The organism is Roseicella sp. DB1501 (assembly GCF_013112485.1).
Taxonomy (GTDB): Bacteria; Pseudomonadota; Alphaproteobacteria; order Acetobacterales; family Acetobacteraceae; genus Paracraurococcus.
Map to the genome: position 1 here is coordinate 111,744 of NZ_JABFHG010000006.1, position 110,826 is coordinate 222,569.

The window sequence follows — 110,826 nt, forward strand, 5'->3', positions numbered from 1 at the left end:
AAAGCCTCGGAAGGGCACCGGGTAGCGATGGTTTCAGCGGGCGGCGCCCGCCTCACCTCCTCGACAGGATGTCCCGATGCAGATTCTCGACGGCATCGCCTCCCTCGCCGATCGCTACGACGGCTACGTGCTGGATCTCTGGGGCGTCGTGCATGACGGCAAGCGGCCCTATCCGGGGGTGCCAGAAGCGCTCGGCGAACTCAAGCGCGCGGGCAAGCGCATCGTCTTCCTGACCAATGCGCCGCGCCGGTCCTGGTTCATCGCCGGCATGCTGGACCGCATGGGGCTCGACCGGGCGTTGTATGACGGCATCATCTCCTCGGGCGAGATCGCCTGGCGGATGCTGAAGCGGCGCGACCATCCCTGGTTCGCCCGGCTCGGCCCGCGCGCCGTCCATATCGGCCCCGAGCGCGACCTCTCGGTGGTGGAGGACGGGGTGGCCGAGCTGGTGGCGGACCCGGCATCGGCCGATTTCCTGCTGAACACCGGCCCCGATCCGGAGCGCGGCTCGCAGGATGCCAGCGCCTACCTGCCGGCGCTCGAGGCGGCGGCGCGGCACCGGCTGCCGATGCTCTGCGTCAATCCGGACCGGCATGTGATGGTGGGCACGGAGCGGCTGATCTGCGCCGGGGCGCTGGCCGATCTCTACAAGCCGATCTGCGGCGACATCTTCGAGGTCGGCAAGCCCGACCCGGCGGTCTACGACCCGGTGCTCGAGCGTCTCGGCATCGCCGACCGGCGCCGCGTGGTCGCCATCGGCGACACGCCGCATACCGATCTCGCCGGGGCGCAGGCGGCGGGGCTGGATGCGCTCTGGGCGCTGACCGGCCTCGCCCAGCACGCGCTCGGCGACAGCCCGACGGCGGAGACGCTGCGCCAGGTGGCGCTGCGCGAGGGCGTCGACCCGATCGCGGCGATCCGCGCGCTGCGCTGGTAGGGCAAGTCGGCCGTCGAGGGGCTCCCACCGACGGCCGCCGGCATCAGGCGGCGGGCTCGGTCTCGTCCGGCCGCGGCGTGCCGCGCTGGCTGATGACGATCAGGCAGGCCGCGGAGATCATGAAGGCAACCGCGGCGATGTCGCCCAGGTGATACCCGGCGCCGAGCTCCTCGCGCCCGAAGATGGAAAGGCCACCGATGACGGCCATCGCAATGGTCCAGGGCCAGATATACTGGCCGATATGAGACATGAGGCGCTTCGACATTCGCCGGACGTTCCCCGTTCTGGGTTGCAGTGGCGCGTTGTCTAGCAGCCCAAGACTGTATCTGGGACGTTACATGCCTCAACTCGATGGGAGCGACGGCGGGCCGCGCCTCAGGGCGTCGCGTGATCCGGCCGGAAAGGCTGCGCCTCCAGGAAGCCGGCGGCGGCGCGCAGCACCAGGCTATCGGCCAGCCGCGGCCCGGCGAGTTGCAGGCCGATCGGCAGCCCGGCCTCGGTGCGGCCGCAGGGCAGCGAGATCGCCGGCCCGTGCGAGAGGTTGAACGGGTAGGAGAACTCCGCCCAGACCAGCCAGTCCCAGGGATGCGGCTCCCAGTGCGGCGGCCGCTGCAGGCCGACCGGGAAGGCGGCGACCGAGGCGGCGGGCGTCGCCAGCAGGTCGAAGCCGGCCGCCTCGAACCAGGAATTCACCGCCGCCGCATAGGCGAAGCGCCGGCCCTGCGCGGCATGGCCCTGCATGAAGGTGAAATCGCGATAGGCCTCGGTGCAGGCGACGAGGCCAGGATCGGTCGCCTCCCGCTCCGCCGCGTCCTTCGGCAGGAAGGGGCGCATGGCGGTGCCCCAAATGTCGCGCTCCAGCGCCGGGCCCTCGGGGCCCCAGGGCGGCGTCACCTGCTCCACCCGCGCGCCGGCGCTCTCCAGGACCTTCACCGCCGCGGCGACCAGCGCCGCCACCTCGGGATCGACGCGGGCATGGCCGAGATCCGGGCTGTAGGCGATGCGCAGCCCGTGCAGCCCGCCCGGCGGCACCTCCGGCGCGAAGCGCTCGCCGAGCGTGGTGTGGTCCAGCGGATGCGGCCCGGCCATGACCGAGAACATCAGCGCCGCATCGGCGACGCTGCGGGTGATCGGCCCGGCATGCGAGAGGGCGCCGTTGTTCGGCACCGGCGCATAGGGCACGCGGCCATAGCTGGGCTTGAAGCCGACCGCGCCGCAGAAATGCGCCGGCAGGCGGATGGAGCCGGCGCCGTCGGTGCCGAGATGCAGCGGGCCGCAGCCCGCCCCGGCCAGCGCCGCGGCGCCGGAGGAGGAGCCGCCCGAGGTCATGCCATGCTGCCAGGGATTGTGCGTCGCGCCGGTCAGCGGATTGTGGCTGACGGCGGTCCAGCCATTCTCGGTCGAGGTGGTCTTGCCAAGCACGATGGCGCCGGCGGCGCGCAGCCGGGCGACCAGCGGCGCATCGGCCGTGGCCGGCGTCGCATCGGTGAGGCGGGAGCCGCGCCGCGTCGGCAGTCCCTCGACCGCCTGGATGTCCTTGATCGTCACCGGCACGCCGTGCAGCAAGCCAACCGCCTCGCCGCGCGCGAGCTGCGCCTCGGCCGCCCGCGCCGCGGCGCGGGCGCCTTCGGCATCCAGCGCGACGAAAGCGTTCAACCGCGGCTCGCAGGCCGCGATGCGCGCCAGCACCGCTTCCGTCACCTCGACCGGCGAGGCGCGCTTCCCGCGCACCATCGCCGCCAGATCGACCGCCGAGGCGGTCGCAAGATCAGTCGCCATAGAGCCTATGCTGGCCCTCGGTCATGATCTCGTCCAGCCGCCGCCCCTCGGTGAAGCCGGCCAGGCCCTCCGGGTAGGCGACGCCTTCGGGCATGCGCGGGCAGGGCTCGGCGGCGCCGATCACCTGCCGCACCGGGAAGCGCGCGGCATAGATCGGCAGGGCGTAGTCCTCCTCCTCGTCGGCCACGCCCTTGCTGCGGATCTTGCCCGAGGCCTGCTCGATCCGCATGCCGATGACGGTGGTGGCCTTCAGCTCCTGCACCGAGCTCGGCCGCAGCGTCGTCGCGCGGTCGGGGTAGAAGCGGTTGATCATGACGTCGAGGGCGCGCGCCTTCTCCGCCGGATCCTCGACGAAATAGGCGTCGCCGAAGCACATGGCCGAGCGGTAGTCGACCGAATGGTTGAAGCCGCAGCGGGCGAGCACGAGGCTGTCGAGATGCGTCACTGTCAGGCAGACCGGGATGCCGGCCTTCTGCTTGCGCAGCATCCGGCTGGCCGAGGAGCCGTGCCAGTAGAGATGCTCGTCCTCGCGCCAGAAGGCGGTCGGGGTGCAGTAGGGCTGGCCGTCGATGATGTAGGCGATGTGGCAGATCATCGCCGCGTCGAGGATGGCATGCACCGAGTCATGGTCGTAGCGCCCCCGCTCGTGCAGGCGGCGGACCTTGTTGCGCTCGGTGACGGGATAGGCCTCGGGCGGGCTCACGGTATCTGGCATCTGGCTGACCTGGAGCGGGTTGCGTCGGGACCATTCAAGCGCCAGGATTGGACCGGCGCGAGGGCCAATCGACATCGAATGCAGTGGTCCAATCCGCGGGAAACACGATGTCCCACGATACCGGCCTGATCCTGCCGGCCCCCGAGCGGGGCAGCGCCGTGCCGGTGCTGCGGCAGCTCTACCTCGCCCTGCGCGGCGCCATCCTGGCCGGACGCCTGCCGCCCGGGGCGCGGCTGCCGGCGACGCGGGCGCTGGCGGCGCAACTCGGCCTCGCCCGCAACACCGTGGTCGCGGCCTATGACCAGCTCCTCGCCGAGGGCTTCATCGAGGGGCGGGTCGGCGCCGGCAGCTTCGTCTCGCGCGACCTGCCGGAGGCGCCGGAACTGCTGCCCCGGCGCCGCGATGACGCCTCCGCGACGGTCCCGCCTCCCGCGGCGCCGGTCCCTTCAGCGGCCCCGTCGAAGGTCCTGTCGGCGGCCGAGGCGCTGGCGGAGGGCGGCGTGCCCGAGGCGCTCGCCGCCCTGCCCTTCAACACCGGTCGCACCGGCTGGGACGGCCGCTCGCAGCGGGTCTGGCGCGCCCTCTCCATCCGCCGCCTCGCCGCCCCGGACCCGGCGATGTTCGGCTATGGCGACCCGCGCGGCAGCCGGGCGCTGCGCGAGGCCATCGCCCGCTACCTCCGCGCCGCCCGCGCCGTGCGCTGCGACCCGGACCAGGTGATGGTGACGGCCGGGGCGCAGCAGGCGATCGACCTGGTGCTGCGCGTGCTGCTCGCGCCCGGCGACCCGGTCTGGGTGGAGGATCCCTGCTACCCGGCGCTGCGCGGCGCCCTCGCCGCGGCCGGGGCGCGGCTGGTGCCGGTGCCGGTGGATACGCAGGGACTCGATGTCGCCGCCGGCATCGCCGCGGCGCCGGCGGCGCGGCTCGCCTATGTCACCCCCTCGGCACAGTATCCGCTCGGCGTCGTGCTCTCCATGGCGCGGCGGCTGGAGCTGCTGGCCTGGGCCCGCCGCGCGGAGGCTTGGCTGATCGAGGACGATTACGACAGCGAGTTCCGCTATGCCGGCCGCCCCCTCGCCTCGCTGCAGGGCATCGATGAGGCGGGGCGGGTGATCTATGTCGGCACCTTCAGCAAGGTGCTCTTCCCTGGCCTCAGGCTCGGCTATGCGGTGCTGCCGCCGGCCCTGCTCGGCCCGGTGCAGGCGGCGCGGCTGCGCAGCGACTGGCACCCGCCGGCGCCGGCCGAGGGGGTGGTGACGGATTTCCTCGCCGAGGGGCATTTCGCCCAGCATCTCCGCCGCATGCGGCTGCAATACCGCACGGCGCGGGACGTTCTGGTGGCGGCGCTGCGCGAGGCGCTGCCCGGCCGCATCGCCGTCGAGCCGCCGGAGCAGGGGCTGAAGCTGCTGGCGCGGCTCGGCGGCGAGGATGACGATGTCGCGGTGGCCGCCGCCGCGGCGCGGCGCGGCGTGGTGGCGCGGCCGGTCGGGCCGATGTACCTCGCCGCGCCGCCGCTGCGGGCGCTGATGCTCGGCTTCTCCGGCTATGAGCCGGCGGCGCTGCGGCGGGCGGCGCGCGGCCTGGCGGCGGCCTTCGGGGATCGTACCGGCTTGCACAGATCCTGACCCGCAGCCGGCTGAGCGCCCGAACGGGCGCCGCCGCTGGTGCGGCGCAGCCAAGCCACCGGAGGTGGCGCCGTCGACCGAGGGAAGTGGTGTGTCAACATCAATGCATGCCGGTATCAGTCCCCGCGCGCCTGAAGCCGCGCCACCGCGGCGAAGCCCGGCTCGGATGCCCGCAGCACCGCGTCGATATCCGCCTCGGTATGCGCCGCGCAGAGGAACATGTTGTGGCGCGGGTGCAGATAGGCGCCGGCCGCGAGCGCGGCGCTGCAGAAGGCGCGGCCGAGGCGGAACTCGCTGTCGCCGTCGAAGAGGAAGAGCGGCATCGAGACCGGCCCGCTCTGCCGCAGCCCGACGCCCGCGGTTCGCGCGCGCTCGGCGAGGCCGGCGCGCAGCCGCTCGCCGAGCCTGGCCAGATGCGCCGGCACCTCGCGCCGCTCCAGCTCATCGAGCGTCGCCAGCGCCGCGGCCATCGGCACCGCCGCGCACCAGAAGGAACCGGTGACGAAGACCCGCGCCGCCGCCTCGCGCAACGCGTCGCAGCCGGTGACGGCGGCGATGGCGTGGCCGTTGCCGAGTGCCTTGCTGAAGGCCGAGAGGTCAGGCCGCACGCCGTATCCCTCCCAGCTCCCGCCCGGATGCAGGCGGAAGCCGGCGCGCACGTCGTCGAGGATCAGCGCCGCGCCGCGCCGGTCGCAGAGCGCCCGCAGCCCGCGCAGGAAGTCGGGATCGGGCATCTCCTGGTCCACGACATTGTCGTGGCGGAAGGCGGTGAGGATGACGCCGGCGAGGTCCTCCCCCGCCGCATCCGCCGCCGCCTCCAGGCTCGCCGGGTCGTTGTAGCGAAAGCGATGCTGGTGCGCGCGGTCCTCCGCCGTGGTGCCGGCGGGCACCGGCGTGCACCAGGGCAGCGCGCCGTGATAGGAGCCCTCGGCCACCAGGATGCCGCGGCGGCCGGTGGCGGCGCGGGCGATGGTGACGCAGGCGGTCGTCGCATCCGTGCCGTTCTTGGCGAAGATCGCCCAATCGGCATGGGCGATGCGCTCCACCAGCCGCTCGGCGAGCTCGACCATCACCGGCGCCGGACCGTTCATCGCATCGCCGAGCGCCGCCTGGCGCGCCGCCGCCCGCTCCACCGCCGGGTCGCGATGGCCGAGCACGATCGGCCCCCAGGCGCACATCAGGTCGACATAGCGCCGGCCATCGGCATCCCAGACATGGCCGGCCTCGGCACGGGCGAAGAATTGCGGATAGCCCTCGGGCATGCGGGCGGCATGCATGTGCCCCCACATGCCGCCCGGCACGACGCGCGCCGCCCGGGCGCGCAGCGCCGCATCGGCGCCTGGACCCTCCTGCGTCACAGCCGCGCCTCCCAGAACATCGGATAGGCGGCGCGCGGCACCTCCTTCAGCCGGTCGCGGATGCCGGCGGGGATGGTGAACTGGCCCCACATCACCGCCGGCACGTGCCGCGCCTCCACCGCCTGGATCGCCTCGGCCAATCGCTTGCGTTCCGCGGCATCGCCGGCCTGGGCGAAGTCGCGCAGCAGCGCCTCCACCTCGCGACTGCAATCCCAGCCGGGATAGTCGGCGCAGGTGTTGGAGACGTAGAAATGCGTCGGCGGCGAGAACATGTCGGTGCCGTTGGCATAGACCGCGAAGAGGTGCCACCCCTCGCGCTTGCCGCGCCGGGCGAGCAGCGTGCCCCAGTCCATGAGCTGCTCCTCCACCTCGAAGCCGGCCTGCTGCATGGCCTGGATCATCACCTGCGCCGCGGTCTGGCTGATGCCGCCGGCGGTGGTCATGAAGGCGAGCTTCTCGCCGCGGTATTGCGTCGCCGCCAGCATGCGCTTCGCCTCGGCCGGGTCGAATGCCATCTCCGCCGCCCCGGCCCGGCTCTCGAGCGGCGCGTCGCAGAGGAAGAAGGCCGGGCAGGCCGGGGCGCGGTAGCGTTCCGGCACGCCGATGGCGGTGAGGATCGCCGCCTGGTCGGCGCAGCGCCACAGCACGCGGCGGATCGCCGGGTCGTCCATCGGCGCCGCCGCGTGGTTGATGCGGAAATTGCCCTGGAACATGTGGATGCCGCCGAGCCCGACCAGCCGCACGCCGCGCGCCTTCTCGAGCCGCGGCAGCAGGTCGAAGGGCAGGTACTGCATGTAGTCCACCTCGCCCGCCATCAGCGCGGTGGCGCCGGTCGCCTGGTCCGGCATGACGCGCAGCGCGATGGCCGGCAGGTGCACGCGCTTGCCGCCGGCGAGGAAATCCGCCGGCTCCTCGCGCGGCAGGTAGCCCTCGAAGCGCTCCAGCACCATGACGTCGCCGGGCCGCCACTCGCCCGGGCGGAAGCGGAAGGGGCCGCTGCCGATCGGCTCGCGGATGCGCTGCTCCACCGGGACGCGCGCCAGGCGCTCGGGCAGCATCACCGGCAGGGGCGCGTTCGGCTTGCCGAGCACGTCGAGCACCATCGGGAAGGGGCGCGACAGCACCAAGCGGAAGCTCCGCGCATCGGTCGCGGCGAGGGTCGCCTTGGCCGCCCAGAGCATGCGGCCGAGGCTGTCGCGCGGCGCCCAGCGCTCGAGGCTCGCCACGCAATCCTGCGCCGTCACCGTCCCGCCGTCATGCCAGCGCAGGCCAGGGCGCAGGCGGAACTCCCAGGTCAGGCCATCGGCGCTGCGCTCCCAGGACTCGACCATCTGCGGCCGGATCATCCCCTGGCCGTCCATGCTGAACAGCGTGTCGAAGACATGCGTGGCGAAGGTGCGGGTGATGGCCGCGGTGGTCGCATGCGGGTCGAGGATGACCACCTCGCTCTCCAGCACCACATTGACCGGCGCCGCCTGCGCCCGCGCGGCGGGGATTGCCCCCGGGATGAAGGGCAGGGTCAGCCCGGCGCCGAGCGCCGCCCGACGCGTGATCGGATGTTCCTGCATCGCCCTGTCTCCCTTCGGCGGCAGCGAGGCTAGACGTACATGGCCCATTGGCAAGCGCCGGCCCGGCTTGGCGGCGAGGGTCGCGCCGGCCATCCTGGCGACGAGAGCGGGAGGGGCGCATGGCGGAACAGGACTGGCGCGAGGCGGCACGGCAGGCGATCCCGCCGCTCGAGGGCGCGCTGCGCCTCCCCGGCCTCGGCGGCCCCGTCACCCTGCTGCGCGATGCCGAGGGCGTGCCGCATCTCCGCGCCGCCAGCGCCCATGACGCCTTCCTCGCCCAGGGCTTCGCGCATGCCCAGGACCGGCTGTTCCAGATGGAGCTGAACCGCCGCCGCGCCCTCGGGCGGTCGGCGGAATGGCTCGGCCCCGCCGCCTTCGCCGCCGATGCGCTGGCGCGGCGCCTCGGCATGGAGGCGGCCTGCCGGCGCGACGTCGCGGCACTCGGCGCCGAGGCGCGGGCGATGCTCGCGGCCTATGTCGCCGGGGTGAACGCCTTCCTCGGCTCCGGCGCGCCATGGCCCGTGGAGTACGCGTTGCTCAAGGCGGCGCCGGAGCCCTGGGAGGACTGGCACTGCCTGGCGGTGATGCGGCGGCTCGGGCTGCTGATGGGCTCGGTCTGGTTCAAGCTCTGGCGCGCCGCCGCCCTGCCCGTCGCCGGGGAGGCGGTGACGCTGCTGCGCTACGACGATGGCGGGACGGATCTCGTCATCGCCCCGGCCGGGGCGGAGGCGGAACGCTGGCGCGCCGGCCTCGCCGATCTCGCCCCCGCCGCGGCGGCGCTGCTGGCGGCGGCGGCGCCGGACGGCACGGGCGGCGGCAGCAACAACTGGGTGGTCTCCGGCGCGCTGAGCGAGACCGGCCGGCCGGTGCTGGCGGGCGATCCGCACCGGGTCTTCGAGGTGCCGGGCATGTATGCCCAAGGGCACATCGCCTGCCCGGATTTCGACGTCATCGGCCTGACCGTGCCCGGCGTGCCGGGCTTCCCGCATTTCGCGCAGAATGGCGGCGTCGCCTGGTGCGTCACCCACACCTTCGCCGATATCCACGACCTCTACCTGGAACGCTTCGACGACGGCGCGCGGCATGCGCTGTTCCGCGACAGGTGGGAGCCGGTCGAGCGGCGCCGAGAGAGCATCGCCATCCGCGGCGAGGCGGCGCGCGAGGTGGAGGTGGTGGCGACGCGCCACGGGCCGGTCATCTGCGGCGATCCGGCGCGCGGCACGGCGCTGGCGCTGAAGAGCGTGCAATTCGCCGAGACCGACCTCTCCTTCGATTGCCTGCCGCGCATGCTGCGCGCCCGGAGCGTCGAGGCGCTGTTCGAGGCGACGCGCGGCTGGGGGCTGATCGACCACAACCTGCTCGCCGCCGACATCGCCGGCCGCACCGGCTGGCTGCTGCGGGCGCGGGTGCCGCGGCGCGGCCGGGAGAACGGCTGGCTGCCGGTGCCGGGCTGGACCGGCGAACATGAATGGCAGGGCTGGATCCCGCACGAGGCCATGCCGCGGCTGCTCGACCCGGCGCCGGGCCTGCTGGCGACCGCCAACAACCGGCCGGTGCCGGACACGCATCCTGATTATCTCTGCACCGATTGCCACCCGCCCTACCGCGCCCGGCGCGTCACCGACCTGCTGGCCGATCCGGCGCTGCGCGGCATCGACGGCGCGGCGCGCATCCATGCCGATACGCTCTCGGTGCCGGCGCGGGAGATGCAGGGCCATCTGGCGCGGCTGCAGGGGCTGCCGCCGGAGGCCGAGGCGCTGCGCCAGGAATTGCTCGCCTGGGACGGGCGGATGGAGGCGGGCTCGCAGGCGGCGGCGCGCTACATCGCGCTGCGCCTCGTTTTGGTGCGGCGGCTCGGCGCGGCGAGCGGCCTCGCCGATCTCGCGGGGCAAGACTGGCTCTCGCCGCCGCCGGGCGTCGCGCCGCTGACGCAGCTCTGGTAGGCGCTGCCCGCCCTGCTGCGAGCCGATGACGTCAGCCTGCTGCGCGGCGAGAGCTGGGAGGCGCTGCTGCGCGCGGCGCTGGCGGAGGTGGCCGCCGCGCCGCCGGCCGAGCCCTGGGGCGCGATGCACCAGCCGCGCTTCCAGCACCCGCTCTCGGCGCTGTTCCCGGAGGCGGCGGCGCTCCTCGACCCGCCCTCCCTGCCGGTTGGCGGCGATGGCGACACGGTGCAGGCGAACGGGCTGGTGGCGCCGCTCGGGCCGCGCGCCGCCTATGGCGCCATCGCCCGCTACGCCTTCGATGTCGGCGCCTTCGAGAACAGCCGCTGGTGCGTCTTCCTCGGCGCCTCCGGGCATCCGGCGAGCCCGCATTACGCCGACCAGAACCCCGCCTGGTCGCGCTGCGAGATGCTGCCGATGCGGGCGGACTGGCCGGGGCTGGAGGCCGGGGCGGCGCTGCGCCAGAGGCTGGTGCCGGATTGATCGCTCCCCACGAAACCGCTGCGCGGCTTCGCGGGGGCCCCATGAGTCCCCTCCTGCCCAAGGTTCGCCACGGCAGGGCAACGGGCAGCGCCGGTTCCGATGGACGCCTTAAACCTTTGCCGCGCGGCCTCGGCGGTCTGTCAGAGCGCCGGCGCCAGGGCCGGGCGGGTCGGCGGTGGGCGGATCAGCGGGTCGGCGGCCAGCAGCCGCGCCGCGCCGAGCAGCAGGAAAGCGGCCTCCCGCGAGGGATGCGGCCGGGCCAGGGCCTGCAGCCGCTGCGCCTGGCGCAGCGCGTGCAGCGCCAGGTCGCGGTCGCCCGCCGCGCTGAAATCCAGGTGGAAGTCGCAAGGGAAGCGCGGCGCCGGCAGCCCGTGCAGCCGCGCCAGCCTGCGCCCCAGCTCGACCGCCGCGCCCTCGAGCAGATCGCCCTCCACCTGCTCGACATCCCGCAGGGTGGCGACCAGCACCATGGGCGGGAGCCCCCGGTCCGGGTGCTCCGCGAGGATCCGGGCAACGAAGGCGCCCATCGCGGACAGGGTCTCGGCGGCCGTCGCACTGGCGATCATGGCGAGGAACATAATAGGAACCAAGCCGGCCCCGCCAGTCCCAATCGCGCCAGTGGCCCGTCAAAGTCCCGTCCGGCTCAGGCGGGCGCATCGGCCGCACCGCGCATGCGACCTGCGCAACCGCCCCCGGGCCGTCGCGGCGGGCCTGCAGGCGTCCCGTGCGCAGGGGGTGGCGAGTCGCAGCGGCAGGATGCGCCGGACCTCCTCGATGGCCGCGGGGTTGGCCCGCACGGAATGGCTGGACCGCACCACCATCTCGGACCCCGCGCCCGCCAGATGGGCGCTGGCCTAGCGCACCACCCCGTCGCTGCGCTCGGCCAACGGGCCATCGCCGAGCGTCGGGACGATGGGATGGACATGGACGCCCGGCGCGACCGGCAGCGGCGCCGTGCAGCCCCCAAGCACGACCAGCGCCGCCAGCAACCAGGCATGGCGAGCGGCCTTCCGACGAGGCCAGCATCCGGCCGGGCCCATCCGGTCCCTGGTTCGGGGACGGCGACCTGTCTGGCCCGTTCGGCGGTCCTGGCACCATGCTCCCTTTCGTCGACGCCACCGGCCTGGGTCATGGGGCAGTCCCGCCTTCGGTCAGGGGCCGTCATCATGGCGATCAGGCAGCGCGGATGCCGGCCTCCCGCACCAGCGCGCCCCATTCCGCATGCTCGCGCCGGACGCGGGCGGCGAAGGCCTCCACCGTGCCACCGCCGATTTCGTCGCCGCGTTCGGCCAGGCGCTGGCGCGGCACCGGATCCCGGCAGGCCTCGTTCAGCGCGGCATTCGCCCGCTGCACGATCTCCGGCGGCAGGCCGCGCGGACCGAACAGGCCCACCCAGGCCGCCACGTGAAAGCCGGGCAGCCCGGCTTCCTCGGCGGTCGGAACATCCGGAAAAGCCGGGTTGCGGTTGGGCGAGGTGACGAAGATCGGCCGCAGCCGCCCCTCCTGCACGAAGCCATGGACCAGCGACGGCGCCTCGAACTGCGTCTGGTAGCGGCCGCCGATGAAGTCCTGCAGGGCCGGCCCGCTGCCGCGGTAATGGATCATGTTGAAGACCGGATTGCCGCCGAGGCGCGCCCGCAGCTTCTCCGCCGTCGCATGGCCGATGCCGCCGGCGCTGGTCGTCCCGAAATCGATCCCGGCCGGCTGCTGGCTCTGCATCCAGGCCACCCATTCGGGAAAGGTGCGGACAGGGATGCCGCTATGCACCATCAGCAGCAGCGGCGATTGCAGCATCAGCCCGATCGGCACGAGGTCGAGCGGGTCGAAGGTCATCCCCGGCATGGTGTGCGGGTTCAGCACGAAGGTGCCGACATTGCCCACGGACAGGGTGTAGCCGTCCGGGCGGGCGCGCAGCACCTGCTCGACCGCGATGTTGCCGCCGGCGCCGGCACGGTTGTCGATGGGCGCCGGCTGGCCGAGCGCGGATTGCAATGAGGTCTGCAGCACCCGGGCGGCGAGGTCGGTCTGCCCGCCGGGCGGGAAGCCCACGATCAGGCTGACCGGTCGCTCCGGCCAGGTGCCGGGACCGCGCGGACCTTGAGCGTGGACGAGACCAGGCGCCGCGAGCCCCGCCCCGGCGAGCATCAGGGCCCGGCGATGCAGCAGGCGCGAAGGCCGGGCGCTTCGGTCGATCATGCCGTCGATTCCTCCCTGTCGGCGGTCTTTGGCCGCCCGGGCAGGACGTTACGCAGACTGCCCTGCCCGATCCAGCGCTTTGCGAAGCGGCCGGGCCGCGGCCCGCGCCCTGCCATGGCCGGCGCGGCGATGCGGCCCCTCCGCCGCGGCCTGTCGTTTCCGCAGCGGAGTCACGCCTCCGGGCGTTCGCGCCCTCCCACAATCTGCTCTAGAATGACGGCGTGACCCCGCGCGACCTCCCGGACGGCGAATCCTCCCTCGCCCCAGCCCAGGCCGCGCCCGCGGCCCGGCCGAAGCCCTCCACCCTGCTGCTCGTGGCGATGACGGGCCTCGGCCCCTTCACCATGCAGATCCTCATCCCGAGCCTGCCGGTGCTCGCGGCGACGCTCGCCGTGCCCTATGCGACCATCCAGCTCACGCTCACCCTCTACCTGGTCGGCGTCGCCCTGGCGCAGCTCGTCTACGGCCCGCTCTCCGACCGCTATGGCCGCAAGCCGCTGCTGCTCGGCGGGCTGGTGCTCTACCTCGCCGGCAGCGTCGCCGCGGCGCTCGCGCCCACGGCCGCCTGGCTGATCGCCGCGCGCGTCGCCCAGGCGGTCGGCGGCTGCGCCGGCCTGGTCCTCGGCCGCGCCATGATCCGCGACAGCTATCCGCGCGAACGGGCGGCGGTGGTGCTCGGCTATGTCAGCACCGCCATGGCGGTGGCACCGATGCTCTCGCCCATCATCGGCAGCCTGCTGCACCAGTATCTCGGCTGGCGCGCCACCATGCTGGCCTGCCTGCTCTTCGGCCTGCCGCTGCTGCTGGCGGTGCGGGCGCGGCTGCCGGAGACCCTGGCGCAGCCGGCGCCGCTGCCGGGGCTCGGCGGCATGCTCGGCGCCTATATCCAGCTGCTGCGCATCCCGGTCTTCCGCGGCTACTGCGCCATCACCGCCTGCGCCACCTCGATGTTCTTCTCCTTCGCCGCCGGCGGCCCGATGGTGGTGGTGCAGGGGCTCGGCCATGTGCCGACCACCTACGCGCTGGCGATGATGCTGGTCTCGCTCGGCTGGAGCAGCGGCACCTTCACCGCCGCCCGGCTGGTGTCGCGGCTCGGCACGGCGCGGATGCTGCGGATCGGCTCGCTCGTCACCACCGCCGGCGGGCTGGTGGCACTCGGCCTGCCGATGCTGGCGACGCCGAGCCTGCTCGCCTTCTTCCTGCCCATGGTGCTGGTCGCGCTCGGCAACGGCATGACCCAGCCGAGCGCCATCGCCGCCGCGGTCAGCGTCCGGCCGATGTTGGCCGGCACCGCCTCGGGGCTGATCGGGGCCCTGCAGATGGGCGCCGGGGCGCTGGCGACGGTGCTCGCCGGGGTGACGGAGGGCGGCGCCGGCATCGCCACCGGTGCCTGGATGCTGGCCGGGGCGCTCGGGGCGCAGCTCGGGCTGCTGCTGGTGCGCCGCGCTGGCGGCTGAGGACCCTTCCTGCGGCCACGCAGGAGGTCCGTGCGCATCACGCGTGGCCGGCGGCGCCCGAGAGGAGCAGCGGGTCGACCTTCAGCTTCGCCAGGGCCTGGAACCACTTGCGGTCGCCCTCGGTGCCGAAGAGCAGCTCCTCGTCCGGCGGCACGGAGAGCCAGGCATTGGCCTGGATCTCCTCCTCGAGCTGGCCCGGCCCCCAGCCGGCATAGCCGAGCGCGAGCAGCCCCTGGCGCGGCCCGCCGCCGCCGGCGATGGCCGTGAGGATGTCGACGCTCGCGGTCAGCGCCAGATCCTCCGTCACATGCAGGGACTGGTCGCTGGACCAGTCAAGCGTGTGCAGCACGAAGCCGCGGCCGCCCTCGACCGGGCCGCCCTGGAAGAGCCGGATGCGCCGCTGCGGCGGCACCGGCTCCAGGCCGAGCTGCTTCAGCAGCTCGTCGAAGGAAAGGCCCTCCAGCGGCTTGTTCAGCACGATGCCCATCGCACCGTCCGGCGAATGGGCACAAAGGCAGATGACGGAGCGGGCGAAGCGCGGATCCTGCATGCTGGGCATGGCGATCAGCACCTGGCCGCCGAGATACCCTTCCTGATACCCCGCCCGATGGTCTCTCAGGGAGGCGGCGCCGGACTCCGATCTGGGACGAGCACGTCTGACCATGCGGGAAAAGATGGCCGCGCCGGGGCCGGGGCGCAAGCGCGACGCAGCGCGGTGACAGCACTGCCCGGAGCCGTTACACCCGGAGCGGGTCCAGCATCAGGGAGGGACCACCCCATGACGATCCAGGTCGGAGACAACATTCCCGCCGCCAGGCTCACCGAGGCGACGGCGGATGGCCCGAAGGAGATCGGCACCGACGAGCTGTTCGGCGGCAAGACCGTCGTGCTGTTCGGCGTGCCCGGCGCCTTCACCCCCACATGCTCGGCCAAGCACCTGCCGGGCTTCGTCGAGCAGTACCAGGCCCTGAAGGCCAAGGGCGCGGATGTCGTCGCCTGCATGGCGGTGAACGACGCCTTCGTCATGCGCGCCTGGGGCAAGGACCAGGGCGTCGCCGACAAGGTGGTCATGATCGCCGATGGCAGCGCCGACTTCACCCGGAAGCTCGGCCTCGAGCTCGACCTGACGGCGCGCGGCCTCGGCCTCCGTTGCCAGCGCTTCGCGCTGATCGCCAAGAACGGCAAGGTGGCGCATATCGGCGTCGAGGCGCCGGGCGCCTTCGAGGTCAGCAAGGCCGAGGCGGTTCTCGAGGCGCTCTGACCGCGATCCCGTCCGCCGCGCTCCCCGCGAGCGCGGCGGACCGACGGTCCTGTTGGGCGCACGCCCCCTGGAGGAACCGAGCCACGCGCCCGTGGCATGGCCCCCTGGCGCACGCCTCCGGCGCGATGTCGCTCGCGCTCCCCGCCTCGGCGCCTATACTGGGCCCTGCGCGGCTTCCCCGCACGGTCCGGTCCTCCGCGCGAGGCCTCCTGGGCCGGCCCGGCCGCCGCTGGTCCAGACGGAGCATGCCGGCCTTGAATCCCTTCGCCGTCGCCAATCCCTTCGCCACCGCGACCCTCGCCTGGCAGACCGCCTTCGTCTTCACCCTGCGCAGCATGCGGCTCTGGACCGAGCCGGCGGCGGCGCAGGCGCGGCTCGCCGCCTATGCGCTCGAGAAGCAGAAGGCCTTCGCGGCCGGCGCCATGGCGGCGGGCCAGGCCGCGCTCGCCGGCGCGGCCGCCCCGGCGGTGATCGAGGCGGCGCTCGCCCCGGCGCATCGCCGGGTCCGGGCGAATGCCCGCAAGCTCATGCAGGGCTGAGTCGCCCGCGCCTGGACCATGATCCGCTCACACAGGTCCGCGGATCATGGTCCAGGCCGTTGTTTGATCGCGTGTTTCACGCCGTTCGGTGAGTCCACCTCAAGCGATCACGCTCTAGTTCCGCGCCGGCACGGCCTGGCCGGGCCAGCGCCATTCCGGCAGCACGCCGAGCCGCAGCCGGGCGGCGCTCAGGACCCGCCCCTCCAATGCCAGAGGCAGGTCGAGCACCGGCGGCCCGCCCTCGGCCGGCCTGCGGCCCAGCAGGCCGATCAGGGCCTGCCCGGCCAGCGCCGCCTGCTGCGTCAACAGCCCGGCCCCCGCCGCCGCCCGCAGCAGGGCATCGGCCCCCGTCACCTGCAGCGCCGCCTCGCCCCTCGGCTGCAAGGCCCGGTCGAGCCCGAGCCGCGCCGAGCCCTGCGCCGTCAGCGGCCCCCAGCGCAGCGCGAGGTCATGCGCCTCCAGCGCGCCGCCCGCCTCCCGCCAGGCCGCGGCTCGCGCCGCCAGGGTGCCGGCCATCGGCAAGGGCCCGCTCAGCGCCAGGTCGAGATGCAGCGCCTGCATCGTGCGGCCGAGCACCTCGGTGGCCTGGCCCAGGCCCGGCGGCAATTGCAGGCCGCTGACGGCGAGGCCGAGCCGCGCCCCGGTCTCGCCGGCCGGGCCCGGCGGCAGGTCGAGATGCAGCCCCAGCCGCTCCGCCTCGACAAGGCCGGCCGGGCTGCGCAGCCGCAGCCGCCGGGCCGCGAGCGGCAGTTCCCGCAGCGAGTCCCCGGCCGCGAGCGGCAGTTCCGCGGTGAACCGGTCGGCCGTGACATGCAGGTCGAAGCTCTCGCCGAAGACCCGCTGCCAGCCGAGCAGCTCGAGCGTCAGGCGACGCGGCTGCAGCGGCGAGAGACGCAGCCGCACGCCCTCGGCCTGCCACTCGACGCCGCCGGGCACGAGATCCTCGGCGCCGCCGAGCCGAGTCCAGGGCAGGAACAAGGTCGCGGCGAAGGGCCAGCCGCCGCGCTCCGGCGCGTCATAGGTTACCAGCCAGCCCTCGCTGCGCCGCTGCGCCGCCCAGGCCTCGAACTGCGTCTCGAGCTCGCCGACCGCCCAGCGCCAGACCAGGGCATGCAGCAGGGCCAGCACCAGCGCGACGCGGAGGAGGCCGCGCAGGAGGCGCGCCGGCAGGCTGCCAGAGCGCCGCGGCCGGCGATCGGACAGGAACGGCTTGAGGGACATTTCGCAGAGCGATATACGCCCTCGCCACGCTTCCGGCGAGCGTCGCGGCGTTCGTCGGCGCCTGACCGCGCCGGGTTGCCCAGCCTGGACCCATGGTCCAGGTCATCGTTCGATCGCATGATTCCGCTTTTCGGTGACACCGCCTTCAAGCGATCACGCTCCAGGACCCGCATGCCCAGCCTGCCCAGCGCGACCGCCCCGCTCGATCCCGACGGCAATCTCTACGTCTTCGCCTATGGCTCGCTGATCTGGCGCCCCGGCTTCGCCCATGCCGCGATGCATCCGGCGCTGCTCCGGGGCTTCCACCGCCGCTTCTGCATCTGGAGCCGCTACTATCGCGGCTCGCCGGAGGCGCCGGGGCTAGTCCTTGGCCTCGATCGCGGCGGCGCCTGCCGCGGCGCGGCCTTCCGCGTGCCCGGGGCGGAGGCCGCGGCGGTGCTCGACTACCTCGATGCGCGGGAGAACATCGGCGACGAGATCGTCTATAGGCGCCGGTTGCTGCCGGTGCGGCTGCTCGATGCGGGCCGCTTGGTGCGGGCCGTCACTTATGTGGTCGATCGCGGCACGGCGCAGTATTGCCGCCCGGCGGCTGAGGAGGCGGCGCGGGCCATCGCGCTCGGCATGGGCCAGGCGGGCGCCAACCGCGACTACCTGCTGAACACGCTCTCGCATCTACGGGCCATGGGCGTGCGGGATGCCGGGCTGGACCGGATCGCCGCCCTGCTGCCGCCGCGGCTGCCCGAGCCGGGCTGATCGCATCCGGCCCGGCCGAAAGGCGTCGTTTCGATCGCAACGGCCGGCCGTGAGGGCGGTCCGCCGCGCCTGCCGAACGGATTGTCCACAAGCCGCGGCGCAGCATCCTGGAGCTTCACCAACAGGTTGTGAAATCCTGGGAAGGATGCCTGGGCGCGGCATGGGTTTCCCTGAATTTTCGTTGTTTTCCAGTGCATTGCCGTGATCGGCCACTGTGGAGAACCCCCGCCATTGTTCTGCTGGGTTGCAGAAAACCGGCCCTTTGCAGCGACTTGCGACTATTGATTAGAATCAAGGGCGAAGCGTCGCCGCAGCACTTTCCACTGACTTATCCACAGGAACCACGGCCTGGGGTTGATTCGGATCCAACTCGATCAGGAAAGCCAATTCACGGGTCAGGGCTGCCCGCGGGCGCCCGGCCGGGATCGGCGGCCGCACCGCGATGGTGATGGTCCCCGGCATCTTGCGGAAGGCGCGCCGGCCCCAGTGCCGGCCGCTATCGGTGGCGACCGGCACCACCGGCAGGCCCGTGGCGCTGGCCAGCGCCGCGATCCCCGGCTGGATCGGGCGCCGCTGGCCGAGGGCGGCGCGGGTGCCCTCGGGGAAGATCACCACCTGCCGCCCCGCCTCGGCGGCCTCGCGCCCGGCCTTCACCAGGTGGCGCAGCGCGCTCGCCCCGGCCGTCCGGTCCACCGCGATCTGCCGCGTCTTCCAGGAATACCACCCATAGACCGGGAGCCAGAGCAGCTCCTTCTTCAGCACGTAGACCGCATCCGGCAGCAGGGCGAACCAGACGAAGGTGTCGAAGGCCGACTGGTGCTTGGCGGCGATGAGGGCCGGGCCGCCACGCGGCAGGTTCTCGCGCCCCTCCACCCGCAGATGGATGCCGCAGAGCCAGCGGAGCAGCGCCAGCACCGCCAGCGCGTGCCAGCGCATCGGCGGCACCAGCCAGCGCCGCGGCGCCAGCAGCAGCGGCAGGGCGAGCAGCCCCATCGCCACCGTCACGCTCCAGAAGGCGATGTTGAACAGCAGGGAGCGCAGCCAGATCATGATCGAGCATCCAGGGGCCGTGACGCCGGCCCGGTGACGCCGGCCCGGACGGCGAGGTATTTCAGGTATTCGCGTCCGAGCAGCGACCAGGTGTGCAGCCGCCCCGCCGCGCCGGCCTCGCGCAGCGGCGCCGGCAGCATCGGATAGGGCAGCAGCGCCACCTCGGGCAGGGCGCGGCGCAGTTCGAGCAGCGCGCGCGGCATGTGATAGCCGGCAGTGACGATCCGAAGCGAGGCGAGATGCTCGGACCGCGCCCAGGCCGCGATCTCCGTTGCGTTGCCGCGGGTGGTGGTCGCCGCGCGCCCCAGCGTCACCCGGTCCGCGAGCGTCTCGGGCGGCAGGGCGGCGAGCCGCGCCAGGTCGCCGAGCGTGACCCGCGGATGCACGCCCGAGACCAGCAGGACCCGCCCGCGCCCCTCCCGCAGCAGGCGCAGCCCGGTCTCCACCCGCTCGGCGCCGCCGGTCAGCACCGCGATGCCGTCGGTCGGCCGTTCCGGCGTCTCCGGCCAGGCGGCGGCGAGCGAGAGGAAGCGGACGAAGCCGGCGCCGAGCAGCAGCAGCGGCAGCACCGGCAGGAGCAGCAGCAACAGCCGGCGCCGCAGCAACCGACGCCGCAGCCCGCGACGCGGCGGGAGGGCGGGGTCGGCATCGCGCATCGGGGCACTCGCCGGAATGCTCATGGCAGGCGCCGCAGCCAGCGCCGCAGGGTGAGCTGCGCCGTCAGCCAGCCGATCAGGGCAGCCGCCGGCGGCAGCAGGGCGAGATCCGCCCAGGGCAGCACCGACCAGGGCAGGTCGAGCAGCCCGGACCCGGCGCGGCCGCCGAGCAGCGGCGCCGCGAGATCGGCGAAGCCCGCCAGCACCGGCGCCGCGACCAGCGTCCCGCCCAGCGCGCCAAGCCCGACCAGCAGCGCGACGCGGCGGGCGAAGCGGGCGGCGATGTCGCCATCCGTCGCCCCGAGCGCGTGCAGGATGGCGATCGCCTCGCGCCGCGCCGCGATGCCGGCCCGGACGGCGACGGCCACCACGGCGGTGGCGATGCCGGCGACGAGCAGCAGCGCCGAGAGCGCGATGGCCTCGAGGCTGCGCGCCAGGGCGAGCAGCCGCGCGACCCAGACGCCATGCGCCTCCACCGTCGCGCCGGGCACCGCGGCGGCGATGCGGGCGGCGAGCGCCGCGGCATCCGGCGGCAGCCGGGCGAGGCGGAGCTCGATGATGGTCGGCAGCGGGATGGCCGGCACCTCGCCGAGCCAGGGGCGCAGCAGCGCCTTCAGCCGCGCCGGATCGGCCGGCCGCGCCTCGGAGATCTCCGGCATGGCGTCGAGCGCCGCCAGCGCCCGCTCGGTGCCCGCGCCCTGCGGCAGTTGTAAGGTGAGCGCCGTGGCGGCGCCGCCCTCCCAGCGCGCGACAAGGCCGCCGGCGCCGCGGGCCCCGGCCAGGGTGAGGGCGGCGAGGAGCGCCATCGCCGCGACCAGCGCCGGCAGCAGCCGGTCGGAGAGGACGCGGCGCAGGCCGAGCGGGTCGCGGCCGCGCGCGCGGCGCAGCCTCACCACGGCGCGCCGCCGGCCACCGGTCGCTGCCCGGCCTTCCGCCTTCCGATCCCGCCTCCCGGCCCCATCCGTCGCCCAGCCACGCGCCCCCCGACCATGCGCCCCCTTACAGCATCCATCCGCTCTTGTTGCCCCCAGAGCCGCCCCATGCGCCGTCCCTCGCGTCGCCCTTCGCCCGCGGCACCGCGCGACGGGCCCGCGGGGCATTCTCAGCCATGCGCGACGAGCCGGCCCTCCGCCAGCCGCAGCGCCGGGGCCGGATACTCCGCGATCAGCGTCTCGGCATGCGTCGCCACCACCACCGTGGTGCCGAGCCGATGCATCTCGTGCAGCAGCGAGAGCACGCGGCGGGCCTGCGGGACATCCAGGTTGCCGGTCGGCTCGTCGGCCACCAGCAGGGCCGGCCGCATCACCACGGCCCGCGCGATCGCCACCCGCTGCTGCTCGCCGCCCGAGAGCGCGGCGGGATGCGACCCGGCCTTCGCCGCCAGCCCGACCCAGCGCAACATCTCCGTCACATCGGCCCGCACCTGCGGCTCCGCCCGGCCGGCCACGCGCAGCGGCAGGGCGACGTTGTCGAAGACCGGCAAATAGGGCAGCAGGCGGAAATCCTGATAGACCACGCCGATCCGCCGCCGCAGCGCCGGCAGCGCCGAGCGGCGCGCGCCCGACAGGGCGACGCCGAGCACCTCGACCTCGCCGCGACTCGGGCGGGCCGAGAGCTGCATCAGCCGCAGCAGGGAGGATTTGCCGGCGCCCGAGGCGCCGAGCAGCCAATGGAAGCTGCCACCTTCCAGGACGAAGGACAGGTCGCGCAGCACCTCCGGCCCTGCCCCGCCATACCGCAACCCGACTTCCGCGAAGCGCACCATGCGGCGGACAATGCCGATGGCAGGGCATAGCGCCAAGTACCGTTACCAATGCTTGCGGTGGACGACACGCAACCGCACATTGCGCCCGCGATGCGGATCCATTGTCCGGCCTGCCAGGCCACCTACGAGGTTCCCGATCACCTGATCGGCCCCGGGCGCAGCCTGCGCTGCCGCACTTGCGGCCATGCCTGGCGCGTGGCCCCGGAGCCGATCCTGTCCGAGCCTGCGGCGCCGGCCGAGCCCGCGGCGCCGGCCGAGCCCGCGGCGCCGGCCGAGCCCGCGGCGCTGGACGAGTCCCCGGTGCGGGTCGAGCCCGCGGCGCCGGCCGGGGCCGGGGCCGAGGCGCTGCCGCCACCGCCCGAGGCGCGCCCCCGGCCGCTCCCGGCCCCGCCCGGGCCGCCGCCGCCCGCCCCGCCGGAGGCCGCATCGCGCATGGGCGAGCCGCTCGCAGCCGAGGCACCGGCGGCCGAGACGGAGGAGGCGGCCGAAACGCGGGCCGAGCGGGCGACGCCCCCGCTGCTGGCGGCGCTGCGGCGCCAGGCGAAGGCCATCGAACCGCCGCTTGCCCAGCCGCCCCCGGCCGAGGTCGATACCGCGCTGCGCCTGGCCTGGGCCGGCTCCCTGCTGCTCCTGCTGCTGCTCGGCCTCGCCGTCGGGCTGTTCCGCGACGAGATCGTCGCCGCCTGGCCGCCGGCCGCCCGGCTCTACCTGATGTTCGGCGGGACGCCCGGCTGATCCGCGGGGGAGCGGGCCGTCGGGCGGGTGCGCATGACGGAAGGGCCGGGACGTCGCCGCCCCGGCCTCTGCCCTCAGGCCGCCGCCGATCTCCGCCGTGGCGGTTGGATCAGATCACGATCCACTCGTTGCCGACATAGGAGATCAGGTCGTCGCTGGTGACGGCCCGGCCGTTCGTGGTCCAGAGCCGCAGCTCGGTATGGCCCTGGCCGGCGACCGGGTCCTGCCGCCACAGCACGTCGGCGCGGCCATTCCCGTCGTAGTCGCCGATGGCCGCCACCTGCCAGCCCGCGCTTTCGGTATCGAGCGTCGCGGCGGAGAGGATGGTGGTGCCATCCATGCGCCAGGCCTCGACCTTGCCCGTGCCGTCCTGCAGCAGGATGTCCGAGCGGCCGTCACCGTCGAAGTCGCCGGTCCCGACCACCGACCAGCCGGCGCCCGGCGTCGCGACGGTGCCGCCGCCGAGATACCGGGTGCCGTCCATGCGCCAGACCGAGACGGCGCTGTCGGCATTCTGCCACAGGATGTCGGCGCGGCCGTCGCCATCGAAATCGCCCGTGCCGGCGACCGACCAGCTCGCATCGACCGTGGCGACGACGCCGCCGCCGATGCCAGCCAGGCCGTCCATCTCCCAGAGCGAGAGGGTGACGTAGTCGTGCCCCTGCCAGGTGACCTGCTTGCTGAACAGGATGTCCGACCGGCCGTCGCCATTGAAGTCGTTGACGCCGGCGATGTCGAAGGTGGTGCCGGCGGCCGGGGCGTAGATGGTCGCGCCGCCGACATAGCCCGTGCCGTCCATCATCCAGATGGAGGCGGTGCCGTTCGCCTGGTGCCAGAGCAGGTCGGCCTTGCCGTCGCCGTTGAAGTCGCCGGTATGGACGACGGCCCAGCTCTGGTCGACATAGGTGAAGGTCCCGCCCGATTCATAGGCGGCGCCGTTCACCTGCCACTGCGCCATGGCGCAGTAGCCGGGCGCATCCGGCAGGTTCTCGGCCTCGAACAGGATCTCGCTCCTGCCGTTGCCGTCGAAGTCGTGGGCGACGCCGCGGAGCTGCACGAGGCTGTCGGTGAACTGCACTGCCTCGACATTCCGCAGCAGCTCGGTGCCGTGCGGCCCGACCACCGTCCAGCTGCCATCCGCGTTGCGGCTGATGCTCGCCTCCGCGGCCAGGCCGTCGAGGACGACGGTGTCGTGCCCGCCCCCGCCCTCGACGGTCGCGTTGCCCGCGCCGAGGACGATGCGGTCGTTGCCCGCGCCGCCATCGAGGCTGTCGGCGCCGCCGCCGCCGGCGATGGTGTCGTCGCCGGCACCGCCCCAGAGCGTCTCCGCCGCGCCGGTCCCGGCGATCGCATCGGCATGGTCGGAGCCACGCAGCTGGACGATGCCCGTCAGCCGGTCGGCGCTCGGCGCGGCATAGGCTTCGAGCACCGTGCCGGCGCCGAGATCGGCCTGGATCGCCGCGCCGCCCCGGTAGTCGGCCACAAGCAGGCTGCTGCCGCCGCCATCGATCGAATCGCTGCCCGCTCCGCCGAACACGTAGGTCGCCTGGGCGATCGCCGCATGGCCGGTGACGCTGTCGGCGAAGCTGGTGCCGATGACGTGGTCGATCCCGGAGAAGGCGTCGGTCTTGCCGGTGCCGGGCTTGGCGACGGTCCCCGCATCGGCGCCGGTCCAGCCCAGGACGATGCCCGAGGCGAGGCCCGCCTGGCCGTAATCCAGCGTATCGTGGCCGCCGCCGCCGATGACCGTGTCATTGCCGCCGGAGCCGATGAAGCGCTCATCCGCCGCGCTGCCGGTGACGCGGTCGCCCTGCGCGGTGCCGCGGATCGCCACGACCCCGACCAGCCGGTCGACCTCGCCGCCGGCGAGCGAGGCCGTGCCGCTGGCGCCGAGCACCGCCGTGAGCGCCGCCGTCCGCGCCGAGTAGTCGGCGACGTTCTCATCGAGGCCGAAGCCGCGGATCGTGTCGTTGCCGCTGCCGCCATCGATGAAGAGGGTGCTGCCGAGCGTGGCGGCATGGCCGCCGAGATCATCCGCCACCCGGCCGCCGATCAGGGCATCGATGCCGGTGAAGCTGTCGGTGCCGGCCGCCCCGGCATTGCCCTTGACCGCGGTGCCGGTGCCGGCGGCGTCGAAGCTGGCGACGATCTTGAGGCCGTCGGTCCGCGAGTAGTTCAGCGTGTCGGCGGCACTGGCCCCGGTGTAGCGGTCGCTGCCAGTGGTGCCGTAGAAGAGGGTGGCCGCGGTGCCGCCGATGATCGTGTCGTCGTGGCGCGAGCCCTGCACCGCGACGACGTTCAGCAGGCGGTCGGACGCGCCGGCGCCATCGGCGGCGGTACCGTTGGCGAGGTTGGCCGCGGCGCCGCCGGCGCTCTGGCTGTAATCGAGGACGTTCAGCGCGTTGCCGGCGCCGTCGATGGTGTCGACGCCACCGAGGCCGCGCAGCAGCGTCAGGCTGGTGGCGCCGGCGCTGCCGATGATCCGGTCGTTGCCGCTCGTTCCCTGCAGCGCGCCGATGCCGGAGAAGCTGTCGGTGCCGCCGCCATTGCTCTTGACCGCCGTGCCGGTGCCGCCCGCGGTCATCGTGATGACGACGCTGCGGCCCGAGAGGCCGGAATAGCTCAGCCTGTCAGTGCCGCCACCACCGACATAGCTGTCATTGCCGAGGCTGGCGTCGAAGATCTCGCTCTTGCTGCTGCCCTGGATGGTGTCGGCGAAGTCCGAGCCGCGGACCCGCACCACCTCCTGCAGCGTATCGGTGACGCCCGAGCCGTCGCGCGCCGTCCCGGCAGCGAGGTTGATCGAGACGCCGGCAGCGTCGAGCCCGTAATCGACGAGGTTCAGCGCCGAATCCGCGCCGTCGATGGTGTCCGCGCCATCCATGCCCCGCGCCACCTGCAGGCTGGCGCCGTCCTTGGCCATCTCGATCCGGTCGGCGCCGGTGCCGGCATTGACCGTCTGGAAGGCGTTGAAGGTGTCGGTGCCGCCGCCGCTCTTCTCGGCGGTGCCGGTGCCGTCCTTGTTCAGCGTGATCCTGACCGTGGTGCCCGCCGGGGCGACCATGCGCGAATAGTCGAGCGTGTCGGAGCCGGCGCCGCCGGCCAGCGTGTCGCTGCCGAGGCTGCCGGTGATGGTGTCGTTGCCGGCGCCGCCGCTGATGCGATCGGACTGGTTCGAGCCGCGGATGCGGTGGAGGTCGACCAGCGTGTCGGTGCCGCCGTCGCCATCCAGCGCCTGGCCGATCTGATGGCCGTCGGCATCGATCTGCGTCTGCAGGTTGACGATGACCGCGCCGGCGGCACCGCTGTAATCCGCCTCGACCCCGCCGCGCCCGGTTGCCTTGATCGTGTCGTCCCCGGCGCCACCGGCGACCTCCGTCACCGCCGCAGCGGTGGTCGATGTGCCATAGGCGGCAGTGAAGTCGAACAGGTCGCGGCCGGCGCCGCCCTGGATGGCGGCGATGCCGGTGACGCTGTCCGTCCCGACCACCGTGCCGCCCGGGCCGGCCTTGACGATGGTTGCGCTGCCGGGAGCATGGAACGTGGCCGTAAGGCCGTAATCCGAGGTCAATGTGGCATAGGTCAGCAGGTCGATGCCGCCGCCGCCTTCGATCGAATCCGTGCCGAGACCGCCGGAAAGCGTGTCATCCGCCGTGGTGCCGAGCTTGCGCATGCCTAACCATTCCGAAAGCAATACAGCACGGCTTAGCCATATGCGCGAATGTGATCCAGGAAATAATTTCAGATGGTTGCCGATCGAACCACATCAGTGACGTGAACAGGTGGGTCGATCTTCACTTCAGGGTGATTTCCCTGCCAGAATCACGGCCGAAGGGCATGGCTGGCGAGGAGGTCCGCCTCCCGGGTTTTGCTGAAAAAGAATAGGATTTTCAGGCATTCGTTAGAATTCTGCAATCGATCACCTCCGATCCACGGGGATGAAGAGGCGCCGGCCGAATATTCATTACGGTCAATTTAATATCACCCCGCCGTTATGCCGAGCTGGCTGCAGGCGGCGCTTCGCCATCGGCCTTCAGCACCTCGCCCGCGAGATAGAGGCTGCCGCAGATCAGCACCCGCGCCGGGCCGGCCTGGCGCGGCAGGGCGGCGAGCGCCTCCGCCACCCGCGGTCCCACCTGGGCGCGGCCGCCGCTCGCGGCGAGGATGCGCTCGACCGGCACCGCCTGGTGCTGCCCCGGCTCCGCCACCGCCCAGAGCGTCGTCGCATGCGGCAGCAACGACTGCAGGAACTCCTCCACCGCCTTGCTGCCCTTCATCCCGACGAGGAGGTGCAGCGGCCGGTCGGCCCAGCGCGCCATCTGCTGCGCCAGGGCGGCCCCGCCCCCGGCATTGTGGCCGCCATCCAGCCAGAGTTCCCAGTCCGCGGGCAGGCTCTGCGCCAGCGCGCCGCGAAGGCGCTGCAGCCGTGCCGGCCATTCTGCCGCCGCGATGCCCGCACCGATGGCGGCATCGGTCAGCCAGGACGGCGCCCAGGCGCGCAGGGCGGCGATGGCGATGCCGGCATTGTCGGCCTGATGCGCGCCGAGCAGCCCGGGCGGCGGCAGGTCGAGCGTCCCGGCGGCATCGGCGTAGCGCAGCCCGCCCTCCCGCTCCGTGATTTGCCAGTCGCGGTCGCGGGCCAGCAGCGGCGCGCCGACCGCCGCCGCCTCGGCGGCGAGCACCGCCTGCACCTCCGGCACCTGCGCCCCGGTCGCGCAGGGCCGGCCCGGCTTTATGATGCCGGCCTTCTCGGCGGCGATGCCCGTCAGGCGGTCGCCGAGGAATTCCATATGGTCCATGGAGATGCTGGTGACGGCGGTGGCGGCGGGGCGGTCGATCACGTTGGTCGCGTCGAACCGGCCGCCGAGCCCGACCTCGAGCACCAGCAGGTCGGCGGGGACGCGGCTGAACAGCAGCAGGGCGGTCGCGGTGATCACCTCGAAGACGGTGATCGGCGCGCCGGCATTGCACGCCTCCACCTCCTCGAGCGCGGCGGCCAGCGCCGCCTCCCCGACCAACGCGCCGGCCAGGCGGATGCGCTCGTGGAAGCGCACGAGATGCGGCGAGGTGTAGACATGCACCCGCTGCCCCGCCGCCTCGGCGATGGCGCGGAGAAAGGCGCAGGTCGAGCCCTTGCCGTTGGTCCCCGCCACATGGATCACCGGCGGCAGGGCCCGCTCGGGATGGCCGAGCGCGGCGAGCAGGCGCTGGATCCGCCCGAGGCTGAGATCGATCAGCTTCGGATGCAACCCGTGCAGGCGATCGATGATCGCCTCGAACCGGCCGGCGTTCGAGCCCCAGCCGCCGTCGCCCGCGGCGGTCACGGCGCCGGCCCGGCCCCCTCCGGCTCCGCGGGGGCCGGCACGGGCGGCGGGGCGGCGTCTTCCCCGCTCAACCGCTCCGGCAGCCGCAGCAGGCCGATCAGCCGGGCCAGCATCGGGCGCATCTCGGCGCGCGGCACCACCATGTCGAGGATGCCGTGCTCGAGCAGGTATTCGGCGCGCTGGAAGCCCTCGGGCAGCTTCTCGCGTACCGTCTGCTCGATGACGCGGGCGCCGGCGAAGCCGATCAGGGCGCCGGGCTCGGCGATCTGGATGTCGCCGAGCATGGCGAAGCTCGCCGTGACGCCGCCCGTGGTGGGGTCGGCGAGGACGACGATGAAGGGCAGCCCCGCCTCCTTCACCATGCGGGTGGCGATGACGGTGCGCGGCATCTGCATCAGGCTGATCGCGCCTTCCTGCATGCGGGCGCCGCCGGAGGCGGTGAAGACGATCAGCGGGCTGTCCTGCAGCACGGCGAGACGGGCGGCGGTGACGATCGCCTCTCCCACCCCGGCGCCCATGGAGCCGCCCATGAAGCTGAACTCGAAGGCGGCGACGACCACGCGGTTGCCCTCGATGGCGCCGTGCGCCACCACCACCGCATCCTCCTGGCCGCCCTTGGCCTGGGCCTCGCGCAGCCGGTCGCCGTAGCGGCGCTGGTCGCGGAAGCGCAGCGGGTCGGCCGGCGCCTTCGGCAGCTCGATCCGCTGCCAGCCCTCATCCAGCGTGTAGTCCAGCCGCTGCCGGGCGCCGATGCGCAGATGGTGCGCGCAGTGCGGGCAGACATGCAGGTTCCGCTCGAGGTCCCGGTGGAAGATCATCTGCTCGCAGGCCGGGCATTTGTGCCAGAGATTCTCCGGCACCTCGCGCGGCGCGCCGAAGAGCGTCTTGATCTTCGGCAGCGCCCATTCGCTGATCCAGTTCATCGGGTCCTCATGGCCATCCGGCGCCTCAACCCTCGCCGCGGATCGCCTCGGCCAGGCCGCGCACCTGGTCGAGCACCTGGCGCACCGTCTCCGGCCGCGCCCGCCCCTGCTCATCGAGCGAGGCGGCCAGCGTATCGACCAGCGCCGTGCCGACCACCGCGCCATCGGCCAGCCGCGCCGCCTCGGCGGCCTGCTGCGGCGTGCGGATGCCGAAGCCGATGCAGACCGGCAGGTCAGTATGCCGGCGGATGCGCGGGATCGCCTCGGCGAGGCTGGCGCTGCTGGCGCTCCGCGTTCCGGTGATGCCGGCGATGGAGACGTAGTAGACGAAGCCCGAGGTGGCGGCGAGGACGCGCGGCAGCCGCGCCTCGTCGGTGGTCGGCGCCACCAGGCGGATCAGGTCGAGGCCATGCGCCTTCGCCTGCGGCTCCACCTCGTCCGCCTCCTCCGGCGGGACGTCGACGATGATGAGGCCATCGACGCCCGAGCCGGCGGCATCGGTGCAGAAGCGCTCGATCCCGTAGGCGAGGATGGGGTTGTAGTAGCCCATCAGCACCACCGGCGTCGCCTCGTTGCTGCGGCGGAAGTCGCGCACCATGGCGAGCACCCGCGACAGCGTCCCGCCCGCCTTCAGCGCCCGCAGCGCCGCCCGCTGGATCGAGGGGCCGTCTGCCATCGGGTCGGTGAAGGGCACGCCGATCTCGACGACATCGGCGCCGGCGCCGGGCAGGCCGCGCAGCAGCGCGAGCGAGGTGGCCGGATCGGGGTCGTAGGCCTGCAGGTAGGTGACGAGGGCGCCTCGGCCCTCGCGCTTCAGCGCCGCGAAGCGATCGGCGATGCGGCTCACAGCTGCACGCCCAGATGATGCGCCACGGTGAAGATGTCCTTGTCGCCGCGGCCGCTGAGGTTGAGCACGATGAGGCTGTCCCGCGGCATGGTCGGCGCCCGCTTGATCACCTCGGCCAGCCCATGCGCGGATTCGAGCGCCGGGATGATGCCCTCCAGCCGGGAGCAGAGCTGGAAAGCCTCCAGCGCCTCGGTATCGGTCGCGGTCACGTAGTGCACCCGGCCGGTCTCATGCAGCCAGGCATGCTCCGGCCCGATGCCGGGATAGTCGAGGCCGGCGCTGATCGAATGCGCCTCCTGGATCTGCCCGTCGCCATCCTGCAGCAGATAGGTGCGGTTGCCGTGCAGCACGCCCGGCCGGCCGCGGGTGAGCGAGGCGGCATGCTCCTCGGTATCGACGCCGCGCCCCGCCGCTTCCACGCCGTACATCGCCACCGAGGCATCGTCGAGGAAGGGATGGAACAGCCCCATGGCGGAGGAGCCGCCGCCGACGGCGCAGACCAGCGCATCCGGCAGCCGCCCCTCGGCGGCGAGGATCTGCTCGCGCGTCTCGACGCCGATCACGTTCTGGAAGTCGCGCACCATGGCCGGATAGGGATGCGGGCCGGCGACGGTGCCGATGCAGTAATAGGTGTCGTGCACATGCGCGACCCAGTGGCGCAGCGCCTCGTTCATCGCATCCTTGAGCGTCGCCGCGCCGGAGGTGACGGGCACCACCTCGGCGCCGAGCAGCTTCATGCGGAAGACGTTGGGCTGCTGCCGCTCGACATCGGTCGCGCCCATGAAGACGGTGCAGGGCAGGTTGAACAGCGCGCAGGCCGTCGCCGTCGCCACGCCGTGCTGGCCGGCGCCGGTCTCGGCGATGATGCGGGTCTTGCCCATGCGCTTCGCCAGCAGGATCTGGCCGAGCACGGCGTTGATCTTGTGCGCGCCGGTGTGGTTCAGCTCCTCGCGCTTGAAGTAGACCCGGGCACCCCTCACCGGCTCCGCCGCCTGGCGCAGGTGCTCGGTCAGCCGGGCGGCGTGCCAGAGTGGGCTCGGGCGGCCGACGTAATGCGTCAGCAGGTGCCGCCATTCCGCGTCGAAGGCGGGGTCGCGCTTCGCCGACTCATAGGCCTGCTCGACCTCGAGGACGAGCGGCATCAGCGTCTCGGCGACGAAGCGGCCGCCGAAGGGGCCGAAGCGGCCGCGGCTGTCAGGGCTCTGGCGGAAGGTGTTGGGCAGAGGCTTGTTCACGTGCGTTCCCCGGGGATCCCGCATCCCTCGCGCCTCATAGCGCCATGGCCCCCCTGACGGAACCCGGGGTGGCGGCCATCGCCCTAGCCGCGCCGCGCCGCGTCATCCCCTCCGCGCCGCGCCGCGGCGACGAACCGGGCGATCAGCGCCGGGTCCTTGACCCCCCGGGCGCGTTCCACGCCGGAGGAGACATCGACGCCCGGCGCGCCGGACTGGCGGAGCGCCTCCGCCACCGTCTCCGGCGTCAGCCCGCCGGCGAGCAGCCAGGGCCGCGGGATGGGCTGCCCCACCACGAGCCGCCAGTCGAAGGCGGCGGCATTGCCGCCCGGCAGGCTGGCCCCGGGCGGCGGCTTGGCATCGAGCAGGAAGCGGTCCACGGCCGGGGCGTAGTCGGCCAGCCGCGCCAGGTCGGCCGGGGCAGCGATGCCGAGCGCCTTCATCACCGGCCGGCCGAAGCGGGCCCGGATGGCGGCGGCCCGGTCCGGGCTCTCCTCGCCATGAAGCTGGATGAGGTCGAGCGGCAGGGCGGCCAGCACCGCCGCGAGCAGCGCATCCTCCGGATCGACGAACAGCCCGACGCGCAGCGGCCCGCCCTCGGCCCGGCGGGAGAGCGCCGCCGCCGCCTCCGGCGCCACGGCCCGCGGCGAGGGCGGGTAGAAGACGAAGCCGATCATATCCGCGCCGGCGGCGAGGGCGGCATCGAAGCCGGCCGCGTCCTTCACCCCGCAGATCTTCACCAGCGTCATGGGGCGAGACCGGGCGCGAGGCTGGCGGCGATCGCCCGCGCCGCCGCCGCCGGGTCGGCCGCCCCGGTGATCGGCCGGCCGACCACGATCCAGTCGGCCCCGGCGGCGACCGCCTCGGCCGGGGTCGCGGTGCGCGCCTGGTCGCCGGCGGCGCTGCCCTCCGGCCGCACGCCCGGCACCACCAGCAGCGGCAGGGTGCCGAAGGCGTCGCGGATCGGCGCCACCTCGCGCGGCGAGCAGACCAGCCCATCCGCCCCCGCCTCCAGGGCGAGGCGGGCCAGCCGCAGCACCTGCTGCACCGGGCCGCCGGCGACGCCCGTCATCGCCAGGGATGCGGCATCGAGGCTGGTGAGCACCGTCACCGCCAGCAGGATCGGCCGCGCGGGCCCGGCCTTCTCCGCCGCCTCGCGGGCGGCCGCCAGCATCGCCGGCCCGCCGCCGGCATGCAGGGTCAACATGGCCGGGCGCAGCGGCAGCAGGGACCGCACCGCGCCCGCGACCGTGTTCGGGATGTCGTGCAGCTTGAGGTCGAGAAAGACCGAAGCCTCCGGCGCCACGGCCCGCACCGCCGACGGCCCCTCGGCCGCGAAGAGCTCGAGGCCGAGTTTCAGGGCACCGCAGCAGGGCGCCAGCGCCGCGGCCAGGGCGGCGGCGCGGGCCGGATCGGCGGTGTCGATCGCCGGGATCAGCCGCGCCGCGGGGCTGGCAGGACGGGCGAGCATCGGCGCGCCCGTCAGGCCGCCGGCCGCTGCAGCGCGACCAGGCTGGAACCGCCGCTCGGGGGCACCGGGCCGACCTGCCGGGCGGCGGCGGCACGGAAATCGGCGAGTTCCGCCTCCATCGCCCGCGCCGCATCCTCCATGCGCCGGGCGCGGCGGCGATGCGGCAGGCTGGCCATCCAGGCGACGAGGGCGCCGAAGAGGAAGCAGACGGCGCCGATCAGCAGGACCGCGACCGAGAGGGGCGTCACCCAGGCGAGGTCGAAGGGCCAGAGGCGCAGCGCGACCTCCTCGCGGTTCGACAGGCCGAACAGCACCAGCAGGATGAGCAGCGGAAGCAGGAGGATCCAGCGCATCGGGGCCTTCCGTGGGACGGGGATCGGACGGCATGCCTACAACCCGGGGCGCTGCATGGGAATGGCCGCCCGCGGGGGGCAGCCATCGCGGCATCGGCGGCCCGTCCCGTTCCCTCGGCAAGGGCCGCGGCGGTGCTCAGCCCTGCTTCAGCTTGCCGATGGTGGCGTCGGAGGCCCCGGCGATGTTGTTCCGCAGCAGGTAGCGCGGGTTCGAGGCGATCCAGCGGTCGAGGTCGATCTCCTCGAACTTGCCGTTGCCCCAGGTCTGGACGATCTCGAGATCCTCGCGGCCGGTGTCGCGGATGGCATGGCCGAAGCCCATCGGGATGCAGGCGACGTCGTCAGGGCCGAACTCCGCCACCTGGCCCCGGCCGCGCAGGTCGTAGTGCCACTCACTGGCGTTGACGTTCCAGTGCAGCTTCCGCATCCCGCTGGGCTTCAGGATCATCACGCCGCCGGCATGAGCCGTCCTGGCCGGGCTTGCCATGGCCGCCCGCGCCCAGCGCGGCGGCCCCGAGGAGATTGCGCCGTCGGGATGCCATGTCCGTCATGCCTGCGCCCCTCCGGGCCGCGCTAGCATGCGAGGATGCGGGAGCGGGCGGCAGGATTGCTCTGCGGTCAGGACGTTCGGGGGTAGGAGCCGGGGGGCAGGAAACCCGGCACGCCGCCGGGATGGAGACCGGGGGGAAGGCCTCAGGCCTCGACCTTCGCCCGCGCCGCGGCCTGCGGCTCGCCGCCGTTCACCCGCTCGCGCAGCTCCTTGCCGGGCTTGAAATAGGGCACGGCCTTGCCGGCCACCGGCACGGCGGCGCCGGTGCGCGGGTTGCGGCCGGTGCGGGCATCGCGCTTCTTGGCCGAGAAGGCGCCGAAGCCGCGGAGCTCGACGCGATCCCCCCGCGCCAGGGCCGTGGTGATCTCGTCGAAGATCGTCGCCACGATCAGTTCGATATCCGGCTGGCGGAGATGCGGGTTCTCCGCGGCCAGATGCGCGATCAGCTCGCTCTTGGTCATTGCTGCCAGTCCCGCAAGGTGCCCGAGCCCGGCATGGCCGGGATCAGCGGAAAACCTGCCAGAGCGGCGCCGGCCCGTCAACGCCAAGCCATTCTGAAACCACGATTTTCACCGCACCACTCCAGGCCGCCCGCAGCAGCCGCTCGGCCGTGCTGCGCGGCTGCAGGTCGCGCGCCGGCAAATTCTCCGGCACGCCCTTCTCGGCCGCCAGCCAGGCCCGCGCCTCCCGCTCGCCGCCGATCGCGTCCACCAGCCCGGCGGCGAGGGCCTGCCGGCCGGACAGCACGCGTCCATCGGCGAGCGGCCGCACGCGCTCTTCCGGCAGCTTGCGGCCGGCGACGACCATGGCCAGGAACTGCTCGTACATATCGCTGACCACGCCCTGCAGCGCCGCCCGCCCGTCGCTCGAGAGCGGATGCAGCGGGCTCGGCTGGTCCTTCAGCGGGCCGGAGGTGATGGCCTCCGTCCGCACCCCGAGCCGGGCCAGCAATTCCGAGCCGTCGAAGGTCTGCAGCAGCACGCCGATCGAGCCGGTGATGGTCGATTCCCGGGCGAAGATCCGCTCGGCGGCGACGGCGGTCATGTAGCCGGCCGAGGCGGCGGTGCCGCGCATCACGGCGACCACGGGCCGCGTCTCGCGCAGGCGCAGCAGGGCGTCGTGCAGCATCTCGCCGCCGCCGACGCTGCCGCCGGGGCTGTCGATCGAGACGATCACCGCCTTCGCCGCGCTGTCCTTGCCCAGGCGGTCGAGCGCCTCGGCCAGGCGGCGGTCATCGGTGATGATGCCCTCGATCGGCAGGCGGACGACATGGTCGCGGTTGAAGAGCGGCCGCGTCCGGTCGATGAAAAAGGCCAGTATGCCGGCCAGCAGGAGCAGCACGGCGCCAGCCCGCCACAGGGCGAGGCGCCGCTTCAGCCGCCGGCGATCGATGAGGAGGTCGGTCTCGAGGGCCATGCTGTGCTCCGGACGGGGGTCCGCCTTGCGGCCATCGGCTCCTACCGCAGACTCGCCCCGCTGCGCAGGCATCTTCCCCCGCAATTCATCCCATCCGCACGCCCTACCGTGGTGTCCGCGCCACAGCGTGGCCGCCACGCCGGAGGGCAATGTCGCAATAAGATTGACCGGGCATTCCGGCACCGTCCCCTATGGGGCCGTGCTTACCTTGGAGAGGAAATCGTCCATGCATCGCACGCGCGTTCTCGGGGGGCTGCTGCTCGCCTCCCTGGCCCTTGCGGCCTGCGAGCCGAGCAAGACCAGCGGTCCGTTGAGCAGCCAGCCGACGGGCACGACCGAATCCCTGCTGCGCCAGCAGCAGCTCCGGAACATGCAGGCGGATCCGAGCCGCGGCATGCAGAATCCGACGGTGACCAATGTCAACCCGGGCGCGGCAGGCATCGAGCGGTCGACGACAGGGGGCGCCGGCGGCACCGGCGCGGGCGCGCCGATCGCGGTCAACCCCGGCGCCGCCGGCATCACCCGTGGCAGCGGCGTCGGCGCCCCGGCGCAGTGAGCCTGGCGGGATGGTGGCAATCCCGCCACCGTCCCGGCGGCGTCCCGAAGGACGGCCCATAAAAAGGGCGGCTGTCGCAATGCCGCGGCAGCCGCCCTTCGCATGTCCGGCCCATGGCGCCGGAGCGCCATGGGGATCGGTCGGCTTACTCCTCGCCGGCCATCTCGCGGCGGCGGCGGATCGCCGCGCCGAGGATGTCGCCGAGGGAGGCGCCGCTGTCGGTGGAGCCATACTCCTTCATCGCCTCGCGCTCCTCCTCGATCTCCTTGCCCTTGATGGTCAGAGAGAGGCGGCGGGCGGCGCGGTCCACGGCGACGACCTTGGCATCGACCTTCTCGCCGACAGCGAACTTGTCGGGGCGCTGGTCGCCACGGTCACGCGCGAGCTCGGCGCGGCGGATGAAGCCGGTCAGCACGTCCTCGACCTTCACCTCGATGCCGTTGGCCTGCACCTGGGTGACGATGCAGGTGACGACGTCGCCCTTGCGCACCTTGTCCAGCACCTCGGCGGCCGGGTCGGCCTGGAGCTGCTTGATGCCGAGCGAGATGCGCTCCTTCTCGACATCGACGTCGAGCACCTTCGCCTTGACGATGTCGCCCTTGTTGTAATGCGACATCGCCTGCTCGCCGGCCTCGTCCCAGGAGATGTCGGACATGTGGACCATGCCGTCGATATCCGGGCCGATGCCGATGAAGAGGCCGAACTCGGTGATGTTGCGGATCTCGCCCTCGACCTCGGAGCCCGGCGGGTGCGCCTCGAGGAACAGGTCCCACGGATTGCCCTGGGCCTGCTTCAGGCCGAGCGAGATGCGGCGCTTCGGCTCGTCCACGTCGAGGATCATGACGTCGACCTCCTGCGAGGTGGCGACGATCTTGCCCGGATGGACGTTCTTCTTGGTCCAGCTCATCTCGGAGACATGGACCAGACCCTCGACCCCCGGCTCCAGCTCCACGAAGGCGCCGTAGTCAGTGATGTTGGTGACGCGACCGGAGAACTTCGCGCCCACCGGGTACTTCAGGGCGACGCCGTCCCACGGATCGGCCATCAGCTGCTTCATGCCGAGGCTGATGCGCTGGGTCTCGCTGTTGAAGCGGATGACCTGCACCTTCACCGGCTGGCCGATGGTCAGCGCCTCGGACGGGTGGTTGATGCGGCGCCAGGCGATGTCGGTGACGTGCAGCAGCCCGTCCACGCCGCCCAGGTCCACGAAGGCGCCGTAGTCGGTGATGTTCTTCACCACGCCGTCGAGGACCATGCCCTCCTTCAGGCCCTGGATGAGCTCGCTGCGCTGCTCGGCGCGCGTCTCCTCCAGCACCGCGCGGCGGCTGACCACGATGTTGCCGCGGGCGCGGTCCATCTTGAGGATCTGGAAGGGCTGCGGCGAGCCCATCAGCGGGCCGACGTCGCGCACCGGGCGGATGTCCACCTGGCTGCCGGGAAGGAAGGCCACGGCGCCACCGAGATCGACGGTGAAGCCGCCCTTGACGCGACCGAAGATCACGCCGTTGACGCGCTGCTGCGCCTGATAGGCCTTCTCGAGATTGGTCCAGGCCTCCTCGCGCCGCGCCTTCTCGCGCGACAGGACGATGGAGCCGTCCCGGTCCTCGTAGCGCTCGACGAAGAGCTCGACGACGTCGCCGGGCTGCACCTCGGGCTTCTGGCCCTGCGGCGCGAATTCCTTGAGGGGCACGCGCCCCTCGCTCTTCAGCCCCACATCCACGATGGCGTAGTCGTCATCGATGCGCAGCACGCGGCCGGAAACGACCGAGCCGGCGAAGCCGGTATCGGCGCCGAGCGTGGCATCGAGCAGTGCGGCGAAGTCCTCGGACCCCGCATCCTGATGAGCGAGGCTGGTGGCAGTTGCCATGTAGCGGTGTGTTCCTGGGAAGCCTGCGGAATGCAGGCAAGCGCCCTGCGCCCCCGCCATGGTCCCGGATCGGTGCCGGAGACTGACGGACACGGCTTGGCCCGGGGCCAGCCCTCCCCGTTGGGGAGCGGCGATGGCGCGGCAGACCCGTGTGCAGGGGCGGCGTATCGGCCCGCCCGTTACCGGTCCGTCTAGCGAGGGATGCTGGCAGGCCAGCTCCTCGGAACACGAACACCGCGGCCCCCCTAGGCACGCGGTTGGATGGTGTGGCTAAGCCCTTGTGGAATGGGCGTCAAGTGGAATCGTGCGGTATCGCCCGCAGGGCTGGAGCGTGCTCGCCTGAGGTGGCCTCACCGAAGGCGAGACTCACGCGATCAAACAAGGACCTGGACCATGATCCGTGAGCCAAAGTGAACGGATCATGGTCTAGGCATCAGGCGGGAGTTCGCCCAGGCGTTCCCGGACCAGGGTTAGCGCGGCGGCGAAGGCGGCCTCGGCATCCAGCGCCGTGGTGTCGAGCAGCCGGGCATCCGCGGCCGGCCGGAGCGGCGCCACGGCGCGGCCGGCATCGCGGGCGTCGCGCTCGCGCAGCTCGGCCTCGACCGCGGCCGGATCGGCGGCGACGCCGCGCCCCTGCAGCTCCAGCCAGCGCCGGCGCGCCCGCTCCTCGACGCTCGCGGTGACGAAGAGCTTCACCGGCGCCTCGGGGAAGACGACGGTGCCGATGTCGCGCCCGTCCAGCACGGCGCCGTTGCGGCGGCCGAAGTCGCGCTGCCAGTCGAGCAGCACGGCGCGCACGCCGGGGATGGCGGCGACGGCGCTGGCCGCCCGGTCGGCCTCCGGGCCGCGCAGGTCGCCGCGGTCCAGATCGGCCGGCGCCAGCGCCCGCGCCGCGGCCTCGGCCGCCGCGGCCTCCCGCGGATCGGCGCCGAGATCCAGCAGGCGGCGGCCGACCGCCCGGTAGAGCAGGCCGGTATCGAGATAGGCCAGGCCGAGCGCGGCGGCGAGGCGGCGCGCCAGCGTCCCCTTCCCCGCTGCGGCCGGCCCGTCCACGGCGATCACCAGCCCCGCCAAGCCCCGGTTCATGCCGGCCCGATCGCCGGCCCGCCGGCCGCCCGGTTCACCAGCGCGGCGAAGCCCGGGAAACTGGTCTCGATGAAGGCGGCATCGTCGACCGCGACCGGGTGGCGGGCGGCGAGGCCCATGACCAGGGCGCTCATCGCCAGGCGGTGGTCCATATGGGTGGCGACGAGGCCGCCACCCGGGATGGCGCCGCCGGTGCCCTGCACCAGCAGGTCGTCGCCCTCGATCCGCGCCGCGACGCCATTCGCCGCCAGCAGCGCCGCGGTCGCCGCCAGCCGGTCGCTCTCCTTCACCCGCAGCTCGGCGAGGCCGCGCATCCGCGTCTCCCCCTCCGCCGCCGCGCCGGCGACGGCGAGCACCGGGTACTCGTCGATCATCGCGGGCGCCCGGCCCGGCGGCACCTCCACCGCGCGCAGCGGCCCGTGTTCGGCGGTGACGTCGCCCACCGGCTCGCCGCCGGCGATGCGGGCATTCTCCACCGTGAGCCGTGCGCCCATCTCGCGCAGCGTGGTGAGCAGGCCGGTGCGGAGCGGGTTCAGCCCGACATTCTCCACCGTGACGCGCGAGCCCGGCACCAGCAGCGCCGCCACCAGCAGGAAGGCGGCGGAGGAGGGATCGCCCGGCACCAGGATCGGCGCCGCCATGAGCTCCGGCTGGCCCTCCAGCTCGATCAGCCGGCCCTCCGGCAGGTCCTCCACCCGCACCGTGGCGCCGAAATGCCGCAGCATGTTCTCGGTGTGGTCGCGGGTCCGCTCCGGCTCGATCACCCGCGTGGTGCCGCGGGCGCAGAGCCCGGCCAGCAGGCAGGCCGATTTCACCTGGGCCGAGGCGACGGGCAGGGTGTAGTCGAGCGGCAGCGCATCCACCGCCCCCTGCACCGCCAGCGGCAGCCGGCCGCCCTCACGGGACCAGAAGCGGGCGCCGCTCGCGGCGAGCGGCTCGGTGACGCGGCGCATCGGCCGCTTCCGAAGCGAGGCGTCGCCGGTCATGACCGCGAAGATGGGATGGCCGGCCAGCAGCCCGCAGAGCAGCCGGGCGGCGGTGCCGGAATTGCCCATGTCGAGCACATCCGCCGGCTCGGCCAAGCCGCCGACGCCGCGGCCGGCGACCCGCCAGGCGCCGGGGCCCCGCTGCTCCACTTCGGCCCCGAGGGCGCGCATGGCGCCGGCGGTGCGCAGCACGTCCTCGCCCTCGAGCAGGCCGGTGATCTCGGTGGTGCCGACGGCCAGCGCGCCGAACATCAGGGCGCGGTGGCTGATCGACTTGTCGCCGGGGACGGCGTGGCGGCCGGCGAGGCCACGGCCCGGCGCCGCGGCGCGCAGGGGTTGCAGGGCGTCGGACTGAGCCATGCGGCGCGTTTGACATGGGCGGTGGCGCGTGGCAATGCGCCAGACCCTTTTTTGGCCGTCCGCAGCCCGCCCCGGCCGGGGCGCCGCGGATGGTCGCGCCGTTCCCACGGTCCCGGTCCCCGGCCGGGCGCCGCCGGCGGATGGCCCGAGCTGCGAGGCGTCTCCCCCATGGCCAAGCCCGAACTGGGCCTCAAGCGTGTCTGCGTTGCCTGCAGCACGAAATTCTACGATCTCATGCGGGCGCCGGCGGTCTGCCCGAAATGCGGCACCGAGCAGCCGGCGGAGCAGCCGCGCCTGCGCCGCACCGCCGGGTCGCTGCCGGCCGAGGACAAGCTGAAGAAGCGTGCCGTCGCGCCGGAGGCGGATGGCGACGAGGTGGAGCTCGAGGATGTCGAGGGCGACGAGGCGGTCGAGGACGCCGAGGAGCTCGAGGACGATGCGGAAGCGATCGGCGACGAGCTCGAGGTCGAGAACGACCGCGACGAGGAGGGCTGAGGTCGTCCCGGGCGCGGTGCGCTGATGGCGCCGGCGTCCGCTTTGCTCCTCACCCGGCTGATGCTGCAGGACTTCCGCAGCTGGCCGTCGCTCACCGTCCCGTTCAGCGGCCGGATCGTCCTGGTGACCGGCCCGAACGGCGCGGGCAAGACCAACCTGCTTGAGGCGATCAGCCTGCTCGGGCCCGGCCGCGGGCTGCGCGGGGCACGGACCGCCGAGCTCGGCCGCCAAGTGGGTGGGGCAACGGGCGGGGTAGCGCTGCCCTGGGCCGCAGCCGGCCGCTTCCGCGACCCCTTCGGCCAGGAATTCGACCTCGGCACCGGTACGCCCGAGGACGGACCGCCGGAGCGCCGCATCCTCCGCCTCGACGGCGCCCCGGTGCGTGCCCAGTCCCTGCTGGCCGAGCGGGTGGCCGCGGTCTGGCTGACGCCGCAGATGGACCGGCTGTTCCAGGACGGGGCGGGCGACCGGCGCCGCTTCCTCGACCGGCTGGTCTGGGCGCTGGAGCCGCACCATGCGCGCGAGGTCGCGGCCTATGACCAGGCCATGGCGCAGCGCAACCGCCTGCTGGCGCAGGAGCGGCGCGAGGGGATGCGGGCCGACGCCGCCTGGCTGGCCGGGCTGGAGGATGCCATGGCCCGGCACGGCGCCGCCCTCGCCGCCGCCCGGCGCGGGCTGGTGGCTCGCCTCAACGCCCTGATGGCCGAGGGGGTGACCGGCGCCTTCCCCTCGGCCCGGCTGACGCTGCAATGCCCGGTCGCCGCGGCGCTGGCCGAGGCGCCGGCACTGGCGGTGGAGGAGCGGCTGCGGGCCGATTGGGCGGCCAGCCGCGGGCGCGACGCGGCGGCCGGGGCGACCTTGATCGGGCCGCATCGGGCCGACTTGGTCTTCACCCATGCGCCAAAGGACCTGCCCGCGGCGCTCTGCTCCACCGGCGAGCAGAAGGCGCTGCTGGTCGCGGTGGTGCTGGCGCATGCCGGGCTGATCGCCGCCGCACGCGGCTTCGCGCCGCTGCTGCTGCTCGACGAGGTGGCGGCGCATCTCGACGCCACGCGGCGCGAGGCGCTCTTCGCGGCCCTGGCCGAGCTGCCGGCCCAGGCCTTCCTCACCGGCACCGATGCCGGCATCTTCGCGCCGCTGCGCGGCCTGGCCGAGGCGTTCCGCGCCAGCCCTGGGGCAAGCCCCGGGCAACTCGTTGCCGATATGGATTTTGTCGTGCCTGACGCTCTCTGAATCCCTATATTGAGGCGTGTTTCCTGTCCCCGAAATCCTGAGGAGTTTGCCGCCGGCATGAGCGATGCAGCCGCGCGCGCCGAACCGTCCCCGCCTGACCGCAATGGGGACGATTATAACAGCGCGTCCATCACCGTCCTGCGGGGCCTCGAGGCCGTGCGGAAGCGGCCCGGCATGTATATCGGCGATACCGATGACGGGTCGGGCCTGCACCACATGGCCTTCGAGATCATCGACAACGCCGTCGACGAGGCGCAGGCCGGCTTCGCCACGCGGGTGGAGGTGACGCTGAACGGCGACGGCTCCGTCACCGTGCGCGACGACGGCCGCGGCATCCCGGTCGACATCCATGAGGAGGAGGGGATCTCCGCCGCCGAGGTGGTGCTCACCCGGCTGCATGCCGGCGGCAAGTTCAACCAGAACTCCTATAAGGTCTCCGGCGGCCTGCACGGCGTCGGCGCGGCGGTGGTGAACGCGCTGTCCGAATGGATGCATGTGCGGATCTGGCGCAACGGGGTCGAGCACCTAGTCCGCTTCGAGCATGGCGAGACGGTGCAGCCGCTGACCATCCTCGGCCCCTCCGAGGAGCGGAGCGGCACGGAGGTCACCTTCAAGCCCTCCTCCGGCACCTTCACCAAGGTCGAGTATGATTTCGCGGTGCTGGAGCGGCGGCTGCGGGAGCTCGCCTTCCTCAATTCCGGCCTCGCCATCGCGCTGAAGGACGACCGCCACGTCCCGGCGCAGGAAGTGCTGTTCGACTTCAAGGGCGGCCTCGTCGCCTTCGTCGAATGGCTGGACCAGGGCAAGGAGCCGCTCTTCCGGCCACCGATCAACGTGACCTCGAAGGACCAGGAGGGCATCCGGGTCGAGCTGGCGATGTGGTGGAACAACACCCCGCGCGAAGTGACGCTGTGCTTCACCAACAACATCCCGCAGCGCGACGGCGGCACCCACCAGGCCGGCTTCCGCCAGGCGCTGACCCGGGTGGTGGCGAAATACGCCGACGACCTGGCGAAGAAGGAGAAGGTGGAGCTCGCCGGCGAGGACATGCGCGAGGGGCTGACCTGCGTCCTCTCGGTCAAGGTGCCGGACCCCAAGTTCAGTAGCCAGACCAAGGACAAGCTGGTCAGCTCCGAGGTGCAGCCGGTGGTGCAGGCGGCGGTCGCCGACGCCCTCTCCCACTGGTTCGAGACGCATCCGAAGGAAGCCAGGACCGTCCTCGAGCAGGTGGTGCTGGCCGCCGCGGCGCGGAAGGCGGCGCAGCTCGCGCGCGAGAAGGTCGGGCGCAAGAACGCCCTCGACATCTCGACCCTGCCCGGCAAGCTCGCCGATTGCCAGGAGAAGGACCCGAGCAAGTGCGAACTCTTCCTGGTCGAGGGCGACAGCGCGGGCGGCTCCGCCAAGCAGGGGCGCAACCGCGCCTTCCAGGCCATCCTGCCGCTCAAGGGCAAGATCCTGAACGTCGAGCGGGCGCGCATCGACAAGATGCTGTCCTCGGCCGAGATCGGCACGCTGATCACCGCGCTCGGCACCGGCATCGGCCCGGGCGAGCCGGCCAAGGGCGGCTTCGACGCCAACAAGCTGCGCTACCACCGCATCGTCATCATGACCGACGCGGATGTGGACGGCAGCCATATCCGCACCCTGCTGCTCACCTTCTTCTTCCGGCAGATGCCGGAGCTGATCGAGCGCGGGCATCTCTACATCGCCCAGCCGCCGCTCTACCGCGCCAAGCGCGGCAATGACGAGCGCTACCTGAAGGACGACCGCGCGCTCGAGGACTACCTGCTCGAGAAGGCGCTCTCCGGCGCGACGCTCTCGCTCGGCGACGGCCGCGCGCTATCGGGCGAGGCGCTGCGGGCGGAGGCGGAGGCGCTGCGGCAGGTCGCGGCCCGCATCCGCCGCCTGGCCGCGCATGTGCCGGCCGAGATCGTCGAGCAGGCCGCGGTCACCGGCGCGCTCACCCTCGACCCGGAGCGGGCGACCGCGGCCGCGGCGGCGCTGGTCGCGCGGCTGAACGCCCTCGCCCTGCCGGCGGAGCGGCACTGGAACGCCACGCATGGCGAGGCGGGGCTGCAACTCTGGCGTACGGTGCGCGGGGTGACGGAACGGCATGCGCTGACCCCGACCGCGCTGCGCAGCGCCGAGGCGCGCTGGCTGGACGAGCGGCGCGAGGCGCTGGAGCGGCAGTTCGACGAGGGCGCGGTGTTGGCGCTCGACGGCGCCGAGACCCCGGTGCAGGGCCCGGCCATGGCGCTGGAGCGGCTGCTGGCGCAAGGCCGCAAGGGTCTGACCATCCAGCGCTTCAAAGGCCTGGGCGAGATGAACCCGGAGCAGCTCTGGAAGACCACGCTGGACCCGGCGGTGCGCACCCAGCTCAAGGTCAAGGTCGAGGATGTAGAGGCGGCGGAGAACGTCTTCTCCACGCTGATGGGCGACGTCGTGGAGCCGCGGCGGGAGTTCATCGTCGACAACGCGCTGAAGGTGGCGAATCTCGACGTGTGAGGGAAGGCCCGCCCCGTCGCACTGACGCGACGGGCGGCCTTCAGGCCTGCCCAGTCGAGCGCCAGATGATGTAGAAGGCGACGACGAAGACGATGCCGGCGAAGATGCGGTTCAGCGTGCCGCGACCGCCGGCGAGGTGGCAGGCCGCCCGCATGCCGAGCCAGCCACCGGCGATCCCCCCCGCGATGAACTCGGCCGCGACTGACCAGGCGACGAGGCCCGAGGCCGCGTAGTTCAGCGCCGTCGCCAGGCCGAAGACGCCGACCGCGAGTAGCGAGGTCCCGACGGCGCTGATCATCGACATGCCGGTGGCGAGGATCAGGCCCGGCACGATCAGGAAGCCGCCGCCGATGCCGAAGAAACCTGAGAGCAGGCCGACGCCGAGCCCGACGCCGGCGACGCGCAGCACGACAGGGGCCGTCAGGGCGATCGGCCCGTCGGTGCCGCCGCCCCGCCGCGGCCGCAGCATGGCGGCGCCGATGACGATCATCATCAGCGCGAAAAGCAGGATCAGCCGCTGCCCGTCGACCATCTTGCCGAGGGTGGAGCCGCAGAGCGCGCCAAGCACGCCCGCGAGCGAGAAGATGCCGGCGACGCCCCAGCGGACATTGCCGGCCCGCGCATGGCCGGCGAAATTGACGAAGGCATTGGCGGAGACGGCGAGCGCGCCGGTGCCGAGCGCCACATGCGGCGGCAGGCCGACGGCGTAGAGCAACAGCGGTGTGGCGACGATTGACCCGCCGCCGCCGATGAGGCCGAGCACGAAGCCGACCAGCCCGCCGGAGCCGAGCGCGAGCAGGGTCTGCAGCATCATTCCCTTCCCCACCCTCCCGCCGGCCGCGGCGACAGATGCCAGCCCGCCAGGGCGAAGTGGCCGGCCTCGCCGGAGGTCGGGGCCGTGGCAGGCAGGAGGATCGCCGGCGCGGGGGAGGCCGGCTCCGCCTGGCGACGAGGCGACGGCGGCGCGGCGGCAGCGGCCGGCGCGGCGCGGTCCGGGAAGACCAGGCGCAGCGCCGCCAGCATCGGGCGGATGCGGTCGTCGGCGAGGCGATAGACCACCGATTTCGCCTCGCGCCGCGTCGCCACCAGCCCGGCCTCGCGCAGCGCGGCGAGCTGCTGCGACAGGTTGGGCTGCTTCAGGCCGAGCTCGCTCTCGAAGCCGGCGACCGCCAGCTCTCCCTGCAGCAGGCGGCCCAGGATGCGCAGCCGCATCGGATGCGCCAGCGCCCGCAGGAAGGCGGCCGCGGCCTCCGGGTCGCAGGCTGGCGGCCCGGCGGCCACGCTCATCGCTTCCCTGCCTGCGGCATGTAGTACCAGGCCGGCGCCCCGGCGGCGGAGCGGGAAGCGGCCTCCTCGACCGTCTGGGGCGGCGGCAGCACCCCCTCCTCGCCCGGCTGCCAGTCGGCCGGGGTGGAGAGGCCGGAGGCGTCGCTCTCCTGCAGCGCCGCGAGGGTGCGCAGCAGCTCCTCGACGCTGCGGCCGGTGGTCATCGGGTAATAGGCGAGCATCCGGATGATGCCGGCGGGATCGATGAGGAAGCTGCCGCGCACCGTCGCCGTGCTGGTATCGGCCGGGTGCAGCATGCCGTAGGCCCGCGCCAGGGACATCGAGATGTCCTCGGCGATGGGAAAGGGGATCTCGACGCCGAAGGCGCTCTCGATGCCGCGGATCCAGGCGAGATGCGCGAAGAGGCTGTCGACCGAAATCCCGAGCAGATCGCAGCCAAGCGCCTGGAAGCGCGCATGCGCCCGGGCGAAGGCGACGAATTCCGAGGTGCAGACCGGGGTGAAATCCGCCGGGTGCGAGAACAGCAGCAGCCAGCGGCCACGATAATCCGCCAGGCTGCGCTCGCCGCGGGTGGTGCGCAGGCGGAAGGGCATGGCCGGCTCGCCGAGGCGCGGCACCCAGCTGGCGGCGGAGCCTTCGGACGCGGCGGGGCTCGCCTCGCCCAAGGGCGGTACGGCAGGCGGTGGTGTCCGGTGGTTCGGCATGGCGTCCGGGGTCTGACTGCCTGAACTACATCTTAGTATTTTGTATAATGTCAAGCGAGGCGGTGCCCTAGACCATGATCCGCTCACACAGGTTCAGGGATCATGGTCCAGGCCGTTGTTCGATCGCGTGAGTCACGCTTTTCGGTGAGTCCACCTCAAGCGATCACGCTCTAGGAGGAGCGGCCGCGGCAGGTCCGGGGCGTCAGCCGCGCCGATAGGGGTAGCAATGCGCCCGGTCGAGGGTGACGCCGAAATGCCGCCCCAGGCAGTCGATGGCATCGCCATGCTGCGGATAGGGGTCGCTGTTGCCAGGCCCGACCACCACCGCCCGGAAGGCCAGGTCCGATTGCACCCGCGGCGGCAGCATGGCCGTGACCAGCGCCTTCCCCTCGTCGTCCCGCAGCGTCAGGAAAACCGGCATCGCGCGCTGGATATGCGTGGCGCGACGGATGCCCTGCTCGATATAGGGCACGCCGGACGGGTCGTAGCTGTCCGCCGCGGCCTCATAGGCGCGCCGGTAGTGCTTCTCGACCGCATGCCGCATGAGCTCGGATTCCTGCGCCGCCTCAGCCTCGGTCTCGATCCGGAACCAGGTTCGCCGGCCCGGCGCATCGCACACGAATTGCATGGTGACGTCTCTCCCGATGGATCGTGCCCAGATGGACCGTGCCCGGACGGACCGTGTCGGAGGCACCGGCGGGATGCCCGCGGCCCCGATCGCCAGGGCCGTCCCGCCGAGGACGCGCCGGGACGGACCGCCACCCGTCCGGGTCGCGCTCCATGCCGGCTCGGGAGGAGAGATAGGGCGCTAGGGGGCGCGTTGAAGGCTTGCAGGATCGGGACCTGCGCCCCATGGCCCGGTGGCGGCGCCTCAACCCCAGACGAGGTCGTCGGTGCCATGGTTGTCGGCGCGGACCACCTCGATGCCGACGAGGTTCGACACGTACCGCCCGCCCGCCCCGTCCTCCGGCACCACCAGCCGGGCGAACCCCTCCTTGCCACCGGGCCCGAGCTGCCCGGCCGTGTCGTCATAGGCGACGAGCACCTGGCCATCGCCGAAGCGCGGATCGAGTTCGCCCATGGAGAAGAGCGCGTGATAGCCGTCGCTGCCGGTGGCGACGACGTAGAAATCCAGCAGATCGTTTTTGACCGCCGGATCGGTCGTGACCCCGGCTTCCTGCAGCAGGGTCCAGAGCGGCACGCCCGTATAGGTGTCGCTAACCGCGCCGGCGCCCGAGCTATAGGAGGCGGTGAGCGTGACGCTCGCCAGCGCCGCTAGATCCGCCGCGTCGAAGCTCGCCGGATGCGCCACCGCGCCGCCGAGATCGAAGGAGCTCGAGACGCCGCCGGCGCCGGCGCCGGCGACGAAATCCGGCCCGCTGCCGAGCGAGAGGTTGACGAGGTGCGAGACGTAGCGCCCGCCTGCCGCGTCGCCTGGCACCACCATGCGCAACCAGCCATCCTCGCCGCCGGGGCCGAGTTGCCCGGACTGGTCGGCATAGGCGACCATGACAGGCTCATCGCCGAACTTCTGCTCCAGTTCGCCGAGCGAGAAGACGGCATGGTAGCCGTCGCTTCCCGTCGCCACGACATAATGGTTCAGGATGTCGTTCTTCACCCCGGCATCGGTGACGACGCCGCCGGCATGCGCCAGCAGGTCGCGCAGTAGCACGCCAGCATAGGTGTCGGTGACCGGCTGACCTCCCGAGAGATAGGCGACCGTCTGGGTTTCCGCCGCCAGCCCCCGCAGCTCGGCCACCGAGGCGAGGCCGGGATCGGCGATCTCGCCGCCGAGGCGTAGCAGGCCGAGCGCATCGAGGAATGCGGCGGGCAACGGGACCCATGAGGGCAGGTGTCCAGCACATGCTCCGCCAGGCCGCCCAGCCGGGCCAGCGAATCCGCCTCGTGACGATCGGTCATACGCCCCTCCCCTGCTCCGCCAATACGGGACATCCGCTGCCCGATGCCGCGGCGTCATGTCGTGAGGCCGGGCGGAGGCGGCGCCCCCGCCCGGCTTGCCTCCCCGCAGCGCTCAGTCGGCCCGGATCCAGACCGACTTCACGTTGAGATATTCCTCGACATGCTGCTTGCCGCTCTCGCGGCCATAGCCGCTCATCTTGTAGCCGCCGAAGGGAACCGCCGGATCCATCGCCTGGTAGCAGTTGATCCAGACCGAGCCGGCGCGGATGGCGCGCGCCAGCTTGTGCGCCTTGCTCACGTCGCGGGTCCAGAGGCCGCTGCCGAGGCCGAAGCTGGTGGCGTTCGCGCGGGTGATGACCTCCTCGATGTCGTCGAAGGGGATCGCCGAGATGACCGGGCCGAAGATCTCCTCCTGCGCGATGCGCATCTCGTCGCGCACATCGGCGAAGACGGTCGGCGGCACGAAGAAACCCTTCGCCATCGCGCCCTCGGTCAGCCGCTCGCCGCCCGAGAGCGGCCGTGCACCCTCCTGCCGGCCGATCGCCAGATAACCCGTCACGCGGTCGAGCTGCTCGGCCGAGACCAGCGGCCCGACCTGCGTCTCCGGGTCGGCGCCGTCGCCGACGCGCAGCGACTTGCCATAGGCGGCGACGCGGGCGGAGAATTCCTCGTAGATCTTCCGCTCGACGAAGAGCCGCGTGCCGGCGCTGCAGATCTGCCCCGAATTGGCGAAGACCGCCATGCCGGCGCCGGGGACCGCGGCATCGAGATCGGCATCGGCGAAGACCACGTCCGGCGACTTGCCGCCGAGCTCGAGCGAGACGCGCTTGAGGTTGCCGGCCGAGGCCTGGATGATCTTCTGCCCGGTGAGGTGCGAGCCGGTGAAGGCCACCTTGTCGACATCCCGGTGCGCCGCCAGCGCAGCGCCCGCCGTCTCGCCGAAGCCCGGCACCACATTAACCACGCCCGGCGGCACGCCCGCCTCCTGGCACAGCTCGGCGAGGCGGAGCGAGGTCAGCGGCGCCTCCTCGGCCGGCTTCAGCACCACGGTGCAGCCGGTGGCGAGCGCCGGGCCGATCTTCCAGATCGTCGCGGTGAGCGGGCCGTTCCACGGGATGATGGCGCCGACGACGCCGACCGGCTCCTTCAGCGTGAAGGACATGATCTCGCCCGGCAGCGAGTTCTCGATCGTCTCGCCCAGGATCGAGACGGCCTGCCCGGCATAGTAGCGCAGCATGCCGAGGGCACGGAGCCGGTTGCCGCGGGTGCGGCTGATCGGCGCGCCCATGTCGAGCGTGTCGAGCATCGCCAGCTCGTCGAAATGCGCCTCGACCAGAGCGGCCAGCTTCAGCAGCAGGGCCTGGCGCTCGAAGGGCTTGAACTTCGACCAGGGACCGGTGAAGGCGCGCCGGGCGGCGGCGACGGCGCGGTCGATATCCTCGGCATCGCCCTCGGCGACGCGCGCCAGCACCTCGCCGGTCGCCGGGTTGGTGGTCTCGAAGGTCTTGCCGGAGGCCGCCTCAAGCCACTTGCCGTCGATCAGCATGCGCTTCGGCTTGCCATCGAGGAAGGGATGCCGCGCGGCGGTCCTGGTGATCTCGTTCATGGCGGTGTCCTGGTGATGATGGGATCAGGCAGGCCGCGGATGCGGCCGCGCCCCGGCGCCGCGGGCGGTGCGGCCGGGGCCGCACCGCCGCCGCCTCACAACTTGGCGGCGACCGCCTTGGTCTCGGTGTAGAGCTCGATCGCCTCGTGGCCCATCTCGCGGCCCCAGCCGGACTGCTTGTAGCCGCCGAAGGGCAGGGCGACGTCGTTGAAGTTGTGCACGTTGATCCAGACCGAGCCGGCCTTCAGCTTGCGCGCCAGCTTGTGCGCGATGCCGATGTCGCGGGTCCAGATCGAGGCGGCGAGGCCGTAATCGGTGGCGTTGCCTTCCCTGGCGATGCGGTCGAGATCGTCGTCGCCGTAGCGGATGGCGCAGACCACCGGGCCGAAGATCTCCTCGCGCACCACCTTCATCTCCGGCGTGGTGCGGGTGAGGATGGTCGGCTGCACGAAATAGCCCTGGTTGCCGTGCCGGTTGCCGCCGGTGACCACCTCGGCGCCCTGCTGCCGACCGCTCTCGAGATAGCCGGTGACGCGCTGCAGCTGCTCCTCCGAGACCAGCGGCCCAATGCGCGTATCCGGCTCGAGGCCCGGCCCGATCTTCAGCTTCGCCGCCTCGTCCGAGAGGCCGGTCATCATCCGGTCGAAGATCTTCTCGTGTACGAAAAGCCGCGACCCGGCGGTGCAGCACTGGCCCATGTTGAAGAAGATGCCGTTCGCCGCGCCGGGGATGGCGACCGAGAGATCGGCATCGGGGAAGACGATGGCCGGCGACTTGCCGCCGAGCTCGAGGCTGACCTTCTTCAGGTTGCCCGCCGCCGCCTGGACGATCATCTTGCCGACCTCGGTCGAGCCGGTGAAGGCCACCTTGTCGACATCCGGATGCGCCGCCAGCGCCGCGCCGGGCGTGCCGTCGCCGGTGACGATGTTCACCACGCCCGGCGGGAAGCCGGCTTCCATGATCAGCTCGCCGAGCCGGATCGCCGAGAGCGGCGTCTGCTCGGCCGGCTTCAGCACGATGGTGCAGCCGGCGGCGAGCGCCGGGGCGATCTTCCACACCGCCATCAGCAGCGGGAAATTCCAGGGAATGATCTGGCCGACCACGCCGACCGGCTCGCGCATGGAATAGGCGTGCCACTCGCCGGGCGCCGAGATCGGGATGTGCTGGCCGGTGATCTTGGTGGACCAGCCGCCCATGTAGCGCAGCAGCTCGCAGCCGAAGGGCACGTCGACCGCGCGGGCGTCGCTGATCGGCTTGCCGTTGTCGAGCGCCTCGAGCTCGGCGAGCTCCTCCGCATGCGCCTCGAGCACGTCGCCGAGGCGCCAGACCAGCCTGCCCCGCTCGGTCGGCTTCAGCCGGCTCCACGGCCCGTCCTCGAAGGCGCGGCGCGCCGCGGCGACGGCGAGATCGATGTCCTCGGCGCCGCCCTCGGCGACCTGGGCGATCTGCTGGCCGGTCGCCGGATCATGGACGGCGAAGGTCTTGCCGGATCGCGCCTCCACCCATTGGCCGTCGATGAGCAGGCGGTGCCTGCGCGCGACGAAGTCGCGATTGGCCGCGCCGAGCCGGCCATGCGTCGTGGCAAGGTCCATGGATCTCCTCCTTCGTTATAGTCAAAAATATATATCGACTATTGCGGCCCGGCGTCGAGGGGCAACCGCTGCCCGAAACGACCGCGGGGCGCGCACCGCGGGCCCGCGGTGCGGCGCAGGACCAACCCTTGAATCCGCCGCCAGCCGCTATGCCGTTCACTCGGGATTGACCGATCGCCCGGCGCGGCGCCGCCGCCCTGCCCCGCCATCGGCGCCCCGGCCGCCGAAACCCCCTTGCGACCTCCGCCACGTTATACTCACACTGATACAGCGAACGGCAAGGCGGAGCGGCGCAGATGGCAGGCATCGATCATCCGTCCTGGGCAGCCTCGACCGCCCTTGCCAGGCCGAAGACGTCCTGGTGCCCCTGCGAGCCGCGCCCGGTGCCGGCGCCGCCCGCGACGGCCCTGTCGGCTGCTGCGGTTGGACCGGTGCGGCGCACGCGGATCTGGGACCTCTCGCCGAGCCTGCATTGCTCGATCATCGGCACCTGTCTCACGACGCACGACCTGCGGCGGCTGCTGCGCAAGCTTGGCCTCGGCGCGCCGGATGCGACCGACCATGCGCTGCACGGCATCGGCGTCGGCCTCGCCTCACGCCAGGACAATGGCGGCCGGCTGCTGCACAAGACCTTGGACGAGCGCCACCGCATCGCCCTCCGCCGCTTCGCCGCGGCGAGGGACCGCGCCGCCTTGCAGGCCGCCTGGCGCGAGGCGGTGGAGGCGGGCGAGATCCCGGGCGCCTACTGGGCCGTCCTCACCCATCCGGCGGCCGACAAGGCGATGATCGCGGACGCCTTCGGCGAGGTGCACATGCTCTCGCACCTCGTCGGCGCCGCGAACCGCGCCGATATCCGCCGCCTCACTTTGCAGGAGCGCGAGATCACGGCGCTGCGGGAGACGGTGACGCGGCAGCAGGCGCGGCTGCAATCCGACCTCACCGCGCGCGATGCCCGCATCCGCACCTTGCAGGCCCTGCTGGCCGGGCGCGCCGCGACGCCGGTGGTCGAGACGCCGGCCGAGGTGCTGGAGCTCGGCCGCCTCGTCGCCGGGCTGCGCCTGCAACTGGACCGCGAGGCGCGGCGTCGGGAGGCGCTGGAGCGGCGCGCCGCGGCAGCGGAGGTGGCGCTCCGCGAGGAGCGCGCGCGCGGCGAGGCGCGCGCGCGGGATCTCGCCGCGGCGCTGCAGGATCTCGCCGCCGCCGAGGCGGCGCTGCCGGTCGAGGAGGACGGGACCGAGGCGGAGGCGCCCGCCCCGTCCCGCGGCACGGTGCTCTATGTCGGCGGGCGGTCCGGCCAGACCGCCCTGCTGCGCCGCGCCGCCGCGCGCCGGGGCGCGGCGCTGCTGCATCACGATGCCGAGCAGGGCGCCGCGCTGCTGCCGGGTCTGGTCGGTCGCGCCGATCTCGTCGTCTTTCCCGTCGATTGCGTCAGCCACGACGCCGCGCTGGCGGTGAAACGCCTCTGCCGGCAATGCGGCCGCCCCTACCACGCGCTCCGATCGACAGGCGTCGCCAGCCTGCTGCAGGCGCTCGAACGCTGCCGGCCTGTCGCGGGATGATGGACGGTCCGCGCCATGGCGGTTATGCCCGCTCGCCTGCCGCCCCCAGGCCATCTCAGCCCCGCCGGGAGATCCCGCATGCCGCCCCTGCATCGCCGCGCCCTGCTCGCCGCCGCATCCGGCCTCCTCCTCGCGCCGACGGCCCGGGCGCAGGAGGCCATCACCGTCTTCGCCGCCGCCAGCCTCACGGATGCCCTGCGCGCGCTGGCGCAGGCCTGGCAGTCGCAGGGCCATCCGGCGCCGCGCCTCTCCTTCGCCGCCTCCTCGGCGCTGGCGCGGCAGATGGAGCAGGGCGCGCCGGCCGATCTCTTCATGTCGGCCGACGAGCCCTGGATGGACTATGTCCAGAAGCGCGGCCTCATCGTGCCGGAGACGCGCGTCAGCCCCATCGGCAACACGCTGGTGCTGGTCGCCCCGGCCGATGCCGCGAAGCCGGTCGCCCTGGCGCGCGAGACCGATCTCCTCGCCCGGCTCGGCCCGCAGGGGCGGATCGCCACCGGTGATCCCGCGCATGTGCCGGTCGGCAAGTATGCCGAGGCGGCGCTGCGCTGGATGGGGCAATGGGATGCGGTCTCGCCGCGCCTCGCCCGCGCCGACAACGTCCGCTCGGCGCTGCTGCTGGTCGAGCGCGGCGAGGCGCCCTACGGCATCGTCTATGCGACCGATGCGGCGGTGAGCAGTGCGGTCAAGGTGGTCGGCACCTTCCCGGCGGCGAGCCATCCGCCCATCACCTACCCCTTCGCCCTGGCGACGCGCGCCGCCGGCAATGCCGAGGCCCGCGCGCTGCTCGCCTTCCTCGCGGGGCCGCAGGCCATGCCGGTCTGGCAGCGCTTCGGCTTCGGCCTCGCCCGCTGAGGCCAGGATGGGCCTCGGGCTCGGGCCGGAGGAGTGGCAGGCGGTCCGGCTCAGCCTGATCGTCGCGACGCGCTCGGTGCTGGTCTCGCTGCTGCCGGCGATCGGCGTCGCGCTGCTGCTGGCGCGCGGGCGCTTCCCCGGGCGCGCCCTGCTCGACGCGCTGGTCCACCTGCCGCTCGTCGTGCCGCCGGTGGTCGTCGGCTGGGGGCTGCTGATGCTCTTCGGCATCCGCGGTCCGATCGGCGCCCTGCTGAACGACTGGTTCGGGATCCGCCTCGTCTTCACCACCGGCGGCGCGGCGCTGGCGACGGCGGTGATGTCCTTCCCGCTCATCGTGCGCGCGGTGCGGCTCGGCCTCGAAGCAGTGGATCCGGGGCTGGAGGCGGCGGCGCGGAGCCTTGGCGCCGGGCCTCTGGACCGCTTCCTCACCGTCACCCTGCCGCTGATGTCGCCCGGCATCCTGGCCGGCGCGGTGACCGCCTTCGCCGCCGGCCTCGGCGAGTTCGGCGCCGTCATCACCTTCGCCTCCAACATCCCGGGCGAGACCCAGACCCTGCCGCTCGCCATCTATGCCGCCACCCAGACGCCCGGCGGCGAGGCCATGGCGGCGCGGCTCGCCGGCATCTCCTTCGCGCTGGCCGTGACCGGCCTGCTGCTGGCCGAGTTGGCGGCGCGGCGCATGGGCCGGCTGCTGGGGCGCGGCTGAGGCCTGTCGGCCGGCGTTGCGACGGGTGACGCCGGCGCCGAATGCGACGATACTGCAGGTCCCGATGAAACCGCCCAGCCGCAAGACCGAAGCCCCGCCCGGCGCCCTCAGCCTGCGCATCGACCTGGCGCAGGGTCGCATCGGCCCCGGCAAGATCCACCTGCTCGAGGCCATCGACCGCGAGGGCTCGATCTCCGCCGCGGGTCGCGCGCTCGGCATGAGCTACAAGCGGGCCTGGGATCTCGTGGATGCGGTGAACCAGGTGCTCGGCACGCCGGTCGTGGATGCCAGCCCGGGCGGCTATCGGGGCGGCGGCGCGGTGCTGACCGATGCCGGCCGCAACCTCGTCGCCGATTACCGGGCGATCGAGCGGGCGGCGCAGCGCGCCGCGGAGCCCCGCCTCAACGCCCTGGTCCGCCGCACCAAGAGCTGATCTGCCGCCTCGCCACCGGACGATGCCGCGCGGTCGTCCGGTGGCGGCGCGCGGCCCGGCATGGCATGGCGAGGTCGCGCAGGAGACAGGCATGGCCAGGATCGAGACGATCGAGGCGCTGGACGCGCTCTACGGCCCGGTGGCGGAGGCCGCGACGGCCAAGGTCGCGCACCGGGTCACGCCCGAATACCGCGCGATGATCGAGGCGGCGCCCTTCGCCGCCCTGGCGACGGTGGGGCCGGAGGGGCTCGACTGCTCGCCGCGCGGCGACCTGGCGGGCTTCGTGCGCATCGCCGACGAGCGCACCCTGCTGCTGCCCGACCGGCGCGGCAACAACCGGGTCGACAGCCTGCGCAACATCATCCGCGACCCGCGCGTGGCGCTGATGTTCCTCATCCCCGGCTGGGGCAATGCGCTGCGGGTGAACGGCCGCGCGCATCTCGAGACCGACGCCGCGCTGCTCGGCAGCTTCGCCGTCGAGGGCAAGGCGCCGCGCTGCGTCGTGGTGATCGAGATCGGCGAGCTCTACTTCCAGTGCGCGCGGGCAGTGATCCGCGCCGGGTTGTGGGACCCGGCCCGGCATGTCGATCCCGGCCGCCTGCCGACGCCCGGCCGCATCCTCGCGGCGATGAGCGGGGCGCGGGTGGGCGGCGAGGCCTATGACCGCGACTGGGCAGGCCGCGCCGCCGCAACGATGTGGTAGGGGCGGCGGCTGCTCTCCCCCGTCCCGTTGGCTCTGTCCTGCCGGCACCGCATGGCGGGGATGCGGCAGGCCATGGCGACAGGCCGACCCCGCCCGCACTAGCGTCGGCCCGGCGCGAGGGGGCCGCGACGGGCCCCGGCGCATCGGCCTGCCCCGCCGCGACGGCAAGCAGGCCCGCGACCTGGAGCATTTTCCGTTCGCCTCGGTTCACGGCAAATGCTCTGGCTTCTTGTTTTCGGAGCGTCTTCACCCGATCAGGCAGGCCCGCCTGATCGGGATCCGCTCCAGCACACCGGAACCGGCCCGAAGGACGCCTGAGCGACGCCATGCCCTTCCTCCTCTCCGATGCGCGCCTCGAAGCCTTGCTGCGCGAGGACGCGCCCTATGGCGACATGACGACGCTCGGCCTCGGCATCGGCACCAGACCGGGGCTGGCGATGCTGCGGGCCGGCGCGCCCATGACGGTCTGCGGCGTCGAGGAGGCGGAGCGGCTGTTCCTGCTCGCCGGCTGCGAGACGGTGCGGCGCTTCGCCTCCTCCGGCTGCCAGCTCGAGCAGGGGGCGGAGATCCTGCACGCCGAGGGCCCGGCGGCGGCGCTGCACATCGCCCACCGCACCGCGCAGGTCCTGCTCGAGGTCAGCTCCGCCGTCGCCACGCGGGCCCGGCGCATCCTTCTCGCCGCCCGCCAGGGCCGGCACGAGATCGCGGTGGCCTGCACGCGCAAGCACCTGCCGGGGGCCAAGGACATCATGCTCAAGGCCGTGCTCGCCGCCGGCTGCACGGCGCATCGCTACGGCCTCTCGGAGAGCATCCTCGTCTTCGCCCAGCACCGCGCCTTCCTCGGCCGCGTGCCGCCGCGCGAATGGATCGCCCGGCTGCGGGCGGCGCAGCCGGAGCGGCGCATCGTCGTCGAGGCGGAGAATGTCGACGAGGCGGTGCTGCTGGCCAATTCCGGGGTGGATTGCGTGCAGCTCGATCACATGGCGCCGGAGCAGGTGGCCGAGGCGGTGCGCGCCATCGCCGCGCTCGGGCGGCCGGTGGCCGTCGCCGTGACCGGCGGCATCCATGAGGGCAATGCCGCGGCCTATGCGGCGGCGGGGGCGCAGCTTCTCGTCACCTCCGCGCCCTATGCGGCGCCGCCGCTCGACGTGAAGGTGGTGGTGACGGATGCGCCGGCCGCGCTGCAGAAGGCGCGCGCCTGAGGCGAGCCCGGCCACGCTGGTGGTGTAGCGACCAGCGCGGCATCGCGGCCACACCATGACAGCGGATCATTTTGTGCGGCGCATTATCACCATTATGTAAGATGCAATTCCGAGGGCTTAGCCGAATTCATTCCCTTGCGAGTTGAGAGACGGGGGGTCTCGCAACTGCAGGGGATAGATTGATGCAGGTCCTGGTCGTCGAGGATGAACTCCTCATCCGCATGCTCGTCTGCAACCTGCTGGAGGAGGCGGGCCATGACTGCGTCGAGGCCGCCTGCGCCTCCCAGGCCCTGGCGCTGATCGAGGGCGGGATCTGCCGGCCGGACATCCTCGTCTCCGACTTCAATCTCGGGCCCGGGCCGAACGGCCAGGACCTCGCACGGCTCGCGCAGCACCGCCTGCCCGGCCTCGGCACCGTCTTCATGACCGGCAATCCCGAGGCCTTCGACCACTACGCCTTCCGCCCGGCGGAACGCCTGCTGGCGAAGCCCTTCTCGGGCGCGGCCCTCATCGCTGCCGTGCAGGCGGTCGGCGGCCGCGCCGGCGCCGGGCGTGCCGGCCACCAGGCCGAACGCAGCCGCGCCGCCCTGGAACACGCCTGATCTGACGCTCGCACGGCCCATGGCTTGCTACGCCGGCGACCGGGTCGGATGCTTCCGGTCCGGCGATGGCGGAGGCATGGCATGGGCCAATCGGTTCTGGTGCTGGGGGCCGGCATGGTGGGCGTCTCGGTGGCGCTGCACCTGCAGCGGCGCGGACGGTCGGTGGTGCTGCTCGACCGCCAGGGACCGGGCGAAGGCGCCTCCTTCGGCAATGGCGGCCTGATCCAGCGCGAGGCTGTCTTCCCGCACCCCTTCCCCCGCAGCCTCGGCGAGCTGCGCCGGATCGCCGGCAACCGCGCCATCGACGTCGCCTATCATCCGCTCGCCCTGCCCGGCTTCGCCTCGCCGCTGCTCCGCTACTGGTGGCATTCCGAGCCGCGGCGCTACCTCCGCGCCCAGGAGGCGCATGCGCGGCTGATCGAGACCTGCATCGACGAGCATCTGGCGCTGGCCCGCGGCACCGAGGCGGAGGCGCTGCTGCGGCCGATCGGCTGGATGCGGCTCTACAGCGACCCGCAGATGCTGGAGGCGGCGGCGGCGCAGGCGGAGATCGCGGCGCGGGAGCACGGCGTCGGCTACGCCCTGCTCGATGGCGAGGGGCTGGCGGCGGCCGAGCCGCATCTGCTGGCCCGGCGGGCGGGCGCCATCCACTGGACCGACCCGCTCTCGGTGAGCGACCCGCATGCGCTGACCATGGCCTATGCCCGGCTTTTCGAGGCAGCGGGCGGCCGCTTCGCCCTCGGCGACGCCACCACGCTCCGCCGCGCCGGCGCCGGCTGGCAGGCGCAGGGCAAGGATGGCCCCCTGGAGGCCGAGGAGGTGGTCATCGCCCTCGGCGCTGCCGCCGCGCGGGTGACGCGGCCGCTCGGCTACGCGCCGCCGCTCTTCGGCAAGCGCGGCTACCACATGCATTACGGGCTGCAGGGCAATGCCGTGCTGCACCGGCCGCTGCTCGACACGGAGAGCGCCTTCCTGCTCGCCCCGATGCGCGCCGGCATCCGCCTGACCACCGGCGCCGAATTCGCCGGCCCGGACGCGCCGCCGACGCCGGTGCAGCTCGAGCGCGCCGAGCCGGTGGCGCGCCGCCTGCTGCCGCTCGCCGGGCGCGTGGAATCCGTGCCCTGGATGGGCGTGCGCCCCTGCATGCCGGACATGCTGCCGGTGATCGGCCGGCTGCCCGGTCAGCCCGGCGCCTGGTGCGCCTTCGGCCATGCGCATCAGGGCCTCACGCTCGGCCCCACCACCGGGCGGCTGCTGGCCGAGATGATGACCGGCGAGGCGCCCTTCCTGCCGCCCGAACCCTATCGCGCCGAGCGGTTTTGACGTCGGCGCCCTATTCCGGCGTGATCCCGGCCTTGCGCATCAGCTCGGCATTGAGCGCCAGGTCGTGGCGGATGCGCTCGCGCAGCGGCGCCGCGCCGAGGGGCAGCGGCAGCAGGCCGAATTCCTCGGTCAGGCGCTGCGCCGTCGGCCGCGCCAGGGCCTGGGCCACCGCCGGCTCGAGCGCCGCGACCAGTGGCGCCGGCAGCCCGGCCGGGCCGGTCAGGCACCACCAGGCGCTGACGACGAGGCCCGGCAGGCCGAGCTCCCCCATGGTCGGCACCGCCGGCATCGCCGCGAGACGCTGCTCGTGCGGCGTGCCGAGGGCCCGCAGCCTGCCCTCCTGCACATGCACGCGCGAGGGTCCGTAGGTGGAGAACATCATGTCGACCCGGCCGGCCAGGATCTCCGTCAGGGCGGGCGCCGGGCCGGCGAAGGGAACGTGCAGCATCTCCACCCCGCTCCGCCCGAGCATGTCGAGCATCAGCAGATGCGCGGTGGAGCCGACCCCCCAGCTGCCATAGGTCAGGGTGCCGGGCTTGCGCCTCGCCGCCGCCACCACCTCCTCGAAGCTGCCCCAGCGGGGATGCGCGACCAGCAGATAGGCCGAGGCGTAGAGCAGGCTGATCGGGGTGAAATCCGTCTGCGGATCGTAGCCGAGGTTGCGGAAGGCATAGGGCGCCTGGGCCAGGGCGGAATTGCTGCCGACCAGCAGCGTCATGCCGTCGGGCTTCGCCCGCGCCGCGTAGCGGGTGCCGAGCGTGGTGGAGGCGCCGGGCTTGTGGTCCATGACGAAGCTGCCGCCGAAGCGCTCGGTGAAGCCCTCCTGCAGGATGCGGGCGACGACATCCGTCGCGCCGCCCGGCGGGAAGGGGATGACGAGGCTGACGGCGCGGCCCTGCGGCCAGCCATCCGGCCCGCCCGCTTGCCCAGTTGCCTGGCCTCCTGCCTGGCCTTGGGCGCGCGCCAGGGCGGGCAGCGCCAGCGCGGCGGCGAGGCCGGGCAAGGCCCGGCGGCGGAGCGACGCGGCCCTTGGCGCGCCTGGCGCCGTCTCGCGGTGAGCGATCATCTGGCTTTTCCCCCGTTGCGTCCCGCGATGCCGCGACGCTCATTCTGCTTGCGGCGATCCTATAGCGGATCGCCTGCGGAGACGAAGGGGCCGGGGCGGGCCGCCAGGAAGGCTGCGACGCTGGACGCGACCGGCGCGCCGCCGCCAAGCTCGCGCCGCGGCGGGACCGGCGACGCGCGGCGCCCGCCGCCAGTGGGAGGACGCTCAGCGTGAAATTCGCCCTGCATTTCGGTAACAACACCTTCCCCGACGCGGCCGGCGCATCCCGGCTGGCGCGGCTGGCCGAGGCGGCGGGGTTCGATTCCGTCTTCGCGGTCGACCATGTCGTGCTGCCGGACGCCTATGAGAGCGTCTATCCCTATGCCGCCGGCGGGCGCCTGCCGGGGACCCAGTTCACCGCCATGCCGGACCCGCTGATCTGGATGGCCTTCGCCGCCGCGGCGACGACCCGGCTGCGCCTCATGACCGGCGTCATCATCCTGCCGCTGCGCAACCCGCTGGTCCTGGCGAAGCAGGTGGCGACGCTGGATGCGATGAGCGGCGGCCGGATCGAGCTCGGCATCGGCGTCGGCTGGCTGCGCGAGGAGTTCGATGCCCTCGGCGTGCCCTTCGCCGAGCGCGGGCGCCGCGCCGACGAGCATGTCGCCGCCATGCGCGCCCTGTGGCGCGAGGACAGCGCCCGCTTCGCCGGCCGCTTCGTCGCCTTCGAGGGCGTGACCTGCAACCCGAAGCCGGTGGCCGGGCGCGTCCCCATCATCGTCGGCGGCCATTCCGAGGCGGCGGCGCGCCGCGCCGGGCGGCTCGGCGATGGCTTCTTCCCCTCGATCGGCGCGCAGGTCGACACCATGCCGCTGCTCGAGCTGGTGCGGCGCAGCGCCGAGGCGGCCGGCCGAGACCCGGCGGCGATCGAGATGCTCACCGGCTGCCCGGGCGCGCTGCCCGGCTCCGGCCAGGACCCGCTGGCGGCGGTGGAGGAGCGGCGGCGGCGCGGCATCGGGCGACTGGTGCTGCCGGTGCATGCCTTCATGCCCGATCTGGAGGAGAGCCTGCCGCGCTTCGGCGAGCGGGTGATCCGCGCCTTCGCCTGACGGCCAAAGGGGGGCCAAAGGGCGGCGCCGGGGCTCTTGGCGCCGCCGCCGGGGCGGCCAATGATGCCGGCCCGCCGCTGCGCCGCCTTCAACCAGCCGCCCTGCGCAGCGTTCTGGCGGCAGATCGGGCCGGGCCTCCGGCCGCTTCGCTCGGGAGGTCGACCATTCGGACTTTGCCCGTCCTTGGACGTTGGGTTGAATCGCTCAAACCATACAAATCCGTATGGCGGGGGGCGGCGGCACATCCCCTGGATCACCCGCGCGCCCATCTTATCTATGGGCCCGGACATCATCGTCCCGCCCGATCAACGGATCCAGGTCCTCCCGTGCCCAGTTCCCGCCTCTCCCGTCCCGGCGCCAAGCCGCGCCCGGCCCATGGCCGCCGTGCCCCTGCAACCGAGCCGGTGCAGCCCGCGCGCGCGACAGAGGCCGTCGCGGCAGAGGCCGTCGCGGCGGGGACGGAGCTCACCGTCGCCTCCTACAACGTGCACAAATGCGTCGGCACCGACGGGCAGTTCGATCCGGGACGGGTGGTCGCGGTGCTGGCCGAGCTCGGCGCCGACCTGGTCGCGCTGCAGGAGGTGGACCGCCGCTTCGGCCGGCGCACTGCCCTGCTCGACCCGGCGCGGCTGTCGCAGGCCACCGGCCTGGAGCCCCTGCCCGTCTCCGACCTGCCGGACGGCATGGGCTGGCACGGCAATGCGCTGCTGGTGCGGCCGGGCACGCGCTGGCGGCTGCAGCGCATCGACCTGCCGGGCGCCGAGCCGCGCGGCGCGGTGATCGCGGAGCTCGCTTTGCCCGGCCGCGCCGACCGGCTGCGGGTCGTGGCGGCGCATTTCGGCCTGCTGCGCCGCTGCCGCACGCGGCAGGTGGAGGCCGTGCTGGCGGCGATCAATGGCGGGACGGGCATGCCGACCCTGCTGCTCGGCGACCTGAACGAATGGCGCCTCAACCGCGCCCGCAACGCGCTGCGGGGGCTGGAGCCGGTCTTCGGCGGCGTCACCGGCGGCCCGCCGAGCTTCCCCTCGCGCCGGCCCTTCCTGCGGCTCGACCGTATCCTCGGTTGCGCCCAGGCGCAGGTCATGGCGATCGAGGCGCATGACACACCGCTGGCGCGCCTCGCCTCGGATCACCTGCCGCTGAAGGCGCGCGTGCGGCTGACGGCGCAGCCGGCCGGGACGGATCTGGCCGCGGCAGCGTGATGCGCCCCCGGGGCTGGGGCGCGGCTGCGGGCCAAACCCGCGCCTGCCTCGGCCGTTGAGTCCGCGTCCCGGATGCGGAAAGGTTGCGGAGGAGTTGGGTGCTGATTCGCCATGGATCGGAGGCGCATCCCTCGACCACCGCCCTGAAGAGTCCCTCCGCCCCGGAAGGACGCGGCACCACCACGCTCGACCGGGCCGTGGATGCGGTGACCGCCCGCATCGGCGCCGCGACCGGCGTGGCGCTGCTGGTGCAAGGCACCGAGGCCTTTGCCGTGCGTGCCGCGGCGGCGCGGGCGGCAGGCCGCAGCCTCGATCTGCAATACTATCTCTGGCACGGCGACCTGACCGGCGGCCTGCTGGCGCAGGAGGTGCTGCAGGCTGCTGATCGCGGCGTGCGGGTGCGCATGCTGCTTGACGATGTCTTCGCCCTTGGCCAGGAGCGCGCGATCGCGGCGCTCGACGCGCATCCGCAGATCGAGGTGCGGCTGTTCAACGGCACGCGCTGGCGCGCCTTCGGCTGGCTCGGCTATGCGCTCGAGATGTTGCTGGGCGGCTGGCACCTCAACCGCCGCATGCACAACAAGGCCTGGATCGCCGATGGCCGCGTCGCCATTGCCGGCGGCCGCAACCTGGCGGACGAGTATTTCGACGCCGCCGAGGAGTTCAATTTCCGTGACCTCGACATGCTGCTGGCCGGCCGCGCGGTGACGCAGGCGACGGCAGTGTTCGAGCGCTACTGGCGCAGCCCCTTCGCCCGCCCCGCCCGCGATCTGAGTCCCGCCGGCAATGCCCGCGGCGGGCTGGCGGCGCTGCGGCGGCGCCTCCTCGCCGCGGCCGATGCGCCGGCGGCCCGGCGCTTCCTCGCCCGCTCGCCGGAGGGCAGCCGCCTCTCCACCTGTCTCGACAAGCGTCTCGTCGCCGTGCCGGAGGGCGCGATCCGCGTCGTCGCCGATCCGCCGGAGAAGGCGAAGCGCGGCCTCGGGGCCCGGCGGCGGGCGCGCGCCGCCGGCGGCATCGGTCCGGAGGCGGCCGATGCGCTGCGGCTGGCGCAACGCGAGGCGCTGCTCGTCTCGCCCTATTTCGTGCCGGGCGCGGCCGGGCTGGAATTGCTGGCCGCGCTGGTGCGGCGCGGCGTGCGTGTGTCGGTCGTCACCAACTCCCTCGCCGCCACCGACGTGGTCGCGGTGCATGGCGGCTATGCCGGCTACCGGCGGACCCTGCTCGAGGCCGGCATCGAGCTGTTCGAGCTGAAGCGCAGCGGCGACGAGGCGACGAGCCTGTTCGGCTCGCGCGGCGCCAGCCTGCACACCAAGGCCTTCGTGGTGGACGAGGCGCGGGTCTGCGTCGGCTCCTTCAACCTCGATCCCCGCTCGGCGGCGCTCAATACGGAGATGGGAATCTTCGCCGACAGCCCCGAGCTGGCGCGCGAGCTGAAGGCGGAGCATGAGCGCCTGGCGCATCCGGCGCGGAGCTGGCGGGTGTCGCTGGCCGATGGCCGGCTCTGCTGGTCGGCGCAGGACGCGCTCGGGCGCCCCGCGACGAGCTGGCACGAGCCCGATGCCTCGCTCTCGCGCCGCGTGCTGGCCGGGCTGATCCACCTGCTGCCGGTGGAGGCCCAGCTATAGCATTCCCCACGACACCGCTTCGCGGCTTCGCAGGAGTCCCAGGAGTCCCCTCCTGCCCAAAACCCGTCACAGCCTGCCGCCGCGAAGCCGCGGCAGGACAACGCATCAACCCGCCGTGCCGGCCCGGTTCCAGCCGCGGCCGGCATCGCCGAGCGGCTGGCAGCCCGTCTCGGTCACCACGATCGTGTCCTCGAGCTTGATGAAGCCGCGCTTCGGATGCAGCAGCGTCGTCTCCACCGAGAGCACCATATTGGCCTCGAGCCCGCGCTCGGCATCATGCGCGGCATAGGGGATCGGGCCATGCGCCGTCAGCCAGGGCGCCTCGTGCTGCACCAGCCCCATGCCATGCGCCAGGAACTCCAGCTGCTTGGCGAGCGGCGAGGCCGCGGCCGCCGCCTCGCCGGCCGCCTGCACCTCGCCGCCGGGCACGCCGGCGCGGACCTTGCCGCGCGCCGTCTCCTGGATCGCCTCGACCGCGCCGAGCAGGTCCTCCAGCTCGCTATCCGGCTCGCCCAGGATGCCCATGCGGCAGAGATCGCCGATATAGCCGCGGTAACGGCCGCCGGAATCGAGGGAGAGGATGTCGCCGGGGCGGAATTCCTGCGTCGAGGCGGCGCGGTTCAGGCTGCTGCCCGCGGTGATGAGGCAATATTCGAAGGTGAGGTCGCGCCCCTCCTCCTCCCGCTGCAGCCGCTCGGCCACCGCGGCCTTGGTCATGCCCGGCCGGCAGGCGGCGAAACTCGCCAGCATCGACTCCACCACGCGCTCCGAGGCCTCGCGCAGCAGGGCGATCTCGGCCGGGCTCTTGCGGGCGCGCAGGCGTTCGAGCGGCTGGGCCACATCGACCAGCGCGCAGTTCGGCAGCCCGTCGCGCAGCAGCGCCGCGGCGTCCGAGGGCAGGAAGGCCGGCTCGATGCCGACGCGCCGCAGCGGCAGGCCGAGGTCGCGCAGATAGGCGATGGCGTTCTCGGTGGCATCGGTGGTGGTGCCGGAGACGGTCTTCACCACCGGCGTCCAGAAGCGGCCGAGCTGGTGCTCGTGCTTCTCCAGCCGGTGCGCGATATAGGCGGTGAGATCGGGCCGGCCGCGCACATAGACGACGACCGGCATGTAGCGGCTGAGGCCGATGGCGTCGCGGTGGTCGAAGAAGGGGAAGCTGTAGCCGCCGAGCAGGTATTGCGCCGCCTGCCGCGAAGTGGTGACGACGGCGTCGACATCGGCGGCGCCGAGCAGCTCATCGAGCCGCTGCGTGTCGAAGGGCGCGGTGCCCTGGATCACCTGCCCGCTGCCGGGCTGCGGCGCGGCCTGGCCAGCGGGCGGGGTCGCGGTGGTGCTGGACATGCTTCGCCTCCCATATGGTGCCCGCCTCCCGGCCGGCCTCGCGCGCGGCGACCGGGCCGGCGGGGCGGGTGACGTCGGACAGCCTAACGCGGCCATCGGGCGGAGGACACCGCCGATGCGGTGCCGTGCTGGGCCATGCGGCCTCCGCATGCGCTCACATGGCTTGGAATCGCTGCCGCTGCCGCTCGCGCTGCATCAGCAGCAGGTCCAGCGAGGGCGGCTCGGCGATGCCGAGGCGGGTGAGGATCGCATGCGCCTGCCCGCGGTGATGGGTCTGGTGATTGAAAAGATGCGACAGCACCTCCCAGCGCGGCTGGCGCTGCGGCGTGCCGCTCGTGGTCGCATAGGTGAAGCTCGCCGCCAGATCCTCGGCCGTAAGGCCGGCAACGTAATCCTCAAGCCGCGCATCCTCCGCCTCGCGTGCCTGCCACAGCGCGGGAAGCGTCGCATGCAGGATGGCATCCAGCCGCTCCGGCGCGTCGCCGGTGCCGATGAGGCGGCGCAGCCAGATCCGGTCGGCGACCAGGAGATGGTTCAGCGTGCCGTGCAGGCTGCCGAAGAAGGCGCCCGCCGGCTGCCAGTAGAGCGCATCCGGCAGCGCGGCGGCGGCATCGTAGAGCCGCCGGTTCGCCCAGGCATTGTAGGCCGCCATGGTCCGCAGATGCGTCGGCAGATCGGTCATGGTGCGGTCCTCCGAAGATCGTGGCATCCTGAGCTTGGCTCAGCCTTGGCGGCCTGCGCAGCTTCGCCGGCGGCTGCGGCATATTGGGCCGCCATTGGCACCGATCGCTCGACACTAGTGCGACGGTCCCAGCGCCGGTAGTGAGGAGTTCTGGTCCTCCATTGAGGATTCCTCATGCCACCTCGGGCCTCGCCGCACGCCCTCCGGGCCTTCGTCGAAGTGGCGCGCCACGGAGGCGTCGCACCTGCCGCCCGTGTGCTCGGCACCTCGCCCTCGGCGGTCTCGCATCTGCTGCGCGAGCTGGAGACGGCACTCGCCGTGGTGCTGTTCCAGCCGGCGTCGCGCCGCACCGTCCTGACCGAGGCCGGCGAGCGGCTGCGCGCCGGCCTCGGCGATGCCTTCGACATCATCGACCGCGCCGTCGCGGAGCTGCACCGCAGCAGCGGCGAGGTGCGGGTCTCGACATTGTCGAGCTTCGCCACCCTCTGGCTGGTGCCGCGGCTGGCGAAGCTGCAGGCAAGCCATCCGGGCCTGCGGGTGCTGATCGCCACCGGCACCCGCGTGGTGGACCTTGCCGCCGAGCCCTTCGACTGCGCGATCCGCTGGGGCCGCGGCGGCTGGCCCGGGCTGATGGAGCTGCCGCTGCTGCGCGAGCGGCTGATCGCGGTCTGCGGCCCGATGCTGCTCGCGGGCCGCCTGCCAGTTGCCACCGAGGCCGAATTCCTCGCCCTGCCGCGCCTCGCCGCGCGATCACGGCCGCAGGACTGGCCGCGACTGCTGGCGGCGGCGGGGTGGGAGCCGAGGCGCGCCGCCGCGCCTGCCCTGGTCTTCGAGACCCGGGCCCTCGCCGTCCGCGCCGCCATCGCCGGGCTCGGCATCGCGGTGGTGGATCGCAGCCTGGTGCGCGACGCATTGCGCGACGGGCACCTCGTCCAGGCCCTGCCCGTCTCCGTCGCGCGCCCTGAGGCGCATATCCTCGTCGCCCGCCGCAAGCGCTGCGCGACCGCAGCCTGCGCGCCTTCCGTGACTGGCTGGCCGCCGAGGCCGCGGCGGAAGAAAGCGAGGATGCACCCCCCTGACCGGCCGCCTCAGCCCGGCCGGCGGCCGATCCAGAGCGTCCAGCGATCGGCCTCCGCCACCGGCGCCGCCGGCAGTTGCGCAAGGATGTGCTCGATGAGGCCGCCGAGCTCGGCATCGGACAGGTCGTGCAGGATGGAGCGGCCGGTGCGGCCGCTGAGGTCGGCGGCGAGCGCCTCGCGGTCGGGGTAATGCCGGCGCGTCTCCCAGAGCGGCTCGCTCCGCAGCGCGGCGAAGCCGGCGGCCCGCATGGCCCCTTCCACCGCCGCGCGCGACGGCCGTCGCCCGGCCTCGATCGCGGCGAGGCGCGGGAAGCACTCGAAGAAATAGCCTCGGATATGCGCTGTGCTGCCGGGCAGCGCGACATCCTCTGGCCTGCGGTCCTGCAGGATGCAAACCCCGCCCGGCCGGGCTAGGCGGAAGGCCTCGCGGCAGAAGGCGCCGAGATCGGGCAGGTGGTGGATCAGGGCCCGCGCGAAGACGATGTCGAAGGCGGCATCGGGCAGGCCGGTGCGGCAGGCATCGCCCTGGCGGATGCGGATATTGCCCCGGCCGGCCGTGGCGGCCGTCGCATCGGCGACCATCTGCGCCGAGAAGTCGATGCCGGTCACGCCCGCCGCGCCGAGCCCGGCCCAGGCCGCCGTGTAGATGCCGCCGCCGCAGCCGATATCCACCACCTGCCGCCCGGCCGGATCGAGGATCGTCCGCATCGCCGCTTGCCAGTCGGGCTGCGCCTCCCGCCCGGCATAGGTGTTGCGGTTTGCCGCCGCGTGGAAGTCGATGGCCATGGCAGGCCCTCCCCTATCGGCCGGGCTCCCGCCGCGGCGCGAGATCCGCCGCCTGCCGCAGCGCCTCGACCAGGCTGCCCTCATCGGCGGTCCCCTTGCCGGCGATGTCGAAGGCGGTGCCGTGATCGACCGAGGTGCGGATCACCGGCAGGCCGACCGTGATGTTCACCCCGGCCTCCAGCCCCATCACCTTCACCGGGGCATGGCCCTGGTCGTGATACATCGCCACCACCAGGTCGAAATCGCCGCGCGCGGCGCGGAAGAACAGCGTATCGGCCGGCAGCGGCCCCTCCACCTGCCAGCCCCGCGCCTGGCAGCGCTCGACGGCGGGGATGATCTTCACCTCCTCCTCGCCCTGGCCGAAGAGCCCGTTCTCCCCGGCATGCGGGTTGATGCCGCAGACGCCGATGCGCGGGCGGCCGATGCCGGCCTTCACCAGCACCGCATGGCCGCGGGCGATCACCCGCTCGACCAGATCCGGCTCGATCCGGCGGATGGCGTCCATCAGGCCGATATGCGTGGTGACATGGATCACCCGCAGCTTCGGCGCCACCAGCATCATCGAGACCTCCGGCGTGCCGGTCAGATGCGCCAGCAGCTCGGTATGGCCGGGATATTTGTGCCCGGCCGCGTGCAGCGCCTCCTTCGACAGCGGCGCGGTGCAGATGGCATCCGCCGCGCCGGCCTCGACGAGGCGGGTGGCGCGCTCGATGTAGCGATAGGCGGCCTCGCCCGAGAGCGGGGAGAGCCGCCCCCAGGGATGCCCCGGCGGAATCAGGCCGAGATCGATGCAGTCCACCATGCCGGGCGCATAGCGGGCCTCGTCCGGCGCGGCGCGGGCGGCGACCGCGAGATCGCTGCCGAGGATCGTCCCCGCCTCGCGCAGCCGGCCGGCATCGCCGATCACCAGCGGCCGGCAGCGCGCCCGCACATCGGCGCGGGCCAGCGCCTTCATGATGATCTCGGGCCCGACGCCGGAGGCATCGCCCATGGTGATGGCGATGATCGGACGGCTCTCCGGACTCGCGGTCATGCGGGATCTCCTGCTCGCAGGGCGCGCAGCCGGTCGAGGCTGCGGGCGATGGTCGCGGCCGAGCCGAAGGCGCCGGCCTTGGTGACGACGGGAATGGCGAGGCCGCCCGGCCGGACCGGCAAGGCGAGGCCGAGCGGCACGCCCGGCTCGACCTCCTCGATCAGGCGGATGCCGGCGATGCCGAGGCGGTCCAGCAGGGCGCGGGCGGTCTCGCCGCCGGTGGCGAAGAGGCCGCCGAGATGCGGCGCGGCAAGCGCGAGCAGCGCGGCGAGCTGCCCGGCCAGCGCCGCCCCCTGGCTGAGATCCGCCCCCGCCTCCGCCGCGACCTCGACCAGCACCGTCTCCCCGGCGGCGAGCGCGGCATGGATGGCGGCGCCCTCCGCCGCGGCCCCGTCGCGCAGCCGGGCCGGCGCCAGGGCGAAGCGGCGGACCGTGCCGCCGGCGGCAAGCTGCGCCGCGGCGGCGCGCGAGGCCTCGGCCAGGCTGCCCACCACGGCGAGCAGGCCACGGCCCGCCGGCGGCAGGCGGGGGCGGGACGGCGCGCCCGGCGGTCCAACATCGGCATCAGTATCGCCATCGGCATCGGCGAGCGCCGCGGCGATGCCGCCGGAGCCGGTCCAGACCAGCCGGGGCGCGACGCCGAGGCCGGCGCGGGCGAGGATCGCCAGATCCTCCGGCCGCTCGGCATCGCAGACCAGCGCCTCGATGCCCGCGGCCAGCGCCGCACCGATCGCGCCCGCCGCATCCTCGCGCAGCGCCGCCAGCGGCAGCAGCCGCGCCCGCAGCCCCTCCGCCGCCAGCACGGCGCCGAGATCGGCGCTCGGATAGCGATGCTCGCGCGCCCAGAGCGGCGTCGCCTCCAGCGGCTGGCCGTGCAGATGAATGCGCCCGCCCCGCACGGTGCGGCCGGTGGCGGGGAAGGCCGGGGCGACGAGGGCCAGCACCGGCCCCTGGTCGTTTTCCTCCCGCAGCGCCGCGAGGGTCTCCCGCAGCTCCGCCGCCGGCTGGCCGCGCAGGGTGCTGTCGATCTTCTTGATGAGCCGCATGCCGGGCGCGAGATGCCGCCGGAGCAGGGCGCGATGCCGGGCGACCGCCTCGGCCGGGCCGAGGCCGCGGCTATCGGCATCGATGGCGAGCACCGCGGCCGATGGCGGCGCCTCCGCCTGCCAGCTCACCACCGCCTCCCGGCCCCGGCGCGCGAAGGCGATGCCGCAATCGGCGGCGCCGGTCAGGTCATCCGCCAGGATCAGCCAGCGCGGTGGCATGGCGGGCGCCGCGCCCCGAGGCGCGCAGGGTCGCATGCAGGGCGGTTCGGCTTCGGCATCGACGCTCCCGGACGGGTCTGGCGCATCCGCCGCAGGTGCGCCCGTGGGACAGCCGGGTCAAGCAGCCCATTCCCCGCGCCGCGGCGAATCGGATCGAAGCCGCATCGCCTCCTTGCCCGCCCGGCCGCCTGCGCCATCGACGCACCGGGCATTGGCCTGTTGGTTCCAGAGCGGATTCCGCGTCCGGGCGTTCGCGCCCTCCCGCGATCCGCTCTTGAGCCCATGCCATTCATCCGGCTTCACGGCACATGCTCCAATGTGTTGTTCTCGGAGCATCTTCACCCGATCAGGTGGTTCCACCCGATCGGGACCTGCTCCATGGGAGAGACGATTTGGGCGAGGCGACCGACAGCAGGGCGGAAAGCGCGGCCTGGTTCGTGGTGATCGCCAACGGCACCGATCCGAAGGCCAGCGTCGTCGCCGGCCTCGACGGGGTGCGGGAGGCGCTGATCCCCCTCGTGCTCGCCGGCCGGGCCGATCTCTCGCCGGACAGCCTGGCCGGCATGCTCGCCAGCCTTGAGGATCCAGCGCTCTGGGCGCCGCATGGCGCGGGCGACGGACGGCCCTACTGGCATCTCTGGGTGCCGCTGGAAGCCGGCTCGGTCTCCATCCAGCGGCTCACCGCCGCGCCGCCGCAGCTCGCGGCCGAGGCGGCGCAACGGGAGGCGGCGATCCTGCGCCGCTCGCTGCTCGAGGTGCATGAGGCGCTGCAGGCGCTGTCGCGCGACCTGAAGAACCAGCGCCTCACCTTCTGACCGGCCGGCCGGCGCCACCCGTCGCACTTCGTCACCCTTCGCGCGGTATCGACGCCGCGCTGCGGGGTGCTATGCCGCGACGCAACGCCAACGGCATGGGATGCCGACCTTGCGAGTCCCCTTCATCGCCCTCGCCCTCCTCGTCGCACCCCTGATGGCCCCGCTGGCATCGGCCAGGGCCGAGACCTGCAGCACCTCTACCCTCGTCTCGCCGACCTATGCCTTCGCCCGCTGGTGCGGCGAGTCGCCGGCCGAGGGCAGGCTGCGGCTCGGCCGGCGCGACGGCCGGCAGACGGAGTACGAGACGGTGCCGCTGGACGTCTTCCGCGAGGTCGTCCGCGTGCGGCATGTGGACCGCTACGTGGCGACGGAGATCCAGCCGCGCTTCGCGGCGCATGCCGCGGCGGGGGCGGCAACCCACCGGGCGCCCGCGGCTTGGCCGCACGCCGCCGCCCGCGGCCAGGATGCCCCGATGCCGCCTGGCTGAGCGGCGGCTGCGCGGTCAAGCGGAGAGTTTTCCCCAGCCTCGTGGACATCCCGGTGGATATCTGGCGGACAACCGGCGCGAGCCACTGCCTGACCTGGGATTGTTAGAGCCTTCATCCTTTGTTCTCCTGCCCGCCCGTGACCCCGCCGGTGTGGCCGCGCCACCACAGGAGCGAGCATGGGTGCGAGCACGGGGGGAGGCGGTCAGCCCGGCGGCAGGATGCGCGCGGCGCGATAGCCGGCGACCTGGGCGAGGAACATCTCCCGGCTGTCGACGAAGCCGGTGAAGCCCGCCCGCCGCGCCGCGCTCATCGAGAGCATCACGTCGTAATCGAGGCCGAGGAAGAAGTCCGCGAAGTCCCAGCTCGCCACCTGGTCGAGCGGCAAAGCGAGCCCGTGCCGCGCCCGGATGCGCTCCCAGACCGGCGCCTTGTCGGCCATCCAGCGCGCCATCGGCAGCAGCCGCGGCCGGCCGGCCGGCAGGCCGAATTGCTCGGCCAGGACGGGCCAGAGATCGCACCAGCGGAAGCTGTCGCCATTCACCAGGTTGAAGGCGCGGTTGGCGCAGCGCGGCTCGTCCAGCATCCACAGCACGCCCTCGGCCAGCAGCGCCGCATCCGTCACCTCGAGCAGCGCGGTCCAGGCGCCGGGCTTGCCGGGGAAGTCGAAGGGCGCGCCGAGCTCGCGGCAGATCGCGGCATAGGCGCCGAGGGTCGAGACCATGTTGCGCGCGCGGCCGGGCGCGACGTCGCAGACGAAATTCGGCCGGCTCGTGCTCCAGCTCCAGCCGCGCCCCGCTTGGCGCGCCGCCAGCAGGTCCTGCTGGTCGTAGTAGAAATTCGGCGGCATGTGCCGCGGGTCGTCCTCGCGCGCCGGCGTGCGGAAGGGGCCGAGATGCATGCCGTACCACTTGCCGCCCTGGATGACGTGGATATGCCGGAAGCGCGGCAGCGAAGCCTCGGCCGCGTCGAGCAGGTTGCGCAGCATGGCGAGGTTCGCCGGCACGTCTTCGACCCCCGTCTCGGCATGCGGCGCGCGCGAGGCATAGACGATGGCCGTGATGTCGGGCCGCGCGGCGAGGGCCGCGCGCAGCGCCGCCGCATCGGTCAGGTCGGCGGCCAGCCAGTCCGTTTCCCCCGCCGTCCCTCCCATTGGGCGCCGGCGCGACAGGCCGGTCACGGCGAGATCCGGCCGCGCCCTGGCCCGGTCCAGCAGCCGCGTCGCCGCCGCGCCGGTCGCGCCGGCGACCAGCAGGCCCTGCCTGTTGTCCATGACGTCATCCTCCCCTGGTTTCAGCCTTCCTCAGACCCGGCGGCGCCGAGGAGATGCAGCACGAGCTCGCGCCGGTGCGGGCGGATGCGGTGCTCGTACAGGTAGATCCCCTGCCAGGTGCCCAGCACCGGCCGCCCGCCGGCGACGGGGATGGAGAGCTGGGTCTGGGTCAGCGCCGCCCGGAGTTGCGCCGGCATGTCGTCCGGCCCCTCATCGGCATGCCGGTAGCGCGCCGCGCCGCCATCCGGGACCAGGCGGGCGAGGAAGGCCTCGAGATCGGCCTGCACCTCGGGCGAGGCATTTTCCTGCACCAGCAGCGAGGCGGAGGTGTGCCGGCACCAGATGGTCAGCAGCCCGGTCGCGAGGTCCTGTGCCGCGCACCATCCGCAGACCTCGGCGCTGACATCGATCAGTCCGCGCCCGGCCGTGCCGACCACGATCCGGTGCAGCCGCTGTTCCACCCGCACCTCCTCCGGCATGGTGCCGGCATGGGCCGCCCGATCGCCGAGTCGCGCCAGCTTCGACGGCCCTCGCCGCGGGGGCAAGCGGCGGCGGGGGGTCCGTTGCCGATCCTCATCGCTGACGGGGCTTTGGCAGGTTGGGCCGTCGCCTGTCATGCTGGCGAGGCCGGAGCCGTCGCCAGCCGCCATTCCTCCCGGAGGACCAGATGCACGCCGCAGAGACAGGGCTGCCGCCTTCGCCGTGGCACGGGGCCCTGCCGCCGTCCCGCCCATCCTGGCCAGGCCCCGCGCCAGCCCCTCGGCTCGCTTTGCGCTGCCTCCTGGCCTGCCTGCCCTTATGCCTCCCCTTGGGCCTCCCCCTTTGGGCCGGCGCCGCCCGGGCGCAGGAGAAGCCGGCCGCGGAGAAGCCGGCGCCGCCCCCGGCCCAGCCGGAGCGGATCGAGAAGGGCGCGGTGCTGCGCCTGCTCGGGCGGGAGGTGAAGGGCACCGATGGCGAGACCGTCGCGCAGATCGTCAATGTCGTGATCGACCCGTCCTCGGGCGAGCCGCGCGCCGTCATCCTCGACTTCGGCGGCTTCCTCGGGGTCGGCAAGCGGCGCATCGCCGTGGCCTGGCGGGCGCTGAGCTTCGCCCCCGGCAGTGGCCAGGGCACCATCACCCTCACCCTCGACCGCGACCAGCTGAAGAACTTCCCGGACTACAAGCCGGACGGGCCGGTGATCGTCGCCACGCCGCCGCAGGACAGCCTCGGCCAGCCCGCCGGCGCGGCCCCGGCCTCCTCCGCGCCCTCCCCTGGAACCTCCCCGGCGCCGGCCGCCGGGGCCCCGCCCACGACACCGCCGGGCCAGGCGACGCCCGACGCGACGGCGCCGGCATCGCCCGCCGGCGCGCCCAGCCCGGCGCCGGAGCCGGCCGCTCCCGCCGCGCCGCCGCCCGCCGCCCCGCCGCCCGCCGCCCCGCCGCCTGCCGTCCCGGTACCGGCCGCGCCCGATGCCGCGCCGGGCCCGGCTGCCACGCCGCCGACCACCCAGGCGCCGAGCACCCAGGCACCGGCGCCCGGCCCGGCGGCCCAGCCGCCCGCGGCCGCTGCGCCTTCCTCGCCCTCGGCGCCGCCCCTGCCCGGCGCGGCGCCGCACCCGCTGCCCGCCCCCGCGACGCCCGGCACCGGCCACGCCCCTGCGACGCCGGATCCGGCTGCATCGCCGCCTGCCCGCTCGGCGCCGAACTAGGCGTGGGCATGCGGGGCAGGCGCAGCGCGCGCGCGCTGGACTGGCTGAACTTCTTCCTGGCCGAGGTCCAGACGGGCTTCGGGCCCTTCGTCGCCGTCTATCTCACCTCGCAGGAATGGACCGAGTTCGAGATCGGCCTTGCGCTGAGCGTCGGCACCCTCACCGCCATGCTGAGCCAGGTGCCGGCCGGGGCGCTGGTCGACGCCACCCGGCGCAAGCGGCTCGTCGCCTTCTCCGCCCTGCTCTCGCTGGCCCTCAGCGCCCTGATCTTCGCCGCCTGGCCCGATACCCTGCCCGTGCTCGGCGCCGAGGTGCTGCACGGCTTCGCCAGCTGCATCCTCAACCCGGCCGTGGCGGCGATCAGCCTCGCTTTGGTCGGCCAGGCGGCGCTCGGCGAGCGGCTGGGGCGCAACGCCCGCTACCGGGCCATCGGCAACGGCATCACCGCCGGGCTGATGGGGCTGGTCGGGACCTATCTCTCCGGCGCCGCGGTCTTCTGGCTCACCGCCATCCTCACCCTGCCGGCGATGTTCGCGCTGACCCGGATCCGCGCCGCCGACCTCGCGCCGCGCGAGGAGGAGATGCAGCACGCCGCCGCCGAATCCGGCTGGAAGGGGTTGCGCAACCTGGTGACCGATCGCGGCGTGCTCGTCTTCTCGGCCTGCTGCGCCCTCTTCGCCCTCTCCAACGCCGCCATGCTGCCGCTCGCCGGGGCCGAGGCGACGGCACGGGCCGGCCGGATGGCGAACCTCATCATCGCCGCCTGCATCGTCGTGCCGCAGCTCGTCACGGCGCTGATCTCGCCCTGGTTCGGGCGGCTCGCGGCGCAGCGCGGCCGCCGGCTGGTGCTGCTGCTCGGCCTCGGCGCGCTGCCGCTGCGCGGCCTGCTGCTGGCGCTGGTGGAGCACCCCTTCGCCCTGGTGCTGGTGCAGGCGCTGGACGGCATCAGCGCGACGGCCTTCGGCATCCTGCTGCCGCTGCTCGCCGCCGACCTGACGCGCGGCAGCAGGCTCTTCAACACCGGCATGGGCGTCTTCGGCCTGGCGAGCGGCATCGGCGCCACCGCCAGCACCACCGTCGCCGGCGCCCTCGCCGCGCATTACGGCACCGGCATCGCCTTCGCCGCCCTGGCCGGGGCGGGGCTGCTCGCCTTCGCCCTCGCCCTCCTCGCCATGCCCGAGACCCGGCCGGAGCTGCCGGAGGAGGCGCCCGAGATGCGCGACGGGGAGGCCGCTGCCGGGACGACGCCGGACGCCGCCCCGCCGGAGGACGACGCGGCGGCATGGCCGCGCCGGCCGGCCGCGCGCGGCAGGACCGTCGAGCCGGGCAGCGTCGGGCCGCAGGAGCCGGGCGACAGGGCGTGACCCATCCCTTCCGGCGGCGCAGCCCGCCCATCGCGCCGCCGACGGCCCGGCCGCGCTACCTGCTGCTCTTCGTCCTGCTCTTCCTCGGCTGGGGCGTCCTCAGCCCGCTGCTGCCGGTGGTGCTGGTCGAGCAGGGCGCCGCGCCCTCGCAGGTCGCGCTGCTGCTCGGCCTCGGCGTCGGCCTGCGGCTGGTGGTGATGCCGCTGGCCGGCGTGCTGGCCGACCGGCTCGGCGCGCCGCGGCAGGTGCTCGCCGCCGCCCTGCTCGGCGCGGCGCTCAGCGTGCTCGGCTATGCCTTCGCCTGTGGGCTGGGGCCGCTGCTGCTCGTCGGCGTCGCGCATGCCCTCGCCACGGCCCCGGTCGGGCCGCTGCCCGATGCGCTGGCGGTGCGGGAAGCGGCGAGGATCGAGGCGGGCCGGCCGCGGCTCAATTACGGCATGGTGCGCGGCGCCGGCGCGGCCGCCTTCATCCTGGCCAATCTCGGCGCCGGCAAGGCGGCCGAGCTGGCCGGCACGCCGGGCATCGTGCTCTGGCTGAACGCCCTGTTCTTCGGCCTCGCCGCCTTCGCCGCGCTGGGCCTGCCGCGCCCCGCCGCAGCCACCCCCTTGGCCGAAGCCTCCCCAGCGCTGTCCGGGCGGGGCCGCCGCGCCATCGCCGCGGTGCTCGCCCTGCCGGGCTTCCGGCCGCTGCTGCTCGTCTCGGCGCTGATCCAGGGCAGCCACGCCTTCTACATCAGCTATGCGGCGCTGAGCTGGCAGGCCGCCGGCCTCGGCCCCTTCGCCGTCAACGCCCTGTGGTCCCTCTCGGTCGTCGCCGAGGTGGCGGTGTTCTTCCTGTTCGGCCGCTGGCTGCTCGCCGGGCTGGGGCCCGGCGGCGTCTGCGCCCTCGCCGCCCTGGCCGGGGTGCTGCGCTGGTCGGTGCTCGCGCTCGACGGGCCGCTGCCGGCGATCGCCTTCTCCCAGCTCCTGCACGGGCTGACCTTCGCCGCGCAGCATCTGGCGGCGATGGCGATCCTGACACGGCTGGTGCCGGATCGGCTGGCGGCGACGGCGCAGTCGCTGCTGGCCTCGCTCGGCAACGGCCTCGCCACCGCGCTGCTGCTGCTCGTCTCCGGCCCGCTGCATGACTGGCTCGGGATCGGCGGCTTCTGGGCGATGGCGGCGCTCTGCGCCATCGCCCTGCCGCTCTGCTTCGGCCTCGGCGGCGCGGCGCGGGACCGGTCGCCGTGACCGATGCGCGGCACCTGCTGCTGGTCGGCGGCGGCCATGCGCATCTCGGCCTGCTGCATGGCCTCGCCCTGCGGCCCGAGCCGCGGCTGCGCGTCACCCTGCTGGCGGCGGAGACGGCGCCCCTCTATTCCGGCCGGCTGCCGGCGCTGCTCGCCGGCCTCTATCCGCCCGAGGCCTGCCGCATCGACCTGCGCCGCCTCGCCGCCGCGGCGGGGGCGCGGCTGCTGCCGGGGCGCGCCGTCAGCCTCGATGCCGGGATGCGCCGCCTGCTCTGCGCCGACGGGGCGATCCTGTCCTACGACCTGCTCTCGCTCGATATCGGCTCGGTCGCGCGGCCGCCGCCGCCCGGCGGCGGCGAGGTGCTGCCGGTGCGGCCGATCGGCAGCCTGCCGGCGCGGCTGGGCGCGGCCCTGGCCGGCCTGCCGCCCGGGCCGGCGCGGCTGGCGGTGATCGGCGGCGGGGCGGCGGGCATCGAGCTGGCCTTCGCGCTGCGCCGCCGCCTTCGCCGCGCCGGCCCGGCGCCGGAGGTGCTGCTGCTGCCCGGCGCGGCGCTGCTGCCCGAGGCGGGCGGCCAGGCGCGCCGGCTGGTCGCCCGCGCCCTGGCGGCGCGCGGCATCGCGGTGATCGCCGGGGCCGAGGTGATCGCCAGCGGGTTCGACGGCCTGCTGCTCGCCGATGGCCGGCGAATCCCGGCCAGCCTGGCATTGCTGGCGACCGGGGCGGCGGCGCCGGCCTGGCTGGGCGGCAGCGGGCTTGCCCTCGACCCGCAGGGCTTCGTCGCCGTGGATGCGGCGCTGCGCTCGGTCTCGCATCCGGAGGTCTTCGCGGCCGGCGACATCGCCGCGGTGCTGCCGCATCCCCGGCCGAAGGCCGGCGTCTTCGCCGTCCGCCAGGGGGCGCCGCTGCTCGCCAATCTCCGCCGCGTGGCGCGGGGCGCGGCGCCGCGGCCCTTCCATCCGCAGCGGCGCGCCCTGGCGCTGATCGGCACCTATGACGGCGTGGCGATCGCGCTGCGCGGCCGCCTCGCCATCGAGGGCCGCTGGCTGTGGTGGCTGAAGCACTGGCTCGACGGGCGCTGGATCGCCCGCTTCCGGGCGCTGCCGGCCGGGCTGCCCCGCGCGACCGGATAGGGCGGCGTTCCCCAGGGGCCGGCAACCCCGCGGCCGCATCGGGTGTTCGGGGCCAGGACAGGCAAGGGTTCCGGCCATGGCGTCCCGCATCCACCACCGCACCGCCCCCGGCGCGGTTGTCATCACCGGCGCCTCGGCCGGCGTCGGGCGGGCGACGGCGCGCGCCTTCGCGCGGCGCGGCGCCAACCTGGCGCTGATCGCCCGCAGCACCGAGGGGCTGGAGGCCGCGCGGCGCGAGGCCGAGGCCGCGGGGGTCCGCGCCATCGCCCTGCCGACCGACACCGCGGATGCCGAGGGCGTCTTCGCCGCCGCCGACCGCGCCGCCGCGCATTTCGGCGGCATCGGCACCTGGGTGAACGCCGCCATGGCGACGACCTTCGCCCCGGTGCACGCCACCTCGCCCGAGGAATACCGGCGGGTCACCGAGGTGACCTATCTCGGCTATGTGCACGGCACGCTGGCGGCGCTGCGGCACATGCGGCCGCGCGATGCCGGGACCATCGTGCAGGTGGGCTCGGCCCTGGCCTATCGGGCGATCCCGCTGCAATCCGCCTATTGCGCGGCGAAATTCGCCATCCGCGGCTTCACCGATTCCCTGCGCTCCGAGCTGCGGCACGAGGGCAGCGGGATCCGCCTCACCATGGTGCAGCTGCCGGCGGTGAACACGCCGCAATTCAACTGGGCGCGCAGCCACATGCCGCGCCGGGCGCAGCCCGTGCCGCCGATCCACCAGCCCGAGCCGGTGGCGGAGCGGATCGTCCAGGCGGCGCTGGCGGCGCCGCGCGAGCTCTGGGTGGGCGGCGCGACGGTGAAGGCGATCCTCGGCACCATGGTGGCGCCGGGACTGGTCGACCGCATCCTCGCCCGCCAGGGCTATGACGGGCAGATGACGCAGGAGCCGGAGCCGCCGGACCGGCCCGACAACCTGATGACGCCCTGGCCCGGCGACCAGGGGGCGCATGGCCGCTTCGATGCCCGGGCGCGGCGCCACGCCGCCGCGATCGATCCGGGCTGGCTGCGCGCCACGGCGGGTCTGGCGATCGGCCTGCTGCTGCCGCTGGCTTGGCGCGGGCTCACCGCGCCCGACGAGCCGGGGGCCAGGCCACGGATGAGGTAGGACGGCTGCCGCAGCGAAGGAGAACCGGCATCATGGCGACCACCCCGAGCATCAAGGTCTTCGGCCTCTGCGGCAGCCTGCGCCGCGGCTCGCTGAACGCCGCCGCCCTGCGCGCGGCCCGCGAGCTGGCGCCGCCCGGCATGGAGATCGCCATCTTCGAGGGGCTGCGCGAGATCCCGCCCTATGACGACGATCTCCGCCAGCAGGGCTATCCGCCGCCGGTGCAGGCGCTGCGCGACGCCATCAAGGCCGCGGATGCGGTGCTGATCGCCACGCCGGAATACAATTACTCGGTGCCGGGCGTGCTGAAGAACGCCATCGACTGGGCCTCCCGCCCGCCGGAGCAGCCCTTCGACGGCAAGCCGGTGGCCATCATGGGGGCGAGCCCCGGCGCCATCGGCACGGCGCGGGCGCAGTACCACCTGCGCCAGAGCTTCGTCTTCCTCAACGCCTTCGTGCTGAACCGCCCCGAGGTGATGATCGGTCAGGCGACCAGCCGCTTCGATGCCGAGGGCCGCCTGACCGACGAGAAGACGCGCGACTTCGTGCAGTCGCAGCTGGTCGCGCTGAAGGACTGGACCGAGCGGCTGCGGGGGTGATCCGCGGCGACCAGCCCCCCCGACGCTCAGTGCCCCGACCTCAGCCTACCGGCGCTCAGCCCGCGGCAAGGTCCGGCGTCGGGCCGCGCAGCACGCCCTCGATCCGCTCCAGCGCCCAATCCGCCTGGTCCCGCGTCAGGATCAGCGGCGGCGAGACGCGGATGGTATGGCCATGCGTGTCCTTGCAGAGCAGCCCGGCGCGGCGCAGCGCCTCGCACCAGCGGCGGGCGCCGCCGGCCTCGGGGTGCAGCTCGACCGCCAGCATCAGGCCGCGGCCGCGCGCCTCCCGCACCGGGCCGCCGATGCCGCGCAGGCCCGCCAGCAGATGCGCGCCGATCCGCGCCGCATTGCCCGGCATGTCCTCCTCGACCAGCACGCGCAGCGCGGCGCGCGCCACGGCGCAGGCGAGCGGGTTGCCGCCGAAGGTGCTGCCATGCTGCCCCGGCTGCAGCACGCCGAGCACCTCGCCGTTCGAGAGCACGGCGGAGACCGGGTAGAAGCCGCCCGACAGCGCCTTGCCGACCAGCGTCACATCCGCCTCGATCCCCTCATGCTCCTCCGCCAGCAGCCGGCCGGTGCGGCCGAGGCCGGTCTGGATCTCGTCCAGGATCAGCGTCACCCCATGCCGCGTGCAGAGCGCGCGCACCGCCGGCAGGTAGCCGGGCGGCGGGATGATGACGCCGGCCTCGCCCTGGATCGGCTCGATCAGCACGCCGACCGTGTTGGGCGTGATCGCGGCTTCCAGCGCCGCGGCGTCGCCGAAGGGCACGGCGCGGAAGCCGGGCGCGAAGGGGCCGAAGCCGCCCCGCGCCTCCGGATCGCTGCTGAAGCCGATGACGGCGGTGGTGCGGCCGTGGAAATTCCCGGTGCAGACGATGATCTCGGCCGCGCCCTCCGGGATGCCGCGCCGCTCGTAGCCCCATTTGCGCACCGCCTTGATGGCGGTCTCCACCGCCTCGGCGCCGGTGTTCATCGGCAGCACGAGATGCGAGCGGGTCAGCGCGCAGAGCTCCTCGAAATAGGGCGCGAGCTGGTCGTTGCGGAAGGCCCGCGAGGTGAGGGTGAGCCGGCCGGACTGCGCGACCAGCGCCTCGCGGATGCGCGGATGGCAATGCCCCTGGTTCACCGCCGAATAGCCGGCGAGGCAATCGAGATAGCGGTTGCCCTCCACGTCCCAGACCCAGACGCCCTCGCCGCGGGTGAGGACGACGTCGAGCGGGTGGTAGTTGTGCGCGCCGAGACGCTCCTCGACGCCGATATGGTCGTAGCGGAAGCTGGGCATGATGCTGTCGGGCATGGTGTCGTTTCCAGGGATTGGGGGCGCGGCGGGTTCAGCCCGCCGGCAGGGTGGCGAGCGCCTGCGGCGGCAGCGCCGGGGCGGTGCTGCGGTCGAGCCGCAGCGTCATGCAGAAGGCGGCGCCGCCGGAGAGGATGAAGGGCGCGAGGTCGAGCTCGGCCAGGCGGTAGCCACGCTCGGCGAGCACCGCCCGCAGCCGCGGCGAGGTGCGCGCCATCACCAGGTCGCGGCCGAGGGCGACGGCGTTGAGGCAGAGCAGCCCGGCCTCCTCCGCATCCGCCGCGATGCGCTGCGCCGGCGGGATACGCTCATGGATCGCGGCGAGGGAGGCCGGGGCGAAGGCGCCGGGATGATAGAGCAGCTCGCCGCCCGGCAACGGGCAGAAGCAGACATCGAGGTGGTAGAAGCGCGGCGAGACCAGCTCGAGCGGCACGACCTCCTGGCCGAAGAAGGCCGCGAGATGCGGGATGGCGGCGCGCAGCGAGCGCTGGCCATGGCCGGCCCAGAAATGCCCGCGCCCGGCATCCCAGAGGCAGTCGCCGGCGCCCTCCTGGTAGAGCCCCTCCGGCAGCTCGGCGACCTCGTCTAGCAGGCCACGCGCCTGCAGGCCGCGGAAGCCGGCGCGGAACCGCGCCTCCTCCGGCCGGCGCTCGGCGCAGGCGAAGCGGGCGAGCAGCGCCCGGCGGTCGAGCACCACGGCGGCGTTGGCGGGAAAGACCATGTCCGGCAGGCCGGGCGCGCCCGGCAGCACCTCCAGCCGGGCGCCGGCCGCGCGCAGCGCCGCGGCAAGGCCGGTCCAGGCGGCGCGGGCGGCGGCACGGTTCGCCACCGCGTCGCGGTGCCAATCCTCCGGCCGCATCCAGGGGTTGATAACATAATCGACCTCGAAATGCGCCGGGTCGGTCATGAGGATCGTCGGGGCCATGCGCTCTCCTGGCCCCAAGGGTCGGAAACGGGATCCGAAGCGGGCCGTCAGGCGACTATCCTGGCAAGCGGGAGCGCCAGCATTCCGCTCGACAATTGGCAATCCGCCGCCTCGAATCGGGCAGAATGCCAGGCCGGGCCGGCACTTCGCCAGGATGGAGGGGCATGGAGCTCGACGACACCGACCGCCGGTTGATCGCCCTGCTGCGCGACGATGCGCGCCGGCCGGCTTCCAGCCTGGCGGCGATGCTCGGCGTCTCCCGCGGCACGGTGCAGAACCGCATCGCCCGGCTGCTGCGGGGCGGCGTGATCCAAGGCTTCACGCTGCGGCTCGGCGCCGAGGCGGAGCGGGTGGGCGGCGGGGTGCGGGCCATCACCGCCATCGAGATCCGCGGCCGCAGCACGGCGGGGGTGCTGCGGGCGCTGCGCGGCTTCCCGGAGGTGCGGGCGCTGCACATGACCAATGGCCGCTGGGACGTGATCGCCGAGCTCGGCGCGGAGGGCCTGGAGGCGTTGGACGGGGCGCTCAACCGCATCCGGATGCTGGAAGGCGTGGCCAATACCGAGACCAGCATCCTGCTCTCGACCCAGAAAGGCTAAGCGCGCCGCCCACCCCGTCGAGGGCTCGCCGAAGCAGGCGGTCCCCAGGACGCCGCGAGCCGGCGTCCTGGGGAATGGGTCAGCCTTCGAGCTTCTCCAGCACCCGCGGCGGCGACATCGGCAGGGCGTAGAAGCGCTTGCCGAGCGCGTCGTAAACGGCGTTGGCGACCGCGGCGAGGGGCGGCACCAGCGGCACCTCGCCGACGCCGCGCACGCCCTGCGGGTGCTTCGGGTTGGGCACCTCGATCATCACCGTGTCCAGCATCGGCAGGTCGGAGCAGACCGGCATCCGGTAGTCGAGGAAGCCGGCATTCTCCACCCGGCCCTGCCGGTCGTAGATGTACTCCTCGTTCAGCGCCCAGCCGATGCCCTGCGCCGCGCCGCCCTGCATCTGGCCTTCCACGTAGCTCGGATGCACCGCCCGGCCGACATCCTGGAAGGAGGTGTAGCGCAGCACCCGGACGATCCCGAGATCGACATCCACCTCGACATCGCAGAGATGGGTGGCGAAGCCGCCTTCCGCGCCGGTGGTATTGAGCTGCACGCCCGCGCCGATCGGACCGCCCGTCTCGGTCGCCCGCGCGGCGAGCTCGGCCAGGCTGAGCGGCGGGAAGCGGCCGGCATTGTCGCTGACCGGCCGCGCCTCGCCATCCTCCCAGGCGACCGCCTCGGGGTCGATCTTCCAGATCTTCGCCGCCCGCTCCCTCAGGCTGGCGATGACCTTCTCGGTCGACTGCGTCACCACCATGGCCGAGGCGAAGAGCACGCGGCTGCCGCCCGTCAGGTTGCTGTAGCCGATCGTCGCCGTGTCGCCGATCAGCACCGAGATGCGCTTGTAGTCGATGCCCAGCAGCTCGGCGGTGATGTTGGCGATGGATGCGCGGGAGCCGCCGATATCCGGATGGCCGGTGGTGACGACGACGTTGCCGTCCTCGGTGATGTTCACCTGGGCGCTGCTCTCGCCGCCGGCATTGAACCAGAAGCCGCTGGCGACGCCGCGGCCGCGCCGCTTGCCGGGCGGCGCCTCGCCGAGCGGGGTCTTGTAGTGCGGATGCGCCAGCGCCGCCTCGATCGTCTCCATGAAGCCGATGCGGGGATAGACCGGGCCATGCGCCGCCTTGGTGCCCTGGCGCGCGGCGTTCTTCAGCCGCAGCTCCAGCGGGTCCATGCCCAGCGCCTCGGCGACCTCGTCGATCACGCACTCCACCGCATAGGCGCCGATCGGCGCGCCGGGGGCGCGGTAGGCCGCGACCTTGGAGCGGTTGCTGACCACGTCGAAGCCGGTCGAGACCACGTTCGGGATGGTGTAGGGCGCGAAGCCGCAGCCGGCGGCGCCGCGGATCGGCGAGCCGGGCAGCGCGCCTGCCTGCAGCCAGAAGGTGCCCTGCGCCGCGACCAGCCGGCCATCCTTCGTCGCGCCGATCTTCACCGTGCTCTTCGAGCCGGAGGTCGGGCCGGAGGCGCGCATCACCTCCTCGCGCGACATCACCATCTTCACCGGCCGGCCGGACTTCTTCGACAGGACCGTCGCTAGCGGCTCGAGATAGATGATGGTCTTGCCGCCGAAGCCGCCGCCGATCTCGGCCGGGATGGCGCGGATGTCGCTCTGCGGGATGCCCGTCAGCAGCGAGGTCATGGCGCGGACCATGAACTGGCCCTGGGAGGAGGACCAGATGGTGGTCTTGCCGTCGGCCGCGACGCTGACCAGGCAGGCATGCGGCTCGATATAGCCCTGATGCACCGGGCGGGTGGTGAAGCTGCGCTCGATGACGACGTCCGCCTCGGCGAAGCCGGCCTCGATGTCGCCCAGCCTGTGCTCCAGCTTGCCGGCGATGTTCGAGGGCTTGCCCTCGAAGCTGAGGAAGTCGTGCAGGATCGGCGCGTCGGGCTTCAGCGCGTCATCGATCTCGATGACATGCGGCAGCACCTCATACTCCACCTCGATCAGCCGCAGCGCCTCGGCGGCGATGGTCTCCGAGGTCGCCGCGACGGCCGCGATCGGGTGGCCGTGGAACAGCGCCTTCTCCCGCGCCATCACGTTGCGGCACATCCAGCGCATGTCCTGGATGCCGAGCATGACCGACTTGTCGAGCGGGAACTCGACGAGGTCCCTGTGCGTCACCACCGCCTTCACGCCCGGCAGCGCCTCGGCCTTCGCGGTGTCGATCGAGCGGATGACGGCATGGGCGTGCGGGCTGCGCAGCACCTTGCCCCAGATCATCCCGGGCATGGTGGTGTCGGCGGCATAGGCGGCGCGGCCGGTGACCTTCTCGGCGCCGTCGGGGCGGATCGTGCGCTGGCCGATCCACTTGTTCGTCATGTCGTTCATCGCACGGCCTCCGGCATCTCCGCTTTCGCCCCGCGCATCTCCGCCGCCGTCTCCAGCACCGCGCGGACGATCTTGTCGTAACCGGTGCAGCGGCAGAGGTTGCCGGCCAGGCCGAAGCGCACCTCGGTCTCGGTCGGGTCGGGGTTCTTGTCGAGCAGCGCCTTGGCGGCGACCAGCACGCCGGGCGTGCAGATGCCGCATTGCAGCGCCGCCATCTCGAGGAATTTCTGCTGCAGCGGGTGCAGCCCGTCGCCGCTCGCCATGCCCTCGATGGTGCCGATCTCGTGCCCCTCGGCCTCCACGGCCAGCATCAGGCAGGAGCAGACGAGGCGGCCGTCCAGCGTGATGCTGCAGGCGCCGCAATCGCCGGAGCCGCAGCCCTCCTTGCTGCCGGTGAGGCCGAGCGGGCCACGCAGCACGTCGAGCATGCTCTGCTGCGGCTCGCACAGGAACTCGACCGGCTCGCCGTTGACGGTGGTGGTGACGTGGATCTTCGCCATGGCTCAGGCCCTCCCGGCGCGTTCGGCGGCGATGGCGGCGGTGCGCCTGAGCAGCACGCCCGCCACCTTGGTGCGATAGGCGATGGTGCCGCGCTTGTCGTCGATCGGGCGGCAGGCGGCGCTGCAGGCGGCGGCGGCGGCGGCGAGCGCCTCCTCCTCCAGCCGGCTGCCGATCAGCGCCTCGGCGGCGGGCCCGACCAGCAGCGGCGTCGGCGCGACGGCGCCGAGGCCGACCCGGGCCGCCGTGACCTTGCCCCCCTCCAGCGTCAGGCTGACGCCGCAGCCAACCACCGCGATGTCCATCTCGGTCCGCGGGATCATGCGGAGATAGGCGTCGCCCGAGCCCGCCGGTCGCGGCGGCAGGGTGAAGCTCACCAGGATCTCGCCCGGCGTCAGGTTGGTCCGCCCCGGCCCGGCCGGCACCGCCTCGACCGGCATCTGCCGCCGCCCGTGCGGGCCCTGGACGGTCACCACCGCGCCGGCCGCGATCATCGCCGGCACGCTGTCCCCGGCCGGGGAGGCGTTGCAGAGGTTGCCGCCCGGCGAGGCGCGGCCCTGCACCTGCTTCGAGCCGATGAGGTTCACCGCCTCCAGCACGCCCGGCCAGGCCTTGCCGAAGCGGGGATGCTCGGCCAGCCGCGCGCCGGAGACGGCGGCGCCGATGCGGAAGCCGCCCTCCGGCGTCTCCTCGATCGTGGTCATCTCGGCGATCTTCTTGATGTCGACGATCACGCCGGGCCGCACCACGCCGGCGCGCATCTGCACGAGCAAATCGGTGCCGCCGGCCAGGATGCGGGCCGCCCCCGCAGCGGCGGCGAAGGCGTTCACCGCCTCGTCCAGCGTGCCCGGCGCCAGATATCGTATGTCCGTCATGCCTGCTTCCGTGATCGTTTCCATTGCGCCCTGTGGCCCGGCGGCAGGGCGTGGCGCGCCCGGCGGCGCCGAGGGGTCGTGACGGCAGGCTACGCCGGCCGGCCGGATGGGCAAAGCCCCCTTGGTCGGACGTCCGGCTGCCAGCCCCCTTTGGCCTAGCGTCCGGAATGAGACGCGGCGACTCGATCCGCTGCGATAGGCTCCGGCATCTGGCCAGGAGGCGACGGGCTGGCCCATCCTGCCGCCCGGCGGCCCTCCCGGCCGCTGAGCGGGAGCGCGCCATGGCCGAGCGGATACCCCTGTCGCTGCACGTGCCGGAGCCGGCGGTCCGACCCGGCGGCCGGCCGGATTTCCAGTATCTGAGCATCCCCCAGGCCGGCGCCGTCCGCCGCCCGCCGGTCGACGTGCCGGCGCATGAGATCCACGACCTCGCCTATTCCATCATCCGCGTCCTCAACCGGGAGGGCGAGGCGGTCGGCCCCTGGGATCCCGGCCTCGATGCCGAGGCGGTGAAGGCCGGGCTGCGCGCCATGCTGAAGACCCGTGCCTTCGACGCCCGCATGATGATGGCGCAGCGCCAGGGCAAGACCTCCTTCTACATGCCCTCGACCGGCGAGGAGGCGGTGGCCTGCGGCTTCCAGACGGCGCTCGAGAAGGGCGACATGAATTTCCCGACCTATCGCCAGCAGGGGCTGCTGATCGCCCAGGACTGGCCGTTGGTCGACATGATGTGCCAGGTCTTCTCCAACGAGCGGGACCGGCTGATGGGGCGGCAGCTGCCGGTGCTCTATTCGGCGAAGGAGGCCGGCTTCTTCTCCGTCTCCGGCAACCTCACCACGCAATTCGTCCAGGCCGTCGGCTGGGCCATGGCCTCGGCGATCAGCGGCGACACCCGCATCGCCGCCGCCTGGGTCGGCGAGGGCTCGACGGCCGAGAGCGACTTCCACGCGGCGCTGGTCTTCGCCTCGGTCTACCGGCCGCCGGTGATCCTGAACGTGGTGAACAACCAATGGGCCATCTCGGCCTTCCAGGGCATCGCCGGCGGCGAGAGCGCGACCTTCGCGGCCCGGGCGCATGGCTACGGCATCCCCTCGCTGCGGGTGGACGGCAACGACTTCCTCGCCGTGCACGCCGCCTCCTCCTGGGCGGCGGAGCGGGCGCGGCGCAACCTCGGCGCCACGCTGATCGAATGGGTGACCTACCGCGCCGGGGCGCATTCCACCTCGGACGACCCCTCGCGCTACCGGCCGAAGGAGGAATCCGATGCCTGGCCGCTCGGCGACCCGATCGAGCGGCTGAAGAACCACCTCATCGCCCTCGGCGCCTGGAGCGAGGAGCGCCACACCCAGCTCCGCGCCGAGATCGAGGACGAGGTGCTGGCGGCGGCGCGCGAAGCGGAGGGCTACGGCACCCTGCATGACGGCCCGAAGCCGAGCAGCGCCGCCATGTTCGAGGGGGTCTACAAGGAGATGCCGCGGCATCTGCGCGAACAGCGCCAGGAGCTGGGGGTCTAGCCATGCCGCGCCGCACCATGGTGGAGGCCATCCGCGACGCGCTCGACGTGATGATGGCGCGCGATCCCCGCGTCGTCGTCTTCGGCGAGGATGTCGGCTATTTCGGCGGCGTCTTCCGCTGCACCGAGGGGCTGCAGCGGAAATACGGCGCCTCGCGCTGCTTCGACGCGCCGATCTCGGAGACCGGAATCATCGGCGTCGCCGTCGGCATGGGCGCCTATGGGCTGCGCCCGGTCGCCGAGATCCAGTTCGCCGACTACATGTATCCCGGCTACGACCAGATCGTCTCCGAGGCGGCGCGGCTGCGCTACCGCTCGGCCGGCGAGTTCACCGCCCCGATGGTGGTGCGCATGCCCTGCGGCGGCGGCATCTTCGGCGGCCAGACCCACAGCCAAAGCCCGGAGGCGCTCTTCACCCATGTCGCCGGGCTGAAGACCGTCATCCCCTCCAACCCCTACGACGCCAAGGGGCTGCTGATCGCCGCGATCGAGGACGACGACCCGGTCATCTTCCTCGAGCCGAAGCGGGTCTACAACGGCCCCTTCAACGGCCATCACGACCAGCCCATCGTGCCCTGGGCGCGCCACCCGCTCGGCGAGACGCCGGACGGCCACTACGCCATCCCGCTCGGCCAAGCGGCGGTGCGGCGGGAGGGCGCGGCGGTGACGGTGCTCGCCTACGGCACCATGGTGCATGTCGCCGAGGCGGCGGCGGAGGAGACGGGCGTGGATGCCGAGATCATCGACCTGCGCAGCCTGGTGCCGCTCGATGTCGAGACCATCGTGCGGTCGGTGATGAAGACCGGCCGCTGCGTCATCCTGCACGAGGCAACGCGCACCTCGGGCTTCGGCGCCGAGCTCTCGGCGCAGGTGCAGGAACGCTGCTTCCACCATCTGGAGGCGCCGATCCTGCGCGTCACCGGCTGGGACACGCCCTATCCGCACGCCCAGGAATGGGACTACTTCCCGGGCCCGGACCGCGTCGGCCGGGCGCTCCGCGCCGTGCTGGAGGAGTGAGATGGGCACGCGCGTGGTCAAGATGCCGGATATCGGCGAGGGCGTGGCCGAGGCCGAGCTGGTCGGCTGGCACGTCAAGGTGGGCGACGTGGTGCAGGAGGAGCAGCCGCTCGCCGAGGTGATGACCGACAAGGCGACGGTCGAGATCCCCTCGCCGGTCGGCGGCACCGTCCTCGCCCTCGGCGGCGAGGTCGGCAGCCGGCTCGCGGTCGGCGGCGAGCTGCTGCGGATCGAGGTGCCGGGGGCGCCGGACAGTGCCGCCCCGGCGCCCGCCCAGGCGCCCCCCGAACGCCCCCGGGAGCCCCCTCGGGAGCGCCCCCAGGAACCCAGGACCGAGAGCCCCGCGAAGTCCCCCGAGGCGACGCCGGCCCGGCCGGCCGCGCCCGAGCCGCGTCCCGCGGCGCCGCCGTCCCCGCCGCGCCGGCCCGCCCCGGCGCCCCGCCCCGCCGGCCCGCCGCGGCCGCCGGGCGAGCGGCCCATCGCCTCGCCCGCCGTGCGGCAGCGGGCGCGGGAGGCGGGCATCGACCTGCGCCAGCTCCGCGGCAGCGGCCCGGCCGGGCGCATCCTGCACGAGGATATCGAGGCCTGGCTGCGCGACGGCGGCGCCGGCCCGGCGCCGGCCGGCCGCGCCGCCGATACCCGCATCGAGGAGATCCGCGTCACCGGCCTGCGCCGCCGCATCGCCGAGCGCATGGCCGAGGCGAAGCGCCGCGTCGCGCATTTCTCCTATGTCGAGGAGATCGACCTGACGGCGCTGGAGACGCTGCGGGCCTCGCTCAATGCCGAGGCCGGGGAGCGGCCGAAGCTCACCCTGCTGCCCTTCCTGATCCAGGCCCTGGTGCGCGCCGTCGGCGAGTTCCCGCAGATGAACGCGCATTACGACGACGAGGCGGAGGTGATCCGGCGGCATGGCGGCGTGCATGTCGGCATCGCCACGCAGACGCCGGGTGGCCTCGTCGTGCCGGTGCTGCGGCATGCCGAGGCGCGCGACCTCTGGGATTGCGCGGCGGAGCTGAAGCGGCTGGCCGATGCGGCGCGCGCCGGCCTCGCGGCACGGGAGGAGCTGAGCGGCTCGACCATCACCGTCACCAGCCTCGGCGCGCTGGGCGGCATCGTCAGCACGCCGGTGGTGAACCGGCCGGAGGTGGCGATCATCGGCGTCAACCGCATGGCCGTGCGACCGATGTGGATGGGCAACGCCGTGGTGCCGCGCACCATGATGAATCTCTCCTCCTCCTTCGATCACCGCGTCGTCGACGGCTATGACGCGGCGGTCTTCATCCAGCGCATCAAGGGGCTGCTCGAGATGCCCGCGCGCATCTTCATCGGGGGCTGAGATGGGCGACCTGACCGCGAAGCTCCTCGTCCTCGGCGGCGGGCCGGGCGGCTACACCGCCGCCGTGCGCGCCGGGCAACTTGGCGTGGACACCATCCTGGTCGAGCAGGGCAGCCTCGGCGGCACCTGCCTCAACATCGGCTGCATCCCGTCGAAGGCGCTGATCCATGTCGCGGCGGAATACGCCGCAGCGGCGGAGGCGGCGAAGGCCTCGCCCTTCGGGCTGCGCCTCGGCGCGCCGAGCCTCGACCTCGACGCGACCATGGCCTGGAAGGATGGCATCGTCGGCCGGCTGAATGCCGGCGTCGCCACCCTGCTGAAGGGCGCCGGCGTGCGCAGCCTGCAGGGGCGCGGCCGCATGCTCGACGGCAAGACCTGCCGGGTCGAGACCGATACCGGGCCGCAGACCATCCGCGCCGAGCACGTGCTGCTGGCCACCGGCTCGGAGCCGGTGGAGCTGCCCGCCCTGCCCTTCGGCGGCCGCGTCCTCTCCTCGACCGGGGCGCTCTCCCTCGCCGCGCTGCCGGAGCGCCTCGCCGTGGTCGGCGCCGGCTATATCGGCCTCGAGCTCGGCATGGCCTTCGCCCGGCTCGGCGTCCAGGTGACGATGGTGGAGGCGGCCGACCGTATCCTGCCCGGCTGGGATGCCGAGCTCACCCGGCCGGTGCTGCGCGCCATGGACCGGCTCGGCATGGCGCTGCTGACCGGCGCCGCGGCGCGCGGCCTCACCCCGGACGGCACGGCGCTGCGCGTCGCCACGGGCGATGGCGGCGAGCAGGTTGTGCCGACGGAGCTCGTGCTGGTCGCGGTCGGGCGGCGACCGCGGACGCAGGGTTTCGGTCTGGAGGGGCTGGACCTGACGATGGACGGCGCCTTCCTCCGCATCGATGCCCGCTGCGCCACCTCCATGCGCAATGTCTGGGCGGTGGGCGACATCACGCCCGGGCCGATGCTGGCGCATCGCGCCATGGCGCAGGGACATATGGTCGCCGAGATCGTCGCCGGGGCGCGCCGCGCCTTCGACGCGGTGGCGATCCCAGCCATCTGCTTCACCGGCCCGGAGGTGGTCTCGGTCGGCCTCGCCCCGGCCGAGGCGCGGCGGGCGGTGCCGGAGGTCCGGATCGGGCAGTACCCCTTCTCCGCCAATGGCCGGGCGCTGACGGAGGCGGAGGAGGAGGGCTTCGTCCGCGTCGTGGCGCGCGCCGACAGCCATCTGGTGCTCGGCATCCAGGCGGTCGGGGCCGGCGTCTCGGAGCTCGCCGCCGGCTTCGCCCTGGCGCTTGAGATGGGGGCGCGGCTGGAGGACATCGCCGCCACGGTGCATGCGCATCCGACGCGCGGCGAGGCGCTGCAGGAGGCGGCGCTGCGAGCGCTCGGCCAGTCGGCGCACGGCGTCTAGTAATCCCCACGAAGCCGCTGCGCGTCTTCGCGGGGGCCCCGCTCATTCGCTTCTGATCCCGGGCGCGTCACAGCCTGCCGCGGCGAAGCCGCGACAGGGCAACGAGCAGCGACGGCTTCGATGGGCGTTCCTGGCGCGGATCGCCCGGCGGTGTCCCATACCGGGCCGCCTTCCGGCCCGCTCCCCTCCCGCCGCCACGATTTGCGAATCATTCGCAACAAGTCTAGGTTGTCACCGGGCTGGGCGCGGGGCGCGCCGGCGTGCCGCCTGGGAGGACTTCGCTTGGGGGAGAAGGATAAGCTGTCGCTCCTCCAATACCTGGCCCGACGCCATGCGGCGCTGCTGGATCGCCTCAGCCGCCGCCTCGGCTCCACGGCGCGCGCCGCGGATGCCCTGCAGGATACCTGGCTGCGCGTCGGCCAGGTCGCCACCCTGCCGGAGGTGCGCGACCCGGATGCCTTCCTGCTCCAGGTCGCGGCCAATGTCGCGGCCGACCAGAGTCGGCGCGAGCAGCGCCGCCGGCTGGAGCCGCTGGAGATCGAAGCCCTGCTGGCCATCCCGGACGCGACCCCGGCGCCGGATGCGGTGCTGGAGGGCCGGGCCGAGCTGGCGCGGCTGCAGGAGGCGCTGGCGGCGATGCCGGCCCGGCGGCGCAGGATCCTGACGGCGGCCCGGCTCGAGGGCCTGCCGCATGCGGAGATCGCCGCCCGCCTCGGCATCTCGGTGCGCACCGTGGCCTATGAGATCGAGCGGGCCCTCGATCACTGTTCCGTGTATCTGGAGCGAAAGCCACGCTGAATTTGCAGTCCGCTTCGTGTCGCCGCGTCTTCCCGGTATGAGGCGGGTGGAACAGCAATCACCTTCGGGCTGCAGCATCTGGTTGTCCAGCCATGACTGACATGCCCGCATCGCCGGACGAGCTTCGCCGCGTGGCCCAGGCCTGGGTCGCCCGGCTCGCCTCCGGCGAGGCGACGGATGCCGATGCCTGGCAGGTCGCGGCCTGGCGGGCGCGCAGCCCGGCGCATGAGGCCGCCTTCCAGGAGGCGGCGCGGCTCTGGTCGCGCTTGGCCCCGGCGCTGCGGACGGGCGGCGCCCCGGCCCCCTTGCCGCTGCGGCGCAGCCTGGCGAACCGGCGCGGCCTCGTCATCGGCGCCAGCCTCGCCGCCTCGGTCGGCGGCAGCCTGGTGGTGGGGCGGCGGCAGGGCTGGCTGCCGGGCCTCGAGGAGCTGGACGCGGATCATCGCACCGGCACCGGGGAACGGCGGGTCCTCGCCTTGCCGGATGGCAGCCGGGTGGCGATGAACACCCGCACCAGCCTCTCCCTGCGCTTCACCGCGGAGGAGCGGCGGGTGCTGCTGCTCGGCGGCGAGGCGAGCTTCGCGGTGACGGCCGATCCGGGGCGGCCCTTCGTCGTCGCCTCCGCGGGGGGCGAGACGCAGGTCCTCGGCACGGTCTTCAACATCCTCATGGAGCCCGGCGCCGTCTCGGTGACCGATCTGGAAGGCCGGGTCGAGGTCCGCTCCTCGGGCGGTATGCAGCTCGGCCCGGGAGAGCAGGTCAGCTACGACGCGGCTGGCCTCGGGCCGCGGCGGCGGGTGGATCCGGTGGCCGTGTCCGGCTGGCAGCAGGGCCTGCTGGTCTTCCGCGACCGCAGCATCCGGTCGGTGGTGGCCGAGATCAACCGCTACCGGCCCGGCCATATCCTGCTGCTGAACGAGGCGGCGGCGGAGCGCCAGGTCAGCGGCGTGTTCCATCTCGACCGGCTCGACCAGGTGGTGACGCATCTGCTGCAGACGGCCGGGCTGAAGGCGCGCGCCCTGCCGGGCGACATCCTGATCCTGCGATAGTGTCCTGAGTGTCCTGCCCGCGAAGGTCGTGGGATGACCCACGACCGCGGCGGACCAGCAGGCCAATGAACACAGAGGCAAGCACCCCGCGAAAATCTTTCCCGACGGCTTGCAGTCCGGCTCAGCGGGAAACGTCCCCCCAATGGAAGGGTGCCGCTTCCACTCCGCAGCTTGGGACGGGTCGAGGGCTGAACTGTCGTGCCGATACGAATGATGCAAGGACGCTGCCGCCTGATGGCGGCATTGCTGGGCGGGATGGCGTGGTGCGCGCAGCACGGCGCCACGGCGCAGCCCGCCGCACCGGCCGCCGAACAGGGCGCGCAGATCCGCTTCAGCATCCCGGCCGGGCCCTTGGATCAAGCATTGACCGGCTTCGCCGCGGCAAGCGGCATCCAGCTCCTCTACGACAGCAGCCTGACGCATGGCCGCCAGAGCCCCGGCGCCTCGGGCGCGCTGCCGCCGCGCGAGGCGCTGCGGCGCCTGCTCGCCGGCTCCGGGCTGGAAGGGCAGTTCACCTCGCCGCAGGCGGTGATGCTGCGGCCGGTGCCGCAGCAGGGCTCGGCCGCGGACGGGTCCGTCATCCTGCCGGAGGTCAACGTCACGGCGGGGCTGCAGCAGCGCGCCTGGCAGCCAGTTCGCGGCTATGTGGCGGATGTCGCCGCCACCGCCACCAAGACCGACACGCCGATCCTGGAGACGCCGCAATCCATCTCCGTCGTGACGCGCGACCAGATGGACGACCAGCAGGTGCAGAATGTCGGCCAGGCGCTGCGCTACTCGGCGGGGCTCGAGGGCGAGTATCTCGGCGCCTATGGCAGCAATGACGAGGCCTATAGCCGCGGCTTCGCCATGGACTACTACCTGGACGGCATGCGCGTGCTGCACAATGCCGGGCCGGGCGCGGGCACCCAGATCGAGTCCTTCAACCTCGAGCGGATCGAAGTGCTGCGGGGGCCGTCCTCGGTGCTCTACGGCGCCGGCTCGCCCGCCGGCATCATCAACCTGGTGAGCCGGCGGCCCTCCGACCAGGCGGGCGGCGAGGTGCGGCTGCAGGCCGGCAGCCATGACCGGCTGCTCGGCGGCTTCACCTCGACGGGCCCGCTGAACGCCGACAAGACGCTGCTCTACCGCATGACCGGGGTCGGCTGGCAGGGCGGGACGCAGGTGGATGGGTCCCGGCAGCAGCGCCTCTCGATCTCGCCGGCCCTCACCTGGAGGCCGGACGACCGGACGAGCTGGACCATCATCGGCCAGTATGCCTACGACCCGGAAGGCGGCCTCTACAGCTACATCCCGGCGAGCGGCACCATCCTGCCGAACCCGAACGGCACGCTCGACCTGCGCCGCAACTACGGCGACCAGAACAGCTACAACAACACCCGCCGGCAATACGGCATCACCTCGCTGTTCGAGCACCAGTTCAACGACACCTGGACGGTCCGGCAGAATTTCCGGTACTACCACACGCGCAGCGTGCTGGACGGATATTACCCGCAGTTCTTCGCCGCCAACCAACGCAATCTACTGGGCGTCTACACGCGTCGGGGCATGGAGTATGACGGCTACACGGCCGACACGCATGCCCAGGCTCGCTTCCGCACCGGGCCGGTCAACCACACGGTGGTGGGCGGCTTCGATTACCAGGGCGCGAGTGGCGAGAACACCTGGTATTCCGACCGGACCCTCTATTCCTGCGACGTCTTCACCTACAATCCCTGCCCGCCGACGGGCGGCCCGCGCTACGGCAACCCCGTGCTGCGCAACACCCAGTCGCTGAATCGCTACGGCCTCTACCTGCAGGACCAGATCGCCTGGGGCGGCTGGCGGCTGCTGCTCGGCGGCCGGCAGGACTGGGCCGATTCGACGACGCGCAACCTGCTGAACAACGCCACGACCAAGATGGACGACAGCGCCTTCACCGGTCGTGTCGGCCTGCTCTACGCCTTCGATGTCGGCCTCTCGCCCTATGTCAGCTACGCGGAATCCTTCAATCCGCAGAGCGGCACCGATGCCGGCGGCAGCCCGTTCAAGCCGACGACCGGCCGGCAATACGAGCTCGGCGTCAAGTACCAGCCGCCGGGCTGGAACATGCTGCTCACCGCGGCGGTCTATGACCTGCGGCAACAGAACGTGCTGACGCCCGATCCCAACAACACGCTGTTCAGCGTGCAGACCGGCGAGATCCGCTCGCGCGGCGTCGACCTGGAGGCCAAGGCCAGCCTCAACCGCAACATCAACCTGCTGGCCTCCTACAGCTATCTCGACAACACGGTCACCCGCGCCAACGACGCGACGCAGGGCAAGCATCCGGTCTTGTTCTCGGCCCACCGCGCCTCGGCCTGGCTCGACTACGGCTTCCTGGAGGGCCCGGCGGAAGGGCTGCGGCTCGGTGCCGGCATGCGCTATCTGGGCCCGAGCTGGGGCGACACGGCGAACACGCTGCGCGTGCCCTCGGCCACGCTGTTCGATGCCCGGATCTCCTACGATCTCGGCGCATTGGGGCCGAGCCTGCAGGGGCTGACGGCGGTGGTGAACGCCACCAACCTGGCCGACAAGCAGTATATCCGCGGCTGCTACACCGAGGGGCAGTGCTTCGTCGGCCTCGGCCGCACCATCATCGGCACGCTGAGCTACCGCTGGTGACGCCGCCGCGCCCGGGGCCGGCAGCCCCGGGCGCCTGGCCGCTACTCCGCCTTGCCGGAGCGGTCCTCATGCACCTCCACGACATTGCCCTCGGGGTCGTGGAAGAAGATCTGCGCCCAGCCATTCATTGCCCAGGCCCCGTAATCCGAGAACTGGATGCCCTGCTGCCGCAGATGCGCCTTGAAGGCCTCGATGTCGTCGGTGCGAAAGGCGATGTGGCCGCGCTCGAGCGGGTTGATGACATGGCCGGTGCGGAAGCCGACATCGAGGTCGCGCTCCGCGAGATGCAGCTGCGTCGTGCCGTCGGTGACGAAGGCGACCTTGCCGGCATAGCCCTCCTGCGTCACCCGCGAGGCCTGCAGGCTGGGCTCCGTCTCCAGGCCGAGCACGGAGCGGTAGAAGGCGTCCATCTCGGCGACGCGTGTCGAGCAGAAATTCACGTGGTGCAGCTTGAGCTTCATGTCCTGGCGCTCCTCTCCCCCGGTGCCCGCGCCGGGCTGGCGCGGCTGCGGGAGGCAGTAGAGCGGATCGCCGCCGCGCATGCACGCCGGCTTACGGCGCGCCCTTGCCGCCCGCCGCCAGCGCCGCGTCGAAGAAGGGCGTGCCCTGCAATTCCGGCTCGGCGAAGGCCTCCAGCCGGGCGCGCATCACCGCGATGTCCTCGGCGAAGAGCCGCGCCGCGATGCGGTGCGCCAGCCGCTCCGCACCGACCGACACCCCCGGGATGTCGGAGGCGATGGCGCCGAGGCTGGCGAAGGCGGCATGGCTGAAGAGGTGGATGCGCGCGAGCGGCGCGGCATCGATCGGCTCGCGCGCCGTCAGCTCGAAGCCCTCGCCCAGCCAGGGGAAGGCCGCGAGATCGGGCCGCTCCAGCCCCGGCGGCGGCCGGTAGCGATCGCTCCAGCGGGCGATGCGCGGCGCCAGCGCCGCGATCTCCGGCATGGCGCCGGGATCGACCGCATAGCCGGTGCCGAGGATGAGGAAATCCGCCTCAGCCGCCCATCCCTCGCCGAGATCGAGCCGCACCGCGGCGCCGTCGCGCCGCGCCCCCAGCACCGGCGTGCCGAGATGGATGGCGAAGCCCGGCAGCCGCAGGGCGCGATGCACTGATTCATGCGGCGGCGGCGCCTGCAGGTCCTGCATATAGGCGAGGATCCGCCACTTCTCCTCAGGCGGCAGGCCGGCCCAGCCCTCGAAGAAGCCGGGATGCGCCGAGCCGCGCCCCTTGTTGACCTGCGGCAGCACCTTGCGGCGGACATACATGTCCACCCGCGCGGCTCCCTGCTCCAGCGCCGTCGCGGCATGGTCCCAGGCCGTGGGGCCGCCGCCGATCACCGCGATCCGCCGGCCGCGCAGGGCGGCGACATCGATCGGCGCGCCGCCATCCGCGGCGAGGTCGGGCCAGAGCGCGGGGTCCATCCCGGCCGGCCGGGCCGGGCCGCCGGTGCCGGCGCGGCCGGTGGCCAGCACGAGATGCCGGCAGAGCTGCACGCGCTCGGCGCCGCCCTCCTCGAGCACCGCCGCCAGCAGCCCCTCGCGCGGCTCGACGCGGCGCAGCGCGACCCCGTTCGCCGCCGGCAGGCGCAGCACGGCGCGGAGCCAGAGCAGGTAGTCCTGCCAGTCGGCATTCGGGATCTTGTACAGCCGCTCCCAGGCCGCCGTGCCGGAACGCGCCTCGTACCAGGCGCGGAAGGTGAGCGAGGGGATGCCGAGCGCGACGCCCGGCAGGTGCTTGGGCGAGCGCAGCGTCTGCATGCGCGCCGTCGTCACCCAGGGTCCCTCCTGCCCCGCCGGGGCGCGGTCCAGCATCCGGATGTTGCGCACGCCCTTGAAGGAGAGCGCGGCGGTGGCGGCGAGGCCGTACATGCCGGCGCCGATGACGAGCACGTCGAGCACCGGCTCGCCGGCGGGGCCGGTCAGCGTGGCGGGCCAATTGGCCGGCGGCAGGCCCAACAGGTTGAGGTCGCGGGCGACACACGCCGCATGCGCCGCGAGCCCCTCGGCATGGTCCGGCATGGTCAGCTCCCCGCGGCACGTCCGGTCCGCAGCATCGGCCGGATCGACAGGGGCGCAAGGGCCGCGTCGTCAAAAGCGCCCATCAGAACCGTCTCCGCCCGTTGCCCTGCCACGGCAGGCTGTGACCGGCCCTGGGCAGGAGGGGACTCCACGGCCCCCCGCAATGCCGCGAAGCGGTTTTGTGGGGAATGCTAAATCGGGCAGACGCCCGCGGCGCATTGCAGATGCGCGAGGTCGATCGCCTCGTGCAGCGCCGGGTCGCGCACACCCTCGACCAGGGCGGCGAAGCGGCCGGGCGAGACCTCCTCCTCCGGCAGGTACTCGTAGCCCAGCGCATGGTCCGGCCGGCTGGGCAGGATGGCGCAGCAGCGGATGCGCGGCTGGTGCTCCAACAGCATGGCGCGGAAGGCCTCGAGGTCGTGCCGGTCGGTATAGAGCTTCAGCGTGTAGGAGACCTGGTTGCCGCGCTCGGCGCCGATCCAGTGCCGCTCGAGCAGGGCCAGCCAGCGATACTGGTCCTCCGGCGCGGCCTCCGGCGCCGTCACCAGCCGCTTGCCGAGGCCGAGGCGCTGGATCAGCGGCAGGGTCGGGAAGCCCACCACCGCCATGCCGGGGAAGCTCTGCAGGCCGCGCACCGGATAGCCGCGCGCCTCGTACTCGGTCAGCAGCGGATCGCTGTCGGCGGCCCAGCCACCGCCCTCGCGGCTGCCCTTGAACTGCACCCAGCGGAGATATTGTCGCCGCGCCGGCAGATGCGCGCCCTCGGTCAGGCCGAAGAGCTTGCTGGTGGTGCCGGCCGGCTTCACCGTGGTGACGGTGGCCGGGGCGGCGAGGCCAAGCTCCTCGGCATAGGCCATCGCCTCCGCCTTGGCCGCCTCGGACAGGCGCCCGAGCATGGCCCAGAAGGGCGCTGAGCGCGCCTCGTCCAGCAGCTCGGCGAAGCCGAGGCCCCAGCGCATCCAGGCCCATTCATGCAGCCCGGTCGGACCGATGCCCATGCGGTTGGTTCGACGGACCTCCTCGGCATAGAGCGCGTCCATCAGGTTCGCCCGCATCAGGAAGCGGACGCCGAGGCGGATGCTGTCCTCCACCCGCGCATCCCAGACGGCGGCGAGATCCGGCGGCACCTGGCCGGGCGTGACCTCGGCGAGATCGACCGGGCAGGCCAGCAGCGGCGCGACATCGGCGATGACGCAATAGCCGCCGGTGACGTGCAGGGTGATCTCGCCGCAGGGATTGGTCGTCGCCGGGAACTGCGCGCCCTGCGCGCGGCGGGAGAGCTCGGCGAGCAACGGCACGGCATGGTCCGCCTGGTAGCGGGCGGAACGGACGTCGCGCCCGTCCTCGTGCACCGGCTTGGCCCAGGCGCTGCCGGTGCGATGGTCTTCCAGCCGGTCGCCATTGATGAAGCCGGGCTCGCCGTTGATGAAGGCGCAGCGCGTCGCCTCCTCGAAGACGGTGAGGGCGTGGCGGTGCAGCGGCGCCTCGCTGCCGGCGCGGGCGGCGCGCACGCCCTCCCAGAAGGCGGCATCGACCATGACGGAGTTGTTCGCCGTCCACAGCCCGCCCTCGGCCTTGGCGCGGATGAAGCGGAGGATGCCCGGGTCGCGCCAGGATTTGGTCGCCATGCGCGCCGCCCGCCGGGCGCCCCCCACCTGCACCTCGACCGAGAGGTAATGGTCGACCAGCAGCGCCTGCTCCCAGGGCGCCAGCGCCGCATCCCCCGCCGCGCCGCGCCGCGCCGGCTCGATCACCTGCCGCCGCAGATTGGCGAAGCCGCGGATCAGCGAGAGGGGCCCCGAGGCCGGCCGCCCCTGCATGCCGCCGATCGGCGCGCCGCGCGGCCGGATGGCGCCGAAGTCGAGCAGCAGGGTGCGGTCGGCGGCGCCGGCGAAGGCAAGGCTCTCCAGCAGCTCGACCGCCTTGCCCCAGCCCTCGCGGCTGTCCTCGATCCGGTGCCGGATCGCATCCGGCGGCAGCGCAGCGCCGCTCCAGAACTCGCGCGCGATCCAGGACCGAACATCCGCCTCCTGATCGGCGGTGAACTCTTCCAGTCGGCTGCCCCAGGGCAGCAGCGCGAATTCCAGGCCGAGGCGGTGCAGCGCGGCGCGGTCCCGTGGCCAGTCGGGATGCGCGGGGTCGAGATGCAGCAGCAGCCGCGGTGCCCGGCCCCAATCGACGGCGATCAGCTCGTCGTCATAGGCGCGGCCAACGCCGCTGCCGTTCAGCAGCAGGTAGAAGAGCGTGAAGGAGGCATTGGCCGTGGCGCAATTGGTGAAGACCTCCATGTTCCGCCCCGGCTGCGTGGCATCGCCGTGCTGCAGGTGCCGGCCAGAGGTCAGCAGGGCGCCGGTGGCGATGGCGTTGCGCAGCCGCGCCCGCTCCACCGGATCGGCCGCCTCGCCCAGCAGCGCCATGTTGCCCGCCGCCACCCGATCCGCGACGCGGCCGAAATCCTCGCCATCCCCGGGGCGGAAGACGGTGCGGCGCGCCACGGCGAGGCCCATGCCGGGATCGAGCGCGCGCGCCGGCAGCGGCGCCGTGCCGAAGCTGGCGCCGGGGGCCGGGGCGTGGCGGGCCCGCAAGGGGCCGGGCAGGGAACCATCCATCATCGCGCCTTCCAGGTGGCCGGCGGCAGGTCCGGCCCAGGGACACCATATATAGGGTTTCCCGGCTGGCCAAACCACCAGATACGGAAAATTCCAAGGCCATCCAGGCCGCCCGGGTGAATAGGTATTTTCAATACCATTTCACTGCGCTACATCCTCGCCTGGAGATCCCGCCATGCCTCCCATCCCCGAAACCGCCGAACGCCGCGCCGCCCTCTCCCACGCCATCACCGAGGAGACCGGGCTCGACACGGCGGCGATCGAGGACTTCCTGCGGGCCTTCTACGGCGCCGCGCGGGAGGACCCTCTGCTCGGCCCGGCCTTCGCCGGGGTCGCGGATTGGGAGGCGCATATCGCCACCCTCGCCCGCTTCTGGGGCTCGGTCGCACTGATGCAGGGCGGCTATCACGGCCAGCCGATGCAGGCCCATGCCCGGCTCGGCCTGACCCCGGCGCATTTCGCCCGCTGGCTGGCGCTGTTCGAGGCGGTGGCGCGGGCCCGGCTGAACCCGGCCGGGGCGGCGCATATGCTGGAACGGGCGCGGCGCATCGCCCGCAGCCTGGAGATGGGGCTAATCCCCCTCCCCCTGCCGCCACGGCCGGAAGCCCGCCCCGTTCCCGCCGGCTGAGGCCCCCGAAGCCTACCCCCCGTGGCGGATGTTGCCGCTCTGGGCCGGGATGCCGGTCTGCTCGAAGCAGACCCGGGCGAAGGCGGCGACGCCCTCGCGGATCTGCTCCTTGGAGGGCAGGGCGAAGCAGAGGCGGAGCTGGGAAGCCGCCGCATCCGGCACTACCGCCCATTCCGGCCCGGGGTTGAAGGCGATCCCCGCATCCGCCGCCGGCTTCACCAGCTTGCGGACATCCACCTGCTCCGGCAGGCGCAGCCAGAGGAAGATGCCGCCCTTCGGCACGAAGCATTCGGCGGCGCTGCCGAACTCCCGCGCCACCGCCTCCAGCATGACGTCGAGCTTCTCCTTCAGCACGCCGGAGAGCGCCTCGACATGCTCGTCGAAATGCCGGGAGAAATACTCGGCCACCAGCATCTGCTCGAGCGAGGCGCTGCCGGCATCGGTCTTCAGCGCCACCAGCCGCGACAGGATCGGCCAGGGCGCGACAGCATAGGCCGAGCGCAGCGCCGGCGCGAGGGTCTTGGAGAAGCTGCCGATATGGATCACCTGCTCCGGGTCGAGCCCGTAGAGCGCCGGCGGCGACTGCGTGCCGGCCCAGACCAGGTCGGCATAGCACTCGTCCTCGAAGACCGGCACGCCATGCGCCCGGGCCAGCCGCAGCAGCGCCTCCCGCCGCTCCAGCGGCATGATGGAGCCGGTCGGGTTCTGCACCGTCGGGATGGTGTAGATGTATTTCGGCCGGACGCCCTTGGCCTTCAGCCCGTCGAGCGCGTTGCCGAGCGCGTCGGTGCGGATGCCATCGGCATCCAGCGGCATCGGCTCCACGCTGACGCCGAGGGTCCGCAGGCGGGTGATCGCGCCGCCATAGGAGAGTTCCTCGACCAGCACCGTGTCGCCGCGCTCGAGCAGCAGGCTGTTCACCAGGTCGAGCCCCTGCAGCGAGCCGGAGGTGAGCAGCACGTCCTCCGGCGTCACCGAGATGCCGCGGTGGCGCTTCAGCTTGTCCGCCACCAGCTCGCGCAGCCCGCGATGGCCGAGCGGCCCCTGGCCGAGGTTGTAGAGGGCGAGCTTCGCCCCGTCGCGCCGCAGCAGCTCGGCGGTGCAGTCCGCCAGCCGCTCGGCGGGGATGCGCGTCGGGTCGTTGTGGCCGCCGATGAAGTTGTATTTCGGCAGGCCGGTGAAGCGCGCCGCGGCCGCGGGCACGTCCTTGCGGAAGAGCGGAGTGAAGTCGGTCGCTGTCGTGGACATGGGCGTCTGCGGTCCCTCAGGCTCGGTTCTTCTTGGGGGCGCCGCCCCTCCGCCCCACTCTGCCGAGGCGCGGGCGCGCGGGCAATCCGGGGCCCCGCCTCGCCCGCATCCCACCCCTCGCGCGCCCCACTGGGGCAGCGTTGACAACCCGGGCCTTCCCCGCAGGATAGGCGGGCACGGCGCCGCAGGAGCCGCGGCCCGAAGGGCCCGCCCGGTCCGGTCTCGGCCAGGCCGGGTGCGATGGCCGGTCCCCGCCCCAGCGAGAGCGATGCCCCGAGGCCGCGGCCGGCGGCCCGAGGGAGCGCCCCGGCGCCGTGCCAGGAAGAATGTGGCGGGCCCCGTCCAAAGCGGGGCCCGCGCCAGGAGGAACGAGATGTCCAGGATGATCACGCGCCGGGGCTTCGCCCTCGGCGGCACCGGGCTGGCCGCCGCATCGGGCCTCGGCCTCGCCGCGCCCGCCCTCGCCCAGTCCGAGCCGATCCGCATCGGCTGGCTCGCCGCCCTGACCGGGCCGAGCTCGGCGCCGGCCATCGGCTTCAACCGAGGCGTCGTCTGGGCGGCCGAGACGATCAATGCCGCGGGCGGCATCAAGGGGCGCAAGGTGGAGATCGTCACCCGCGACACCCAGGGCGACCCGACCAAGGCGGTGAACGCGACGCAGGAGATGATCAGCCAGCTCAAGGTGCACGCCATCTGGGGGCCGACGAATTCGGGCGAGAGCCTGGCCACCACCGCCATAATGGCGCGCGGCAAGATGCCGAACATCCATCCCTGCGTGGTCAACAGCCTGATCGACCCGAAGAAGTACCCGAACGCCTTCCGCATCGCGCCGAGCAACACCCAGTGGGACGACGCGGTGCGCAACTACACGACCAAGGTCGCCAAGGCGAAGAAGGTCGCGGTCATCGGCGACACCACCGGCTACGGCGTGACGGCGGCCAATGACAGCGCCGCCGGCTTCCAGAAGGACGGCGCCGAGGTGGTCTACAAGGCCAATATCGACGCTACCCAGCCGGACATGACGCCCGACATGCTGCGCGCCCGCAATGCCGGGGCGGAGGCGATCGTGATCTGGTCGGTCTCCACCGGCATGATCGCGCGGATGCTGAACACCCGCGCCAAGATGGGCTGGGACGTGCCCTTCATCGGCCATCCCTCGCTCTCCTCCGGCGAGGTGGGGCAGCTCATCGACCGGCCGGAGAACTGGAAGAAGGTCTATGCGATCGGCTACCGGAGCTGCAGCTACGGCGCCGACGGCAAGCTGCCGCCGCGCAGCGAGGAGCTGGTGCAGAAGCTGCAGGGCAAGGTGAACCTGCAGGACACGCTGTTCTGGTGGATCGCCTGCGCGATCGACGCGGTGAACCTCGTCGCCGACGCGGTGAAGGAGACGGGCAGCACGGCGAACGACGCCATCATCAAGCGCTGGAACGGGCTGCAGGCCTGGCCCGGCTACTACGGCGACTACAGCTACAGCGCCGAGGACCACAACGGCTATCCCGGCCAGGACGTGGTGATGTCGGATGCCAGCTCCGGCCGCAACGGCACCTTCGCCCTCGCCCCGGGCTACGGCTGATCCGGGCGCGCGGGAGGATCGCCGATGCTCGCTTCCATCCTGGCCTCGGGCCTCGCCGTCGGCGCGATCTACGCGCTGATCGGCATCACCTACAACACGATGTTCGCGACCTCCCGCGTCATGAGCTTCACCGCCGGGCAGCTCGGCATGCTCGGCGGGGTGCTGGGCTCGTTCTTCGCGCTCCGCCTCGGCCTGCCCATCCTGCTGGCCCTGCCGCTGACGCTGGCCGCCTGCGCCCTGGTCGGCGTGATCACCGAATACGTCGCGGTGCGGCCGGTGCTGAAGAGCCTCGACCAGCATCTCTACGTGCTCTCCACCCTGGCGCTAGCGCTGATGATCCAGCAGGTCACGGCGCTCACCTGGAGCACCGAGCCGCAGCCCTTCCCGCGCCTGCTCGGGATCGGCGAAGGGGTGTGGGACGAGAAATACTGGCTGCCGGTGCTGGCCTGCGCCGTGACCATCATCGGCCTCGAATGGCTCTATCGCCACACGCTGGTCGGCCGCGCCTTCCTCGCCGTCGCCGAGGATAATTTCGCCGCCCGCGCGCTCGGCCTGCCGGAGCGGAACCTGCGCATCGCCAGCTACGCCCTGGCCGGGGCGATCGGCGCCCTGGCGGGCTTCGCCGGCGGGCAGCTGCTGCTCGCCTTCTTCGCCAACGGGCCGCTGCTGAACTTCTACGGCTTCGTGCCGGTCGCGCTCGGCGGCCTCGGCAACAACCGCGGCGCGGTCATCGGCGGCATCCTGCTCGGCCTGTTCCAGCAGGCGGCGAATTTCATGGTGGGCGGCATCTTCTCCTCGGTCGCGGTCTTCGCCCTCTTCATCATCGTCCTGCTGGCGGCGCCGCAGGGCATGTTCGGCGCCCCCGCGGCGCGGAGGGTGTGATGGCGGCGATCCACGAGGCCGCACCGACGGCGGCCGCCGGCGCGATGCCGGCACGGCCGGGACTGCTCCCGCAGCTCTGGCCCTTCGCCGCGCTGCTCGCCCTCGCCCTGCTGCTGCCGCTGACCGGCAACGAGTACTGGGCGCTGATCGCGACCCGGGCCTGCATCTACTGGGTGCTGGTCTCCGGCCTCAACCTCATCGTCGGCTTTGCCGGGCAGCTCGCCATCGGCTATGTCTCGCTGCTGACGGTGGGCGCCTACACCGCCAGCGTGCTCGCGGCCGGCAACCTGCTGGAGCCGCTGCATCCGGCGCTCGCCCTGGCCGCGGCGGCGGCGCTCGGCGCCGTCTTCGGCGTGGTGGTCGGCCTGCCGGCGCTGCGGCTGCGCACCTTCTACTTCGCCATGACGACGCTCGGCTTCGCCACCATCGTCACCCAGGTGGCACTGGCCTGGCAGGACGTGACCGGCGGCGGCATCGGCATCACCGGCCCCAGCCTGCCCGCCCCCTTCGACACCGCCTGGGGCTTCTACTACCTGTGCCTGGCGCTCGCCGCGCTCTGCACCTGGATCACCGGCAACGTCGCGCGCAGCCGCTTCGGTCGCGCCCTGGTCACCACGCGGGATGCCGAGGTGGCGGCGGAGGCGAGCGGCATCGCCAAGCCGCGGCTGCTGATCCTCGTCTTCCTCCTGGCCGGGGCGCTGGCGGGCTTCGCCGGCGGGCTCTTCGCCACGCTGCAGACCTACATCACGCCCGACGCCTTCACCTTCGACCTCTCGCTGCTCTTCTTCATCGCGGTGCTGATCGGCGGCCGCGGCTCCATCCTCGGGCCGCTGCTCGGCACCCTGCTGCTGACCCTGCTGCCGGAGGTGGCGGCACCGCTCGCCGCCTGGTCGACCTTCCTCTATGCGGCGCTGCTGCTGGTGATCGTGCTGGCCATCCCGGGCGGCATCGCCTCGCTCATCGATGCGCGCAACCGGCGCAAGCTGCCGGAGAACCGGGCGGTGATCCCCCGGCCGGAGCTGCTGCCCGCCCTGCTCGGGCAGCAGCCCAAGCATGCCGGCCTCACGCTCCGCGACATCGTGCTGTCCTTCGGCGGCGTCCGCGCCATCGACGGTCTCGACCTCGATCTCCGCCCCGGCGAGGTGCACGGGCTGATCGGGCCGAACGGCAGCGGCAAGACGACGACGCTCAACGTCATCTCCGGCTACTACCGGCCGGAGACCGGCGCCATGACCTGCGATGGCGGTCCGCTGCCCGCCGGCGACGCGGTCGGCCGCGCCGCGCGCGGCATCGCCCGCACCTTCCAGACGCCGCGGGTGGTCGGCGAGGCCTCGGTGATCGAGAACGTCATGGTCGGCGCCACCATCGAGGGCCGCACCGGCTTCCTCGAGGCGCTGCTCTCCCTGCCGCGGCAGCGGCGGGAGGAGCGGATGCTCGAGGACCGGGCCCGGCAGGCGCTGCAGGCCGTCGGCCTCGGGGCGCTGGCCGATATCCGCGCCGACCGGCTGCAGCACAGCGAGCTCCGCTTCATGGAGATCGCCCGCGCCCTGATGCTGCGCCCGGCCTTCCTGATGCTGGACGAGCCGGCCGCCGGCCTCTCGACCGACGAGATCAAGCGGCTCGACCAGCTCATCCGCGGCGTCAGCCGCCAGGGCATCGGCGTGCTGCTGGTCGAGCACCATGCCGACCTGATCTTCGAGATCTGCGACCGGATCACCGTGCTCAACCTGGGCAAGGTGCTGGCCGCCGGCACCCCGGAGGAAATCCGCAGCCACAAGGAGGTGGTCAGTGCCTATCTCGGCGGCTGAACCGGCGATGCGGGCGGGCGCCAGGCCCGGCGCGGCGCCGCTGCTGGAGGTGGCCGGCCTCGCGGCCGGCTACGGCAAGATCGCCGTGCTGCACGAGGTCTCGCTCCGCATCATGCCCGGCGAGGTGGTGGCGCTGCTCGGCCCCAACGGCGCCGGCAAGACCACGCTGCTGCGCGCCGTCTCCGGCCTGCTGCCGCTGAGCGCGGGCGAGGTGCGCTTCGCCGGGCAGGACATGCGGGGCGCCGGCCCGCGCGAGGCGGCTCGCGCCGGCCTCGTGCATGTCATCGAGGGGCACCGGGTCTTCACCCAGATCTCGGTCGCCGACAACCTGCTGCTGGCCGGCTACGACCTGCCGCGGGCGGAGCGGGCGCAGCGGATCGAGGAGGCGCTGGCCTACTTCCCCGAGATCGCGGCCAAGCGCCAGGACCGCGGCGGCGCCCTCAGCGGCGGCCAGCAGCAGATGCTGGTGGTGGCGCAGGGGCTGGTGCGGCGGCCCCGGCTGATGATGCTGGACGAGCCCTCGGCCGGCCTCTCGCCGGTGCTGGTCGACCGCGTCCTTGGCGTCGTCGCGGCGCTGCGGGAGAAGGGCACCTCGGTGCTGCTGGTCGAGCAGCTGATCGAGAAGGCGCTGGCGGTCTCGGACCGGGTCTATGCCATGGTGCAGGGCAGGATCGCGCTGGAGGCGGCGGCCGGCGAGCCGGACCTGCCGCACCGGCTCGAACGCACCTATTTCGGCGGCGAGTCACCCCTGCATCTGCATGGGTGATACGGCGCCGGCTACCAGCAGACCAGCAACTGGTAGCCGGCGCCGTCCCGCACCACGCGGCCGGCGCTCGGCCCCGCGAAATGCGTGCCGACCACCAGCACCGGCCGCCCCGCCAGCCCGCCGAAGATGGCGTGGCGCGTCGCCTCGGCCTGGCGCGGGTCGCTGTCGGCGGTCGAACTCCACTCCGGCCGGGCGAGCTGGCAGGGATGGTGCGCGATGTCGCCGGTGATCAGCGCCTCCTCCCCGGCGGACTGGATCAGCACGCTGACATGCCCCGGCGTGTGGCCGAAGCTCGGCACCAGCCGCACCTCCTCGCAGAGGCGGTGATCCGCCTCTACCAGCTCGGCGAGGCCGGCATCGAGGATGGGCTGCACGGAATCCGCGAAGACGGCGCGCTGGCTGTCATCCCCCGCCTCCGGCCGCGACCAGTGCTCGAATTCCCGCCGGCCGAAGATGTAGCGCGCCCGCGGGAAGCTCGGCACCCAGCGCCCGTCCAGCAGCCGCGTGTTCCACCCCACATGGTCCACGTGCAGATGGGTGCAGAGCACGGTGTCGATGCTCTCCACCGGATAGCCGGCCTCGACCAGGTCGGCGAGGAAGCGTCCCTGCCGGCCGTTCCAGTGCGGGATCCTGCGGCCCTGCTTGTCGTTGCCGAGGCAGGTATCGACCAGGATGCGCCGGCCCGCCGGCGTCTCGATGATGAGGGCATGGATGCTGAGGCGCAGCCGCCCCGCCTCGTCGGCGAAATGCGGCGCCAGCCAGGGGATGCCGCGCACCGCCTCCGGCGTCGCCTGCGGCAGCAGGAAGCGGCTGCCGCCGGCCATTTCCAGCTCCACGACCTTGGTGATCGTGACCCCGCCTATCGTCCAGCGCATGCCGCTCAATCCACGATCGCCGCATAGACCATGTCGCGCATCAGGCCGCGGTAGTATTCCCGCTGACCCGGCCCCTGCATCATGAAGACGGCGAAGAGCCGCTCCGCCGGATCGACCCAGAAGGTCGTGCCGGCCAGCCCGCTCCAGTAATAGAGGCCGACCGAGCCGGGCGTCACCGCCAGGCCGCGGTCGCGCCGCACGGCGAAGCCGAGGCCGAAGCCGAAGCCCGGCGGCAGCAGGTCGGGGTTGCCCGGGATGGCGCCGAGATGGTCGGCGGTCATCAGCTCGATGGTCTTGCGGGACAGCAGCCGCCCGCCCTCGGCCGCGCCGCCGGCCGCCAGCATCTGCAGGAAGCGGGCATAGTCGGCGCTGGTCGAGACCATGCCGCCGCCTCCGGATTCGAATTGCGGCGCCTCGCGCACCTCGAGCAGGGCGACCTCGGCGCCGCTTTCCGGGTCGCGCGCGAAGCCGCCGGCGAGGCGGTCCTGCTTGCCCGTCGGCACATGGAAGCCGGTATCGACCATGCCGAGCGGCGCGCAGATGCGCTCGGTCAGGAAGGCGCCGAGGGATTGCCCGGCCACCACCTCGATCAGCCGGCCGAGCACATCGGTCGAGCGGCTGTACTCCCAGCGCGTGCCGGGCTGATGCAGCAGGGGCAGGGTGGCGAGCGTCGCCACTTGGTCGGCATTGCTCTGCGCCCGGCGGGCGACCCGCGCCGCCGCATAGGCCTGATGGACCGGCCCGGTGCCGAGGAATTCGTAGGTGAGGCCGGAGGTGTGGCGCAGCAGGTCCTGGATGGTGACCGGCGCCGCGGCCGGCACCGTGCCGCCGCCGGGCGCCGCCACGCGCAGCCCGGCGAGATCGGGCAGGTAGCGGCTGACCGGCTCGCCGAGCTGCAGCCGTCCCTCCTCCATCAGCATCATGACGCCGACCGAGACCAGCGGCTTGGTCATGGAATAGATGCGGAAGATCGCATCCGTCCGCATCGGGTCCTCCGCGGCCGGGTCCCGCCGGCCATGGGCCCGGTGCCAGGCGATACGGCCCTGCCGCCCGACCAGCACCACCGCGCCCGGCAGGTGGCCGGCAGCGACGCGCTCCTCCAGCACCGCGCCCAGCCGCTCCAGCCGGGCCGTCGAGAGGCCGACCTCCTCCGGCCGTGCCGTCGGCAGCGGGTTCATTCCGCCGCCGCCCGCACCGCATTCGGCCCGAAGCGCTCGCGGAAGGGCTCGGTGTCGATCTCCTCCAACTCGATCTCGCCCGCCAGCACCCGGCGCTTCCAGTCCTGGTGCGCCGGCTCGCGGGCATGGAATTCCGGCATCACCTCGCGGGCGAAGAGCTCCAGGCTTTCGCTAATATGCTCATGCGTGTTCTTGCCGGCCTGATTGAGCAGGATCACCTGGTCGATGTTCGAGGCCTCGAATTTCCTGAGCTTGCGCCGCAGCGTCTCGGGCGAGCCGATCAGCCCGCCCGAGAGGGCACGTTGCAGCGCCTCGGGGTTGGCGCGCTTCCAGGCCTCGTACTCCTCCCAGAGGCTGACCGTGCCGGGCCTCGCCCGCTCCCGCCCCTTGGCGGCGTTGTAGTAGCGCAGCGCGAACTGGAAGAAGGTGACGCCATCGGCGCGGCGCCGCGCCTCCTCATCCGTCTCGGCGCACATGAAGTAGCTGACGATGGCGATGTTCGGGTTGGTCTCGTATTCCGCCAGCTTCTCCTGCCGCTTGACGAAGCTGTTGTAGTAGGCGTGCACCCAGGCATGCGCCGCATCGGCCGAGAGGAACTGGAAGCCGAGCGCCCCCATGCCGCGGCGGCCCGCCATCTCGATCGTCTCGAGCTGCGAGCAGGCGACCCAGAGCGGCGGGTGCGGCCGCTGCAGCGGCTTGGGCAGCACGTTGCGCAGCGGGAACTTGAAATAGGGGCCGTCGTATTCCCAGCCCTCCTGCGTGAACATCGGCAGGACGCAGCGCACCGCATCCTCCCAGACCGCGCGCTTCTCCTCCATGCTGCGGTCGAAGGGGCCGAGCTCGGTGATGCTGGCGCCCTCGCCGAGGCCGAGTTCGACCCGGCCGTCGCTCAGCAGGTCGAGGCAGGCGACGCGCTCGGCGACCCGGGCGGGATGGTTGGTGGTGAGCTGGATGATGCCATGGCCGAGGCGGATCCGCTTGGTCCGCTGGCTGGCGGCGCCGAGGAAGACCTCCGGCGCCGGGGAGTGCGAATACTCCTCGAGGAAATGGTGCTCCACCTCCCAGGCGTAGTCGTAGCCGAGCCGGTCCGCCAGCTCGAGCTGCGACAGCGCGTCGTGGTACAGGTCTCGCTCGCTGCGCGGCCCCCAGGGCTTGGGCAGTTGCAGCTCGTAGAAGACGCCGAATTTCATGCGCGTTCCCTCCAGGGCGGACAGCCCTTGCCGGGCCCTTCCCGGCAAGGCTGGTCCCGCCCGGCCCGCAGCGTCAAGCCGCATGGACCTGCCGCCCTGCTTGGCGTCACCGGGGGCGCCCTCCCCGCAGCGGGGAAATCCGCGTAAAGGAGAGGGGCAGGAGGGTCCCATGGGCTTCGCGCAGGCGGTCGGCGGCACGCGCTACCTCTTCCCCGATCTCCGCACCCTGCTGGCGCGGGCGACGCCGCTGCGCTCCGGCGACGTGCTCGCCGGCCTCGCCGCCGGCAGCGCGCAGGAGCGGGTGGCGGCGCAGCGGGCGCTGGCCGACCTGCCGCTGCGGCATTTCCTCGACGAGGCGGTCATCCCCTATGAGGAGGACGAGGTCACCCGCCTCATCCTCGACCGGCACGATGCCGGCGCCTTCGCCCCGGTCGCGCCTCTGACGGTGGGTGGCTTCCGCGACTGGCTGCTCTCCGAGGCCGCCTCCCCCGCCGTGCTGGCCGCGCTGCGCCCCGGCCTGACGCCGGAGATGGTGGCCGCCGTCAGCAAGATCTGCCGGCTGCAGGACCTGGTGGCGATCGCCGCGAAATGCCGCGTCACCACGCGCTTCCGCAACACGCTCGGCCTCCCGGGCTGCCTCTCCATCCGCCTGCAGCCCAACGACCCGGTGGACGACCCGCGCGGCGTCGCCGCCGCCATCCTGGACGGGCTGCTGCTCGGGGCCGGCGATGCCGTCATCGGCGTCAACCCGGCGACCGACAGCATCGAGACCACCATCCGCCTCATCGAGCTGCTGGATGCGGTGCGGGACCGCTACGCCATCCCGACCCAGAGCTGCGTGCTGGCGCATGTCACCACCACCCTGCTCGCCATCGAGCGCGGCGCGCCGGTCGATCTCGTCTTCCAGTCGATCGGCGGCACCGAGGCGGCGAATCGCAGCTTCGGCGTCAGCCTCGCCCTGCTGCGCGAGGCGCGGGAAGCGGCGCTGGGCCTCCGCCGCGGCAGCCTCGGCAACGACCTGATGTATTTCGAGACCGGCCAGGGCAGCGCCCTCTCGGCCGAGGCGCATCACGGCTGCGACCAGCAGACGGTGGAGGCCCGGGCCTATGCCGTCGCGCGGGAATTCTCGCCCCTGCTGGTGAACTCGGTCGTCGGCTTCATCGGCCCGGAAT

98 protein-coding genes and 2 pseudogenes (1 of these 100 cut by a window edge) are annotated in these 110,826 nt (G+C 73.1%); 46 read left to right on the top strand and 54 right to left on the bottom strand.

Features of this window, described 5'->3' with window-relative positions; translation table 11 throughout:
• The first annotated feature begins 76 nt into the window (after positions 1-76).
• Positions 77-937: a TIGR01459 family HAD-type hydrolase gene (locus HJG45_RS13305; protein WP_171612609.1), complete on the top strand. Its 861-nt coding sequence runs from the start codon at positions 77-79 to the stop codon at positions 935-937.
• A 43-nt stretch (positions 938-980) separates the two neighbouring features.
• Here the strand turns inward: HJG45_RS13305 and HJG45_RS13310 are convergent, their stop codons facing one another.
• The 3 genes from HJG45_RS13310 to HJG45_RS13320 all read right to left on the bottom strand — a co-directional run bounded on the left by HJG45_RS13310 (position 981) and on the right by HJG45_RS13320 (position 3,431).
• Positions 981-1,202: a hypothetical protein gene (locus tag HJG45_RS13310; protein WP_171612610.1), complete on the bottom strand. Its 222-nt coding sequence runs from the start codon at positions 1,200-1,202 to the stop codon at positions 981-983.
• Positions 1,203-1,312: 110 nt separating this feature from the next.
• Positions 1,313-2,716, bottom strand: a complete 1,404-nt coding sequence (locus HJG45_RS13315) for an amidase family protein (RefSeq protein WP_171612611.1) — start codon at positions 2,714-2,716, stop codon at positions 1,313-1,315.
• A complete protein-coding gene (locus HJG45_RS13320; protein ID WP_171612612.1) occupies positions 2,706-3,431 on the bottom strand; it encodes a pyridoxamine 5'-phosphate oxidase family protein in 726 nt (241 codons plus the stop codon). The genes HJG45_RS13315 and HJG45_RS13320 overlap by 11 nt, the downstream gene beginning before the upstream one ends.
• Before the next feature lie 107 nt (positions 3,432-3,538).
• Here HJG45_RS13320 and HJG45_RS13325 point away from each other — a divergent pair, with 107 nt between their 5' ends.
• A complete protein-coding gene (locus tag HJG45_RS13325) occupies positions 3,539-5,056 on the top strand; it encodes a PLP-dependent aminotransferase family protein (protein ID WP_171612613.1) in 1,518 nt (505 codons plus the stop codon).
• Between the two features lie 116 nt (positions 5,057-5,172).
• Here the strand turns inward: HJG45_RS13325 and HJG45_RS13330 are convergent, their stop codons facing one another.
• A complete protein-coding gene (locus tag HJG45_RS13330) occupies positions 5,173-6,414 on the bottom strand; it encodes an aminotransferase class III-fold pyridoxal phosphate-dependent enzyme (protein ID WP_368040582.1) in 1,242 nt (413 codons plus the stop codon).
• Complete coding sequence (locus tag HJG45_RS13335) at positions 6,411-7,982, bottom strand: ABC transporter substrate-binding protein (protein ID WP_171612614.1); 1,572 nt, start codon at positions 7,980-7,982, stop codon at positions 6,411-6,413. Before HJG45_RS13335 ends, HJG45_RS13330 begins: the two co-directional genes overlap by 4 nt.
• 119 nt (positions 7,983-8,101) lie before the next feature.
• On the opposite strand from HJG45_RS13335, the pseudogene HJG45_RS13340 reads away from it, so the two are divergent.
• A pseudogene (locus HJG45_RS13340) lies at positions 8,102-10,405 on the top strand (penicillin acylase family protein).
• 140 nt (positions 10,406-10,545) lie between these two features.
• Here HJG45_RS13340 and HJG45_RS13350 read toward each other — a convergent pair.
• On the bottom strand, positions 10,546-10,983 hold the full coding sequence (locus HJG45_RS13350) for a hypothetical protein (RefSeq protein ID WP_171612617.1): 438 nt from the start codon (positions 10,981-10,983) through the stop codon (positions 10,546-10,548).
• A gap of 595 nt (positions 10,984-11,578) precedes the next feature.
• Positions 11,579-12,601, bottom strand: a complete 1,023-nt coding sequence (locus tag HJG45_RS13355; protein WP_171612618.1) for a tripartite tricarboxylate transporter substrate binding protein — start codon at positions 12,599-12,601, stop codon at positions 11,579-11,581.
• A gap of 221 nt (positions 12,602-12,822) precedes the next feature.
• Here HJG45_RS13355 and HJG45_RS13360 point away from each other — a divergent pair, with 221 nt between their 5' ends.
• Positions 12,823-14,058 (top strand): Bcr/CflA family efflux MFS transporter, encoded by a 1,236-nt coding sequence (locus tag HJG45_RS13360; RefSeq protein ID WP_171612619.1) that lies wholly within the window; start codon positions 12,823-12,825, stop codon positions 14,056-14,058.
• Positions 14,059-14,095: 37 nt separating this feature from the next.
• On the opposite strand, the gene HJG45_RS13365 is transcribed toward HJG45_RS13360, so the two are convergent.
• The gene (locus tag HJG45_RS13365; protein ID WP_171612620.1) at positions 14,096-14,722 is read right to left on the bottom strand and encodes a YqgE/AlgH family protein; all 627 of its coding nucleotides are present in this window, start codon (positions 14,720-14,722) and stop codon (positions 14,096-14,098) included.
• A 114-nt stretch (positions 14,723-14,836) separates the two neighbouring features.
• On the opposite strand from HJG45_RS13365, the gene HJG45_RS13370 reads away from it, so the two are divergent.
• Together HJG45_RS13370 and HJG45_RS13375 are read left to right on the top strand one after the other, a co-directional pair.
• On the top strand, positions 14,837-15,319 hold the full coding sequence (locus HJG45_RS13370) for a peroxiredoxin (protein ID WP_171612621.1): 483 nt from the start codon (positions 14,837-14,839) through the stop codon (positions 15,317-15,319).
• A 254-nt stretch (positions 15,320-15,573) separates the two neighbouring features.
• On the top strand, positions 15,574-15,858 hold the full coding sequence (locus tag HJG45_RS13375; protein WP_171612622.1) for a hypothetical protein: 285 nt from the start codon (positions 15,574-15,576) through the stop codon (positions 15,856-15,858).
• A gap of 114 nt (positions 15,859-15,972) precedes the next feature.
• On the opposite strand, the gene HJG45_RS13380 is transcribed toward HJG45_RS13375, so the two are convergent.
• The gene (locus HJG45_RS13380) at positions 15,973-17,079 is read right to left on the bottom strand and encodes a DUF2125 domain-containing protein (RefSeq protein ID WP_171612623.1); all 1,107 of its coding nucleotides are present in this window, start codon (positions 17,077-17,079) and stop codon (positions 15,973-15,975) included.
• Between the two features lie 171 nt (positions 17,080-17,250).
• Here HJG45_RS13380 and HJG45_RS13385 point away from each other — a divergent pair, with 171 nt between their 5' ends.
• A complete protein-coding gene (locus tag HJG45_RS13385; protein ID WP_171612624.1) occupies positions 17,251-17,832 on the top strand; it encodes a gamma-glutamylcyclotransferase in 582 nt (193 codons plus the stop codon).
• Between the two features lie 291 nt (positions 17,833-18,123).
• Here the strand turns inward: HJG45_RS13385 and HJG45_RS13390 are convergent, their stop codons facing one another.
• The 4 genes from HJG45_RS13390 to HJG45_RS13405 form a co-directional block, all read right to left on the bottom strand.
• Positions 18,124-18,882, bottom strand: coding sequence for a 1-acyl-sn-glycerol-3-phosphate acyltransferase (locus HJG45_RS13390; RefSeq protein ID WP_171612625.1), 759 nt, complete (start codon positions 18,880-18,882; stop codon positions 18,124-18,126).
• Entirely contained in the window at positions 18,879-19,538 is a 660-nt protein-coding gene (locus HJG45_RS13395; RefSeq protein ID WP_254452501.1) for a YdcF family protein, read from the bottom strand. Before HJG45_RS13395 ends, HJG45_RS13390 begins: the two co-directional genes overlap by 4 nt.
• Before the next feature lie 20 nt (positions 19,539-19,558).
• Positions 19,559-20,431 carry an FtsX-like permease family protein gene (locus tag HJG45_RS13400; protein ID WP_171612626.1) on the bottom strand — a complete coding sequence of 291 codons (873 nt, stop codon included), beginning with the start codon at positions 20,429-20,431 and terminating at the stop codon, positions 19,559-19,561.
• A 209-nt stretch (positions 20,432-20,640) separates the two neighbouring features.
• A complete protein-coding gene (locus tag HJG45_RS13405) occupies positions 20,641-21,303 on the bottom strand; it encodes a cell division ATP-binding protein FtsE (protein ID WP_171612627.1) in 663 nt (220 codons plus the stop codon).
• A gap of 90 nt (positions 21,304-21,393) precedes the next feature.
• Here HJG45_RS13405 and HJG45_RS13410 point away from each other — a divergent pair, with 90 nt between their 5' ends.
• Positions 21,394-22,038: a zinc-ribbon domain-containing protein gene (locus HJG45_RS13410; RefSeq protein WP_171612628.1), complete on the top strand. Its 645-nt coding sequence runs from the start codon at positions 21,394-21,396 to the stop codon at positions 22,036-22,038.
• A 109-nt stretch (positions 22,039-22,147) separates the two neighbouring features.
• Here the strand turns inward: HJG45_RS13410 and HJG45_RS13415 are convergent, their stop codons facing one another.
• The 11 genes from HJG45_RS13415 to sppA all read right to left on the bottom strand — a co-directional run bounded on the left by HJG45_RS13415 (position 22,148) and on the right by sppA (position 34,154).
• Positions 22,148-25,711, bottom strand: a complete 3,564-nt coding sequence (locus HJG45_RS13415; protein WP_171612629.1) for an FG-GAP-like repeat-containing protein — start codon at positions 25,709-25,711, stop codon at positions 22,148-22,150.
• A 319-nt stretch (positions 25,712-26,030) separates the two neighbouring features.
• A complete protein-coding gene (locus tag HJG45_RS13420) occupies positions 26,031-27,362 on the bottom strand; it encodes a Mur ligase family protein (protein ID WP_171612630.1) in 1,332 nt (443 codons plus the stop codon).
• Positions 27,359-28,285, bottom strand: coding sequence for an acetyl-CoA carboxylase, carboxyltransferase subunit beta (accD, locus tag HJG45_RS13425; protein WP_171612631.1), 927 nt, complete (start codon positions 28,283-28,285; stop codon positions 27,359-27,361). The genes HJG45_RS13420 and accD overlap by 4 nt, the downstream gene beginning before the upstream one ends.
• A gap of 25 nt (positions 28,286-28,310) precedes the next feature.
• A complete protein-coding gene (gene trpA / locus HJG45_RS13430) occupies positions 28,311-29,132 on the bottom strand; it encodes a tryptophan synthase subunit alpha (RefSeq protein WP_171612632.1) in 822 nt (273 codons plus the stop codon).
• Positions 29,129-30,367, bottom strand: a complete 1,239-nt coding sequence (trpB, locus tag HJG45_RS28410; protein WP_171612633.1) for a tryptophan synthase subunit beta — start codon at positions 30,365-30,367, stop codon at positions 29,129-29,131. The genes trpA and trpB overlap by 4 nt, the downstream gene beginning before the upstream one ends.
• A gap of 83 nt (positions 30,368-30,450) precedes the next feature.
• Positions 30,451-31,113, bottom strand: a complete 663-nt coding sequence (locus HJG45_RS13440; protein ID WP_171612634.1) for a phosphoribosylanthranilate isomerase — start codon at positions 31,111-31,113, stop codon at positions 30,451-30,453.
• The gene (gene pyrF / locus HJG45_RS13445; protein WP_171612635.1) at positions 31,110-31,835 is read right to left on the bottom strand and encodes an orotidine-5'-phosphate decarboxylase; all 726 of its coding nucleotides are present in this window, start codon (positions 31,833-31,835) and stop codon (positions 31,110-31,112) included. The genes HJG45_RS13440 and pyrF overlap by 4 nt, the downstream gene beginning before the upstream one ends.
• A gap of 11 nt (positions 31,836-31,846) precedes the next feature.
• Positions 31,847-32,188 (bottom strand): LapA family protein, encoded by a 342-nt coding sequence (locus HJG45_RS13450; RefSeq protein WP_171612636.1) that lies wholly within the window; start codon positions 32,186-32,188, stop codon positions 31,847-31,849.
• A 136-nt stretch (positions 32,189-32,324) separates the two neighbouring features.
• Entirely contained in the window at positions 32,325-32,636 is a 312-nt protein-coding gene (locus HJG45_RS13455) for a cupin domain-containing protein (RefSeq protein ID WP_254452502.1), read from the bottom strand.
• Between the two features lie 245 nt (positions 32,637-32,881).
• Positions 32,882-33,199, bottom strand: a complete 318-nt coding sequence (ihfB, locus tag HJG45_RS13460) for an integration host factor subunit beta (RefSeq protein WP_171612638.1) — start codon at positions 33,197-33,199, stop codon at positions 32,882-32,884.
• A gap of 43 nt (positions 33,200-33,242) precedes the next feature.
• Complete coding sequence (gene sppA / locus HJG45_RS13465; RefSeq protein ID WP_171612639.1) at positions 33,243-34,154, bottom strand: signal peptide peptidase SppA; 912 nt, start codon at positions 34,152-34,154, stop codon at positions 33,243-33,245.
• A 226-nt stretch (positions 34,155-34,380) separates the two neighbouring features.
• On the opposite strand from sppA, the gene HJG45_RS13470 reads away from it, so the two are divergent.
• Positions 34,381-34,710 carry a hypothetical protein gene (locus HJG45_RS13470; RefSeq protein ID WP_171612640.1) on the top strand — a complete coding sequence of 110 codons (330 nt, stop codon included), beginning with the start codon at positions 34,381-34,383 and terminating at the stop codon, positions 34,708-34,710.
• Between the two features lie 145 nt (positions 34,711-34,855).
• Here HJG45_RS13470 and rpsA read toward each other — a convergent pair whose 3' ends face one another.
• The 3 genes from rpsA to aroA form a co-directional block, all read right to left on the bottom strand.
• On the bottom strand, positions 34,856-36,577 hold the full coding sequence (gene rpsA, locus HJG45_RS13475) for a 30S ribosomal protein S1 (protein WP_171612641.1): 1,722 nt from the start codon (positions 36,575-36,577) through the stop codon (positions 34,856-34,858).
• 426 nt (positions 36,578-37,003) lie between these two features.
• On the bottom strand, positions 37,004-37,663 hold the full coding sequence (gene cmk, locus HJG45_RS13480; protein WP_171612642.1) for a (d)CMP kinase: 660 nt from the start codon (positions 37,661-37,663) through the stop codon (positions 37,004-37,006).
• Positions 37,660-39,009, bottom strand: coding sequence for a 3-phosphoshikimate 1-carboxyvinyltransferase (gene aroA, locus HJG45_RS13485; RefSeq protein WP_171612643.1), 1,350 nt, complete (start codon positions 39,007-39,009; stop codon positions 37,660-37,662). The genes cmk and aroA overlap by 4 nt, the downstream gene beginning before the upstream one ends.
• Positions 39,010-39,177: 168 nt before the next feature.
• Between aroA and HJG45_RS13490 the strand changes: the two genes are divergently transcribed.
• Genes HJG45_RS13490 through gyrB form a run of 3 tightly spaced genes read left to right on the top strand, consistent with a single transcriptional unit; the run spans position 39,178 to position 43,242 of the window.
• Complete coding sequence (locus HJG45_RS13490) at positions 39,178-39,504, top strand: TIGR02300 family protein (RefSeq protein WP_171612644.1); 327 nt, start codon at positions 39,178-39,180, stop codon at positions 39,502-39,504.
• Between the two features lie 24 nt (positions 39,505-39,528).
• Positions 39,529-40,737 carry a DNA replication/repair protein RecF gene (gene recF, locus HJG45_RS13495; RefSeq protein ID WP_171612645.1) on the top strand — a complete coding sequence of 403 codons (1,209 nt, stop codon included), beginning with the start codon at positions 39,529-39,531 and terminating at the stop codon, positions 40,735-40,737.
• Between the two features lie 57 nt (positions 40,738-40,794).
• Positions 40,795-43,242 carry a DNA topoisomerase (ATP-hydrolyzing) subunit B gene (gyrB, locus tag HJG45_RS13500; RefSeq protein ID WP_171612646.1) on the top strand — a complete coding sequence of 816 codons (2,448 nt, stop codon included), beginning with the start codon at positions 40,795-40,797 and terminating at the stop codon, positions 43,240-43,242.
• A gap of 40 nt (positions 43,243-43,282) precedes the next feature.
• On the opposite strand, the gene HJG45_RS13505 is transcribed toward gyrB, so the two are convergent.
• The 7 genes from HJG45_RS13505 to HJG45_RS13535 all read right to left on the bottom strand — a co-directional run bounded on the left by HJG45_RS13505 (position 43,283) and on the right by HJG45_RS13535 (position 50,351).
• On the bottom strand, positions 43,283-44,053 hold the full coding sequence (locus tag HJG45_RS13505; protein ID WP_171612861.1) for a sulfite exporter TauE/SafE family protein: 771 nt from the start codon (positions 44,051-44,053) through the stop codon (positions 43,283-43,285).
• Positions 44,053-44,529, bottom strand: a complete 477-nt coding sequence (locus tag HJG45_RS13510; protein ID WP_171612647.1) for a helix-turn-helix transcriptional regulator — start codon at positions 44,527-44,529, stop codon at positions 44,053-44,055. Before HJG45_RS13510 ends, HJG45_RS13505 begins: the two co-directional genes overlap by 1 nt.
• Complete coding sequence (locus tag HJG45_RS13515) at positions 44,526-45,233, bottom strand: peroxiredoxin (protein WP_171612648.1); 708 nt, start codon at positions 45,231-45,233, stop codon at positions 44,526-44,528. The genes HJG45_RS13510 and HJG45_RS13515 overlap by 4 nt, the downstream gene beginning before the upstream one ends.
• Positions 45,234-45,435: 202 nt before the next feature.
• Positions 45,436-45,861, bottom strand: coding sequence for a hypothetical protein (locus HJG45_RS13520; protein WP_171612649.1), 426 nt, complete (start codon positions 45,859-45,861; stop codon positions 45,436-45,438).
• Positions 45,862-46,104: 243 nt separating this feature from the next.
• Positions 46,105-47,067 (bottom strand): molybdopterin-binding oxidoreductase, encoded by a 963-nt coding sequence (locus HJG45_RS13525; RefSeq protein WP_171612650.1) that lies wholly within the window; start codon positions 47,065-47,067, stop codon positions 46,105-46,107.
• Positions 47,068-47,265: 198 nt separating this feature from the next.
• Positions 47,266-48,759 (bottom strand): aldehyde dehydrogenase family protein, encoded by a 1,494-nt coding sequence (locus HJG45_RS13530; protein ID WP_171612651.1) that lies wholly within the window; start codon positions 48,757-48,759, stop codon positions 47,266-47,268.
• Between the two features lie 95 nt (positions 48,760-48,854).
• Positions 48,855-50,351, bottom strand: a complete 1,497-nt coding sequence (locus tag HJG45_RS13535; protein ID WP_171612652.1) for an aldehyde dehydrogenase family protein — start codon at positions 50,349-50,351, stop codon at positions 48,855-48,857.
• Positions 50,352-50,647: 296 nt separating this feature from the next.
• Here HJG45_RS13535 and HJG45_RS13540 point away from each other — a divergent pair, with 296 nt between their 5' ends.
• From HJG45_RS13540 to HJG45_RS13575, 8 genes are all read left to right on the top strand, one after another.
• On the top strand, positions 50,648-51,910 hold the full coding sequence (locus HJG45_RS13540; protein ID WP_171612653.1) for a DUF2325 domain-containing protein: 1,263 nt from the start codon (positions 50,648-50,650) through the stop codon (positions 51,908-51,910).
• Positions 51,911-51,988: 78 nt separating this feature from the next.
• On the top strand, positions 51,989-52,765 hold the full coding sequence (gene modA, locus HJG45_RS13545; RefSeq protein WP_171612654.1) for a molybdate ABC transporter substrate-binding protein: 777 nt from the start codon (positions 51,989-51,991) through the stop codon (positions 52,763-52,765).
• A 7-nt stretch (positions 52,766-52,772) separates the two neighbouring features.
• Positions 52,773-53,471: a molybdate ABC transporter permease subunit gene (gene modB / locus HJG45_RS13550; protein ID WP_171612655.1), complete on the top strand. Its 699-nt coding sequence runs from the start codon at positions 52,773-52,775 to the stop codon at positions 53,469-53,471.
• A gap of 64 nt (positions 53,472-53,535) precedes the next feature.
• Positions 53,536-53,904, top strand: a complete 369-nt coding sequence (locus tag HJG45_RS13555) for a winged helix-turn-helix domain-containing protein (RefSeq protein WP_171612656.1) — start codon at positions 53,536-53,538, stop codon at positions 53,902-53,904.
• A gap of 91 nt (positions 53,905-53,995) precedes the next feature.
• Positions 53,996-54,607, top strand: a complete 612-nt coding sequence (locus HJG45_RS13560; RefSeq protein ID WP_171612657.1) for a pyridoxamine 5'-phosphate oxidase family protein — start codon at positions 53,996-53,998, stop codon at positions 54,605-54,607.
• A 326-nt stretch (positions 54,608-54,933) separates the two neighbouring features.
• Positions 54,934-55,809 carry a ModD protein gene (gene modD / locus HJG45_RS13565; protein ID WP_171612658.1) on the top strand — a complete coding sequence of 292 codons (876 nt, stop codon included), beginning with the start codon at positions 54,934-54,936 and terminating at the stop codon, positions 55,807-55,809.
• 182 nt (positions 55,810-55,991) lie between these two features.
• A complete protein-coding gene (locus tag HJG45_RS13570) occupies positions 55,992-56,411 on the top strand; it encodes a response regulator (protein WP_171612659.1) in 420 nt (139 codons plus the stop codon).
• Positions 56,412-56,492: 81 nt separating this feature from the next.
• Positions 56,493-57,734, top strand: coding sequence for an FAD-binding oxidoreductase (locus HJG45_RS13575; protein ID WP_171612660.1), 1,242 nt, complete (start codon positions 56,493-56,495; stop codon positions 57,732-57,734).
• A 10-nt stretch (positions 57,735-57,744) separates the two neighbouring features.
• On the opposite strand, the gene HJG45_RS13580 is transcribed toward HJG45_RS13575, so the two are convergent.
• On the bottom strand, positions 57,745-58,800 hold the full coding sequence (locus tag HJG45_RS13580; RefSeq protein WP_171612661.1) for a tripartite tricarboxylate transporter substrate binding protein: 1,056 nt from the start codon (positions 58,798-58,800) through the stop codon (positions 57,745-57,747).
• A 209-nt stretch (positions 58,801-59,009) separates the two neighbouring features.
• Between HJG45_RS13580 and HJG45_RS13585 the strand changes: the two genes are divergently transcribed.
• The 3 genes from HJG45_RS13585 to HJG45_RS13595 all read left to right on the top strand — a co-directional run bounded on the left by HJG45_RS13585 (position 59,010) and on the right by HJG45_RS13595 (position 62,715).
• A complete protein-coding gene (locus HJG45_RS13585) occupies positions 59,010-59,888 on the top strand; it encodes an LLM class F420-dependent oxidoreductase (protein ID WP_171612662.1) in 879 nt (292 codons plus the stop codon).
• A gap of 326 nt (positions 59,889-60,214) precedes the next feature.
• Positions 60,215-61,090 (top strand): endonuclease/exonuclease/phosphatase family protein, encoded by an 876-nt coding sequence (locus HJG45_RS13590; RefSeq protein WP_368040584.1) that lies wholly within the window; start codon positions 60,215-60,217, stop codon positions 61,088-61,090.
• A gap of 98 nt (positions 61,091-61,188) precedes the next feature.
• The gene (locus HJG45_RS13595) at positions 61,189-62,715 is read left to right on the top strand and encodes a phospholipase D family protein (protein ID WP_368040585.1); all 1,527 of its coding nucleotides are present in this window, start codon (positions 61,189-61,191) and stop codon (positions 62,713-62,715) included.
• A 105-nt stretch (positions 62,716-62,820) separates the two neighbouring features.
• Here HJG45_RS13595 and HJG45_RS13600 read toward each other — a convergent pair whose 3' ends face one another.
• Together HJG45_RS13600 and HJG45_RS13605 are read right to left on the bottom strand one after the other, a co-directional pair.
• Entirely contained in the window at positions 62,821-64,056 is a 1,236-nt protein-coding gene (locus HJG45_RS13600) for a Xaa-Pro peptidase family protein (protein WP_171612664.1), read from the bottom strand.
• Between the two features lie 154 nt (positions 64,057-64,210).
• On the bottom strand, positions 64,211-64,738 hold the full coding sequence (locus tag HJG45_RS13605; RefSeq protein WP_171612665.1) for a DinB family protein: 528 nt from the start codon (positions 64,736-64,738) through the stop codon (positions 64,211-64,213).
• Between the two features lie 174 nt (positions 64,739-64,912).
• Here HJG45_RS13605 and HJG45_RS13610 point away from each other — a divergent pair, with 174 nt between their 5' ends.
• Positions 64,913-66,007: a LysR substrate-binding domain-containing protein gene (locus HJG45_RS13610; RefSeq protein ID WP_171612666.1), complete on the top strand. Its 1,095-nt coding sequence runs from the start codon at positions 64,913-64,915 to the stop codon at positions 66,005-66,007.
• Positions 66,008-66,054: 47 nt separating this feature from the next.
• Here HJG45_RS13610 and HJG45_RS28785 read toward each other — a convergent pair.
• From HJG45_RS28785 to HJG45_RS13620, 3 genes and pseudogenes are all read right to left on the bottom strand, one after another.
• Positions 66,055-66,687: pseudogene (locus tag HJG45_RS28785) on the bottom strand (class I SAM-dependent methyltransferase); the annotation flags it as partial.
• Entirely contained in the window at positions 66,617-67,636 is a 1,020-nt protein-coding gene (gene pdxA, locus HJG45_RS13615) for a 4-hydroxythreonine-4-phosphate dehydrogenase PdxA (protein ID WP_171612667.1), read from the bottom strand. The pseudogene HJG45_RS28785 and the gene pdxA, both read right to left, overlap by 71 nt.
• Entirely contained in the window at positions 67,633-68,901 is a 1,269-nt protein-coding gene (locus HJG45_RS13620; RefSeq protein ID WP_171612668.1) for a four-carbon acid sugar kinase family protein, read from the bottom strand. Before HJG45_RS13620 ends, pdxA begins: the two co-directional genes overlap by 4 nt.
• 392 nt (positions 68,902-69,293) lie before the next feature.
• Between HJG45_RS13620 and HJG45_RS13625 the strand changes: the two genes are divergently transcribed.
• Entirely contained in the window at positions 69,294-69,716 is a 423-nt protein-coding gene (locus HJG45_RS13625) for a hypothetical protein (protein WP_171612669.1), read from the top strand.
• Positions 69,717-69,825: 109 nt separating this feature from the next.
• On the top strand, positions 69,826-70,203 hold the full coding sequence (locus HJG45_RS13630; protein WP_171612670.1) for a hypothetical protein: 378 nt from the start codon (positions 69,826-69,828) through the stop codon (positions 70,201-70,203).
• A 203-nt stretch (positions 70,204-70,406) separates the two neighbouring features.
• Here HJG45_RS13630 and HJG45_RS13635 read toward each other — a convergent pair whose 3' ends face one another.
• Both HJG45_RS13635 and HJG45_RS13640 read right to left on the bottom strand, forming a co-directional pair.
• A complete protein-coding gene (locus tag HJG45_RS13635; RefSeq protein ID WP_171612671.1) occupies positions 70,407-71,474 on the bottom strand; it encodes an SDR family oxidoreductase in 1,068 nt (355 codons plus the stop codon).
• 20 nt (positions 71,475-71,494) lie between these two features.
• Positions 71,495-71,935, bottom strand: a complete 441-nt coding sequence (locus tag HJG45_RS13640; RefSeq protein ID WP_171612863.1) for a secondary thiamine-phosphate synthase enzyme YjbQ — start codon at positions 71,933-71,935, stop codon at positions 71,495-71,497.
• Between the two features lie 347 nt (positions 71,936-72,282).
• On the opposite strand from HJG45_RS13640, the gene HJG45_RS13645 reads away from it, so the two are divergent.
• The 6 genes from HJG45_RS13645 to HJG45_RS13670 all read left to right on the top strand — a co-directional run bounded on the left by HJG45_RS13645 (position 72,283) and on the right by HJG45_RS13670 (position 78,603).
• Positions 72,283-73,164, top strand: coding sequence for a PRC-barrel domain-containing protein (locus HJG45_RS13645; RefSeq protein WP_171612672.1), 882 nt, complete (start codon positions 72,283-72,285; stop codon positions 73,162-73,164).
• 8 nt (positions 73,165-73,172) lie between these two features.
• Positions 73,173-74,528 carry an MFS transporter gene (locus HJG45_RS13650; protein ID WP_171612673.1) on the top strand — a complete coding sequence of 452 codons (1,356 nt, stop codon included), beginning with the start codon at positions 73,173-73,175 and terminating at the stop codon, positions 74,526-74,528.
• On the top strand, positions 74,525-75,757 hold the full coding sequence (locus tag HJG45_RS13655) for an MFS transporter (RefSeq protein ID WP_217362919.1): 1,233 nt from the start codon (positions 74,525-74,527) through the stop codon (positions 75,755-75,757). Before HJG45_RS13650 ends, HJG45_RS13655 begins: the two co-directional genes overlap by 4 nt.
• Complete coding sequence (locus tag HJG45_RS13660; RefSeq protein ID WP_171612675.1) at positions 75,754-76,887, top strand: FAD-dependent oxidoreductase; 1,134 nt, start codon at positions 75,754-75,756, stop codon at positions 76,885-76,887. Before HJG45_RS13655 ends, HJG45_RS13660 begins: the two co-directional genes overlap by 4 nt.
• A gap of 76 nt (positions 76,888-76,963) precedes the next feature.
• The gene (locus HJG45_RS13665) at positions 76,964-78,004 is read left to right on the top strand and encodes an SDR family oxidoreductase (protein WP_171612676.1); all 1,041 of its coding nucleotides are present in this window, start codon (positions 76,964-76,966) and stop codon (positions 78,002-78,004) included.
• A 32-nt stretch (positions 78,005-78,036) separates the two neighbouring features.
• On the top strand, positions 78,037-78,603 hold the full coding sequence (locus HJG45_RS13670) for an NADPH-dependent FMN reductase (protein WP_171612677.1): 567 nt from the start codon (positions 78,037-78,039) through the stop codon (positions 78,601-78,603).
• 55 nt (positions 78,604-78,658) lie between these two features.
• Here the strand turns inward: HJG45_RS13670 and rocD are convergent, their stop codons facing one another.
• On the bottom strand, positions 78,659-79,900 hold the full coding sequence (gene rocD, locus HJG45_RS13675) for an ornithine--oxo-acid transaminase (protein WP_302479755.1): 1,242 nt from the start codon (positions 79,898-79,900) through the stop codon (positions 78,659-78,661).
• Positions 79,901-79,934: 34 nt separating this feature from the next.
• Positions 79,935-80,825, bottom strand: a complete 891-nt coding sequence (locus HJG45_RS13680) for a dimethylarginine dimethylaminohydrolase family protein (RefSeq protein ID WP_171612678.1) — start codon at positions 80,823-80,825, stop codon at positions 79,935-79,937.
• A 164-nt stretch (positions 80,826-80,989) separates the two neighbouring features.
• On the opposite strand from HJG45_RS13680, the gene HJG45_RS13685 reads away from it, so the two are divergent.
• Entirely contained in the window at positions 80,990-81,424 is a 435-nt protein-coding gene (locus HJG45_RS13685) for an Lrp/AsnC family transcriptional regulator (RefSeq protein WP_171612679.1), read from the top strand.
• A 79-nt stretch (positions 81,425-81,503) separates the two neighbouring features.
• On the opposite strand, the gene HJG45_RS13690 is transcribed toward HJG45_RS13685, so the two are convergent.
• Genes HJG45_RS13690 through HJG45_RS13700 form a run of 3 tightly spaced genes read right to left on the bottom strand, consistent with a single transcriptional unit; the run spans position 81,504 to position 85,126 of the window.
• Entirely contained in the window at positions 81,504-83,753 is a 2,250-nt protein-coding gene (locus HJG45_RS13690; protein ID WP_171612680.1) for a xanthine dehydrogenase family protein molybdopterin-binding subunit, read from the bottom strand.
• Positions 83,750-84,253: a (2Fe-2S)-binding protein gene (locus HJG45_RS13695; protein ID WP_171612681.1), complete on the bottom strand. Its 504-nt coding sequence runs from the start codon at positions 84,251-84,253 to the stop codon at positions 83,750-83,752. The genes HJG45_RS13690 and HJG45_RS13695 overlap by 4 nt, the downstream gene beginning before the upstream one ends.
• A 3-nt stretch (positions 84,254-84,256) precedes the next feature.
• A complete protein-coding gene (locus HJG45_RS13700; RefSeq protein WP_174890465.1) occupies positions 84,257-85,126 on the bottom strand; it encodes a xanthine dehydrogenase family protein subunit M in 870 nt (289 codons plus the stop codon).
• Positions 85,127-85,407: 281 nt separating this feature from the next.
• On the opposite strand from HJG45_RS13700, the gene HJG45_RS13705 reads away from it, so the two are divergent.
• From HJG45_RS13705 to HJG45_RS13735, 7 genes are all read left to right on the top strand, one after another.
• The gene (locus tag HJG45_RS13705) at positions 85,408-86,640 is read left to right on the top strand and encodes a 3-methyl-2-oxobutanoate dehydrogenase (2-methylpropanoyl-transferring) subunit alpha (RefSeq protein ID WP_171612682.1); all 1,233 of its coding nucleotides are present in this window, start codon (positions 85,408-85,410) and stop codon (positions 86,638-86,640) included.
• A gap of 2 nt (positions 86,641-86,642) precedes the next feature.
• The gene (locus HJG45_RS13710; RefSeq protein ID WP_171612683.1) at positions 86,643-87,656 is read left to right on the top strand and encodes an alpha-ketoacid dehydrogenase subunit beta; all 1,014 of its coding nucleotides are present in this window, start codon (positions 86,643-86,645) and stop codon (positions 87,654-87,656) included.
• Between the two features lies 1 nt (position 87,657).
• A complete protein-coding gene (locus tag HJG45_RS13715) occupies positions 87,658-88,992 on the top strand; it encodes a dihydrolipoamide acetyltransferase family protein (RefSeq protein ID WP_171612684.1) in 1,335 nt (444 codons plus the stop codon).
• 1 nt (position 88,993) lies between these two features.
• Positions 88,994-90,391: a dihydrolipoyl dehydrogenase gene (gene lpdA / locus HJG45_RS13720; protein ID WP_171612685.1), complete on the top strand. Its 1,398-nt coding sequence runs from the start codon at positions 88,994-88,996 to the stop codon at positions 90,389-90,391.
• A gap of 282 nt (positions 90,392-90,673) precedes the next feature.
• Positions 90,674-91,189 carry an RNA polymerase sigma factor gene (locus tag HJG45_RS13725; RefSeq protein WP_171612686.1) on the top strand — a complete coding sequence of 172 codons (516 nt, stop codon included), beginning with the start codon at positions 90,674-90,676 and terminating at the stop codon, positions 91,187-91,189.
• 92 nt (positions 91,190-91,281) lie between these two features.
• Positions 91,282-92,238 (top strand): FecR family protein, encoded by a 957-nt coding sequence (locus tag HJG45_RS13730; protein ID WP_171612687.1) that lies wholly within the window; start codon positions 91,282-91,284, stop codon positions 92,236-92,238.
• Between the two features lie 234 nt (positions 92,239-92,472).
• Positions 92,473-94,881, top strand: a complete 2,409-nt coding sequence (locus tag HJG45_RS13735; protein WP_171612688.1) for a TonB-dependent siderophore receptor — start codon at positions 92,473-92,475, stop codon at positions 94,879-94,881.
• A 41-nt stretch (positions 94,882-94,922) separates the two neighbouring features.
• On the opposite strand, the gene HJG45_RS13740 is transcribed toward HJG45_RS13735, so the two are convergent.
• The 3 genes from HJG45_RS13740 to HJG45_RS13750 all read right to left on the bottom strand — a co-directional run bounded on the left by HJG45_RS13740 (position 94,923) and on the right by HJG45_RS13750 (position 99,506).
• On the bottom strand, positions 94,923-95,423 hold the full coding sequence (locus HJG45_RS13740) for a VOC family protein (protein WP_254452506.1): 501 nt from the start codon (positions 95,421-95,423) through the stop codon (positions 94,923-94,925).
• A 10-nt stretch (positions 95,424-95,433) separates the two neighbouring features.
• Entirely contained in the window at positions 95,434-96,897 is a 1,464-nt protein-coding gene (locus HJG45_RS13745; protein WP_171612689.1) for an FAD-dependent oxidoreductase, read from the bottom strand.
• Positions 96,898-97,088: 191 nt separating this feature from the next.
• Entirely contained in the window at positions 97,089-99,506 is a 2,418-nt protein-coding gene (locus HJG45_RS13750) for a recombinase (RefSeq protein WP_171612867.1), read from the bottom strand.
• Between the two features lie 175 nt (positions 99,507-99,681).
• Here HJG45_RS13750 and HJG45_RS13755 point away from each other — a divergent pair, with 175 nt between their 5' ends.
• Complete coding sequence (locus tag HJG45_RS13755; protein ID WP_171612690.1) at positions 99,682-100,134, top strand: group III truncated hemoglobin; 453 nt, start codon at positions 99,682-99,684, stop codon at positions 100,132-100,134.
• 12 nt (positions 100,135-100,146) lie between these two features.
• Here HJG45_RS13755 and HJG45_RS13760 read toward each other — a convergent pair whose 3' ends face one another.
• The gene (locus HJG45_RS13760; protein ID WP_171612691.1) at positions 100,147-101,382 is read right to left on the bottom strand and encodes a PLP-dependent aminotransferase family protein; all 1,236 of its coding nucleotides are present in this window, start codon (positions 101,380-101,382) and stop codon (positions 100,147-100,149) included.
• 373 nt (positions 101,383-101,755) lie between these two features.
• On the opposite strand from HJG45_RS13760, the gene HJG45_RS13765 reads away from it, so the two are divergent.
• The 4 genes from HJG45_RS13765 to HJG45_RS13780 are packed head-to-tail and all read left to right on the top strand — an operon-like array spanning position 101,756 to position 106,411.
• Positions 101,756-102,955 carry an ABC transporter substrate-binding protein gene (locus HJG45_RS13765; protein WP_217362920.1) on the top strand — a complete coding sequence of 400 codons (1,200 nt, stop codon included), beginning with the start codon at positions 101,756-101,758 and terminating at the stop codon, positions 102,953-102,955.
• Positions 102,956-102,979: 24 nt separating this feature from the next.
• Positions 102,980-103,837 (top strand): branched-chain amino acid ABC transporter permease, encoded by an 858-nt coding sequence (locus tag HJG45_RS13770; protein WP_171612692.1) that lies wholly within the window; start codon positions 102,980-102,982, stop codon positions 103,835-103,837.
• A complete protein-coding gene (locus HJG45_RS13775; protein ID WP_217362921.1) occupies positions 103,837-105,645 on the top strand; it encodes an ABC transporter permease subunit in 1,809 nt (602 codons plus the stop codon). The genes HJG45_RS13770 and HJG45_RS13775 overlap by 1 nt, the downstream gene beginning before the upstream one ends.
• Positions 105,626-106,411, top strand: coding sequence for an ABC transporter ATP-binding protein (locus tag HJG45_RS13780; protein WP_171612693.1), 786 nt, complete (start codon positions 105,626-105,628; stop codon positions 106,409-106,411). The genes HJG45_RS13775 and HJG45_RS13780 overlap by 20 nt, the downstream gene beginning before the upstream one ends.
• An 11-nt stretch (positions 106,412-106,422) precedes the next feature.
• Here HJG45_RS13780 and HJG45_RS13785 read toward each other — a convergent pair whose 3' ends face one another.
• From HJG45_RS13785 to HJG45_RS13795, 3 genes are read right to left on the bottom strand one after another with little or no spacing between them, the layout of a single operon-like run.
• Positions 106,423-107,286: an MBL fold metallo-hydrolase gene (locus tag HJG45_RS13785; RefSeq protein WP_171612694.1), complete on the bottom strand. Its 864-nt coding sequence runs from the start codon at positions 107,284-107,286 to the stop codon at positions 106,423-106,425.
• A gap of 5 nt (positions 107,287-107,291) precedes the next feature.
• A complete protein-coding gene (locus HJG45_RS13790; protein WP_171612695.1) occupies positions 107,292-108,464 on the bottom strand; it encodes a serine hydrolase in 1,173 nt (390 codons plus the stop codon).
• Positions 108,461-109,654: an LLM class flavin-dependent oxidoreductase gene (locus tag HJG45_RS13795; protein WP_171612696.1), complete on the bottom strand. Its 1,194-nt coding sequence runs from the start codon at positions 109,652-109,654 to the stop codon at positions 108,461-108,463. The genes HJG45_RS13790 and HJG45_RS13795 overlap by 4 nt, the downstream gene beginning before the upstream one ends.
• Before the next feature lie 169 nt (positions 109,655-109,823).
• On the opposite strand from HJG45_RS13795, the gene HJG45_RS13800 reads away from it, so the two are divergent.
• Positions 109,824-110,826 carry the 5' portion of an ethanolamine ammonia-lyase subunit EutB gene (locus HJG45_RS13800; RefSeq protein ID WP_171612697.1) on the top strand. It continues 374 nt past the right edge of the window, so the window shows 1,003 of its 1,377 coding nt (coding positions 1-1,003); it begins with the start codon at positions 109,824-109,826; its stop codon lies off the right edge, out of view.

What these genes read in the sequence shown, in the direction of transcription:
- HJG45_RS13305 (WP_171612609.1), top strand. Translation starts at nt 77, where the DNA reads ATGCAGATTCTCGACGGCATCGCCTCCCTCGCCGATCGCTACGACGGC.
- HJG45_RS13310 (WP_171612610.1), bottom strand. Translation starts at nt 1,202, where the DNA reads ATGTCGAAGCGCCTCATGTCTCATATCGGCCAGTATATCTGGCCCTGG.
- HJG45_RS13315 (WP_171612611.1), bottom strand. Translation starts at nt 2,716, where the DNA reads ATGGCGACTGATCTTGCGACCGCCTCGGCGGTCGATCTGGCGGCGATG.
- HJG45_RS13320 (WP_171612612.1), bottom strand. Translation starts at nt 3,431, where the DNA reads ATGCCAGATACCGTGAGCCCGCCCGAGGCCTATCCCGTCACCGAGCGC.
- HJG45_RS13325 (WP_171612613.1), top strand. Translation starts at nt 3,539, where the DNA reads ATGTCCCACGATACCGGCCTGATCCTGCCGGCCCCCGAGCGGGGCAGC.
- HJG45_RS13335 (WP_171612614.1), bottom strand. Translation starts at nt 7,982, where the DNA reads ATGCAGGAACATCCGATCACGCGTCGGGCGGCGCTCGGCGCCGGGCTG.
- HJG45_RS13350 (WP_171612617.1), bottom strand. Translation starts at nt 10,983, where the DNA reads ATGTTCCTCGCCATGATCGCCAGTGCGACGGCCGCCGAGACCCTGTCC.
- HJG45_RS13355 (WP_171612618.1), bottom strand. Translation starts at nt 12,601, where the DNA reads ATGATCGACCGAAGCGCCCGGCCTTCGCGCCTGCTGCATCGCCGGGCC.
- HJG45_RS13365 (WP_171612620.1), bottom strand. Translation starts at nt 14,722, where the DNA reads ATGGTCAGACGTGCTCGTCCCAGATCGGAGTCCGGCGCCGCCTCCCTG.
- HJG45_RS13370 (WP_171612621.1), top strand. Translation starts at nt 14,837, where the DNA reads ATGACGATCCAGGTCGGAGACAACATTCCCGCCGCCAGGCTCACCGAG.
- HJG45_RS13380 (WP_171612623.1), bottom strand. Translation starts at nt 17,079, where the DNA reads ATGTCCCTCAAGCCGTTCCTGTCCGATCGCCGGCCGCGGCGCTCTGGC.
- HJG45_RS13385 (WP_171612624.1), top strand. Translation starts at nt 17,251, where the DNA reads ATGCCCAGCCTGCCCAGCGCGACCGCCCCGCTCGATCCCGACGGCAAT.
- HJG45_RS13390 (WP_171612625.1), bottom strand. Translation starts at nt 18,882, where the DNA reads ATGATCTGGCTGCGCTCCCTGCTGTTCAACATCGCCTTCTGGAGCGTG.
- HJG45_RS13395 (WP_254452501.1), bottom strand. Translation starts at nt 19,538, where the DNA reads ATGCGCGATGCCGACCCCGCCCTCCCGCCGCGTCGCGGGCTGCGGCGT.
- HJG45_RS13405 (WP_171612627.1), bottom strand. Translation starts at nt 21,303, where the DNA reads ATGGTGCGCTTCGCGGAAGTCGGGTTGCGGTATGGCGGGGCAGGGCCG.
- HJG45_RS13410 (WP_171612628.1), top strand. Translation starts at nt 21,394, where the DNA reads ATGCGGATCCATTGTCCGGCCTGCCAGGCCACCTACGAGGTTCCCGAT.
- HJG45_RS13415 (WP_171612629.1), bottom strand. Translation starts at nt 25,711, where the DNA reads ATGCGCAAGCTCGGCACCACGGCGGATGACACGCTTTCCGGCGGTCTC.
- accD (WP_171612631.1), bottom strand. Translation starts at nt 28,285, where the DNA reads ATGAACTGGATCAGCGAATGGGCGCTGCCGAAGATCAAGACGCTCTTC.
- HJG45_RS13440 (WP_171612634.1), bottom strand. Translation starts at nt 31,113, where the DNA reads ATGACGCTGGTGAAGATCTGCGGGGTGAAGGACGCGGCCGGCTTCGAT.
- pyrF (WP_171612635.1), bottom strand. Translation starts at nt 31,835, where the DNA reads ATGCTCGCCCGTCCTGCCAGCCCCGCGGCGCGGCTGATCCCGGCGATC.
- HJG45_RS13450 (WP_171612636.1), bottom strand. Translation starts at nt 32,188, where the DNA reads ATGCGCTGGATCCTCCTGCTTCCGCTGCTCATCCTGCTGGTGCTGTTC.
- HJG45_RS13455 (WP_254452502.1), bottom strand. Translation starts at nt 32,636, where the DNA reads ATGATCCTGAAGCCCAGCGGGATGCGGAAGCTGCACTGGAACGTCAAC.
- ihfB (WP_171612638.1), bottom strand. Translation starts at nt 33,199, where the DNA reads ATGACCAAGAGCGAGCTGATCGCGCATCTGGCCGCGGAGAACCCGCAT.
- sppA (WP_171612639.1), bottom strand. Translation starts at nt 34,154, where the DNA reads ATGGCCCTCGAGACCGACCTCCTCATCGATCGCCGGCGGCTGAAGCGG.
- HJG45_RS13470 (WP_171612640.1), top strand. Translation starts at nt 34,381, where the DNA reads ATGCATCGCACGCGCGTTCTCGGGGGGCTGCTGCTCGCCTCCCTGGCC.
- rpsA (WP_171612641.1), bottom strand. Translation starts at nt 36,577, where the DNA reads ATGGCAACTGCCACCAGCCTCGCTCATCAGGATGCGGGGTCCGAGGAC.
- cmk (WP_171612642.1), bottom strand. Translation starts at nt 37,663, where the DNA reads ATGAACCGGGGCTTGGCGGGGCTGGTGATCGCCGTGGACGGGCCGGCC.
- aroA (WP_171612643.1), bottom strand. Translation starts at nt 39,009, where the DNA reads ATGGCTCAGTCCGACGCCCTGCAACCCCTGCGCGCCGCGGCGCCGGGC.
- HJG45_RS13490 (WP_171612644.1), top strand. Translation starts at nt 39,178, where the DNA reads ATGGCCAAGCCCGAACTGGGCCTCAAGCGTGTCTGCGTTGCCTGCAGC.
- recF (WP_171612645.1), top strand. Translation starts at nt 39,529, where the DNA reads ATGGCGCCGGCGTCCGCTTTGCTCCTCACCCGGCTGATGCTGCAGGAC.
- gyrB (WP_171612646.1), top strand. Translation starts at nt 40,795, where the DNA reads ATGAGCGATGCAGCCGCGCGCGCCGAACCGTCCCCGCCTGACCGCAAT.
- HJG45_RS13505 (WP_171612861.1), bottom strand. Translation starts at nt 44,053, where the DNA reads ATGCTGCAGACCCTGCTCGCGCTCGGCTCCGGCGGGCTGGTCGGCTTC.
- HJG45_RS13510 (WP_171612647.1), bottom strand. Translation starts at nt 44,529, where the DNA reads ATGAGCGTGGCCGCCGGGCCGCCAGCCTGCGACCCGGAGGCCGCGGCC.
- HJG45_RS13515 (WP_171612648.1), bottom strand. Translation starts at nt 45,233, where the DNA reads ATGCCGAACCACCGGACACCACCGCCTGCCGTACCGCCCTTGGGCGAG.
- HJG45_RS13520 (WP_171612649.1), bottom strand. Translation starts at nt 45,861, where the DNA reads ATGCAATTCGTGTGCGATGCGCCGGGCCGGCGAACCTGGTTCCGGATC.
- HJG45_RS13530 (WP_171612651.1), bottom strand. Translation starts at nt 48,759, where the DNA reads ATGAACGAGATCACCAGGACCGCCGCGCGGCATCCCTTCCTCGATGGC.
- HJG45_RS13535 (WP_171612652.1), bottom strand. Translation starts at nt 50,351, where the DNA reads ATGGACCTTGCCACGACGCATGGCCGGCTCGGCGCGGCCAATCGCGAC.
- HJG45_RS13540 (WP_171612653.1), top strand. Translation starts at nt 50,648, where the DNA reads ATGGCAGGCATCGATCATCCGTCCTGGGCAGCCTCGACCGCCCTTGCC.
- modA (WP_171612654.1), top strand. Translation starts at nt 51,989, where the DNA reads ATGCCGCCCCTGCATCGCCGCGCCCTGCTCGCCGCCGCATCCGGCCTC.
- modB (WP_171612655.1), top strand. Translation starts at nt 52,773, where the DNA reads ATGGGCCTCGGGCTCGGGCCGGAGGAGTGGCAGGCGGTCCGGCTCAGC.
- HJG45_RS13555 (WP_171612656.1), top strand. Translation starts at nt 53,536, where the DNA reads ATGAAACCGCCCAGCCGCAAGACCGAAGCCCCGCCCGGCGCCCTCAGC.
- HJG45_RS13560 (WP_171612657.1), top strand. Translation starts at nt 53,996, where the DNA reads ATGGCCAGGATCGAGACGATCGAGGCGCTGGACGCGCTCTACGGCCCG.
- modD (WP_171612658.1), top strand. Translation starts at nt 54,934, where the DNA reads ATGCCCTTCCTCCTCTCCGATGCGCGCCTCGAAGCCTTGCTGCGCGAG.
- HJG45_RS13570 (WP_171612659.1), top strand. Translation starts at nt 55,992, where the DNA reads ATGCAGGTCCTGGTCGTCGAGGATGAACTCCTCATCCGCATGCTCGTC.
- HJG45_RS13575 (WP_171612660.1), top strand. Translation starts at nt 56,493, where the DNA reads ATGGGCCAATCGGTTCTGGTGCTGGGGGCCGGCATGGTGGGCGTCTCG.
- HJG45_RS13580 (WP_171612661.1), bottom strand. Translation starts at nt 58,800, where the DNA reads ATGATCGCTCACCGCGAGACGGCGCCAGGCGCGCCAAGGGCCGCGTCG.
- HJG45_RS13600 (WP_171612664.1), bottom strand. Translation starts at nt 64,056, where the DNA reads ATGTCCAGCACCACCGCGACCCCGCCCGCTGGCCAGGCCGCGCCGCAG.
- HJG45_RS13605 (WP_171612665.1), bottom strand. Translation starts at nt 64,738, where the DNA reads ATGACCGATCTGCCGACGCATCTGCGGACCATGGCGGCCTACAATGCC.
- HJG45_RS13610 (WP_171612666.1), top strand. Translation starts at nt 64,913, where the DNA reads ATGCCACCTCGGGCCTCGCCGCACGCCCTCCGGGCCTTCGTCGAAGTG.
- pdxA (WP_171612667.1), bottom strand. Translation starts at nt 67,636, where the DNA reads ATGACCGCGAGTCCGGAGAGCCGTCCGATCATCGCCATCACCATGGGC.
- HJG45_RS13620 (WP_171612668.1), bottom strand. Translation starts at nt 68,901, where the DNA reads ATGCCACCGCGCTGGCTGATCCTGGCGGATGACCTGACCGGCGCCGCC.
- HJG45_RS13635 (WP_171612671.1), bottom strand. Translation starts at nt 71,474, where the DNA reads ATGGACAACAGGCAGGGCCTGCTGGTCGCCGGCGCGACCGGCGCGGCG.
- HJG45_RS13650 (WP_171612673.1), top strand. Translation starts at nt 73,173, where the DNA reads ATGCGGGGCAGGCGCAGCGCGCGCGCGCTGGACTGGCTGAACTTCTTC.
- HJG45_RS13665 (WP_171612676.1), top strand. Translation starts at nt 76,964, where the DNA reads ATGGCGTCCCGCATCCACCACCGCACCGCCCCCGGCGCGGTTGTCATC.
- HJG45_RS13670 (WP_171612677.1), top strand. Translation starts at nt 78,037, where the DNA reads ATGGCGACCACCCCGAGCATCAAGGTCTTCGGCCTCTGCGGCAGCCTG.
- rocD (WP_302479755.1), bottom strand. Translation starts at nt 79,900, where the DNA reads ATGCCCGACAGCATCATGCCCAGCTTCCGCTACGACCATATCGGCGTC.
- HJG45_RS13680 (WP_171612678.1), bottom strand. Translation starts at nt 80,825, where the DNA reads ATGGCCCCGACGATCCTCATGACCGACCCGGCGCATTTCGAGGTCGAT.
- HJG45_RS13685 (WP_171612679.1), top strand. Translation starts at nt 80,990, where the DNA reads ATGGAGCTCGACGACACCGACCGCCGGTTGATCGCCCTGCTGCGCGAC.
- HJG45_RS13690 (WP_171612680.1), bottom strand. Translation starts at nt 83,753, where the DNA reads ATGAACGACATGACGAACAAGTGGATCGGCCAGCGCACGATCCGCCCC.
- HJG45_RS13695 (WP_171612681.1), bottom strand. Translation starts at nt 84,253, where the DNA reads ATGGCGAAGATCCACGTCACCACCACCGTCAACGGCGAGCCGGTCGAG.
- HJG45_RS13700 (WP_174890465.1), bottom strand. Translation starts at nt 85,126, where the DNA reads ATGACGGACATACGATATCTGGCGCCGGGCACGCTGGACGAGGCGGTG.
- HJG45_RS13705 (WP_171612682.1), top strand. Translation starts at nt 85,408, where the DNA reads ATGGCCGAGCGGATACCCCTGTCGCTGCACGTGCCGGAGCCGGCGGTC.
- HJG45_RS13710 (WP_171612683.1), top strand. Translation starts at nt 86,643, where the DNA reads ATGCCGCGCCGCACCATGGTGGAGGCCATCCGCGACGCGCTCGACGTG.
- HJG45_RS13715 (WP_171612684.1), top strand. Translation starts at nt 87,658, where the DNA reads ATGGGCACGCGCGTGGTCAAGATGCCGGATATCGGCGAGGGCGTGGCC.
- lpdA (WP_171612685.1), top strand. Translation starts at nt 88,994, where the DNA reads ATGGGCGACCTGACCGCGAAGCTCCTCGTCCTCGGCGGCGGGCCGGGC.
- HJG45_RS13730 (WP_171612687.1), top strand. Translation starts at nt 91,282, where the DNA reads ATGACTGACATGCCCGCATCGCCGGACGAGCTTCGCCGCGTGGCCCAG.
- HJG45_RS13735 (WP_171612688.1), top strand. Translation starts at nt 92,473, where the DNA reads ATGGCGGCATTGCTGGGCGGGATGGCGTGGTGCGCGCAGCACGGCGCC.
- HJG45_RS13740 (WP_254452506.1), bottom strand. Translation starts at nt 95,423, where the DNA reads ATGCGCGGCGGCGATCCGCTCTACTGCCTCCCGCAGCCGCGCCAGCCC.
- HJG45_RS13745 (WP_171612689.1), bottom strand. Translation starts at nt 96,897, where the DNA reads ATGCCGGACCATGCCGAGGGGCTCGCGGCGCATGCGGCGTGTGTCGCC.
- HJG45_RS13750 (WP_171612867.1), bottom strand. Translation starts at nt 99,506, where the DNA reads ATGGATGGTTCCCTGCCCGGCCCCTTGCGGGCCCGCCACGCCCCGGCC.
- HJG45_RS13755 (WP_171612690.1), top strand. Translation starts at nt 99,682, where the DNA reads ATGCCTCCCATCCCCGAAACCGCCGAACGCCGCGCCGCCCTCTCCCAC.
- HJG45_RS13760 (WP_171612691.1), bottom strand. Translation starts at nt 101,382, where the DNA reads ATGTCCACGACAGCGACCGACTTCACTCCGCTCTTCCGCAAGGACGTG.
- HJG45_RS13765 (WP_217362920.1), top strand. Translation starts at nt 101,756, where the DNA reads ATGTCCAGGATGATCACGCGCCGGGGCTTCGCCCTCGGCGGCACCGGG.
- HJG45_RS13770 (WP_171612692.1), top strand. Translation starts at nt 102,980, where the DNA reads ATGCTCGCTTCCATCCTGGCCTCGGGCCTCGCCGTCGGCGCGATCTAC.
- HJG45_RS13775 (WP_217362921.1), top strand. Translation starts at nt 103,837, where the DNA reads ATGGCGGCGATCCACGAGGCCGCACCGACGGCGGCCGCCGGCGCGATG.
- HJG45_RS13785 (WP_171612694.1), bottom strand. Translation starts at nt 107,286, where the DNA reads ATGCGCTGGACGATAGGCGGGGTCACGATCACCAAGGTCGTGGAGCTG.
- HJG45_RS13790 (WP_171612695.1), bottom strand. Translation starts at nt 108,464, where the DNA reads ATGAACCCGCTGCCGACGGCACGGCCGGAGGAGGTCGGCCTCTCGACG.
- HJG45_RS13795 (WP_171612696.1), bottom strand. Translation starts at nt 109,654, where the DNA reads ATGAAATTCGGCGTCTTCTACGAGCTGCAACTGCCCAAGCCCTGGGGG.